Source organism: Xanthomonas sp. WHRI 7064, assembly GCF_040202355.2.
In the GTDB taxonomy this organism is placed as follows: Bacteria; Pseudomonadota; Gammaproteobacteria; order Xanthomonadales; family Xanthomonadaceae; genus Xanthomonas; species Xanthomonas arboricola.
In genome coordinates, this window is sequence record NZ_CP167821.1 from 3,377,803 (window position 1) to 3,493,145 (window position 115,343).

A 115,343-nucleotide genomic window follows, 5' to 3' on the forward strand; every position below is an offset into this window, starting at 1 on the left:
CGCGCCATCAGCTGCAGCAGGCGCTGGAGGTCGCCGGTCGGCGGGGACTGAGACATGGTGTGTTCCTGGCAGGTGTGGTGCAGTGGAGTGGCGTGCCCGGGCGATGCCGCAGGCACGTGCCGCGTCACCTGGCGGCAGGCGATGGGCAGGGACCGCATTGGACATGACTGCATCGGGATTGCGCGCAGCCGCCGGATTCACTCGGCGAGCGCGCAAGCGGCGGTCGGAGGTGCTCACACCAGCCAGCTGCGCCACGGCAGATTGGGATCGCCCAGCGCGATGAAATCGCCATTGAGCAAGGTGTCGCGGCGGTTGTAACGGAACGGTTTGCCGGTGCCGCCGGCCAGCAGCACACCGCCGGCGGCGTGCAGCACGCACTGGCCGGCTGCGGTGTCCCACTCGGAGGTGGGGCCGAAGCGCGGATACACGTCCAGGCCGCCTTCGGCGATGCGGCAGAACTTCAACGACGAGCCTTGCGTGACCACATCGATCTCGCCCATGCGCTCCAGCGCGGCGGCGGTGCGCGCGTCGCGATGCGAGCGACTGGCGGCGACCCGCAGCGGCGTGGCCGCCGGCGTGCGCGTGTGCAGCATCTCGTCGCGGTCGCCATCGCGGCGGTAGGCGTTCTCGCCCCGTGCGGCGTACCAGACCCGGCCATCGACCGGCGCCTGCACCACGCCAAGCACCGGTGCGCCCATATGGATCAGGGCGATGTTGACGCTGAACTCGCCGTTGCGCTTGACGAACTCGCGGGTGCCGTCGAGCGGGTCGACCAGCCAGTAGCTGGTCCAGAACTGGCGGTCTTCCCAGGCCACGTGCGCGGATTCTTCCGACAGCACCGGCACGTCCGGGGTGACCCGGCGCAAGCCTTCGACGATGACACGGTTGGCGGCAAGGTCGGCCTGGGTCAGCGGGCTGGCGTCGTCCTTGATCTGCACCGCGAAATCCTGCGCATAGACATCCATGATCGCCGCCCCCGCCTCGCGGGCGATGGCGATCACGGTTTCGCGCAGTTCCATCGGGATGCGGATCATGGGTTGCGCTCCAGCCACTCGCGCGCAATGAACAAGGCGGCCAGCGAGCGGCCTTCGGAAAAATCTTCGCGCAGCATCAATTCGTCCAGACGGGCGATCGGCCAGGGCACCACCTCCATCTCTTCCGGCTCGTCGCCCACCAGGCGCTCGGGATAGAGGTCGCGTGCCAGCACCAACCAGGATTGGTGACTCATATAAGTAGGAGCGAGCGTCATCGCACGCAGCACCTGCACCTGGCGCGCGCCGTAACCGGCTTCTTCCTTGAGCTCGCGGTCTGCGGCCTGCTCCGGCGTCTCGCCGGCATCGATGCGGCCCTTGACCAGACCCAGCTCATAGCGATGCACGCCGGCGGCGTACTCGCGCACCAGCAGCACGGTCTGCGCGTCGAGCATCGGCACCACCACCACCGCGCCATGGCCCTGGCTGAGCTGGCGCTCGTAAAGGCGACGCTCGCCGTTGGAAAATTCCAGATCCAGCTGCTGGCGACGGAACGGCCCGTCACCCAGATCGGTGATCTTGTGGATGGTCGGCAGGCGCGGGCTCATGCGTAACACGCAGCGGCGGAGCCGACCGATAGAATAGGCGTATGCATCGACATGTTCATGAGCCCGAAATCCTAGCAGACCCGGCAGCCTCTCAAGCTGACGAACATTGGCGGCAACGCGATCTTGAGGTGCTGTGGCACCCCTGCACGCAGATGCGCGAGCACCCGCACACACTTCCGCTGGTGCCGATTGCGCGTGGCGACGGTGCGTGGCTGATCGGCCACGACGGTCGCCATTACCTGGACGCGGTCAGCAGTTGGTGGACCAACCTGTTCGGCCATAGCGAACCGCGCATCGGCGCGGCCATCGCACGCCAGGCTGGCGAACTGGAGCAGGTGATGCTGGCCGGCTTCACCCATGCGCCCGCCGTGCAGCTGGCCGAGCGCCTGTTGGCGATCGCGCCGCGCCAGGCCGGCCGCGCGCCGTTGTCCAAGGTGTTCTATGCCGACAATGGTTCGGCCGGCGTGGAAGTGGCCTTGAAGATGGCCTTCCACTACTTCCATAACCGCGGCGAGCACCGCCGCACGCGTTTCGTCGCGCTGGAAAACGGCTACCACGGCGAGACCATCGGCGCGCTGTCGGTCGGCGACATTCCGCTGTATCGGCGCGTGTATGCGCCGTTGCTGCTGGAGTCGATCTTTGCGCCCTCGCCCGATGCCTACCTGGCCGAGCCCGGACAGAGCGCGGAAGACTACGCACTACAGGCGGCCGATGCGTTGCAGACGGTGTTCGAACAATCGCCCGGCGAAATCTGCGCGTTGATCCTGGAGCCGCGCGTGCAGTGCGCAGGCGGCATGCGCATGTATCACCCGGCCTATCTGCGCCGCGCACGCGAACTGTGCGACGCGCATGGTGCGTTCCTGATCGCCGACGAGATCGCCACCGGCTTCGGTCGCACCGGCACCCTGTTCGCCTGCGAACAGGCCGGGATCATGCCCGACCTGTTGTGCCTGTCCAAGGGGCTGACCGGCGGATTCCTGCCGCTGTCGGCGGTGCTGGCCACGCAGCAGTTGTACGACGCGTTCCTGGACGACTCGCGCGAACGCGCGTTCCTGCATTCGCATAGCTACACCGGCAATCCGCTGGCATGCGCCGCCGCGCTGGCAACCCTGCAGATCTTTGCAGACGACGATGTGATTGCGCGCAACCAGCGTACCGCCGCGCACATGACCACGCTGGCTGCGCAGATCGGCGAACACTCCGCGGTGGCCGACGTGCGCCAGGCCGGCATGATCGTGGCGTTCGAACTCACGCAGGGCGGCGACAAGCGCACGCCATTCCCGTCTGCGGCGCGGATGGGCCTGAAGGCCTATCGCGCCGCACTCGACAAGGGAGTGGTGCTGCGCCCGCTCGGCGACGTGCTGTACTGGATGCCGCCGTACTGCGTGGACGACGCGCAACTTGCGCTGCTGGCTGCGACCACCCGCCACGCCATCGAGGAGGCCGTTGCATGCGCCTGACCCGCTCCCATGTCGCACTGCCGCTGCACTGCGACCAGGAGGTGACGCTGCCGGAAGAGTCGGCCAATCATTTGCTGCGTGTGCTGCGACTGCGCGAGGGCGATGCCTGCGTGCTGTTCAACGGCGACGGCAGCGACTACCACGCGCGCATCACCCTGGCCGGCAAACGCGAGGCGCGCGCACTGGTGGAACGTGCCGAGCCGCTGCGCAACGAGTCGCCGTTGTCGATCACCCTGATCCAGGGCATTGCGCGCGGCGAGAAGATGGATCTGATCCTGCAGAAGGCCACCGAGCTGGGGGTGACGGCGGTCGTGCCGGTCAACGCCGAGCGCACCGAGGTCAAGCTGGATCCGGCGCGCATGGAAAAACGCCTGGCGCATTGGCGCAGCGTGGTGGTGTCGGCCTGCGAGCAGTCCGGGCGTGCGCGCATTCCCACGGTCGCTGCGCCGCACGGGCTGCAGGATGCGGCGCAGGCCAGCGACCCGCAGGCGCTACGGCTGGCACTGGACCCGCACGGCGAGCACCGCCTGGGCAGCCTGGCGCTGGGCGCGCAACCGCATGTGATCGTGGCGATCGGCCCGGAAGGCGGCTGGTCGCCGCGCGATCGCGCCATCCTCGCCGAGGCGGGTTTCAGCGGCCTGCAACTGGGGCCGCGCATTCTGCGCACCGAAACCGCGGGGCTGGCGGCGATTGCGGCACTGCAGTCGCGGTTCGGAGACTTATAGCGCCATGACATCGTAGGAGCGCACCTGGGCGCGACCGGGCCTTATCGGGAATGCCTCGTCGCGCCCGGGTGCGCTCCTACGAAGGATGTGGAGTTGATCGGTTTGGTGCAGCCGGACTGCTGCACCTGGCGATGCGCGAGGCTCAGCGGCCGTGCTGCAGGAACCAGCTGGCCGCGCCGATCACACCGAGCTGGCCGTGCTCGACGATGCTGACCGGCACCTGTTCCAACGCCGGACGCAATGCGCCCTTGTCGAGCAGACGTGCGACGAAATCGCTTGCGGCCACGAATGCGGCGATCTGCGGCAGGAATCCACCCGCCAGATAGACACCGCTGCGCACGCCATAGAGCAGCATCATGTCTCCGACCACGCTGCCCATGAAGCCGCAGAACGCCTGTAGCGCATCGCGTGCCAGCACGTCCTCGCCAGCCAGCGCGGCGGCGGTGACATCGGCCGGGCTGGCGTGCAGCGCCGGCACGCCACGCAGCGCGGCCAGTGCGGTGTAGAGATTCAACAGGCCCGGGCCGGAAAGCAGGTGCTCGGTGGCCACATGCGTGCGAGTGCGGCGCAGCTCCTGCAGCAAGGCCACTTCCAGATCGCTGGCGGCGGCAAGCGCGGCGTGGCCGGCCTCGGTCGGCAACACCACCGGGTTGGCGCCGTTGGGAATCCACAACGCCGCGCCCAGGCCGGTGCCCGGGCCCAGAATCAGCGCCGGACCCGGCGCGCCCTGCGGCGGGCCGGACAACTGCAGGACCTGATTGCCAGCCATGTAATTGGCCGCATGCGCCACCGCTTCGAAATCGTTGACCAGATGCAGTGCCTGCATGCCGAGCTGGCGGCGGATCTGCTCGGGCGCCAGCACCCACGGCAAGTTGGCGGTGATCACGCTGCCGTCTTCCAGCGCATACCCGGCGCTGGCGATGACGCCGCGCTGCACCGGTGCGCAGCCCAGCTCCGCAAAGAACGCGGCCATGATCTCGGCCAGGCCCGGGTAGTCGGCGCACCGGTACTTGCGATAGTCCAGCACCGTGACCGGTTGGCGTGGGTCGACGCCTTCGCACACCAGCGCCAGACGCACATGCGTCCCCCCCACGTCTGCGGCAACGAAGGTGTCGGGGCGCGGAAAGGCCACCGCTTCCATTGGACTGCTTGCGCTCACGCATTCTCCTGATAAGTGGCCGCGGGCTGGCGTCATGCCCGTTGTCCGACGAACGGTAACGGGGTAGACAACGTTGTCAGTAATCGCTTTGTAACGCAACCGTGGCGATCACGATTTAAACAGGATGCCGCCAATTTCATCATCCACTAAAAATCCGCATCCATGACAGCGATTTCAGCACAAATCAGGGCCAGCCATCTGCATATGTGTAATTCCCCATAGAAACAGCTGATCGCGACATGGCGCCACTCTTGATGCGTTGCGCAGCCGCGTCGGCGCAATGCGCGGCATCACCAACAAATGCTGCATTGCAGCGCAATCGCAGCCGCTTCAGAGATCTGTGACGATGTGTTGACAACGCTGTCAACGCTACGCGAGACTCGATCCAAATCGGGGTTCTGGCAGGAGGGGCCATGGACTGTTCGGTACTCAGGAACGGGCTACTCCCTCGCCGGTGCATTCCAGATTCGTGAGCGGGACATCACCCGATGTTCGACTCACTGAAGTCGCATTCGCTCTACCGCTTCACCACACGGGGGACACCTCCTCTACCACGCGAATCACCCGGGCCCGCCTCTTGCGACGCGTGCCAGTGCGATCACCGCGATCGGTCAGGGCGTGTTGTTTTGCCGGCCACGCCGAGCGCGTGACGCCTTCCAGAGGCGGCGCGCTCACAGCACTAACCAACGAGGTTTAGCCATGCACAGCCGCACCACGACGTTAGCACTCTGTATTACCGCCGCTCTGTACTGCTCCGGCTCTGCAATGGCTGCCGGACAAGAACAACAGGCTCCTGCCGCCACGCCGTCGGCGACCACCGAGCTGGACACCATCACCGTCACCGGCTATCGCGCATCGCTGGAGAAGAGCCAGTCAGTCAAGCGCTCGGCCAACTCGATCGTCGATGCGATCAGCGCCGAAGACATCGGCAAGTTCCCGGACATCAATGCTGCCGAATCGCTGTCGCACCTGCCGGGCATCAGCGTCGACCGCCAGTTCGGCGAAGGCGAAAAGGTCAGCATCAACGGCACCGACCCGGCCTTGAACCGCGTGCTGCTCAACGGCCAGACCATCGCCTCGGGCGATTGGGGCGGCAACCCGACCGACACCAGCGGCCGTACCTTCAACTACACCCTGCTTTCACCGGAAATCATCGGCTTGATGGAGGTCTACAAGACCCCGGAAGCGCGCATCGACGAAGGCTCGATCGGCGGCACCGTGATCGTGCACACCCGCAAGCCGCTGGACCTGCCCAAGAACACCATCCGCGGCTCGGTCGGCTACAACTACAACGACCGTTCGGAAGAAGGCAATCCGCGCGGCTCGGCGCTGTGGAGCTGGAAGAACGACGACGAAACCTTCGGTGCGTTGATCTCCGCCACGCATGACAAGCAGGACCTGGCACGCGCGGGTATCGAATACTTCGGCTACACCACCGGCGCCAACATTCCCGCCAGCGCCACCATCACCGGCGACGGCAGCGATGTGGCCACCGCCCGTGTGCCGGCCGGCATCAACAGCGCATTCTTCCAGCAGACCCGCGAACGCAGCGGCCTACAGGGTGCGTTGCAGTGGAAGCCGAACGAGCAGAACGAATTCAACCTGACCGGCCTGTACATCAAGGGCAAGTACAACAACTTCAGCCAGTCGCGTTACATGTGTCCTGCGTGTGGATCGCCGGCCGCTGACGGTTCTGGAGACAGCATCAATAACCTGAGGCTGGTGACGCAGGCTAATGTGCAAAACGGCGTGATCACCTCCGCTACGGTTTCTGACGGCGGGTTGGCGCAGCCGTACGCGCAGCTGGACGCAAATTACCGCGAGAGCACCGTCACCACCAAGAGCCTTAACCTGCGTCATGACTGGTCGGGTGAAAAGTGGGTGTTCACCACCCAGGTCGGCGACACCAAGGCCACCGGCGGCAAGAACCCCGAATACCTGATGAAGTTCTTGTTGCAGGATGGCGGCTATAACTTTGCCTACAACGGCAACAGCACGGCCGTGAACTATGACAATGGCGGTGTCGCAAACTGGACGCTGCCGGGCTCTCCGGCCGGACTTGCTGCAGGCTCACAGGATCAAACCGCCATACAGGCCGGCGGCATCCTTTATCAACAGAGCACTGACGAAGAGAAGTATTTCCAGTGGGACGCGGCACGCGACCTGGAATGGGGTCCGTTCACCAAGCTGCAGTTCGGCTACAAGTACATCAACCACAACAATGGTGTGGCAGCACGCAGCAATCGCATCAACACCACGGATCCTGTTTCGCTGACTCAGTTCAGTCCTGGTAGCACGCCGAGTAGCCTGTACGACGGGCTGGGGGCCAGTGGCGACCTGACAACCTGGTCCACTGCAAATCTGGGCGCCGTGCGCAGCTATCTGCTATCGCAGCCGCAAGGACCGTTCCGCACCGACTTCGGCTCGTCCTTTGATGTGAAGGAGATCACGCAGAATTTCTACACTCAATTGAATTACGAAACTGGCAAGTGGCGCGGTAATGTAGGGGTACGCTTGGTCGATACCACCGACAAATCGCTGTACTGGCAGAGTGCCGATGGTGGCACCAACTTCGACCGTGTGGCCGAGACCAACGACTACCGCAAGGCGCTGCCGAGCTTCAACATCGCCTACGACATCACCGACGACGCCGTGCTGCGCTTCTCAGCAGCCAAGGTCATTGCGCGTCCGCGGTATGGCGACCTCGCAGGTACCTTCACCATCAATAGCAACAATGGCAACCTGACCGCCGGTGGTGGCAATCCGGATCTGAAGCCTTACGAATCCACCAACTACGATCTGGCGGCCGAGTGGTATTTCGCACCATCCAGCATGCTATCGGGTGAAGTGTTCTATCGCGACATCAGCTCCTACATCGTCAACACCACGAGCGTCCGTCAGCTCACAGATCCGGTTAGCGGCGTTGCTGGCTTGTATCTGGTGACATCGCCAATCAATGTCTCCGACGCCAAGGTCAAGGGTGTGGCGGTCAACTACCAGCAGACCTTCGGCCTGGGCTTTGGCTTGCAGGCCAACTACACGTTTGCCGAATCCGATTCCAGTTCCGGTCTGAACCTGCCGTACCTGTCGCGCGATACCTACAACGTGATCCCGTACTGGGAGCACGGCGACTGGACGGTGCGTGTGAACTACAGCTACCGCTCGAAGTACTTCACCCAGATCGGCCGGTTGTCGTCGGAAGATTTTGCAGACAGCTACAAGCAGCTGGACCTGACCGCCTCGTATCAGATCACCGATTACATGGGCATCACCTTTGGCGCGACCAACCTGCTGGATTCGACCTACCGTCTCTTCAGCAACACGCGCGATACGCCAACGGCGTTCTACAAGAACGGCCGCGGTTATCAGGCCCAGTTGAACTTCAAGTTCTGATGTAGCACCGGCGCGCCACCGACCCTCCACGGTGGCGCGTTTTTTTTGAGCTGTGCGTTGCATGCAGCGCACCGCTCGATGTTGTACCAAGGAGTGGTACTGGCCACGCCCCTTCGCGGTTGAGGGAGCATGGCCAGGCCCGCTTTTGCCATCCACGTGCCGGCTGCGCTGCAACCGACATGTCTCGCTTGAAGGAGTGCAGTTCCCATGACGACCGATAGCCGCCCCGCGGCTCCATCCCGCCGCCACGCCGGAGCTGCACCCAGAACGCGAATGCTCGCGCTCGGTCTGCTGCTCGCGTTGCCTGCTGCCACGCTCAGCGCGCAATCGCCTACCGCGTCCACCGCCACCACGCTCAGCCCGGAACAGATCGACCAGCAGTGGCTCAGTGCCACCGCCAAGTACGCCCCGGAACGCGAGCGCCTGGTGCGCGAAGCCGAAGCCGGCGCACGCAAGGGGCCGTTCCGCCCCGACTGGGCTGCACTCAAGGCCTATCAATCGCCAGCCTGGTACGACAATGCCAAGTTCGGCATCTTCATCCACTGGGGCGTGTTCTCGGTGCCGGCGTTCGGCAGCGAGTGGTATTCGCGCAATATGTACCTGGAGGGCTCCAAGGAATTCGCCCATCACGTGGCGACCTACGGGCCGCAGGCGAGCTCCGGCTACAAGGATCTGATTCCCAAGTTCACCGCGCCCAAGTTCGATCCGAATGGCTGGGCCAAGCTGTTCCGCGACTCCGGCGCGCGCTATGTGGTGCCGGTGGCCGAGCACCATGACGGCTTCGCGCTGTACGACTCCAAGCTCTCCGACTGGACCGCGGTGAAGATGGGACCCAAACGCGATCTGCTGGGCGAGTTGTCCAAGTCGATCCGCGCGCAGGGGTTGCACTTCGGGCTGTCCTCGCACCGCGCCGAGCACAACTGGTTCTTCGACGGTGGGCGCAAGTTCGATTCGGACGTCAACGACCCGCGCTATGCCGCGCTTTACGGCCCGGCGCAGGTGCGCCTGCCGGGCAAGGACGATGCCGATGTGGCCAACGACTGGACGCCGGTATCGCAGGCCTGGCTGGACGACTGGCTGGCGCGCACCACCGAGCTGATCGACACCTATCAGCCGGACCTGATCTATTTCGACTGGTGGATTGCCCACCCCACCTTCCGCAGCAGCCTGCCGACCATGCTGGCCTACTACTACAACCAGGGCGCGGCGCGCACCGAAGCCGATCGCGGCGTGGTGGTGAACTACAAGCTGGGCGCGTTTCCGGAAGGGGCCGGCACGCTGGACATCGAGCGCGGCCAGCTCACCGGCATCCATCCCACCCATTGGCAGACCGACACTTCGGTGAGCAATGCATCGTGGGGCTATATCGAAAACGACACCTACAAGTCGCCGACTTTCATCATCCACATGCTGGCCGATGTGGTGGCCAAGAACGGCAACCTGATGCTCAACATCGGCCCGCGCGCCGATGGCTCGATCCCGGATACCGAGCGCGGCATCCTGCTGGAGATCGGCAAGTGGCTCAAGACCAACGGCGGCGCGATCTACGACAGCAAACCGTGGCGCGTGTATGGCGAAGGCCCGACCGAGGTGGTCGGCGGCACCTTCCAGGACGTCAAGACCAAGCCCTACACCGCCGAGGATTTCCGCTTCACCACGCGCGATGGCGCGCTGTATGCGATCGAACTCGGCTGGCCGGCCGGAGGCAAGGCGGTGATCCGCTCGCTCACACCGGCCGACGGCGTGCGCGGCGTGACGCTGCTGGCCAACGGCAAGAAGGTGCCGTTCGAGCAGCAGGCCGACGGCCTGCATCTGAGCCTGCCTGCCAAGCCGGTCGGCGAGCACGCCTACGTGCTGCGCATCGATCTTTCTTCTTCCCCCACTCCCTGACGGATGCTGTTTTCATGAGCAAGCGATTGACCTGGATCCTGCTGGCGCTGGCGCTGGTATGCGCGCCGGCCCTGGCCAAAACCCCCACGGCGTTGTTCTATCTGATGAACACGCAGAAATCGACCAACTCGTTCCTGGCCAATGTCGACAAGATCGACGTGGTGGTGCCGACCTGGTACGGCGTCGACCAGAACGGCTTGGTCAACGGCACACCCAACATGTACCTGTACGACATCGCCAAGCAAAAGAACCTGCGGGTGATGCCGATCCTGTCGATGACCACCGGGCGCGACGGCTTCCACAAGCTGATGCACGACGAAGCCGCCAAGAAGCGCATGATCGAATCGCTGCTGATCCACGGCAAGCGGCACAAGTACTACGGCTTCCAGTTCGATTTCGAGAACATCGCCTGGACCGATCGCGATGCCTACACGCTGATGGTCAAGCAGACCGCCGATGCGCTGCACAAGGCCGGCTTCAAGATGTCGGTGGCGGTGGTGCCCAATGCCCCGGGCCATGCCGAAGGCGGCCAGTTCTCCAAGTGGATGTGGGAATACTGGCGCGGCGCGTACGACCTCAAGGCGCTGGGCCAGGCCGCGGATCTGGTCAGCATCATGACCTACGACCAGCACACCCGCTGGACCACGCCGGGCCCGGTCGACGGCATGGTGTGGATGAAGAAGCACCTGGATTACGCGATCACCCAGGTGCCGAAGGACAAGCTCTCGCTCGGCATCGCCACCTACGGCTACCGCTGGTACACCGGTAATCCGGTCAAGGAAGACGGCACCGAGGCGTCGAACATCTCCGCCACCTATATCGATGCCGACGAATCGTTTCCGCTGGCGATCGAGCAGAACGCCACCGTGCAATGGGATCCGGTCGAGCAGGAATCGTGGTTCTACTTCTACCGCGACGACATGCGCGAGTGGGTGTTCCGCCCGGATGCGCGCAGCTTCAAGGCACGCTACGACCTGGTGAAGCAGTACGGCCTGGAAGGTTTCAGCTGCTGGGTGCTGGGCGCCGAAGACCCGAAGGTGTGGGACGAGTTGCCGACCGCGCAGCGCTGACCGCGTCATCGCACTGCTGCACGACAGGACGGGCGCGGTCGGTGTTCACATCGGAATGCATCCACTGCAAGCCGATGCGTGCACTGCCCGCGCCCTTTCTGCAACACGCCATGCGGAGCGCGGGCGCTGCGCGACACCACACACCGCGCACCCCGACGAAGCGTGCGCCAGTCCCTGCGCCATCCGGCACGGCTTTGCTACTGTGCGTGGCTGCCGTATCTCCCCCGCCATACCGGGATGTGATTGCATGATGTCGAACTCCGCACCGAGCCTGCGCTCACCGTTATCCGGGCCGCCGTCGCCGCGCAGCCTGTCGTCGCGCCTGCTGTCATCGCACCGACGCTCCTCGTGCCTGCTTGCGATGGCGCTGACGGCGATGGTGCTGGCGGGCTGCGGCCAACGCGATGCAGCGACCGCACCCGCAGCCAACCCCGGCAATACCGCAACACTGCCTGCGACCACCGCACCGCTGCCCCTGATTCCCGCCCCGGCCGAAGCCAGGCGCGGCACCGGCAGTTTCCGCGTCGGCACCGGCACGGTGATCTCCATTCCCACCGGTAACGCCGAAGTGCGCCGCAGCGCCGAGTCGCTGGCCAGCCTGTTGCAACGCACCCGCGGCCTGACCCTGGAAGTGCGCACCGAAACCAGCGCCTCGCCGCACAGCATCCGCCTGGAGCGCACCCCGCAGGCGCCGGTGGCACACAAGGAAGGCTATAGCCTGGATGTGGACGACAATGGCATCCGCATCACCGCGCGCGATGGCGCCGGCCTGTTCTATGGCGCGATCAGCGCCTGGCAATTGATGACGCCGGATGCGCGCAAGGGCGATGTCGCCGTACCGGCGGTGGCGATCCGCGACTGGCCGCGCTTTGGCTGGCGCGGCCAGCATCTGGATGTGGCCCGCCACTTCCACGACGTGGACACGGTCAAGCATGTGCTGGACGCGATGGCCGCGCACAAGCTCAATGTGCTGCACTGGCATCTCACCGACGACCAGGGCTGGCGCATCGAGATCAAGCGTTACCCCAAACTCACCGAGGTCGGTGCCTGGCGCACCCCGCCCGGCGCCGGCCAGCACGGCACGCCCGAGCGTTATGGCGGCTTTTACACGCAGGAGCAGATAAGCGAGATCGTCGCTTACGCCGCGCGCCTGCATATCACCGTGCTGCCCGAGCTGGACATGCCCGGGCATGCGCAGGCCGCGGTGGCCGCGTATCCGGAAGAAGTCGGCGTGCCCGGCCAGCGCACGCAAGTGGGCGTGGACTGGGGCGTCAACCCGTACCTGTTCAACACCAGCGAACGCAGCCTGAGCTTCATCACCAACGTGCTGGACGAGGTGCTGACCTTGTTCCCGTCGGCATATATCCACATCGGTGGCGACGAGGCGGTCAAGGATCAGTGGGAAGCCTCGCCCGCGGTGCGCGCGCAGATGCGCAAGCTGGGCGTCAAGGATGCGCACGCGATGCAAGGCTGGTTCAACGAACAGCTTGCGGCCTACCTCACCCAGCACGGCCGGCGCATGATCGGCTGGGACGAAATCCTCGAAGGCGGCGTGCCGGCCAGCGCCTCGGTGATGTCGTGGCGCGGCACCGACGGTGCGGTGACCGCCGCCAGGCAGGGCCACGATGTGGTGCTGGCACCGGGCGACTGGCTGTACCTGGACAACCTGCAGACCACGCGCAGCGACGAACCCAACGGCCGCCTGACCGTACTGCCGTTGTCCAAGGTCTACGCCTTCGACCCGGTGCCCGACACACTGACCGCCGAGCAGGCCACGCATGTACTCGGCGCGCAAGGCGCGTTGTGGTCCGAATACATTCCATCGCGCTGGCATGTGGATCACGCGCTGTTCCCGCGTCTGTCCGCCATCGCCGAAGTGACCTGGTCGCCGGTGGCTGCACGCAACTGGAAGGATTTCCTGGCGCGCCTGCCGGCGCAGCTGCAGCGCTACAAAGCGCTGGGCATCGACTACAGCGACGGCGCCTTCGCCGCCGATATCACACTGGAAAGCGGCCCCAACCCGGTGCTGGCCGGTGGCCCGGCCAAGGTGACACTCGGCACCCAGGCCGGTGCGGGCACGCTGCACTACACCGTCGACGGTAGCGATCCCACACCGGCATCGCCACGTTATGCGGCGCCGTTTACGATCCAGCTGCCGACCACGGTCAAGGCCACCGCCTTCGATGCCGACGGCACCGCGCTGGCGGCCACACGCAGCCGTACTTTCGATCGTGCCGGATTGTTGCGCGTGGACACCCAGGGCCTGCGAGATTGCGTGGACACCGGTGCGCTCGGCCTGCGCCTGCCGCTGCTGCCGGAACTGACCGCTGCCGACACGCCGGTCTACAACGTCGACCTGTTCCATGCCTGCCGGCTGTATCCGCAGGCGCGCCTGGATGGCGTCGGCGCGATCCGGATCGAGTCCGCACGCCTGCCGAACAACTTCGGCCTGGCCCACGAACAATCCAAGGTGGTGCAGTACCCCGCCAAGACGCGCCGCGGCGAGCTGGAAGTGCGCCTGGGCTGCGAGGGCGAGCTGATCGCCAGCGTGCAATTGCCCAACAGCGCCACGCTGGGCGAACAATTCATGCTGGAAACCGCACTGCCTGCACGCACCGGCATCCACGATCTATGCCTGCGCTTCACCGCGCCGATTCGCGGCCCGCTGTATGCCATCGGCGCCGTCCAGTTGATTGAAACCACCGCGCAGGCGCCCCCCGCCGCCACGCGCTGATCCATCCAAGGAGAGTCATCCATGCCCCTGTCCCGTCATCGTTGCGTTCCCGCCCCCGCCCGCCTCGGGCTTGCCCTGGCCGTTGCCATCTCGCAGGCCTGGGCCGCGCCGCCCACGGCAACGCCCCTGGACAGCGGCTGGCAGGTGCGGCTGGTGCCGGGCCAGGAACAGGCCAGGACCTATCCGAAAGCGGCGGCGTGGTTGCCGGCGCAGGTGCCGGGCGCGGTGCAGACCGATCTGATCGCTGCCAAGATCGTGCCGGACCCGTTCTATCGCGACAACGAAGGCAAGATCCAGTGGGCGGGCCTGAGCGACTGGCAATACCAGACCCGCTTCAACGTGGATGCGGCCACGCTCAAGCGCGGGCATGTCGAGCTGGTGTTCGACGGCCTGGACACGTTTGCCGAGGTCACCCTCAACGGCAAGCCGCTGCTCAGCGCCGACAACATGTTCCGGCAGTGGCGCGTGGATGCCAAACCCCTGCTCAAGCGCGGCGACAACGTGCTCGAGGTCAAGCTATTCTCGCCGATCAAGAAGATCCAGCCGTGGCTGGCCAAGCAGCCGTACGCGCTGCCGGGCGCCTACGATTCCGCCTTCGGCGACGAACCCGAGTCGCGCCACAGCTCCACCTACGTGCGCAAGGCGCCGTACAACTTCGGTTGGGATTGGGGCCCGCGCATGGTCAATGCCGGCATCTGGAAAGACGTGCGCGTGGAAGCCTGGGATGCGGTGCGCGTGGACGGGCTGCATATCGCCCAGCAACGCGTGGATGCCGACAGCGCGCAATTGCAGGCGCAGCTGGAACTGCAGGCCGGCCGCAGCGGCCCGGTGCAGGTGACGCTGGACGTGCTGGGCCCGGATGGGCAGAAAGTCGGGCAATTCACCCAGCAGGCGGTGGTCGACCCCGGCCAGAACCGCATCGATCTGCCGGTGCGCATCGCCAAGCCCAAGCGCTGGTTCCCGGCCGGCTACGGCGCGCAGGACCGCTACACCTTCGTGGCCAGCGTGCGTGATGCCGATGGCGACAGCCAGCAGATCAAGCGGGTGACCGGCCTGCGCTCGGTGGAGCTGCGGCGCGAAAAAGATAAGTACGGCAAGAGCATGGAGATCGTGATCAACGGCATCCCGATCTTCGCCAAGGGGGCCAACCTGATTCCGCTGGATGCGTTCCCCGCGCGCGTGAGCCCCGAGCGCATGCGCAGCACCTTGCAGGATGCGCGCGATGCCAACATGAACATGCTGCGCATGTGGGGCGGTGGGCATTATCAGGACGACCGCTTCTACGAGGTGGCCGACGAGCTGGGCATCATGATCTGGCAGGACTTCATGTTCGGCGGCGCAGTGCCGCCGTACGACGTGGAGTTCCGCGAGAACACCCGGCAGGAGGCGATCGAACAGGTCAAGCGCCTGCGCGACCATCCCAGCATCGTGCTGTGGTGCGGCAACAACGAAGTGCAGACCGGCTGGGAAAACTGGGGCGACCGGGTCAAGTTCAAGCAGTCGGTGGACCCGGAAGAACGCAGCCGCATCGAGCGCGGCATGACCACCTTGTTCGGCACCGTGTTCCGCGAAGTGGTGGCCACCTACGACAGCGACGTGCCGTACTGGTCCACCTCGCCGGGCACCAACTTCGACGGCGCCGCCGACCAGGCCAACGATGGCGACATGCATTACTGGAAGGTCTGGGGCGGCCCCGCGCTGCCGGTGACCGAATACCTCAATGTCACCCCGCGCTTCATGTCCGAATACGGCCTGCAGTCGTTCCCGGACATGCGCACCGTGCGTGCCTTCGCCGAACCCGGCGACATGGATCTGGAATCGCCGGTGATGCGCGTGCATCAGAAGTTCGACAAGGGCAACGGCAACAAGCGGCTGATGCTGTACATCCGCCGCGAATTCGGCGAGCCCAAGGATTTCGAGAGCTTCGTCTACCTGAGCCAGCTGATGCAGGCCGAAGGCATCAACCTGGCCGCCTCGCATCTGCGCGCCTCGCGCCCGCAATCGATGGGCTCGTTGTACTGGCAGCTCAACGATGTGTGGCCGGGTGCGTCGTGGTCCAGCGTGGACTACTACGGCCGCTGGAAGGCGCTGCATTACCACGCCCGCCGCTTCTACGCGCCGGAGCTGATCGCCGCATTGCGTAACGACAAGGGCCAGACCGAGGTGTCGCTGGTCTCCGACCGCACCACCCCGCTGGCCGCGCGTTGGCGCATGCGGGTAATGAGCATGGACGGCAAGCTGCTGAGCAAGCGCGAGGAAAAGGCCACCGTCAAACCGCTCAGCAGCCTGCAGGTGGGCAACTTCAGCGACAAGCAGTTGCTGGGCAGCGCCGACCCCAAGCGCAGCTACGCGGTGTTCGAGTTGTTCGACGGCGACAAGCTGCTGTCGCGCGAAGTGGTGTTCTTCGCGCCGGCCAAGCAGCTGGCGTTGCCGGCCGCCAAGATCGACAGCCAGTGGCGCGCCGATGGCGATGGCTATGCGCTGACGCTGTCCAGCAACACGCTGGCACGCGAGGTCTGGCTATCGTTCGGCGATGTGGATGCCACGCTGTCGGACAACGCGTTCGACCTGTTGCCGGGCGAGCCGTTGACCGTGCATGTGAGCAGCAAGGCCGCGCTGGCACAGTTGCAGTCCACGCTGCAGGTGCGCGATCTGGCGAGCACGCTGGCCGGTGCACCGCCGGAGCCGGCCGAGACGAAGTAAGCCGCGCCGGGAACAGACGTCGGCCGATGGCGCAGCGCTCGTCTCAGGGCGCTGCGCCATCCGCTAAGACTGCGCGTGGCGCAGTGACGGCAGTGCCGGGCGCAGGTCTCGTATCTGATCCGGCGTCCGATCAGCAACCACCACTGCGCCAAGTGTCACCAACCGCTGCCCGCGGTCTCGCTGCGGGCAATCCAAGAACAACGCGTGACGGCCATTCGCCGCCCCGCAGGAGTGAGCAGATGTCGTTGTCCGTGTTTCCATGCCGCCTGGCGGTCGCGCTGAGTCTGGGTCTGGGCCTGCCGCTGGTCGGCGCGCCGGCGTTGGCCGCAACACAACCCGATGCGACGCCGGAGCAACGCGCCGCCGCGCTGGTCGCACAGATGAGCCGCGAGGAGAAAGTCGCGCAGGCGATGAACGATGCACCGGCGATTCCACGCCTGCGCATCCCCGCCTACGAGTGGTGGAGCGAAGGCCTGCACGGCATCGCACGCAATGGCTACGCCACGGTGTTTCCGCAGTCGATCGGCCTTGCCGCCAGCTGGAATACCGCGTTGATGCAGCAGGTGGGCACGGTGGTGTCGACCGAGGCGCGTGCCAAGTTCAATCAGGCCGGCGCCCCGGGCAAGGATCACAAGCGCTACGCGGGCCTGACCATCTGGTCGCCCAACATCAATATCTTCCGCGACCCGCGCTGGGGCCGTGGCATGGAAACCTACGGCGAGGATCCCTTCCTCACCGGGCAATTGGCGGTGGGCTTCATCCGCGGCTTGCAGGGCGACGATCTGGATCACCCGCGCACCATCGCCACGCCCAAGCACATCGCGGTGCACAGCGGCCCGGAGCCTGGCCGGCACAGCTTCGATGTGGACGTGTCGCCGCGCGATGTGGAGGCGACCTATACGCCCGCCTTCCGCGCCGCCCTGATCGACGGCCAGGCCGGCTCGGTGATGTGCGCGTACAACTCGCTGCACGGCACGCCGGCCTGCGCGGCCGACTGGTTGCTCAACGGCCGCGTGCGTGGCGACTGGGGCTTCAAGGGCTTTGTGGTGTCCGACTGCGATGCGGTCGACGACATGACCCAGTTCCATTACTTCCGCCCGGACAATGCAGGCTCGTCGGCTGCAGCGCTTAAGGCCGGCCACGATCTCAATTGCGGGCATGCCTATCGCGAACTCGGCACGGCGATCGAACGTGGCGAAGTGGACGAAGCCCTGCTCGACCAGTCGCTGGTGCGCCTGTTCGCCGCGCGCTATCGCCTGGGCGAACTGGAAGCGCCGCGCAAGGATCCGTATGCAAAGCTCGGTGCCAGGGATATCGATAACGCAGCCAACCGTGCGCTGGCGCTGAAAGCCGCTGCCGAATCGATCGTATTGCTCAAGAACGAGGCCGGCACACTACCGTTGAAGGCCGGCACGCGGCTGGCGGTGATCGGCCCCAATGCCGATGCCCTGGCGGCGCTGGAAGCCAATTATCAAGGCACCTCGTCCGAGCCGGTGACGCCCTTGCTCGGCCTGCGCCAGCGCTTCGGCGCGCAGCAGGTGAGTTATGCGCAAGGTGCGCCGCTGGCCGCGGGCGTACCCGGCATGATTCCGGAAACCGCGCTGCGCAGCGACGGCAAGCCGGGCTTGCGTGGCGAATATTTCGACACTGTCGAGCTGGACGGTGCGCCGCGCGTGGTGCGGCAGGATCGCACGGTGAGTTTCAACTGGGACCAGGTCGCCCCCGCAAAGGGCGTGCCGGCCGATCGCTACGCGGTGCGCTGGAGCGGCGAACTGCTGCCGCCGAGCGCTGGCGATTACACGCTGGCGGTACGGGTGGCGCGCTGCTTCGACTGCGCCGGCCACGACCCGGTGCGGCTGTACATCGACGACAAGCTGGTGGTCGCCGGCAATGCCGAAGACAAGCATGTGCCGGCCGGCATGCACAACGCCGATGGCCGCAGCGTGGAAACCGTGCTGCACTTCGACGACACCCGCCCGCGCAAGATTCGCCTGGAGATGGAACACCGCGGCCAGGACCAGGGCGTGCGCCTGGAGTGGCTGGCACCGGCGGCCGCGCAACTGGCCGAGGCCGAGCAGGCGGTGGCGCAGGCCGATGCGGTGGTGGCCTTCGTCGGCCTGTCGCCGGATGTGGAAGGCGAGGAACTGCGCATCGACGTGCCCGGCTTCGACGGCGGCGACCGCAACGACATCGCCCTGCCCGCCCCGCAGCAGGCGCTGCTGGAACGGGCCAAGGCCTCCGGCAAGCCGCTGGTGGTGGTGCTGATGAGCGGCAGCGCGGTGGCCCTGAACTGGGCCAAGACGCATGCCGATGCGATCGTCGCGGCGTGGTATCCGGGCCAGTCCGGCGGCACCGCGATCGCGCGCATGCTGGCCGGCGACGACAACCCCGGCGGGCGCCTGCCGGTGACGTTCTATCGCTCCACCAAGGACCTGCCGCCCTACGTCAGCTACGACATGAAGGGCCGCACCTACCGCTACTTCAAGGGCGAGCCGCTGTTTCCGTTCGGCTACGGCTTGAGCTACACCAGCTTTGCCTACGCCGCGCCGCAGCTGTCCACTGCAACCCTGCAAGCCGGCAGTTCGTTGCAGGTGACCACCACCGTGCGCAACACCGGCACGCGTGCCGGCGACGAAGTGGCCCAGGTGTATCTGCAGTATCCGGATCGCCCGCAGTCTCCGTTGCGCAGCCTGGTCGGCTTTCAGCGTGTGCATCTGAAGCCCGGCGAGCAGCGCACGCTGCGCTTCACCCTGGATGCGCGCGCGCTGAGCGATGTGGATCGTACCGGGCAGCGTGCGGTGGAAGCCGGCGACTACACGCTGTTTGTTGGCGGTGGCCAGCCCGGCACCGGCGCGGCTGGCGAGGCCGCAGCGTTCTCGATCTCGGGGCGTTCGCCGTTACCGAAATAAGCGGGGCATCCGCGTGACCCACAACAGGCGTCGGCTGTCATGGCCAGCGCCTGTTGCATGATCTGCGCATGCTGCGTTGCATCGCAGGATGCAGACACCGCGACCGCGCAACCCGGAATTGGTGATCTATCCGCAGGCAATACGAGGATCTCCGCACACACTTCACACCTACTTGACAGAGCGCAAAACGCGGTCTATCACTAGCCACAGTCGGCAACACGCGCCATCGGCGTTGCGCCCGACGCACATGACGGCAACAGCGTTTCCACGTAGCACCTGCACTGGGAGATGGTTGGATGCAGCATCGTCGTACCGGCCAGCGCGTATCTGTCGCCGCTCATGCAGTGCATCGCATCGGCGCCTGCGGTGCTGTCGTCACGCTGGTGCAGCCGTCATGACCAAGCATTACAAGTTGAGCGCAATGCGCTCGCGTTCCAAGTGCATTGCCGGGTACTCCCCGCCCCGCCACTGACGCCTGCATGGCTGTCCCAGCTGGCAGACGCTCCGGCGCCACTCCCGTTCGGTAATTCGCACACGCGTTGATCGCGTGCTGTGCCATGCCGTGCGCGCGCATCGCCGTGCACCCGTCTGCCCAAGAGCAAGGCATCGGCAAGGCGTTGCCGTCGGCAACGCTGCCCAGCATCTGGCGAGGTGGCACGTGGCAAAGCGTAAGCGTTCGAACGGCAAGCAGTGGGTCGTGGCAATCCTGACCGTGACCGGCATGGCGTCTGCCGCAGCCGCAGTGGCAGGCACCGTGGAGGGAGACCTCAAGGAAGGCAGCAGCGGCAAGCCCGCCGCCAATGCGAAGGTACGCATTGCCGGCACGTCCTACAGCGCGGTGGCCGATGCGCGCGGGCACTTCGTCATCCGCGATGTGCCTGCCGGGCAGTACGCGCTAGCTCTGGACTACCCCGGCTTCAGCGCGGCCGAGACCAGCGTGCAGGTCGGCGACAGCGGCACGGCCTCGGTGGCCATTGCGCTGGAGGAGGTCAAGCAACTGAAGGCGGTCAGCGTGGTGAGCAACCGCTACGACGCCAGCGACCTGAAGATCAACGCCGCCAACACGGTGGACGTGCTGTCGGCCAACGACCTGCAACGCACCGCCGTGCACAACGTGGCCGAAGCGCTCGGCCTGATCGCCGGCATCAACATCACCAGCACCGGCTCGGGCTATTTCGGTGGCATCGATGGCGCCGCGCGCGGCGAAGGCATGTTCGCCTCGGTGCGCGGGCTGCCGTCCGAATACAACGTCAACATGATCGACGGCGTCACCGTGGCGCAGGGCATGCCGTACAGCCGCAGCGTGCAGCTCAGCCTGTTGCCGCCGAGCGGCCTGCAGACCATCGTCGCCAACAAGACCTCCACCGCCGACATGGACGGCGATGCGATCGGCGGCACGCTGGATTTCCGCACGCCCACCGCCTACGACTTCAAGGACATCACCAGCGGCAGCGTCACCGGCAGCGGCCGGGTGGAAAGCCGCGCGCGCGATTACGGTGGCGATGGCCTGGGCGGCGGCTTCGGCGGCGAGTTCCAGCACAAGTTCGGTGAGGCGCAACAATTCGGCGTCTATGCAAGCGCTTACTACGACTACCGCACCACCACCAACAGCGAGGTGGCCGCGGCCACCAGTGCACTCAACGATGGCTCCTGGGAATACCTGAATACCGATGCCGAAGGTCGCAACGCGGCCGGTTTCGATCCGCAACACAACCTCACCAGCACCGGCATGAACGTCGGCATCGCCGCCGGCTGGGAGCGCCGCTATGGCGGCAACGCCTCGTTCGACTGGCATGTGGACGACAGCCTGTCGCTGTATGCGCGCATGACCTACGCCTATGCCAAGACCGAGCAAGGCACCACCTTCGTGCAGTTGCTGCCGCAGGATGTGAGCTACGTGCCGACCGGCACACCGGGCGTGTTCACCCCGAATATCGGCCGCATCGCCTCGCGCTTCTGGTACGAGACCAACCCGGAAGTCGCCGACCTGGCCACCTTCCAGATCGGCGCCAAAAAGACCGCCGGCGGCTGGACCTTCATGCCCAACCTGTTCTACAGCTTCGGCAACAACGACCGACCCGACCATGTCGAAATCGACGGGCGCGAAGACAAGTTCAGCCAGGACAACTACGCCTACTCTGGCAACAGCTTCGTGCGCTATGGCGGCGGCGCGTTCCCCTACCCGCAGCTCACGCCCGCGCTGCAGGCGCAGGTCAACAACATCCCGGCGTTGTACGCCAGCAGCTATGGCGAGCAGACCAAGATCTACTCCGGCCAGAAGAAGGGCGGCGCGCGTTTCGACACCCGCTACGATTTCGAAGATGGCGCGCTGCGGTCAGTGCAGTTCGGAGTGAAGTACAGCAAGAGCAGCCGCCGCTACACCAATCGCGACTGGTATACCGGCGGCGTGGACGGCACCACCACGTTGGGCGATCTGGGCATCTTCACCGGCACCTATGCCTCGATCTTTCCCGGCAAATACGACTGGAATACGCCACGGGTGAGCGAAGCGGCGGTGGCCGGCGTCATCGCACAACACCTCAGCGACGATGACCTGGACACCTGCGGCAGTGCGTTCTACGTCAACAACTACAACTGCAACACCATGCGCGGCACCGAGGCGGTCAGCGCCGCCTATGCCACTGCCACCTTCACTGTCGGCAACCTGGATATCGTGCCGGGCGTGCGCTTCGAGCACACCGGGATCGACAACACCTTCTGGGTGAGCCCGGTGGATGCGGACGGCAACGAGATCGTCGGCTACTTCGACCACAACCACACCTCCTACAACGAGCCGTTGCCCAGCGTGTTCCTGACCTGGCGGCCGGACCTGCGCACCGCCTATCGCGCCTCGCTGTGGACCAGCTATACGCGGCCCGCCTTCGTACAGCTGGGTGGCGGCAGCCAGATCGACATCTCCAATGGCGTCACCACCATCACCCAAGGCAATCCCGACCTGAAGCCGATCGAATCCACCAACCTGGACCTGTCCGGCGAGTGGTCCACCGAGCGCGGCGGCTTCTTCTCGCTGGCCGGCTTCTACAAGCAGTTGCGCAACTACATCTACGATGCCGGCTCGGCCCAGGCCAATGGCAACACCACCGGCAGCGGCACGGTGCTGTACCACATGCCCACCAACGGCGGCGACGGCAAGATCTACGGGGTGGAACTCAGCGCGCGGCAGAAGTTCCAGGACCTGCCGGCGCCGTTTGACGGCCTGGGCATCAGTGCCAACGCCACCCGCCAGCATGCGCGCGCCGACCTGGGCCTGGCTGGCTTCGACAACGAGCACATGCAATCGGCGCCGTCGGCGATGGCCAACCTGGAGTTGTTCTACGAGCACAACGGGTTCTCGTTGAACCTGAGCTACCACTTCAGCAGTTCTTACCTGCTGGGCTACGACTTCCTGCACGAAGGCGCGCCGTGGAACGACCTGTGGGCACGCCCGACCCGGCGCGTGGATCTGCACACCGGCTACCGCTTCGACAACGGCGTGAGCATGGACCTGTCGATCTCCAACCTGACCAAGGAATACAGCTACTGGGCACATGTGGGCCGCGACAACCTGGCGATCTCCGACATCGTCGATGCCGGCAGCACCGCCTTGTTCACGGTCAAGTACGCGTTCTAGCGGCGCGTGACGCACTCACTGCGCGGCGCAACGCGGCGATTCCTTCCACTCCCTGGAGCAGCGATGAAACGCAGAAGCCTGTGTACGTTCGGCCTGCTCGCACCGTTCGGTCTGGCGGCCGCGCCGGCGCTGCTGTCGTCGCTGCATGCGCCGCTGCCGGATGGCCGCCCGCATGCGTTCGGCTTCGAGCGCGGCCAGTTCGTGCTGGATCAGCAGCCATGGCAACTGCGCAGCGGCGAGATGCATCCGCTGCGCATCGCCCGTGCGGACTGGCTGCATCGCATCCGCATGGCCAAGGCACTGGGCTTGAACACCATCGCGCTGTACCTGATGTGGAACGCCTACGAACGCGAGCCGGGGCAGTTCGATTTCGACACCGGCGAACGCGATTTCGTTGCCTTCATCCGCCTCTGCCAACAGGAAGGGCTATGGGTGTATCTGCGCCCCGGCCCGTACGTCTGCGCCGAGTGGACGCTGGGCGGGCTGCCGCCGTATCTGTTGCGCGAGCCGGGCATGCGCCTGCGCGATGCCGGCGACGCGCGCTACATGGCGGCGGTGCAGCGCTACATCGCCGCAGTGGCGCCGCGCATCGCCCCGTTGATGGCCAGTGCCGGCGGACCGGTGCTGATGCTGCAGATCGAGAACGAATACAGCATGCAGGGCAGCGACGTGGGCTATCTGCAGGCATTGGCTACGCTGTGGCGCGCGCACGGCATCGATGGCCCGTTTTCATTGGCCGAGGGCATGAAGGATCTGCGCCGGCGCAAGACCTATCTGCCAGGCGCCGCGCTGGGACTGGATGGGGCCGATCTGGCTGAACTGCAGGAAGCGAAACAGTTTGCAGGCAGCGCGCCGGTGTGGGTGGCCGAAGGCTATCCGGGTTGGCTGACGCATTGGGGCGAAGACGACTTCGCAAAGCGCGATTACGCGCCGATGCTGCAGCAGCTGATGGCCGCCGGCTACTCGTTCAATCTCTACGTGGTGCATGGCGGCAGCAACTTCGGCCTGAGCGCCGGCGCCAATGCCGAGGACGACGGCTCGCAGTTCCAGCCTGCACTGACCAGCTACGACTACGGCGCCCCGATCGACGAAGGCGGCCGCGCCACGCCCGCGTACATGGCGCTGCGCCGGATCATCGCCCGGCACAGCAGCACCGCGCTGCCGGCAATCCCGCAGGCACCGCCGCGCGCACGCTTTGCATCGGTCACAGCGCACCCGGTCGCCGCGCTCTGGGACACCCTGAGCCCCACGCCGGTGCACACCGAGCGGCCCACCGACAACCAACGCCTGCTCAAGCAGAACCTGGGGCTGGTGGTGTACCGGCGCCGTATTACAGCCGGCACGCAGCTGGAGCTTGGCAAGGTGCACGACTACGCGGTGGTGCAACTGGACGGCGAGGAGATCGGGCATGTCTCGCGCATGCCGCACGCGCGCCTCAACGGCGCGCCGCAGCTCCCGCTCCCGCAGGCCGCATCCAATGAGCGCAGATTGGACGTCCTGGTCGACAGCTTCGGCCACATCAACTTCGGCCCGGCCTTGGGCGATGCAAAAGGCTTGCTCGGCCCGGTGCTGCTGGATGGCAGGGAGCTGCGCAATTGGCAGGTTTACGGCTTGCCGCTGGATGACGACAAGGCGCCGACGCTGCGCCCGCTGCAAGGCCCACCCACACGGCCCGGCCTGTACTTCGCGGCCGCCATCGCGCTGGAAACCGTCGGCGACGTCTACATCGACATGAGTCAGTGGCGCAAAGGCTATCTATGGGTCAACGGCCGCCTGCTCGGGCGTTACTGGGACATCGGCCCGCAGCAGTGCCTGTTCTGCCCTGGCGCGTGGTTGAAGAAAGGCGACAACGCAGTGCTGGTGCTTGATCTGCATCGGCTGCAGCCGGCCGCGATTCACTGCGCAGACGGGCTGACCTCCGCACGCATCGCGAGCACCACGGCGGCAGTCGCGCAGGCGGAGCCCAGCGCATGCTGACCGCACCCAGCGTCGTGCCGGCGACTCCACAGGCGTCGGCACCGCCGCGCACGCTCGGGTTCTGGAGCGCGCTGTCGGCCAACCTGCTCAACATGATCGGCATCGGGCCGTTCATCACCATTCCGCTGGCCTTGTCGGCACTGGCTGGGCCGGCGGTGCTGGCCGGTTGGGTCGCCGGCGCACTGCTCTGCCTGTGCGATGGCCTGGTGTGGGCCGAGCTGGGCGCGGCGATTCCGCGCTCGGGCGGGCCGTACCACTATCTGCGCGAGGCCTACGGCCGCGAACGCTGGGGGCGGCTGTTCGGTTTTCTGTATCTGTGGCAGACGCTGCTGACTGCACCGTTGTCGGTGGGCTCGGCGGCGGTCGGTTGCGTGCAGTATCTGGCGTTCCTGCTGCCGGGGCTGAGCCATACCCAGCTCACTGCGGTCGCGATGGCGTTGTGCGCGTTCAACACGCTGCTGCTGTATCGCAAGGTGCGCTCGGTGCAGCTGCTGTCGCTGCTGGTCAGTGCGGTGGTGATCGGCGCCTGCGTGTGGATCATCGTCAGTGGCGTGCTGCATTTCGACGTCGGCATCGCCTCGGCGTTCTTGCATGCCCGCCCGGCATCGCCGCACGGATTCTGGCTGGGCTTTGGTGCAGTGGCCTTGATCGCGGTCTACGACTACGGCGGCTACAACAACGTGTGCATGCTGGGCGGGGAAATCCGCAAGCCGCGCCGCACGATTCCGCGCGCGGTGCTGATCTCGATCCCGATCGTGGCGCTGCTGTATCTGGGCCTCAACATCACCTTGCTCGGTGTACTGCCCTGGCAGCAGGCGGCGCACTCCAAGGCGGTGATGGCCGACTTCATGCAGGCCATCTACGGCCCTATCGGCAGCACCGTGGCGGTGGCGCTGATCGTGCTGGCCAGCTGGGGCTCGGCGCTGGTTGTGCAGTTGGGCTACTCGCGGGTGCCGTATGCGGCCGCAGCGGCCGGGCAGTTCTTCGGCGTGTTCGCGCGGCTGCATCCGCGCGGCGGCTTCCCGACCGTGTCGCTGTTGTTTGTCGGTGCGACCTCGGCGCTGGCCTGCCTGCTGTCGCTGGACGATCTGATCGCCACCTTGATGATCATCCAGATCCTGTTCCAGTTTCTGGCGCAATGCCTGGCGGTGGTGCTGCTGCGACGCAGGCGACGTCGGCGCGCCTTTGCGATGCCGCTGTATCCCTGGCCGTTGCTGATCAGCGTGCTCGGCTGGCTGTACCTGCTGGCGACCAGCCCGGGACACCGCCTGCTCGCTGCCGTGGTGGCGCTGTGCGCGGGCAGCGCCTTATATCTGATCCAGGCTCGGAGGCAGCGCGCATGGCCGTTCCAGCAGTGAACACCGCGCAACTCGTGGTGGTCGGCGAGGTCTATCTGGACCATATCTTCAGCGGCTTCGCACGCTGGCCGGCACCGGGCGAAGAAGCGCTTGCACGCCGTTACACGCGTGAGCTCGGCGGCGGCACCGTCATCACTGCCTGCGCGCTGGCGCGCCTGGGCTGCAACGTGCGCGTACTCGGTGCGATCGGTGCACAGGACCGCGCGGTGTTCGCCCAGCGTCTGGGCGAGTTCGGTGTCTCGGCCGACGGGCTGGTCGATTCGGAAGCCGGCACCGGCGTGACCACCAGCGTGTCGCTGCAGGAAGACCGCTCGTTCTTCACCTATGTCGGCGCCAATGCCGAGTTGGGCACGCTGCTGCTGCGCGAGCAATCCATGGCCGCAATGCGCGCGGCCCGGCATGTGCATTTCGCAATGCCGTTGCCGGCCACGCTGGCCGCCGTCGTGTTGCCGCTGCTGGCGAGCGCCGGCTGCACAACCTCGCTGGATGTGGGCTTCAGCCCGGCCTGGCTCACCGACCCGGCCAACCACGCCACCTGCCGCGCGGTGACCTGGTTCCTGCCCAATCAGAAAGAAGCCGCGCTGATGGGCTGCGGCGACGGCGCCGATGCTTGCCTGGCGTGGGCGCGCGCGCTTGGCCTGCGGCAGGCGGTGATCAAGCGCGGCGCTGCGGGCGCCATGGTGATCGACAACAACGGCGCACGCCCGATCGCCGCACCCAGCGTGCCGGTACGCGACACCACCGGTGCCGGCGATGCCTTCGATGCCGGCTTTCTGGCTACCCAGCTGCGCGGCCTGCCGCTGGACGAGAGCGCACAGCACGGCTGCCATGCCGGCGCTGCCTGTTGCAGCGCGCTCGGCGCGCTCGATGGCCTTTTTCTTTTATCTCCCCCCACACACGAGGACGTTCCATGAGCAGTTCTGTCGACAATCGCAAGCTGACCCTGATCGGCGGCGGCGGCGTACGCACGCCGTTGGTGGTGTACGGCGTCAACGAGGCCGCCGAAGCGCTGGGCGCGCGCGAGATCGTGCTGTACGACCCCGACCAGGAGCGCCTGGCGCTGATGGTGGCGATGGGCCGCGCCATCGTCGCCGAGTCCGGCGGCGCGTTGCAGGTGCATGCCGCGCCCTCGCTGGAAGCGGCGATCGAAGGCGCGCACTTCGTACTCAACAGCATCCGCGTCGGTGGCATCGCCCAGCGTGCTTCGGACGAGCAAACCATCATCCGCCATGGCTATTCCGGCCAGGAAACCACCGGCCCCGGCGGCGTGGCCAAGGCCTTGCGCACGGTGCCGGTGGCGATCGAACAGGCACGCCTGATCGAGCGGCTGAGCCCGGACGCCTGGCTAGTCAGCTTCACCAATCCGGCCGGGCTGATCACCCAGGCCATCAGCGCGCACACCCGCGCGCGCGTGGTCGGCATCTGCGACACGCCGGTGGAGCTGTTCCACAACATCGCGCGCGCGCTCGGCGAGCCGGCCGAAGAGGTGGAATGCGACTACGTCGGCCTCAACCACCTGGGCTGGATCCGCGCAGTGCGGCTGCGTGGCGTGGACATCATCGACCGTGTGCTCGCCGACGACGCCATCCTGCGGCAGCTGTACCTGGCGCCGTTGTTCGACTTCGACATGCTGCGCGCGCTGCGGCTGATCCCCACCGAGTACCTGTACTTCTTCTACGAGCGCCGCCGCGCCCTGGACAACCAGCGCGCCAGCGGCGCCAGCCGCGGTGGCGAGATCGAACGGCTCAACCGCAGCCTGATCGGCGACCTGCGCAGCCGCCTGGAGGCCGGCGACACCACCGGCGCGGTGCAGACCTATGCCGCCTACCTGGCGCAGCGCTCCGGCTCGTACATGAAGCTGGAGGCCGAGGCCGGCTCGGCCTTCGCGCCTGACCTGGCGCCGCAGCCGGACCCGTTCCGCGCCAGCACCGGTTATCACCGCATCGCGGTGGACGTGATGAGCGCGCTGACCGGTGCCCGCCCCAGCCGGCACGTGGTCAACGTGCGCAACCAGGGCGCGCTGGCCGAGCTGGCCGACGACGACATCGTGGAAATCGCTTCGGACATCGACCGCGACCGCATCGTGCCGATCCCGGCCGCGCCGCTGCCGGCCGCGGTGCAAGGGCTGGTGCGCTCGTTCAAGGCCTACGAACACGCTGCAATCGAGGCCGCGCTCAGCGGCAGCCATCTGGACGCCTGCAAGGCGATGCTGATCCACCCGGCGATCGGCGAGTGGAGCCCGTCGCGGCGCATGCTGGACGAACTGTTCGGGCATGCACACGACGATGGCCACTGCGCGGGACCGGCGCACTGGCGCGGGCATGCGGCCGGTTGAAAGCCGGTGCCGCGCGACCGCCGAGGACGCGGACCAGCCACTGCCGCCATGGCCGCAGGCCAGGCGTACGGCGCCGAATTGTGCGGACGCACTATGCACATTCGGCGCACACGTTGTATGGTCATCGGGAATTGGTCATGCATAGGTCTCATCATCGGCCCGGCACGTGATGCCGCCGCTGCAAGGATGTCCGCTGCGTCGACCGCTTGCTGAAATCCCAGGGAGCTCCAGGTCATGCACACCCGCCGCGACATCCTTCAGTTGCTGGGCGCCAGCGCGGGCGCCGGCCTGCTCGCCGGCGCACTGCCCGCCTTCGCCGCCCCCGTTGCCGGCACCTCCACGGCTGCCGGCAACTTCGTCAGCAAGCGCCCGGCCAAAGCGCAGCGCCGCTTCGTCAGCAAGGCGGTCGAGCAGCAGATCGTGCAGATCAAGTCGCGCATCGCCGATCCCGAACTGGCTTGGCTGTTCGAGAACTGCTACCCCAACACGCTGGACACCACGGTGGAAACCGGCACCCGCAACGGCAAGCCGGACACCTTCGTCATCACCGGCGACATCCATGCGATGTGGCTGCGCGACTCCTCCGCCCAGGTGCACCCGTATGTGCCGCTGGCCAGGCGCGACCCTGCCTTGCGGCGCATGTTCCATGGCCTGATCCAGCGCCAGGCCGCCTGCATCCGGCTGGACCCGTACGCCAACGCCTTCCTGCCCGATGGCCAGACCCAGCGCCTGAAGTGGTCGCTCAACGACATCACCGAGATGAAGCCCGGCGTGGGCGAGCGCAAGTGGGAGATCGATTCGCTGTGCTACCCGATCCGCATCGCGCACGAATACTGGCGCGCCACCGGCGATGCCGCCCCGTTCGACGACGACTGGCGCGCGGCGATGCAGGTGGTGGTCAGGACCTTCCGCGAGCAGCAGCGCAAGGACAACCGCGGCCCCTACGTATTCCAGCGCCCCTCGCCGCTGGCGACCGAGACCCTGGTGCTGGAAGGCTACGGCCAGCCGACCCGGCCCAACGGCATGATCCACTCGATGTTCCGCCCCTCCGACGATGCCTGCGTGTATCCGCTGTTCGTGCCGGCCAACCTGTTCGCGGTGGCCTCGCTGCGCCAGCTGGCAACGATGAGCACGGCCCTGCATCGCGATGCCGCGTTTGCTGCCGACTGCACCGCGCTGGCCGATGAAGTGGAAGCCGCAACGCGCAAGTTTGGCCAGCAACGCGATACCGATGGGCAGGCCTACTGGGCATTCGAAGTGGACGGCTACGGCAACCAGTTGTTCATCGACGACGCCAACGCCCCGGGCCTGCTTAGCCTGGCCTACCTGGGCTGCTGCGACCGCGCCGACCCGGTATTCCTGCGCACGCGCCAGCTGGCCTGGAGCGAGCGCAACCCGTATTTCTCGCGCGGCAGCGCGGCCGAAGGCGTCGGCAGCCCGCACAGCGGCATGGGCACGATCTGGCCGATGTCGATCATCCAGTACGCGCTGGTCAGCGACGACGACGAGCAGCTGCGCCAATGCCTGCAGTGGCTCAAGACCACCCATGCCGGCACCGGCTTCATGCACGAGGCCTTCGACAAGGACAACCCGAGCACTTTCACGCGCGACTGGTTCGCCTGGGCCAACACCTTGTTCGGCGAACTGATCATCGACCTGCACCAACGCAAACCCCAGCTGCTGCGCAGCGCCTGATTCCACGAAGGGCCCACCCTTCCAACGCGGAACTGCAGAGCGCTTGATCTTCCCTTCTCCCGCCGGGAGAAGGTGCCCGAAGGGCGGATGAGGGTACGGCCCGCCCCACTTCGTGACATCCAAGAGCACATCACCATGGCAACACGACGCGGTTTTCTCCAAGGCGCCATCGCGGCAGCACTGTTCGGCAGCGCCGGCCTCTCCGGGCTTGCGCGCGCACGCGCCGGCAACTACGCACTGCCGGCCGATGCACGCACCCGCGCCGAGCTCACCCGCCATGTCGATGTCTTCATCGGCACCGGCGGCCATGGCCACACCTTCCCCGGTGCGACCCTGCCGTTCGGCATGGTGCAGCTGAGCCCGGACACCTACAACGCGGTGTGGGATTCGTGCTCCGGCTATCACGAGTCCGACGGCTCGATCATGGGCTTTTCGCACACGCATCTGTCCGGCACCGGCATCGGCGACATGCTGGATTTCCTGCTGGTGCCCGCCACCGGCGAAGTGAAGCTGGTGCCCGGTGCACTCGACGCACCGGACAGCGGTTACCGCTCGCGCTACGACCATGCCGACGAAGCCGCCTCGCCTGGTTACTACCGCGTGCGGCTCAAGGACAGCGGCGTACATGCCGAACTCACCGCCACCGCGCGCGCCGGCCTGCATCGCTACCACTTTCCCAAGGGCAAGCCGGCGCACGTGCTGCTGGATCTATGCCACGGCATGCAGGACAAACCCGGCATCCCCACCCGCATCACCGACGCGCAACTGCGCGTGGTCGACGACCGCACGCTCACCGGTGGCCGGCGCGTCTATCAATGGGCGCAGGGGCGCTACATCTATTTCGCCATGCGGCTGTCGCGGCCGTTCAAGCAGGTGCAGCTGTACAACGAAGACCAACCGCTGGCCGCAGGCACGCGCAACGTGGACGGCGTGCACCTCAAGGCCGCCCTGCACTACCCCGACGCAGCCGACGCACCGCTGCTGATCAAGGTCGGCATCTCCGCGGTCAGCGCCGACAATGCGCTGGCCAACCTGGATGCGGAACTGCCGGACTTCGACTTCGCCCGCGTGCATGCGCAAGCCGTGGCCGCCTGGGAAAAGGAACTGGCACGCGTACGCATCGACAGCGATGACGACGTGCAACGCCGCATCTTCTACACCGGCCTGTATCACAGCCTGCTCGCGCCCACCCTGTTCAGCGATGTGGATGGCCGCTACCGCGGCATGGACCTGCAGATCCACACCGCCCCCAAGGGCTATCACAACTACAGCACCTACTCGCTGTGGGACACCTACCGCGCCGCGCATCCGCTGCTCACCCTGGTGCAGCCCGAGCGCGTACCGGACCTGCTGCAATGCCTGGTGCGCGGCGCCAACGAATGCCCGGACGGCGTGGGCATCTGGCCGCTGCAGGGCGTGGAAACCGGCTGCATGATCGGCTACCACTCGGCCGTGGTGCTGGCCGAAGCGCATGCCAAGGGCTTCACCGGCATCGACTACACCGCCGCCTGGCCGGCCTACCGCAAGCGCGCCATGGACGACACCACCCATGGCCTGGCGTACTACCGCAAGCTCGGCTACATCCCCGCCGACAAGGTCGACGAAGCGGTCAGCCGCACACTGGAATACGCCTACGACGACTGGGCCTGCGCGCATCTGGCACAGGCCGCCGGTGCCACCGACGATGCACGCGCACTGCGCGAACGCTCGCGCAACTACCGCAACGTGTTCAATCGCGACAGCGGCTTCGTACAGGCGCGTCTGGAAGACGGTAGCTGGGCCACGCCGTTCGACCCGCGCGGCATGGGCCATATCAGCAAATGGCGCGATTTCACCGAATCCAACGCCTGGCAGGCCAGCTTCCTCAATCAGCACGATCTGTACGGTTACATGGACCTGTACGGCGGCCGCGACGGCTTCGTCGCCAAGCTGGACGAGCTGTTTTCCACCAGCTCCGAACTGCCCGCCGATGCGCCACCGGATATCGACGGCCTAGTCGGCCAGTACGCGCACGGCAACGAGCCAAGCCACCACGTCGCGTATCTGTTTGCTTACGCCGGCCAACCGTACAAGACCCAGGCGATGGTGCGCCGGCTGCTGCGCGAGCAATACCACGACGCGCGCAATGGCCTGTCCGGCAACGAGGATTGCGGGCAGATGAGTGCCTGGTTCGTGCTCAGCGCGCTCGGGCTGTATGCGGTGGACCCGGTCAGCGGCAACTACGTCCTCGGCAGCCCGCTGTTCAAGCGCGCAGAACTCGATGTCGGCAACGGCCGCACGCTGCGCATCGTCGCCAACAACAGCAGCGCGCAGAACGTGTATGTGCAGTCGCTGAGCTGGAACGGCAAACCGACCAACCGCAGCTGGATGCGGCATGCCGACCTGGCCGCTGGCGGCACGCTGGAATTCACCATGGGCGCCAAACCGAACCTGACCTTCGGCGCGAGCAAGGAGGATCTGCCGCCTTCGTTTGCTTGAGGTTTGTCCTTACTCGTCATTCGTCACTCGTCACTCGTTACCGCCGAGAATCGCCCATGTTGCGCAGCACCCTCAGCCCCCTCGTCCTGGCCCTCGCGCTGGCGCTTCCCGTCGCCGCCAGTGCCGCCGACACCCACACCTGGCCCAGCTTCGGCACGCAGGGCACGCAGTTCGTGCGCGACGGCAAGCCGTACCAACTGCTCTCCGGCGCCATCCATTTCCAGCGCATCCCGCGTGACTACTGGAAAGACCGCCTGCAGAAGGCGCGCGCACTGGGCTTGAACACGGTGGAGACCTACGTGTTCTGGAACCTGGTCGAGCCGCAGCAGGGCCGGTTCGACTTCACCGGCAACAACGACGTGGCCGCCTTCGTACGCGAGGCCGCCGCGCAAGGCCTCAACGTGATCCTGCGGCCCGGCCCCTACACCTGCGCCGAGTGGGAAGCCGGCGGCTACCCCGCCTGGTTGTTCGGCAAGGACAACATCCGCGTGCGCAGCCGCGACCCGCGCTTCCTCGCCGCCAGCCAGGCCTATCTGGATGCCGTGTCCCAACAGGTGCGTCCGCTGCTCAATCACAACGGCGGGCCGATCATCGCCGTGCAGGTCGAGAACGAATACGGCTCCTACGACGACGACCACACCTACATGGCCGACAACCGCGCCATGTACGTCAAGGCCGGCTTCGACGACGCCTTGCTGTTCACCTCCGACGGCGCCGACATGCTCGCCAACGGCACCTTGCCGGACACCCTGGCGGTGGTGAACTTCGCCCCCGGCGAGGCCAAAAGCGCGTTCGACAAACTGATCAAGTTCCGCCCTGACCAACCGCGCATGGTCGGCGAATACTGGGCCGGCTGGTTCGACCACTGGGGCAAGCCGCACGCCAGCACCGACGCAAAACAACAGACCGAAGAGCTGGAGTGGATCCTGCGCCAGGGGCATTCGGCCAACCTCTACATGTTCATCGGCGGCACCAGTTTCGGCTTCATGAATGGTGCCAACTTCCAGGGCAATCCCAGCGACCATTACGCGCCGCAGACCACCAGTTACGACTACGACGCCATCCTGGACGAAGCCGGCCGCCCCACCCCCAAGTTCGCGCTGATACGCGACGCCATCGCCCGCGTCACCGGCGTGCAGCCGCCCGCGCTGCCCAAGCCGATCGCGATCACTGCACTGCCGGACACCCAACTGCGCGAATCCGCCTCGCTGTGGGACAACCTGCCCGCCCCGATCGCCATCGACACCCCGCAGCCGATGGAGCACTTCGGCCAGGATTACGGCTACATCCTCTACCGGACCACCGTCACCGGCCCGCGCAAGGGGCCGCTGTACCTGGGCGAGGTGCGCGATGTGGCGCGGGTGTATGTCGACCAGAAGCCGGTCGGCAGTGTCGAGCGCCGGCTGCAGCAGGTTTCCACCGACGTGGATATTCCGGCAGGCCAGCACACGCTGGATGTCCTGGTCGAAAACAGCGGCCGCATCAACTACGGCCCGCGCATGGCCGACGGCCGCGCCGGGCTGGTCGACCCGGTGCTGCTGGACAACCAGCAGCTCACCGGCTGGCAGGCCTTCCCGCTGCCGATGCGCTCGCCCGACAGCATCCGCGGCTGGACCCGCACCCCCGTCGCAGGCCCGGCCTTCCATCGCGGCACGCTGCGCATCGGCACACCGACCGACACCTATCTGGACATGCGCGCCTTTGGCAAGGGCGTGGCCTGGGCCAACGGCGTCAACCTGGGCCGCCACTGGGCCATCGGCCCGCAGCGGGCGTTGTATTTCCCGGCCCCGTTCCAGCGCAAGGGCGACAACAGCGTGGTGGTGTTCGACCTGGACAGCACCGCCAAGCCCGGCGTGCGCGGCCTGCAGCAGCAGGTGTGGATCACGCCGGAGGACTAACCGGCACGCGGGTGGCGGGCTGCTGGAGATCGCGCACCGGCCCGGGATGGCGATCGCAAGCCGCACGCCCATGCCCGCCGACGCCCAAACCAACTGCCAGGCAACCCGCCCCGGGCGCCCCCGAGCGACGCCCCTTCAGAGCGCCGTGCGCCCGCCGCTATCTGGAGGTCCGCCGCCCGCGCAGCGTCTGCTACCAATTGTGGTATCGGACCGTTCGCATTCCAGGCAAGATCACCGGCTCACGCCGTTGTGGAAGGCAGTGGCGCATTCCCGTCGTCCTATCGGGCGACGGTCAGATCGTGAGTTCCAGGAGCGTTTCATGTCGTCGTCCACCGTTACGCAAGACCCTGTCTCCGCGGTTCCGGAGCAGACCCAGCACGCCTTCGCCGAACACGTTCACAGCAAGCCCGCGCCCAGCCAGCCGATCGGCAGCACCGAAGCGGCGCACCTGATGACCTTCCTGTGCCAGACCCACTCGGCCAAGCAGCCGCAGATCCTGCTGCCGCCGCAGGCGCGCGACGACGACGCGGCCTGAGTGCACCGACGCACTCGTGTCAGCAACATTGGCGACAGCACTGGCGCTGTCGCCAGCCGCCATTATTTGCCGGTGTTGAACGCATTGAGCACGGTGAGCAGACTGGTCAGATTGTCGGGGACACCCGCTTGTGCGACCTTCTCGACATCCGCCGCCGAGGCGGTCGTATCAAGGCTGTAGATCTGCATCACGCCCTGGTTGGTGGCGGCCTGCGACAGGGTGTTTTGCTGCTGTTGCACCGATACCGCGTTCTGAAACAGGATGCCGCTCGAATGCGCCATGCTCTGGTAGATCGTGCCCATCGCCATTGCAGGCGCCTCGCCAATGACCTTGACGTTGGACTGCGTGACAGCATCGTTGATCTGGTTGTTGACTGATGTTGGAAAAGCCATGCGTGTGCTCCTGAGTGGACGGACACACGGCGCTGCGCGTTGTTGCACGCCAATCGGCCCTGACAGCCGGTCGCACCCGTTTACCGCGTTGCAGTACGCCGACCAAGCGCCAGGCACACCGTACACCGTGTCATCTCGATAACGGCCTGCTCGCGCACGACTGAATCCTCGCAACGCCGCTTCGCGATGGACGTCGCAGGCGCAGCAACGTTCTGCGTCATGGCGGTGGGTAGGGTCAACGCGGTCAGGCCGAGTGCGGCCAGCCAGCGCAATGGGGAGAGCGGGTGCCATGACATCGCCGCGCCTCGCCGTGGTCGGTGACCACGACCGCCTGGGATGACCGGGGAACATGGTATTTAATAGATAATAAATAGGTATCTTTAAAAATCCGCACAGGACTTCACCACGATGCTCCCGTCACGCCTGCTGACCTGCCTTGCTGCGAGCCTTGCCGCCTGCGCAGTTCATGCCGAATCGCCCATGCCGACGCCTTCGCCCATCGTGCTCAGCGAGTTCATCGCCGACCCGGCACCGACACCGCAGGCGCACGCCTCCACGCTGCTGGAAACCCGCGACGGCACGCTGCTGGCGGCCTGGTTCGGCGGCGCGCACGAGGGAGCGGCCGATGTCGGTATCTGGCTCGCACAACGCGGCGAGCAGCACTGGCAGCCGCCGCGACGCATCGCCGATGGCGCGCACGCAGGCACCAATGGCGCCGCGCTGCCGGCCTGGAATCCGGTGCTGTTCCAGTCCGGCACCGGCCCGGTGCAGCTGTACTACAAGCTCGGCCCGAATCCGCGCGATTGGTGGGGACTGCGCACCACTTCCGATGACGACGGTGCGCACTGGTCGCCGCCGCAGCGGCTGCCCGACGGCATTCTCGGCCCGATCAAGAACAAGCCGGTGCAATTGCCGAACGGACGCATCCTCGCGCCCAGCAGCAGCGAAGACCGCCGCTGGCGCGCGCATCTGGAATGGAGCGACGACGACGGCGCGCACTGGCAGCGCGGCATGCCGCTCAACGACCCGAGTGTGATCGGTGCGATCCAGCCCAGCGTCCTGCTGCACGCAGACGGGCGCGTGCAGGTACTCGGACGCAGCCAGCAGAACAAGTTGTTCAGTACCTTCTCGCAGGATGGCGGCCTGCATTGGCAACCGATGCAGTTGCTGGACGTGGAGAACCCCAACTCCGGCACCGACGCAGTGATGCTGCGCGACGGCCGCGCCCTGCTGGTCTACAACCCCGGTATCGCCGGCAAGGACTGGTGGGATGGTCGCGGCACGCTTGCAGTGGCGCTATCGACCGACGGCTTGCATTGGCAGCGTGTACTCACGCTGGAAAACAGCGCAAAGGACGAGTTCTCCTACCCGGCGGTGATCCAGACCCGCGATGGCCTGGTCCATATCAGCTACACCTGGAAGCGCCAACGCATCAAGCATGTAGTGATCGATCCGGTGAGGCTAGGCGGCAATGCAGATGGCACGATGCCATAGTCACTTCTGCATTGTCCGGAAGTAAGCCAAGCGCACGGTGTCCTTGCCGCTCGCGGGACACGCCGCGAAATGCGCAAGACACAAGCCCAATTCAGTCGAGCGCGCGGTGCCCTCGCCGCTCGCGGGACACGCCGTAAACCCGTCCCTGGGGGCTCGGTGGCGGCATCCATGCCGCCACACGGTCCCGCAAGCGGCGAGGACACCGCACCAGAGAAGTTGTTGGCTGTTTTATTGAAAGCCATGCGTACCGACCATCGAGACTGGTCCTTGTCCGCCTACCGTCGCGGGACCTTACGCGGCATGGATGCCGCGTAAGAGCCTACAAGGACGTACTTGCGGCGTGTCCCGCGATGGTGGGCGGGCAAGGGCCCTGCAAAGAAGCAGCAGATCAGATGCTTTGCGTTCGCTTCTTCCACAGTGCCCTGTCTAAGCTCAACACAACATGCTCTTGAGCTCGGCCGCCGTTTCAACGCAGCAAAGCCTGGTGGTCGAGGGCGCAATGCCCTCACCACTTCCGGGACACGCCGTGAATCCATCCGTGGAGGCTCCGTGGCGGCATCCATGCCGCCAAGGGTCCCGGAACCGGCAAGGGCATCGCGCCTGCTAAGTTGGTCGTGCGCTGATAGAACTGCACAAGCGGCTCGCCGACAACCGCTCCTGCTCTTCTCCATGCCGACCATCTCGACAGGTCCTTGTCCGTCCACCGTCGCGGGACCTTACGCGGCATGGATGCCGCGTAAGAGCCTACAGGGACGTACTTGCGGCGTGTCCTGCGATGGTGAGCGGGCAAGGACCCTGCAGCCAAGCTACAGCTCACATGCGACGTCTTCGCTTCACCTAAATTGCCCAGCCACAGCGTGCAAAAAGGTCCCAGCTCACGCGCTCCACAATCGGCACGCAGCGCCTCACAGCTCCTGCAACAACCCCACGATCCGCCGCACACGCGCCACATCGGTACGCTGGTAATCGCCACCCAGATCGGTGATATACGCGTGCGGTGCATGCACCTGCGCCGCAACCGGCCCACGTGAGGAGGCATGGAACTCGCGCGCGCCAGTGTTGGCGCGCAGCGCACGCACATTGCTTTCGGACACGCCCGCGCCCGGCATGATGCTGATGCGGTCGCCTGCCTGCCGCACCAATGCGGCAATGGTGTCGACACCTTCGAGTGCGCTCGCACGCGCACCAGAGGTCAGCACGCGCTCGCAACCCAGCGTGATTGCGTCTTCCAGCGCGCGTGACGGATCGGCACTGACGTCGATTGCACGATGAAAGGTCACGCCCAGCGAACCGGCTGCGGCGATCAACACCCGCATCGTGCACATGTCGACCTGCCCTTGCGGATCCAGCGCGCCCAGCACCACGCCATCGCAGCCCAGCCGCACGCATTGCTCCACATCGCGCCGCATCGCCTCGACCTCTGCCGCGTCGAAGACGAAGTCGCCCACGCGCGGACGGATCAATACGTATAGCGGAATCTGCAATCGCTCACGCACCACTGCCAGCGTGCCGAACGATGGCGTCAGCCCGCCGCCGTCCAGCCCCCCGCAGAGTTCGACCCGCATCGCACCGCCTTCCTGCGCCGCCAATGCCGACCCCACCGAATCGGCGGCCACTTCCAGCCCCAACGCACTCATGCTGTAGGCTCGGTGGTGTAGTGGCTTTCGCCGGGCACCAGCAGATCCTGCCGCTGCGCATCGCAGACCGCGTAACTGAAACCCTTCTGGATCGCAAACGCCCCCACCTCGCCGCGCTTGTTCATCGCCAGAAATCCTACCTGCAAGGTGCGGGTGAGTTCGGGCTTGCGCCGGATCAGCCGCATCACCACCTCGCGGCAGGCATCGGCCGGCGACTTGCCCTGGCGCATCATTTCCACCACCGCAAAACTGCCGACATTGCGGATGACCTCTTCGCCGACGCCGGTCGAGGTCGCACCGCCCACCTCGTTGTCCACATACAGCCCCGCACCAATGATCGGGCTGTCGCCAACCCGGCCGTGCATCTTCCACGCCATGCCGCTGGTGGTGCACGCGCCGGACAGGTTGCCGTGCGCATCCAGCGCCAGCATGCCGATGGTGTCGTGATTGTCCTTGCCACCCGGCAGTTTCGCATCGCGCCAGGCACGGTTTTCGATATTGGCTTCCGGCGAATATTTCGAGGTCTTCAACCACTCTTTCCACGCCGCTTCCGAGCTGGGCGTGAGCAGCTTGGTCTGCGGGAACCCCTGCTCCAACGCGAACTGCCGCGCGCCATCGCCGACCAGCATCACATGCGGGGTTTTTTCCATCACCGCGCGCGCCACCGAAATCGCATGCACCACATCTTCCAGTGAAGCAACCGAGCCGCAATTGCCCAGGTGATCCATGATGCAGGCGTCCAGCGTCACCCGGCCGTCGCGGTCCGGATAGCCGCCAAGCCCCACGGTGGGATTGCTCGGGTCCGCTTCGGGCACCCGCACGCCGGCTTCCACCGCATCCAGTGCGATACCGCCGCTGCCAAGGATTTTCCAGGCCGCCTGATTGGCGGCAATGCCGAAATCCCAGGTGGAAATCACCCGCGCCGCGCCGCGCGGCAGCGCGGTAACGCGTCCGGCCGTGCCGGCACCGGCGGCGGCCTGCGCACGTGCGCCCCACCCGGCCAGGCCGGAAGCGATCGCACCAAGCGTGGCGCTCTTGAGGAAGTGACGACGTTGGATCATCCGGGCGAACTCCATGCAGGAAGAAGACAGGCAACCGCACTGCGCGGCCATAGCCTTCCATCATGCGACAGCGCCGCACGCGGATAAACCGCCCTGCGGCGCCCAGCAGTGCGGATTCGCGCATAACGCGCAGCACTGACTGTAAAGCCCCTCTCCCACAGCGGCGAGAAGGTACGGCTTGCGCGCCACCGGCGCGCGTGCCTTGGAGCGCCCGCGCTGCTGGCGCGGGCCGGGCCGGGCCGGGCCGGGCCGGGGAGCGGAGCGGAGGTTGGGGTGAGGATACGGGCGACCGACACCGCCCTGCACCGCCGTACCCTCATCCGGCGCTACGCGCCACCTTCTCCCGATGGGAGAAGGGAAGAATCGAGCCTCTCCAACGGGAGAGAAATTGGGATGAGGGTACGGGGGCAAGTGATGCCCAGCGCCCAGCCCTCCCCCCAGCGGGGACTGCACACAGCAGCACTCAGCAGCGATCGAAAAAATCTTCACCCCAGTTAACCCCGTTTGCCGCACTGGCCCGTTTACTCAACAGAGGCGCAGTGCACGGCGACCTCGGGCTGTCCGTTGTTCACCCATCCCTCTTCGCCACGCAAAGGATTCCCATGCCCCGTCACAGCCTTCTTGCGCTCGCCTTGCTGCTGAGCGCCTGCTCGCACGAGCCGACCGAGCCGAACAGCGACAGCTCGCGCGCCACCGTGCTGCCTGCAACCGCGCAGCCATCGCCATCCACCGCTTCGACACCCGCGCAGATCGAGGGCAGTCTCGCAGCGCCTGTCCCCGCCCACCCCATGCAGCCGCCGTCTGTGCCGAGTCCAGCACCGGCACCATCGCCATCCGCAATGCCGATGCCGATGCCGATGCCGATGCCGATGCCAGCAGCGTCCATCGCACTTGAGGCCTCCGTTGCACAGCGGGCGCCAAGCGCCAAGTGGGTTGCACAACGCCCAATGCTCGACAACCGCATGCCAATGCCGCCGCTCCTACCGGCGCCGGCCGAAGACCGCGAAACCTATCAAACGCTGCGCGACAACCCGATCGTGCAAACCGCAGCGAATCCGGTGTCCACCTTCAGCATCGACGTGGACACCGGCAGCTACAGCAATGTGCGGCGCTTCCTGAGCGCAGGCACGCTGCCGCCGGTGGACGCCGTGCGTGTGGAAGAGCTGATCAACTACTTCCGCTACGACGACCCTGCGCCCACCAACGACCAACCGTTCGCAGTGCGCACCGAACTGGCGCCCACGCCCTGGAACAACGACAGCCTGCTGCTTCGCGTCGGCATTGCCGGCCGCGACATCGCCACCGCCGATCTGCCGCCGGCCAACCTGGTGTTTCTGGTCGATGTCTCCGGCTCGATGGGCTCGCCAGACAAACTGCCGCTGCTGCAATCCTCGCTCAAGCTGCTGGTGCGTCAATTGCGCGCGAAAGATCGCATCACCCTGGTGACCTATGCCGGCAACACCGCAGTCGTGCTGCCGCCCACGCCCGGCGACCAGCAGGGCCGCATCATCGAAGCCATCGACAGCCTGCAATCGGGCGGATCCACCGCCGGCGCCAGCGGCATCGAACTGGCCTACAGGGCTGCCCAGCAAGCCTATCTGCGCGGCGGCATCAACCGCATCCTGCTCGCCACCGATGGCGACTTCAATGTCGGTGTCACCGACTTCGATCAGCTCAAGGGCATGGTCGCCGAAAAGCGGCGCTCCGGCGTGGCGCTGTCCACGCTCGGCTTCGGCACCGGCAATTACAACGACACGCTGATGGAACAGCTGGCCGATGCCGGCGACGGTGCCTACGCCTACATCGACTCGGCGCTGGAAGCACGCAAGGTACTGACCCACGAGCTCGGCGCAACGCTGGCCACGATCGCGCGCGACGTCAAGATCCAGGTCGAATTCAATCCGGACACGGTCAAGGAATACCGCCTGATCGGCTATGAAAACCGCGCACTGCAACGCGAGGACTTCAACAACGACCAGGTCGATGCAGGCGAGATCGGCGCCGGCCACACCGTCACCGCGCTGTATGAAATCACCCCGACCGATGGCCACGCATCGGTGGACCCGCTGCGCTATGCCAACACCGCCACACCTCGAAAAGTGCGTGCAATCGACAGCGAACTGGCGCACGTCAAACTGCGCTACAAACTGCCCGATGCACAACGCAGCCAGTTGCTCGACACGGTGGTCCGCAGCAATCAGCGCCGGGCCTTGAACGCCACCAGCGATGCCTTCCGCTTTTCCGCCGCAGTGGCCGGGTTCGGTCAGCGCCTGCGTGGCGGCACTCAGCTGCACGGCTGGGATTATCCGCAGGTGCGTGCCCTGGCCGCGGCCAGCCTGGGCAGCGACCGCTTCGGCTACCGCGCCGATTTCCTGCAGATGGTGCAGCAGGCCGATGCACTGAGTAGCCGGCCAATTGCCAGCACCGACTGATGCGCGCGGCACCTGCCTATACTGCGCGCATGCAACCTGCCGACCTTGCGCATCTTCCCGACGAGGAGCTCATGCTCCTCGTCGCCAATGGCTTTGTCGAACAGCCGGCCACCGAGTTGTTCACGCGTCACAACCGCGCCCTGTTCAACTTCCTGGCCTGGTTGTGCGAAGGCAACCTGAGCGAAGCCGAAGACCTCGCGCAGAAGACCTGGGTCAAGCTGATGACCCGCTGCAGCGACTACCGCCCCGGGCAGGCCGCCTTCACCAGTTTTCTGTTCCAGATCGCGCGCAACGGCTGGATCGACACCCGTCGCAGCGCCTATCACAGCACCTCGGTGGCGCTGGACGACGCCCATCTGCAGCTGCCCGATGACGACCTGTCCACCGAGCAGCTCGCCATGCTCGGCCAGCAACACCATCGCGTGCGCGCCGCGGTGATGGCATTGCCCGACGCACAACGCGAGGTGGTGGTGCTGCGCTTCTTTGCCGAGCTCGGCGTCGACGAAATCGCACAGGTGATCGGCGAAGGTTTCGAGACCGTCAAGAGCCGGCTGCGCTATGCATTCGCAAAGTTGCGTCTGAGCCTGGACGCGACCCGATGAGCCAGTCCTTCGAACGGTTTGTCGCCGGCAGCGATGGGCTTGCCGCACTGCTGCGTGCACTGCCGGCGCATACGCCGCCGGCGTCGATGCAGGTGTGGTTCGCACAGGCCGCACGCAACGCCGATGCCGAACGCGCTGCAGTGCATCCACCGCAGGACACCTTGCAGTTCGAAGCACCCGCCACGATGGCGGCGATGTTTGCGGCGGCCGCCGCGCAGGCGGAGCAGGCGCAGGCCGCACGGCGTGCTGCCGTGCAGGCGCGTCTTGCACAGGGCCAGCCTGTCGATCAGACCGGGACGACGAACCTGAGCGAGTCCGCGCGTGCGTGGATCGCCGCGCAACCGCCACACGCCGATATGGCAGAGCTGCGTCCGATAGCGGACGTGGCCGCAGCATCAGCTGCGTCGCTGGCTACGGCGGCACCGGCATCTGCGGAGGAAGCAGCCGTTGCATCTGGAGTCGCATCGCGCGCGCTTTCTGCGCCCGACCTTGCGTCCACATCCGCATCCACCTCCCATGCATCGGCGCAGGCGCAGGCGCAGGCATCAGCAGCCACAGCAAGCTCAAACCCCGCCCCTGCCGGCAACCCAGCCGCCCGCCGGCGCAGCAGCCGTCGCCCGCGCTGGATGCCGACGCTGGCCTTCGCTGCATCGATCACCCTGGTGGTCGGCATCGGATTGCAGTGGCAGGCCAGTCAGCCCACCGCGGAGGCGCCGGCAGCGGCTGCAGTCGGGGCGGCAGTCGGCGAACCGTCGACAGTTCACCCAGCCAGGCGCGCGCCTGAGCAGGTCGATCCCGGCACAGAGCATGTGTTGGTTTTGCCCGCAGTGCCGGCACCTGCGGATGCCGAAGTCCCCGAAACCGCAGCGCGCCCGAGCGCGGCAGCGCCCTCCCCGCCGCCAGCGCCGTCGGCCCTGCCATCGCCCGCCTTGGCACCGGAACCAGTCAGTGCACCGGCGCCTGCCGCAGCTGCGCCATCATTCGACTCCGCACTCGCCGCCGAACCCACGCCAGGCACTGACCTGCAATCTGCCGACGCGCAGCCTTCTGCGGCGCCTGCACCAGCTCCAGCCCCGATCGCCGCACTCCCCGAGGATGCGTCGGTAAGTGGCTCGCTCGCAGCCAGTGCCCGGCGCGGCGCGCCTGCAGCACTTGCCCCCATCCCGCCCCCGCCCGCACCGGCATCGCTGCCGGCCCCAATGCCGGTGACCGAGCAGGCGCCGACCGTCATCAGCGCAACAGACGGCACGCTGCGATCACGCGCGCCTGTTGCAGGCCAGCCCGCACCGCTGCGCGTGCTCCATGCGCCGTTTCCGCAGACAGACGCCACCCGCGCAACACCGCCCGCCAGCCAACCAGCCATCGGCACCACGGCGACCGAGATCGGGATGTCTCGAGCAAAATCCGCTCCGGCGCGCCGCATCGCGCCGATAACGCGCGCCATGTCGCCGGCCGACTGGCTTGCACGCCACGCCGCCGCTGACGATTACGCGCCGGCTCGGATCCGCATCCTGGCCGCCACACCCGATGCACCCGAAGTGCAGGACTGGGCAACTCGACTGCGCGCGCGCCTCCGGCAACGCGGCTGGTCAACGCAGGTAGAGGTCTTGCAGGATGCAGGACTCGAAGCCGACCAACTGCGTGTCGAGCCGCTGACTGTCACGCCCTAGGTCAGCGCACAACGCGCATCGCTACATTCGCCTGCGCAACCGGGCTCACGCACCCGCCGCCGGATCGTCGTCGCGCAACCTGCTGGTCAATACATGGTCGCGCCAGACGCCGTTCAATTGCAGATAACGGCGCGCATAGCCTTCGATCTGGAAGCCCAGCCGCTGCAGCACACGCGCACTGCGCAGGTTGTCGGGGACGTATTGCGCCATCACCCGATGCAGGCCAAGCGGGCCGAACGCAAACCCGATGCCCTGCGTGGCCGCCCACTGGATCAAACCGCGCCCCTGCTGCTGCGCATCCAGGCCGTAACCCAGATGGCAGCCCTGGAAGGCACCGCGCTGGATCTGGGTGAAGCCAACCGTGCCGATCACCTGCGCATCGCGCAGCAACACCAGTTGCAACTCGCGTTCGCCCGGCACCGCGGTGCGGTAGGCGATGCTCAGCCGGCGCCAGCCCTCGGTGGTGTAGAACGCCGGTGGCCGCAGCGGCATCGCCGCGGCCAGATGCGCGCGATTGCGGCTGTGGTAATCGGCCATCGCGGCCGGATCGACGATGGCCAGGTCGCACAGCAGCACACCGTCGGCATGCTCGACGGGCGCGAAGACGGGAAGACTCATGCCAGCCGCGGGCGCGTCTTGCGCGCGTCATGCGTGTTGTCTGGACCAGGCTGACACATACAGATCACGCCCCCGCAAACGGTTGCCCTACGGCAGCAAGACATCCCAGCCACCTGCGGTGTCGGCATGCACCGCACGCAGCAAGGCGACGCTCGTCCGGGCAGCGCAGCCCCCGGTCCGACCCTCATCCCGGCACCGCCCGCAACCGGGCAGCGTCGTCGCCCAGCACTGGCGCTTTAGGCGGCAACCGCCGCAAGCGCCTGCGCAACCTGCGCTTCGATCGCATCCAGATTCGGCAGCAGCGCACTCTGCTCGCCCAGCAGCACGCGCATGTGCACGCCGTCGGGCAGCGCATCTTCGGAGGCGTCGGCCAGCAGGCCATCGCGCGGCACCGAGATCAGCTGCGGGAACGAGGCGGTGAGCAAGGCGAAATACGGCAGCGCCGGATTGCCGCCCAGCGCCTTGAGCACGATCACCTTGTTGTTGACCGCCGTGGGTTCGTCGCCCATGCCGCTCAAGCGCGCGAACGACAGCAGCGGCACCTTCCAGCCGTACCAGTCGATGCGCCCGACCACCCAGCGCGGCATCTCGGCCATCGGCTCGACCGCCACCCGCGACATCACCTCGGCCACCGTGGCGTTCGGCAGCAGCACGCGCTCCTGGCCGGCCTGGATCAGGACGCCGCGGATTTCGTCATTGTTGGCGTAGCTCATCGCACCTGTTCCGTTCTTGAGAGGAAGCGCCCGGCTCACGCCGGCCAGCGCTGCGCCAACGCCTGCGCCAGCTGCGCAGGGTCGCCGGTCAGAATGCCCTGGCGCGCCAGACGCGCCGCCGCGGCCGGGTCGTAGCAGCCGTCGGCGGATTGACCCGCCAGCCAGCCGCCCTGCTCGGCCAGCGCCAGCGCGGCCTCGACCAGCGCCTCGTTGGCGCCGCTGAGCATCAGCACCGCACTGTCGGTCGGCGGCAACGCGGCCACCAGCCCGGCCGGATCGGCCTGCGCGACAAACGCCAGCGCGCCGGCATGTTGCTGCACGCCGATGTCGTCGGACAGCACGTAGACCTTGCCCGCCGCAATCACCTGGCCGGCTTCGCCCAGTTCGACCGGCAATGCCGACACGCGTCCCATCTGCCGCACCAGGTTGCCGTACTGCCCGCCATCCAGGGTCATGCGCACCAGCACGGCGCGCGGAAACGCCGGCGGCAGCGCGGACAGCAGGCGACGGATCGCATCCGGGCCGCCGATGCCGGCCAGCACCAGCACCGCACCGGTGGTGTCACCGGCCTGATCCAGCTCCACCAGCGACAGCCCGCCGGTCGACAACGCGTCCATGTTCAATTCGGCACGCGGGCGCACCACCACCGCGACCTCGTCGACCAGGCCCCAGGTACTGGAATCGCCCAGCGTCAGGCCCGGCTTGTCGGCAGCGGCCTCGGACGTGGCCGCGCCCCGTGCGAACAAGGCATCGCCGGGCACGCTGTCGAATGCGTGCGCGGCTGCCTGCAGATGCTGGTCCAGTTGCAGGTCCGAATGCTGCCGCGGCGCCAGTTCCAGGCCCGGTTCGGGATGCAGCGACGGCTCGCTCTCGGTGCCTGGCGGCAATACGTCGGCATGGCCATGCAGCTTGGCGGCCAGATGGCGCACCCAGCGCTGCGCTTCCCAGCCCTCGCGGCGCACGGTCAACTCGGCCTCGTCGAAGATCACCGTGACGCCGGGCATGTTGAAGGCCGGCTCCAGCGCTTCGAGCGCGTCTTCGATCGACGGCTCCAGCGCGACCAGCACCGCCACCGGCTCGGCATCGCGCAGCATCTGCACGTCCACCGCGGAGGGCTCGTCTTCCAGCACCACGTGGGCACCGGCCAGGCCGAGCGCTTCACGCAGGCGCTCGCGCGCCTGCCCGGGCCGGCCTAGCAGGGCGACCGGAGTTCCCATTGCGCCATTATTCTCGGACACGGGCGATCCCCAGCAGGTCATACACGTTTCGCATCAGATCCAACTCTTGGTAAGGCTTGCCCAGGTAACGCTGCACGCCGATCTCGAAGGCGCGCTGGCGATGCTTCTCGCCGCTGCGCGAGGTGATCATCACGATCGGCACCGCCTTGAAGCGCGGGTCGGCACGCATCGCGGTCGCCAGTTCGTAGCCGTCCATGCGCGGCATTTCGATGTCCAGCAGCATCAGGTCGGGCACGCGCTCCTGCAGCAGTTCCAGTGCCTCGACACCATCGCGTGCGGTGGTGACATCCAGGTTGTGGCGTTCCAGCACGCGGCTGGTGACCTTGCGCATGGTCAGCGAATCGTCCACCACCATCACCAACGGCACCTGGCGCTGCGATTCGGCCGGGGTTTCCGGCGCCGGACGCGCCGGCTGGCTGAGATAGCGGCGCACCAGCGGGGCCACGTCCAGGATCACCACCACGCGGCCATCGCCGGTGATGGTGGCGCCGTAGATGCCCGGCACCGAAGCGATCTGCAGGCCCACCGGCTTGACCACGATTTCGCGGTTGCCCAGGACCTGGTCGATTGCCACCGCCGCGCGCAGGTCGCCCGCACGCACCAGCAGCAACGGCACCTGCGCCTGACCATCGGCACGCGCGGCGGCCTGGCCGACCAGCGAGCCGAGATCGTGCAGCACGTACTCTTCGCCGGCGTAGTGGTAACCGCCCTCGCCCGACTCGTAGCGGCTGCGCGAGATGCGGCCGATACCGCTGACCGACGCCACCGGCACCGCAAAGGTGGTGTCGCCGATGCGCACGAACACCGCCTGGGTGACCGCCAGCGTCTGTGGCAGGCGCAGGGTGAAGGTGACGCCCTGGCCGCGCACCGAGTGGATGTCCACCGAGCCGCCCAACTGACGCACTTCGTTGCGGACCACGTCCATGCCCACGCCACGGCCGGCCAGCTGGCTGACCTGCTCGGAGGTACTGAAACCGGAGGCGAAGATCAGCCCATCCAGTTCGGCCTCGCTGAGCTCCTGGCCGTGTTCGATCAGGCCGCGCTGCTCGCCGCGGCGACGGATCGCCTCGCGGTCCAGCCCGGCGCCGTCGTCGGCCACTTCCAGCACGATTTCCGAGCCTTCGCGGCGCAGACGGATCGCGATGCTGCCCTCTTCCGGCTTGCCCGCGTCGCGCCGTTGCTCCGGCGCTTCCAGACCATGTGCCACCGAGTTGCGCAGCATGTGTTCCAGCGGCGCGACCATGCGATCGAGCACGTTGCGATCGAGCTCGCCCTGGGTACCTTCCAGCAGCAGATGCACCTGCTTGCCGGTGTCGGTGGCGGCCTGGCGGACTACACGGCGCAAACGCGGCACCAGACCGTCGAACGGCACCATGCGCGCGCGCATCAGGCCATCCTGCAGCTCGGAGCTGACGCGCGACTGCTGTTGCAGCAGGCCGTCGTACTGACGCGAGAGATCTTCCAGCACGCCCTGCAGACCGCCCAAGTCGGCGGCCGATTCGTTCAGCGCGCGGCTGAGCTGCTGCAGGGTGGAGAAGCGGTCCAGTTCCAGCGGATCGAAGGTGCGATCGCCCTGGTCCTGCTCGCGCTGATAACGCGCCACGATCTGCGCTTCGGTTTCCAGATCCAGACGACGCAGCTGGTCGCGCAGACGGGCGTTGGTGCGATCCAGTTCGCCCATGGCGCCGCGGAAGGCACCCATCTGCTGTTCCAGCCGCGAGCGGTAGATCGCCACTTCGCCGGCGTGGTTGACCAGGCGGTCGAGCAGGTCGGCACGCACGCGCACCTGTTCCTGCTGCGTGCGCGGCATCAGTTCTTCTTCGACCTGGCCGTCGACCGGGATGGGCGCCGACAGCGGTGCCGGTTCCACCGACGCCTTGGCGATCGCACGCACATCGGCGTCGCTGGGCTCTGCGGCATTGCGGCCACGGGTACGGGTTTCGAAGGCTTCCACCAGGTCGGTCGGCATCGCCACGGCGCGGTGCATGCCGGTGCGGGTCAACAGCTGATGCAGGCGATCGAAGCCGCGCTCGAACAGGCGCACGTCATCGCGGTCGATGTCGGTCCGGTTGGCCGCCACCGCTTCAAGCAGCGATTCGATCGCATGGCCGAGGTCGCCGATGGCGTTGATGCCGGCCATGCGCGCGCCGCCCTTGAGCGTGTGCAGGTCGCGCTGCAGTCCGTTGAGGACCTCGCGGTCTTCCGGCACTTCGCGCATGCGGGCGATCAGACCATCGCAATGGTCGAGCAGGTCGCGGCCTTCCTCGACGAAGATGTCGACCAGCTCACCATCGAGCTGGTCGAAGTTGAGCGGGCCGGTATCGAAGGCTGCGCCCACGTCACTGGCGGCGCTATCGCCCGCCGCAGCGTCTTCCACCGGCGCGCTGAAGGCCACGGCGGCGGCGTCTTCGTGTTCGCTTGCGGAGTCGGTGGGTTCGGCTTGCTCGGTGTGTTCGGTGTGTCCGACTCGTTCGGCGTGATCGGGATACTCGATTTGTTCGGTGTGTTCGACTTGCTCGACGGGATCCGTTTCGTTGGCAGCCTCGAGCGTCGCGTCTGCGTCTGGATGCTGCGCGTGGACCTCGGCATCGGCATGGGTATCCGCCTCGGCGTCAGCAGCGACGTCCGAATGCAGCTCTGGCACAATTTCCGACTGCGGATCACCGGTCTCTTCGACCTGATCGGCCACCTGCGCCATCTCGAAGGCTTGCACCGACTCGATGGTGTGTTCGGGTAGCGCTTCGGCAGCCTGCTGTACGTCCGCAGCGTGGTCTGCGTCTGCGGCCTGTTCCGCCGCTGCCTGTTCCGCCGCTGCAGACTGTTCTGTCTCTGTAGCGTGCTCTGCTTCAGCCTGCCCTGCTTCGGCCTGCTCTGCTGCTGGAGTCTGCTCTGCTTCTGCAGCGCGCTCGGCTTCCGCAACGTGCTCGACTTCGTCGGTATGCGCGTGCGCGTCCAGGTGTTCCTGCTCGCCCGACGCGACATGCGCTTCCGCTTGCGCAGCATCGTCCGCATGCACAGGTTCCTGCGGATGCACCTGCTCGCCCGACAGCGCATGTTCTTCGGAAGACGGATGCTCGCCCAACTGCGCGGTGTCTTCCACCTGCAACTGGTCGCCAAGCTGCGCGTCGTCATCCTGCGGCAACGCGGCATCGCCCTGCTGCACTGCCGCGTCGGCGGGCGGCTGCGCGTGCGCACCGATAGCCTCGTCGTGCGGGGTGGACACGTGGTCACCCTGCCCGGTCGACTCGCGGTCCAGCGCCGCGCTGTCCGGCGTCCAGTCTTCGGTGGTCGCCGCATGCGTGTGGTCGGCCAGCGGGGCCTGCGCATGCACTGCTTCCAATGCCTCGATGGTCTCGACAGGCGCTTCGTCCGTGGATGCCGCGTCATCGCTCAACACCGCCTCGGCATCCTGCGCGCTTGTGTCACCCCCGAGTTGCTCGTGCTCGGCAGCGTGCTCGCCCGGCGACTGCTGCTCGGCGTCTGCACGCTCGGCAGCAATCTCCCCGGCTTCGGGTGCGGCGAGCGTCTGCGCATCGCCCAACGCGGCTTCCGCGTCGGACAACTCGTCCACTGCCACGTGCTCGCCAGCTTGCGGCATGTCGCCTACTTGCGCATGCGATGCCGCGTCGATACGGCCGGCCTGCTGCAATCCGGTCGCATCCCAGGCGTCGGCGTCGACCACCGGCTCATCGGCCGGCGTGTCGTGCGCATCGACGCCAGGCGACTCGGCTTCGGCTTCGTGCTGGCGCTGGTGCTGAACAGCATCGCCATGCGACGCGTCGGCGAGCTGCTCCGCTCCCGCATCGGAGGCGACCGCATCCCCGGCCGGGGCCTGCGCAGTCTCGACCGAATCAACAACCTGCTCCTGCTCCAGCGCAGCAAGGTCAGCCGTCTGCGTCTGTTCGTGCGGTGCCGGTGCGTCCAGCGCAAGCGACGAGGTGTCTTCGGCCTCGGCCTCGGCCTCGGCCAGCTCGTCCACCGCGATCGCTGCGTCGGCGTCGGCGTGCGCACCGGCGTGCGCATCGGCATCCGCCGCGTCATCGGCGACATGCACCGGCGCGCTGTGATCGCTCGTATCCGACGGCAGCGCGCTGGCGTCCAGATACTGCGACAGATCCTGCGCGCCGGTCAGCTCGACCGCCGACTCGCTGCTGACCGTCATCTCGCCCGGTGCATCCAGATCTTCCAGCTCGTCCAGGAACGCCTGCGGTGGCCACTGCGCTTCCGGCAGCGTCTCCACCAGCGCGCGCAGGCGTTCGCTCAACGGCGCAAACGACGGTATCAACGGCGCATCGGCGCGCAAGGCGGTCACGGTGGTCGCGATTGCCGACGCCGTTGCCGCAATGGCGTCGATGCCCTCCTGCGAGGGGAGCAGCGACGCGGCAAGCAGACGCTTGACGTAGCTCTCGGCCGGCGTGGTCACCAGCGTGATTTCCGGCACGTCGGTCATCGCAAACGCGCCACTCATGGTGTGCACCGCGCGCAGCAATTCTTCGCTCGCCAACTGCGGCTCGGCCTGGTTGGCCTGCAGCCATGCGTTGACGGTTTCCAGGTGGGTGGCGACTTCGGCTTCCAGGATCTCGCGCAGCACGCTGTCCACCGATGCCGGTGTGCCACCGGTCGCCGCGAACACGCCTGCTGCTGCCGGAATGAAGGCGACATCCGCAGCCACCGGCGTCGCCGGCGCGGCCACGTAATAGACTTCTTCGCCCGCGGCCACACGCTCGGCAACTGCCTGGATGTCCGGCAGATCGGCGCTGATGCGGCCCTGGTCGCGCAATGCGGCGTTGAACTGCGGCAGCACTTCGTAGGCCAGTTCGACCATCGCCACCACCGCCGGGCTGGCCGGCCGCGAATTGTCGAGCACGCGATTGAGCATGCTCTCGATCTTCCAGCTGAACTCGCCGAGCACCTGCGCGCCAACCAGACGACCGCTGCCCTTCAAGGTGTGGAAGACGCGGCGGATTGGGCGCAGGTTGTCCTGGCTGTGTGGCGCGGCACGCCAGACCGGCAGCAGCTGGCCCAGATTGACCAGCTCTTCGTCGAATTCTTCCAGGAACACGTCGCGGATATCGTCGTCGATATCGCTGTCGCCAAAGCCGCCGAAGATGCCGGCATCGGCACTGGCCTGGGCCGGCTCGCTCACTGCCGGCTCGGGCGCTGCCTTCGCAGTCTGACTGTCGGCATCGGTGGTCTGTTGTACCTGCGGACGCTGCACATCGAACTGCGCGGCGGCCACGTCGAGCTGGGCCAAAAACGCCGTCGATGCGGCGTCCAGTTCGAACTCACTGACCACCGCCTGCTGCACGCGCGGTGCGCTCTGCTCGGCGGCGGCGTCGGCCGGGGCTGGCTGCGGTTCGGGCGCTGATTCGACGAACGGGTCGTCCAGCTCTTGCGGCGCCACGGGCGGCAGCGGCGGCGGCGAGAACGCATCCTCGATGCTGGTCTGCGCACGACCGGTCTGGGCCTGCGCGATGAAGTCCAGCGGTGCCTCGGTCTGGTCGGCATCGCCGGGCAGCTCGATCTGCTCGATCTGCAGCGGCGCCGGTTCGGCAACTGCCGGCGTGGCGCTATCGTCCTGCTCCAGCGCACTCAGATCCACGGTGTAGCTGACCTGCGCGGCGTCGGCCGACACGCTGCCGTCCTGCTCGGCCGACACCGGGTCGAACACGGAGGTAGCGATCGGAGCGGCGTGCTCGGTGGTTTCCAGTTGCCAGTCGCCGGGCGCCTGCGCGCCATCGTCGGACAGGTCCAGCGGCGCAACCGTAAACGGCACGTGCGCCTGGCCGGAGACGGTTTCTTCGGCGGCGACCGGGTCGAACGAGAACACCGTGTCGGTGGCGGCAGCGCCGGTGTCGTGCACCACGCTGGCGGCAAACGGCACCTCGAGCACGGTTTCGTTGGCCCATTCCAGCGACGGCGTCGGCGCAGCGTCGTTGGCCGCCAGCGCCGGGGCAGCGGCCTGCTGTGCGAGCGATGCGGCAAGCGGCTCGGCCACGCTGCCCGGCTGGTCGGCACCGACCGGCAGGTCGGACGGCTGGCCCGAGGGCAGCGGCCAGTAGCGCAGCGTTTCCAGGCTGTTGCGGGTGATGTCCAGGATCTCCTCGCGGCCGGGACGGCGCTCGCGCAGGGCTTCCAGGTAGTACTCCAGGCTGGCCATCGCATCGGCCAGGGTGTCCAACTGGCGCCCGCTGGGCACGCGCTGCTTGCCGATCAGTTCCAGATCGACATAGCGGCGCACGCCTTCCAGATAATCGGCGGCCTGCGGCAGCTCGAGGATGCGCAGCGCACCGCCGACTTCGCCGAGCAGATGCGGCACGTCGGTCAGGCGGGCGTGGTCCCAGTTGGTCTCGATGAAGGCGACGAAATGCTCGCGCGCCGCACCGAAATTGGCGATCGCCTCCTGCGCCAGCACATCCACCGTGCGCCGCACTTCCGACGACGTGGCGCTGTTGCTGGCTTCATTGCCGTCGCCGACATCGGCGCCCAGGCTGGCGACCTGGTCATCCAGCGAGGCATCGACATACAGCAGCGCACCGGCGATATCCAGCAACACGCCTTCGTCCATCTGCACCTGGCCGTCGACCACGCGCGCCAGCGCATCGCGCTGCTGCACGACCACATTGCGCGCAACGCCCAGGCCCATCATGCCCAGGGTGTCGGCAACGCTGCCGAGATCCTTGACCTGGGTCTGCAGTTCGGCGATCTCGCCGCCGGTACGCAGGTGCAGGTCCAGCGCGTCCTTGACGCGCAGCAATTCTTCCTTGACCGCGTTGCCGACGGTGTCGAGCAACTCGCGATTGCGCCCGCTCAGGCTGCCACGCGCGTGATCCAGTTCGGCCTCGGTGGCGACGCCGGCCTGCGGATCGAACGCGAACAGCACGCTTTCGCTCAGGCCTGGCTGACCACGCGTGGCACGGATTTCGTTGAGCAGCGGCAGCAGCACGATCGGAATGTCGCGGTGACCGTTCTGCAGACGCTCCAGGTAGTCGGGCAGCAGCACGGTGCCGCGCATCAGCATGGCGCAGGCTTCGTCGCGGTCGGCCACTTCGCCCACCTGCACCGCCTGGGCCAGCAGCTCGAGTTCTTCGGCCACCATCGCCGGGGCGTACAGCTCGACCATGCGCAAGGTGCCCTGCACCTGGTGCAGATAGCCGGCGCAGAAGCGCATCCGACTGGTGTCGGACGGTTCTTCGGCAAAGTACTCGATCTCGTTGCGCGCCTGGCGCAACGTCTCGTCCAGCTCCGGCTTGACCCAGCCCAGCGCGGCGTGACTCATCGCATCGCGAAGCGCACTCATTGCAGCCCCCTGCCTACGGCCGGGGCACCGCCAAGGCGGCCACCGGTCTGTTCCTGCATCGACGTAACGCTACTACGCGCCATCTGCTGATCCTTTCCCGTTCCGCGTCGTGCTCACGCCGGCAGCTTGAAGTCGGCGACCGAACGGCGTAGATCGGCAGCGAGCTGAGCCAGGTTGCCGATCGACTCGGCCGTCTGCTCCGCACCCTGCGATGTCTGGCTGGTGATCTGACGGATCACGCCCATGGTCTGTGTGATATCCGTCGCTGCGGCCGACTGCTGGTGCGCGGCGATGGAGATGTTCTTGATCAGGTTGTTCAAGGCGTTGGACACGCGCTCGATTTCGGTCAGCGCGGTGCCGGCGTCTTCGGCCAGGCGTGCACCGGACACCACTTCGGAGGTGGTCTGCTCCATCGAGCTGACCGCCTCGTTGGTATCGGCCTGAATGGTCTGCACCAGGCCTTCGATCCGCCGCGTCGCGCCGGAGGTGCGTTCGGCCAGGCGCTGCACTTCGTCGGCCACCACCGCGAAACCGCGACCGGCCTCGCCCGCCGAGGCGGCCTGCACCGCGGCGTTGAGCGCCAGGATGTTGGTCTGCTCGGAAATGTCGTTGATCAGTTCCACGATCGAGCCGATCTCCTGCGAGGATTCGCCCAGGCGCTTGATGCGCTTGGAGGTTTCCTGGATCTGGTCGCGGATCTGGTCCATGCCCTGGATCGTCTCGCGCACCACGCCGGCACCTTCGGCGGCGATCACCACCGAGCGCTGCGCCACTTCGGCCGACTCGGTGGAGTTGCGCGACACCTGTTCGATGCTGGCGGCGATTTCGCTGATGCGCTCGGAGGCGGTGGTGATCTGGTTGGCCTGCTGGCCGGCGGCGTCGGCCAGCTGCATCGCGGTGGCCTGGGTCTCCTGGGTCGACACGGCGACCTTGGCCGAGGTGTCGTTGATCGTGGTCACCAGGTGGCGCAGCTCGTCCACGGCGTAGTTGATGGCGTCTGCAATCGCGCCGGTCATGTCCTCGGTCACCGAGGCCTTGACGGTCAGATCGCCCTCACCGAGCGAGCTGATTTCGTCCAGCAGCCGCATGATCGCCTGCTGGTTGCGGCTGTTGAATTCCACCTGCGCCTGGTAACGCACGTCCTGCTCGCGCGAGCGCACCCGCACCGAGCTCCAGACAAAGCCAATGATCGCCAGCAGCGCCAGCAGGCCGGACACCACGCCCAGCCAGAAGTTCGGAAACAGGCGCGTGTCGCGCACCGAGCCGAACGCCGAGAACGCATCGAACAGCTTCTTGCTGTCGTCCAGCATCTTGTTCGAGCCGGCGGTCAGCGCGGCGGCCGAGGACTGCGCGGCGAACAGGTTGCGCGAGCTGGCCAGGATGGCGTCGACGTCCTTCTTCATCGTCGCCCACTGCGCCTGCGACTGCTCCAGCGCCGACAACGCGGCCGGGTTGCGCACCGCGGCGATGCCCAGTTCGTCGTTGCCTGCGCGCAGGCCTTCGAGCATCTGCGTGAACACCACCGAGTCGCGTGCCAGCGCATCGCCGGAGGCGGCGGCATTGGCGCCACCGGCACGCATTTCGGTCACCCGGCGCGCCATGGTGCCGGCGACCACGACCTGCTGCAGCGTGTTGTAGATCTGCGAGGCGGGCGCGCCGCTGACCGTCATCGCGCGCACCACTTCGTTCAACTGCGCCTGCAGCTGCGGCACGCTGCCGGAGAAGCGTTCGGCGTTGCCGGACAGACCGAGCACCGCCGGTTCGCTGGCGATGACCTGATCGGCGTTCTTGCTCAGCGGCACCCAGGTCGCCTTGAGCTGGGCCATCGAACTGGCGACCGAGCCTTCCTGGCCGTAGCGGCCATCCAGTTCGCTGACCGTGCTGTCGATGCGGGCCTTGGTTTCCTTGAACGCGGCGAACGCCTTGGGGTCGCCGGAGACCGCTTCGCGGCCCTGGTTGGCCAGCTGCTGCGACAGCACCTGCAGATCGGCCGCGCCGGTGCCGGCACCGGCCAGGCGACTGCCCTGCCAGGTGGCGACGCCGGTATTGGCGCCGAACACGATCATCGACAACACCAGCAAACCAAGCCAGAAGCTGGTGCTGACGCTGCCGAGCTTGTTGGTCTTGCGGGCGTCCGGGGCGGTACTCATGGTTCGACCTCGATCTGTATGACGTGGCGGGGTCGCGGCTTAGGCCGCGGCCTGCCGGAATTCAGGAGTGCGCGACAGCAACGCCAGGGAGAACACACCCCAGTCCTGCGTCTCGTTGCGGAAGGCACGGTCGATGAAGTGGGCATAGCGGCCTTGCGCCAACTCGCCGGGTTCGACCGCCTGGACCTGCTCGAAGCTGCGCTGGCCGTACAGCTCGTCGATGGTCAGCGCGACGTCGCCGCCGCTCTGGCGCATGATCAGCACGCGCTGGCCTTCCTGCAGCACCGTCCGCCGGCCCTCCAGGAACTGCTTCAGATCGATCACCGGGAACAGGTTGCCGCGCAGGTTGCCCACGCCCAGCAGCCAGGGCTGTGCGCCCGGCACCGGGGTGACCGGCGGCATCGGCACGATTTCCGCGACTTCGCGGAAATCCGAGACCAGCCGACGGGTACCGACGCGATAACCGACGCCGCGCCAGATGTCGGCCGAGAACTGGCGTTCCGGCAGCGGCGTGGCGTGCGCAAGACTACGGCGCTCGTAGTCTTCGAGAATGTCGAATGGAGAACGCATCAACGCACCAGTTGTTTGATGCGGGCGATCAGATCGTCTTCGCGCGGCGGCTTGACGATGTAGTCGCTGGCACCTTGTCGCAAACCCCAGGCCTTGTCGGTTTCCATGCCCTTGGTGCTGACCAGCAGCACGGGGATGTCCTTGGTGGCCTGGTCGCGCGCCAATGCACGCGTTGCCTGGAAACCGCTCATGCCGGGCAGCACCACGTCCATCAGCACCAGATCGGGCGCCTGGCTGCGAATCAGCGCAAGTCCCTCTTCGGCATTGTCGGTGGCGACGACCGTATGGCCTGCTTTTTCCAGCCATTGACTGAAGACTGCCCTGTCGGTGGGCGAGTCCTCGATCAATATAATTCGAGCCATGTTGCCTTTCCCCCTGGTCAGGCGTGGACGTACGTGCGAATCGCGCTCAGTAGTTCTTCACGTGTGAACGGCTTGGTCAGATATTGCTCGGAGCCGACGATGCGGCCGCGTGCCTTGTCGAACAGGCCGTCCTTGGACGACAACATGATCACCGGCGTCGACTTGAAGAGCTGGTTGCCCTTGATCAACGCGCACGTCTGGTACCCATCCAGACGCGGCATCATGATGTCGACAAAAATGATCTGAGGTTGCTGGTCGGCAATCTTGGCCAGTGCCTCGAAACCATCGGTTGCTGTCACTACTTCACAGCCTTCCCGCTTCAGCAGCGTTTCGGCGGTGCGGCGAATGGTCTTCGAATCATCGATCACCATCACCTTCAGTCCTGCGAGTTCCCCACCCGCAGCAATGTTTTCAGTCATGCAAATATCCCCGGACGCGCGACGCTTCTTCCCTGCCGGCGTCGCTACGAAACTGCATGTATATCCCAAGACCCGCATTGACTGTCAAGGGTACGTTGCCGGGGGCCCGCCAGGCGGACGTTCCGACCGTGTGCAGCTGCGGGCCGAGCGGCAAGTCGCGCATTCACGACCGGCCGGGCGCGCCATCGCCACCGCTTGAAGTTACCATCGGCAGCCTGTTCTAAAGGTTTAGCTCCCCATGTCGCTCGACGTCGTTGTGGTGATGGATCCCATCGCCTCCATCAAGATCGCCAAAGACACCACCTTCGCCATGTTGCTGGAAGCGCAGCGGCGTGGTCACCGCCTGCAGTATGTGCGTCCGGGCGGACTCAGCCTGCGCGAGGGTCGCGCGGTGGCACAGGTCGCGCCCTTGAGCGTGCGCGAGGACAAAGCCGACTGGTTCACCCTGGGCGAGTTCGCCGAACTGGAATTCGGCCCCGGCCAGGTGGTGCTGATGCGCAAGGACCCGCCGGTGGATGCGGAATTCGTCTACGACACCCAGGTCCTGAGCGTGGCCCAGCGCGCCGGCGCGCAGGTGGTCAACGACCCGCAGGGACTGCGCGACTACAACGAGAAACTGGCCGCGTTGCTGTTTCCGCAGTGCTGCCCGCCGACCCTGGTCAGCCGCGACTCCGCCGCGCTCAAGGCGTTCGTGCTCGAACACGGCCAGGCCGTGCTCAAGCCGCTGGACGGCATGGGCGGGCGTTCGATCTTCCGCAGCGGCACCGGCGACCCCAACCTCAACGTGATCCTGGAAACGCTGACCGACGGCAATCGCAAGCTGACCCTGGCGCAGCGCTTCATCCCCGACATCACTGCCGGCGACAAGCGCATCCTGCTGGTCGATGGCGAGCCGGTGGACTACTGCCTGGCGCGGATTCCGCAGGGCGACGAATTCCGCGGCAACCTGGCCGCCGGCGGACGTGGCGAAGGCCGGCCGCTGTCCGAGCGCGACCGCTGGATCGCCGCGCAGGTGGGCCCGGAAATGCGCCGCCGCGGCATGCGTTTCGTCGGCCTGGACGTGATCGGCGATTACCTGACCGAGGTCAACGTCACCAGCCCCACCTGCGTGCGCGAGCTGGATGCGCAGTTCGGCCTGAACATCGCCGGGCTGCTGTTCGACGCGATCGAGGCCGGCGCGGCGCAATGAGCGCGGCCGCGGCCCTGCCGGCTCCCATCGACGAGCGCCGCCGGCTGACCGCGACGCTGGTGATCTCGCTGCTGCTGCACGGCGTGCTGATCCTGGGCGTGGGGTTTGCGGTCAGCGAGGACGCACCGCTGGTGCCGACGCTGGATGTGATCTTTAGCCAGACCAGCACCCCGCTGACGCCCAAACAGGCCGATTTCCTGGCCCAGGCCAACCAGCAGGGCGGCGGCAATCACGCCACCGCGCAACGCCCGCGCGACAGCCAGCCCGGGGTGGTGCCGCAGGACCGCAGCGGGCTGGCACCGCAGGCGCAGCGTGCGACCACGCTGCAGGCGCCGGAGCCGACCCAGACCCGCGTGGTGGCCAGCCGCCGCGGCGAGCAGGCCGTGCCCACGCCGCAACCGAATCCGCAGACCGACCTGCCCTCGCCCACCGATGCGCAACGCGTGCAGCGCGACGCGGAAATGGCCCGGCTCGCCGCCGAGGTGCATCTGCGTTCGGAGCAATACGCCAAGCGCCCCAATCGCAAGTTCGTCTCGGCCAGTACCCGCGAATACGCCTACGCCAACTACCTGCGTGCGTGGGTGGACCGTGCCGAGCGCGTCGGCAATCTCAATTACCCGGACGAGGCGCGCCGGCGCCGACTCGGCGGCAAGGTGGTGATCAGCGTGGGCGTGCGCCGCGACGGCAGCGTGGAAAGCAGCCGCGTGCTGGTCTCCAGCGGCACCCCGGCGCTGGATGCGGCAGCGCTGCGGGTGGTGCAGCTGGCGCAGCCGTTCCCGCCACTTCCCAGGACCAAGGACGACGTCGATATCCTGCAGGTCACGCGCACCTGGCTGTTCCTGCCCGGCGGCGAGCTGCACGACGATCGTTGAGCCGTCGCGCGTCCCGACAGGGACGCGTCTTTCTGCGGCATGCCTTTCCGGCGGACTGCGTTGCCCAGTGCATTGCGCGCGGCCTTTATGCGGCCTGCGCGGCTGCGTACAGCCGGTCGGCCAGCTCGACGATCGCGTCCGCATCCTGCACGCGCGCGCGCCAGGCGGCGGGAATCCCGTCGATACCATGGAATGCACCGGCCAGCTGACCGCAGATGGCCGCGGTGGTGTCGGCATCGTCGCCCAGATTGGCCGCACGCAGCACCGCATCGGCGAACGTGTCGGTGGTGGCGAAGCACCAGAGCGCCGCCGACAGCGCATCGACCACATAGCCGGTGCCGCGGATCTGGGCGGCGGGAACTGCCGCATGGTCGCGCACCGACAACGCACGCAGCGCCGGTGTCGACAGCCCTTCGCAGCGGGTCTGCAACACCTGCTGGCGCTGTCCGCCGAGCAACGCGGCACGCAACTGGAAGGCGAACAGCCGGCAGGCATCCAGCGCTTCGTCGGCGGCATGCGTGGTGCGCGAACTGTCGGCGGCGCGCTCGCCCAGCTCGGCGGGGCGATGCGCGTAGTACATCGCCACCGGCGCCAGCCGCATCAGCGAGCCATTGCCGGCCGAGCGCGGATCGGTGCTGCCACTGAAGGCCGGGCCGCCATCCAGATAGCGCTCCAGTGCCTGCCGCACGGTCGCGCCGATATCGAAGCAGCTGCCGGTGCTGCTGAGGTAGCCGTGCTGGTACCAGTTGCAATAGCGGTTCATCTGGTCGGCGGCGTCGAAGCCCTGCCGATACAGCAGGCTGTGCGCCAGGCACAAGGCCATTGAGGTGTCGTCGGTCCACTGCCCGGCGCGCAGCGCGAACGGGCCGCCGCCGCGCATGTCGTCGATCGGTGCGAAGCTGCCCGGGGCGCAGAATTCCAGCGTGGTGCCGAGCGCATCGCCCACCGCCAGGCCCAGCAGGCAGCCGCGGAAACGCGCGCGTTGCAGATCGTCGGTCATGGCGCGGCGCCGGCGGCCTTGGCTGCGCGTGCGGCCTTCTGCTCGAGCAGGGTCAGCGCCACGTTGTCGCGCAGATAGGCCGGTTCCACCCGCTCCGGCGCCACGCCTTCGCCGCGCAGCAGCGCCGGCACGGCCAGCGTCAGCAGGTCGGCGGCATGCGGCAATGCGGCGGCATCGATACTGCTCAGTCGGGTCGCAAATCGTTGTTGCAGCACTGCCTCGGCAGCGGCGAACCCGCTGCCGACACCGGCAAAGCGCTGCAGCGTGTCCGGCACGACGCATTCCTGCGGTGCGCACACCACTTCCGGCACCAGCTCGCGCAGCATGTCGCCAGCGCGCGCGAAGACGCCGGCATACACCTCGCCCATGCGCGCATCGATGCAGGCCAGCACCTGCGTCGCCTCGGCGGGCGCGCGCAGGGCCAGCACCTGCAGCGTGGACACCGCCAGCACCGGCACGTCCAGGCCCAGCGCGATGCCCTGCGCAATGCCGATCGCCAGCCGCACACCGGTGAACGCGCCCGGGCCACGACCGACCGCGATCGCGTCGAGCTGGCGCCGCGCGATGCCGGCGTCGGCCAGCAGTTGCTCGCCCCATGGCAGCGCCAGTTCGGCATGGCGACGCGGCGCCAGTTCGAAGCGCTCCAGCACGCGGCCATCCACGTGCAGCGCGACGGAACAGGCTTCGGTGGAGGTCTCGAACGCGAGGACTTTCATGGCAGGACCGCAGGCAGGAAGGGGACGCTCAGGCGTCGCCGAACGGCAACGCGAGCACACCATTGTCGCCCACCGGCTCGGCGACGCCAAAGAACGCGCGCACGTCGCCGATCTCGCGGGTGCGCGCAAACGGCGGCAGCGACTGCATGAAGGTGCGGCCGTAGCCCTTGTTCACCAGCCGCGGGTCGCACAGCACCAGCACGCCACGATCGGTCTCGCTGCGGATCAGCCGGCCCACGCCCTGCTTGAGCGCGATCACCGCCTGCGGCAACTGCTCGTCGCGGAACGGGTTGCCGCCGTCGCGGCGGATCGCATCCAGGCGCGCTTCGAACACCGGGTCGTCGGGTGCGGCGAACGGCAGCTTGTCGATCACCACCACGCTCAAGGCATCGCCGACCACGTCCACGCCCTCGCGGAAGCTGGCCGACCCCAGCAGCACGCCGTTGCCGGAAGTGCGGAAACGCTGCAGCAAGGTGGCACGCGGCGCCTCGCCCTGCACGAACAGCGGCCACGGCGCGCCGCGCAATGCGTCGGCCGCCTCGCGCAGCGCACGGTGCGAGGCGAACAACAGGAACGCGCGGCCATTGGAGGCATCCAGCACCGGCATCAGCGCCGCGATCAGCGCCGTGCCGAATCCGCGTGCGGCAGGATCGGGCAGATGCGGCGGCAGGTAGCACAGCGCCTGGCGCGCCCAATCGAAGGGGCTGGGCTGCAGCAAGGTCACCGGATCGCTCAGGCCCAGGCGCTGCGCGATGTGGTCGAACTCGCCGCCCACCGCCAGCGTGGCCGAGGTGAACACCCAGGCCGCATGCGATTTTTCGCGATGCTCGCGCAACGGGCCGGACACATCCAGCGGCGTGCGCTGGCAGCGGAATCCGCGCGGGCTGAGCTCGTACCACAGCACATCGTTGTCGACGGTCTCCGGCAGCTCCTGCTCGAAATCCGGTACCGGCGCATCCTCGCCCAGCCACCGCGACAGCCGCGCCAGCGCTTCCTGCGCACGTGCACAGCAGCCATCGAACCCGGGCGAGGCCTCCCGCAACGGCAGCAGGGCCTCGCCCAGCCGCGCCAGCGACGACAGCACCGCATCGAAACCCTCGCGCACCTGCGGCTTGGCCAGCGCACGCCATTGGGTGCCGCGTGACGGCAGGCCCTCCATGCCCGCACGCAGGCCGCGCAAGGCCTCGTCCAGGGCGAGGATCGGCTCCTGCAGGCTGGCCTGCGCACCGGCGACCAGGCGCGCTTCGACCATGCAGTCGCGCGCCAGTTCCTGCCACGGCCGCATACCGAAACTCTCGCCGAAGAAGTTCGCCGCCAGCTCCGGCAGCTGATGCGCTTCGTCGATGACGAAGGCCTGCGCGCCGGGCAGGATCTCGCCGAAGCCTTCCTGCTTGAGTGCCAGATCGGCCAGCAGCAGATGGTGGTTGACCACCACCAGATCGGCCGCCTGCGCGCGCTGGCGCGCCTGCACCACGAAACACTCGCTGTAGAACGGGCACTCGGTGCCCAGGCAGTTGTCGACGGTGGAGGTCACCAGCGGCAGCAGCGGCGAGTCGTCCGGCAGCGCTTCCAGCTCGGCCATATCGCCGAACTGGGTACGCCCGCTCCAGGCCACGATGCGCTGGAACTGCGAGACCTGCTCGGGCGTGGCAAAGCGCGGCTCGCCGCGCGCCTGCTGGGTGCGGTACTTGCACAGATAGTTCGCGCGGCCCTTCAGCAGCGCGCTGCGCAGGCCGATGCCGAGCGCGGCGCGCACGCGCGGCAGGTCGCGATGGAACAACTGGTCCTGCAGCGCGCGTGTACCGGTGGAGACGATGGTCTTCAGCCCCGACAGCAATGCCGGCACCAGGTAGGCGTAGGTCTTGCCGGTGCCGGTGCCGGCTTCGGCAAGCAGCACATCGCGGGCCTCGAACGCCTCGGCAATGGCGCCGGTCAGGCGCAACTGCGCGGCACGCGGCGCGAACGCATCGAGCTGACGCGCAAGCGCCCCGCCCTCGCTGAGCGCCTCGATGCTGGCAGTGGCAAGTTGGGACATGGGACCGGAAGCTGGGGCAGGAAGCGCGACAGCCTAGCGCGTGCGCGCTGACGCTGCCTGGATTGCGCCGGTGGGCCGGTGGCGGCACTGACCGCGCAGCCGGCGTTTACGCGCCAAGATGCGCGGCGTGGCGCCGCTGGCAGTCGCGCGCAGGAACGAACGGCTCGCGTCGAGCAGATGCACGCAAGTGATAGGCCGCACCACATGCGTGCCGCGCCTGTCGTGCGGCAGGCGCAGCCGGCGGTGTGGCCGTGCTCAGTAGCGCTTCACGCCCGGCACCGTGCACCCGGCAATCTGCGACTTGGCCGAGGCGGCGTTTTCCTTCTCGCCACGCGCCAGCCGCGACTGCTCGATGGTGGCCCAATGCCGGCGGCACAGCGGCCCGGTCTTGGAGCCCAACTCGATGGCCTGCTTGGCGAAACGCTCGGCGGCGGGCCAGTCGGCCTGCAACACCGCCACTTCGGCGCGCTCCTGCAGGATGGCGGGATCGCCGGAAACCAGGCCCACGGCCTGATCCAGCGACGCCGCCGCACCGGCCAGGTCGCCGGCCTGGCGCTTGCTCTTGGCGGTCTCGCGCAGGTCGTCCACCTGCGGGTCGCGCAATGGTTGTACCGACAGCTCGGTATCGTCGACACCGGCCTCGCGTTCGATCAGCAGCAGCCGCTGTGTCGGCGTGGTCGGGTCGACCGGGACCGGCGGTGGCGCAGGCGGCGCGCTGACGCAGGCGGTGAGTGCGGCAGACACGCCAGCGAGGGCAAGCAAACGGTGCAGTCGGTTCATCGGGTCACTCCAGTCAACGTGCAGGTGCAGCCGCGGCAGGTGCCGGCGCGGGGTCTTCCGGCTTCTTTTCCAGACCGAAGAAGCGACGCCAGCCACCACCGCTGGATTGCTCGGCCGGCGCGGATGCATCGCCGGGCACGCCTTCGATCGACGGTGCATTACCGGCACAGGGGGCATAGGCCGGGGTGAAGCCGACCACGAACGGGAATTGGCGCGCGCCCGGGCAGCCGGCATCGGTCACGCCGGTACCGGCCGCGTCCACCCACTGCCAGTCCAGGCCCTTGCCGCTGACCTTCAACGGCGCACTCGGCAGCCGCGCGAAGATGCTCGACCACACCCGCATCGCGCCGGTGGCGCCGTACAGGCCGGTCTGCTCGTTCTGGTCATTGCCCATCCAGATCACCGCCAGGTGGTCGCCGGTGTAGCCGGCGTACCAGCTGTCGCGGCCGTCGTTGGAGGTGCCGGTCTTGCCGGCCGGCGACAACCGGCCCAGGCCATCGCCCAGCAACTGCCGCGCAGTGCCGCCGCTGACCACCTGCTGCAGGGCGATGCTAATCAGGTTGGCCGCCACCGAATCGCCCTCCTGCGCCGGCGCCGGGGTCTTGTCGTAACGCTTGAGCAGCTTGCCCTGCGGATCGAGCACGCCGCGCACCGCATGCAGCGGCTGGATCTCGCCACCGGCAGCGAGGAACTGGTACAGCTGCGCCATGCCGTACGGGCTCTGATCGGTCGCACCGAGGATCAGCGAGGGATTGGTGTCGGCCTTGATGCCGGCCAGTACCTGGATCAGCTGCGCGATGCGCTCCGGGCCGACCTGCATGCCCACGCGCACCGTGGCCTGGTTGTAGGAATGCGCCAGCGCATCGATCAGCCGCACCGTGCCGTGACTGCGGTTGTCGGAATTGCCCGGCGACCAGGTCTTGCCGCGGCTGAGCTGCACCGTCACCGGTGCATCGTCGACCCAGCTGGACAACGCCCAGCGGTCCGGCGAGGCCAGCGCCAGCAGGTAGACGAACGGTTTGAGCAGCGAGCCGACCTGCCGCTGCGCTTCGACCGCGCGGTTGAAGCCGGGCTTGGCCACGTCGCGGCTGCCGACCACCGCCAGCACATCGCCGTTATGCACGTCGGTCAGCACCAGGCCGGCCTGCAGCGGTGGGCGCTTCTTGTTGTCCAGCCGCTTGATGGTGCCGGTCACCGCACCTTCGGCATAGGCCTGCGCGGACGGCGACATGCCGGTGAGCACGCTCATGCCGGCACCCTGCAGCACGCCTTCCGGGTAGTCGTGCGCCAGCTGGCGCCGCACCAGGTCCACATAGGCCGGGAAGCGGTTGGCCGCGACCAGCCCCGGCTCGGTGGGCACGCCCAGCGGTGCGGCCAGCGCGCGCTTGTATTCGGCCGCGTCGATCAGGTTGTTTTCGTGCAGCTTGCCCAGCACGAAATTGCGCCGATCCAGCGCGCGCTCCGGGTTGCGTCGCGGGTCGTAGTAGGACGGCCCCTTGACCAGCCCGATCAGCAAGGCGATCTGCTCGGTGGTCATCGAATTGAGCTCGCGGCCGAACCACAGCTCCGCGCCCGAGGACACGCCGTGGATCGCCTGACCGCCGCGCTGGCCCAGATAGACCTGGTTGAGATAGGCCTCCAGGATGGTGCGCTTGTCGTAACGCGCCTCCATGATCACTGCGTAGAGAATTTCGTTGAACTTGCGGGTGACGGTCTGTTCCTTGCCGATGCCGAGCAGGCCGCTGCGCGCCAGCTGCTGGGTCAGGGTGCTGGCGCCCTGGCGAACCTGGCCGCCGGAGCGCGCCATGATCCAGGCCGCACGCACCATGCCGCTGAGATCAATGCCGTGGTGGCTGTTGAAGTCGCGATCCTCGACCGCCTGCAGGCCGGTGACCAGCAGTTCGGGCACTTCCTCCATGCGCACCAGGCGGCGCTCTTCCTGCTTCTGTCCGTACAGCGTGGCGATGCGCGCCGGGTCCAGCCGCGCACTCTTCAGCGCCTTGCGGTCGCCGGCGTCGCGCAGGCTGGCCACGCGCCCGCCGGAGAGGCTGACTTCCACCCGCCGCGCAGGCACGCGCCCATCCACATCGATATAACCGCGGCTGGCGATGGTGAAGCGGCTGCCGTCCTGCTGGTAGGTGCCGGCCAGCTTGGCTTGCCCGTCGTCACGGTAGGAGGCGGCGTCCAGCTCGGTCTTCAAGGTGGCCGCATCCAGCGCATTGCCCGGCGCCAGCACCAACGGCCGCCCGTACACGCGGGTCGGGATCTGCCAACGCAGCTCGCCAAACCGCTGGGTGACCTGCTTGTTCAGATACACCGTGTAGGGAATCAGAAAACCGAGCGCCAGCGCGAATGCCGCAAAGACCCAGACAATCAGCCTGCGTTGCCAGCGGGAACCTTGCTCGGTGGAGTCGTCCTCGAAATCGTCGGGAGCGTCGTTGTCGTGGCGTCGGGGCACAGGGATGCGAGAATGTAGAGTCCGGCGAGTCTAGCGCAGCGCTGTCGTGGTTGTGGCCGGCCGGCCCCTCTGACTTAAGAGCGGCTAACAAAACGGCCACGCTCACCATCAGCGGGCACGGACCGCCTCCGGCATCTGCGGGTACCCTGCGTCCCCTGCGCTTGCCTTGCGCCGTCCTCGCCGCCTGACGACTGCTCGCCGGGTTTTCTTCGTCACGCCACGTCTGGAGTTCCAACGGAATGTCGATGTCACTGGCCGATGCACGCTATCTGTTCAATCGCGTGCTTGGGCTGATTCACCGCAGCGTGGCGAGCATGCGCACACGCGGCTGGCGCGCCACCTGGCAGCGCATTCGCGTGCATACGCAGGCACCGCCGGTGGCGCTCGGCACGCCGCTGTGGTTGCCGGAGGCGGCGCCGTTTGCCGCGTTTGCGGTTCCGCACAGCGACACCCCGCGCGTGACGCTGGTGATTCCGGTCTACAACCACATCGCGCACACGCTGGCATGCCTGCGCGCACTGGCGGCGCATCCGCCGCTGCTGGAGATGGAGATCATCGTCGTGGATGACGGCAGCAGCGATGCCACGCAGGCGCAGCTGCCGCAGGTGCAAGGGCTGCACTACCACCGGCGCGCCAGCAATGGCGGTTTCATCGCCGCCTGCAACGACGGCATCGCACTGGCACGCGGCGACTACGTGGTGCTGCTGAACAACGACACCATCCCGCAACCCGGCTGGCTGGATCGGCTGATCGACACGTTTGCCCAGCACCCTGGCGCCGGGCTGGTCGGCGCGCAACTGGTGTATCCGGATGGCCGCCTGCAGGAATCCGGCGGCGTGGTGTTCGCCGATGGCAGCGCCTGGAGTTACGGCCGTTTCGAATCGGCCGACGACCCGCGCCATGCCTATGTGCGTGCGATGGACTACTGCTCCGGCGCGGCAATCGCGCTGCCACGCGCGCTGTTGCAGACGCTGGGCGGGCTGGATCGCCGCTACATGCCTGCCTACTACGAAGACACCGATCTGGCGTTTGCGGTGCGTGCCGCCGGCTACCGGGTGCTGGTGCAGCCGGCCAGCGTGGTGGTGCATGACGAGGGCACCAGCAATGGCACCGACACCCGCACCGGGGTGAAGGCGTACCAGGTGCGCAACCAAGGCGTGTTCGCCGACAAGTGGCAGCAGGCGCTGGCAATGCAGTTGCCGGTCGGCACGGTCCCCGGGCCTGCGCTGCTGCATCGTGGCCAACGCCAGGTGCTGATCCTGGACGAATGCGTGCCGCAACCGGATCGCGACTCGGGCTCGTTGCGGCAGTTCAATCTGATCCGCCTGCTATGCGAAGAAGGCGCGCACGTGGTGTTCGTGCCGACCCGCCGCGAACACGCCGGACGGCACACGCAGGCACTGCAGCAGCTGGGCGTGGAAGTCTGGTACGCGCCGTTCCTGGACGGCATCGGCAGTTGGCTGCGCACGCACGGCCCGCGGTTTGCGGTGGTGCTGCTGGTGCGTCACCACGTTGCGCATGCCTGTCTGCCGCTGCTCAGGCAATACGCCCCGCAGGCACGCACCCTGTTCGACACCGTCGACCTGCATTACCTGCGCGAGCGCCGCGGCGCCGAGCTGGCCGGCGATGCCAACCTGTTGCGCGCGGCCGAACGCACCCGTCTGCGCGAGCTGGAGATCATGGCAGCCACCGATGTCACCTTGCTGGTCTCGGCGGCCGAACAGGCGCAGCTGCAGGCGGACGCACCGCAGATCCGCACCGCCCTGCTCTCCAACCTGCATGAGGTGGCCGGCAGCGGCCGCGGCTTCGAGCAACGCCACGACCTGGTGTTCGTCGGCGGTTTCCGGCATCCGCCCAATGTGGATGCGGTGCAGTGGTTCATCAGCGCGATCTTTCCGCAGGTGCGCGCGCAATTGCCGGAGGTGGTCTTCCACTGCATCGGCGCGGACATGCCGGAGGGGCTGACACTGCTGGCCGACGAATGCCCCGGCGTGCAATTGCACGGGCATGTGCCGGATCTGCTGCCGTTCATGGAGAACGCACGTATCGCGGTGGCGCCGCTGCGCTTCGGCGCCGGCGTCAAAGGCAAGATCAACCTGAGCATGGCGCACGGGCAGCCGGTGGTCGGCACCACCTGTGCGGTGGAAGGCATGCATCTGCGTGACGGTGAGGATGTCTGCGTGGCCGATGACGCCGATGCCTTCGCCGCGGCGATCGTGCGCCTGTATCGCGATGCGGCGCTGTGGCAACGCCTGGCCGACAACGGGTTGCACAACGTGGCCCGGCATTTTTCGCTGGATGCGGCGCGTGGCACGGTGCGCGCGCTGTTTATCGCGGAGTGAGTGTGCGCCGGGCGCTCGGGGATGGCGCTGTGAGTGGCGCCGCCGAAGACAGCCGCTGGGTCAGCGCTGCTCGGTCACGGCCTTGACCCGGCGCGTGAACTCGGCCAATTCCGGCAGCCCAGGATCCAGCTGGTGCGCCTCGTCCTGCGCGCGTCGTGCAAAGGCGGCGTCTTCCTGTCCCAGGCGTTCGCTACCCACCGCAACCCAGCGTTGCGCCAGCCGTCGACGCGCGCCGGCCAGTGCATCGCCGTTGGGCGTCAGCGCCTGCCAGGCATCCAGACAGCCGCGCGCGGCACGCAGGCGGTTGTTGCGCAGTTCGTCCTCGAAGCAGCGCTGACTGGCCGGCACCACACGTGCGGCGGCCTGCAGCACGCGTGGATCGCGCGGCGCCAGCGCCTGCGCGGCACGTACCGCATCGTAGGCACTGGCGCCGGGCGGCGTCATCCACTGCTGCTGCGCTTCGGCAGCTGCCACCCGTTGCAGCAGCGCGCGCAGGCGACGCTCGCGCGCACTGCGCGACAGCCCGGTCTCGGGGCTGCGCTGGGCATCGCGGGCACGCGCAATCGCCTGCTCGGCCTGCGCAATCGCGGCGGCGCCGGGCAGCAAGGTCTTGGCTTCCTGCAGCGACTGCAGCGCGGCGTCGAACTGGAAGTCTGCCGCCTGCCGGCCGGCTTGCGCGGCATATTCGCCTGCCACCTGCTCCAGCCCACGCTGGGCGGCCACATCCGCCGGCTCGGCTGCCAGCACTGCGGTGAAATCGCGTGCGGCCGGTGCCAGCCGGCCACGCCGCAACAGGCCCTGCGCGCGCTGACGGCGCTGCTCCAGCGCACGGTGATAGTGGCCTTCGGTCAGCGGCACATCGGCATGCCCGGCGTCATAGCGCTTGGCGGCGGCCAGCAGCATCGCCGCATCGGCCAGCGCATCGCGCGCCAGGGCCTGGCGCGCCTGCGCCAGCAGATCGGTCAGGGCATCCTCGCGCCCTTCCAGCGCATCGGTGCGGTCCGGTGCCAGGGTCAGGATGCGCTGATACAACGGCAGCGCGCTGTCCGCGCTGCCATCCAGGCGCCCTTGCTGTTGCGCGGACACCGCCTGTGCGAACACGGCGTCCAACCCTGCCCGACGCGCCTGCAACTGGCGCAGGCGCAGTGCCACCGGTGCGATCTGCGCCTGAGGTACCTCCAGCGCGCCCGCCAGCGTCAGCGCGCGCTGCGCAGCAGCGGCGTCCCCGGCCGCAATCGCCGCGCGCGCCTGCACCACGGCGGCGGCGCCGGTGCGCGCCAGGCCGGCACGGGCTTCGCCACGATCGCTGTCCAGCGCAAGCGCAGCAGCGAACAGTTCGCGCGCGCCGTTGCCATCGGCCGCACTGAGATGGCCGCGCGACAGCGCCGCATCGCCCCGTTGCAGCAGTTGCTGGATACGCGTGTCCGGCCACAGCCAATCGGCCAGCGGCTTGCGCAGCACGACCGTGGCCAGCAAGAGACAGGCGCACAGCGCCAGCACCACGCGCCATAGCGCGCGGCTGCGCAGTGGTGCCCAGAGGCGAGGCGATCTTGCCCAGCGCGGAAGCGGGAGCATGCGGTGGCGTCCGTCCTTGGCGCGACCTGACGGGGACGCGTTCACCCCGTCATGGTAGCTGTCTGCTGCGAAGACGATGTGGGCTTGGGGGAATCGGGATTCGGGATTCGGGATTCGAGAAGCGAGCACACCTTGTTTGCTGTGGGTGCCGCCTGTTTCCAGGCGATTGGCGCTGGCGGGCTGCGGCGCACTCAACCGAGTCGCCGCACCTCGCTCACTCCAGGCAAGGCATCCAGTTTGCCGAGCAGGCTGGACAGCTGGTCGTAGTCGCTGACCTTCAGGCGCAGGCGCAGTTGCGCCCTGCCGGTGTCGCGCACGTTGTCGCTGTTGATTTCCAGCACGTGCGCGTCCTCCTGCGCGATCAGGTTGGTGATGTCCTTGAGCAGCCAGCGGCGGTCGACCGCGCGCACCTGCACATCCACCTCGTAGCCGCTGCCGGCCTGGCCCCACTCCACCGGCAACACCCGCTGCGGATGCGCCGCGGCCAGGCGCGAGAGTGCCGCGCAATCGGTGCGGTGCACGGTGATACCGCGGCCGCGGGTCAGATAGCCGGCGATCGGCTCGCCCGCCACCGGCTGGCAGCAGCGCGCCAGCTGCACCAGCAGATTGCCCACGCCCTGCACGGTGAACTTGGATTTACCCAAGCCCTCGCGGCGCGCGGTGGGCCGTGGCGGCGCCGGCACCGCCGGCTGCGAAGCGGCCCGCTCGGCTTCCAGCAGCGCACGGCTGACTTGGTTGGGCCCGGTATCGCCCAGCGCCACCTGGATGTACAGATCGTCGACATTCTCGGCGTGGAACTTGCGCGTGGCCACGCCCAGATCGGCGTGCTGCAGGCCCAGCCGCTTGAGCTCGCGATCGAGCAGGTCTTTGCCGGCCTGTACGTTGCGCGCGCGGTCGAGCTTGTGGAACCACGCGCGCACCTTGTCGCGCGAGCGCCCGCTGGCCAGGAACCCGTTGGACGCCAGCAGCCAGTCGCGGCGTGGGTCGGCCTCCTTGGCGGTCATGATCTCCACCCGGTCGCCGCTGCGCAGCCGGTAGGTCAGCGGCACGATGCGGTCATTGACGCGCGCGCCGCGGCAGCGATGCCCGACCATGGTGTGTACGTGATAGGCGAAATCCAGCGGCGTGGCACCTTGCGGCAGGTCGATGACCTCGCCCTTGGGGGTCAGTGCATACACGCGATCTTCGATCAGCTCGGCGTCCAGCGCGCCGGCCAGTTCGCCGTGGTCGCCTTCCTGCACCTGCTCCAGCAACTGGCGCATCCACAGGATCTTGCGGTCGAAGGCTTTTTCGCCGCCCTTGCCGCCTTCCTTGTATTTCCAGTGCGCGGCCACGCCGAGCTCGGCCTGCGCATGCATCTCGTGGGTACGGATCTGGATTTCGATCGTGCGCCCTTCCGGGCCGACCACCGCGGTATGCAGCGAGCGGTAGTCGTTGGCCTTGGGCCGGGCGATGTAATCGTCGAACTCGCTCGGCACCGGTGCCCACAGCGAGTGCACCGCCCCCAGCGCCGCATAGCAGGCGGCCACGTCATCAACCATCACCCGCACCGCGCGGATGTCGTACAGCTGGTCAAAGGACAGGCGCTTTTTCTGCATCTTCCGCCAGATGCTGTAGATGTGCTTCGGCCGCCCGCTCACCTCCGCGCGCAGTCCCTGCTGGGCCAGCGTCGTCGACAGGGTGCGCTTGACCGCGTCCAGATAACGCTCGCGTGCCACGCGGGTTTCGTCCACCTCGCGGGCGATGCGGCGGTAGGTCTCCGGCTCCAGATGCCGGAACGCCAGGTCTTCCAGCTCCCACTTCACCTGCCAGATGCCCAGCCGGTTGGCCAGCGGCGCATGGATGTCGCGGGTGAGCTGGGCCAGTGCGCGGCGCTGCTCTTCGCTCAGGCGGTCGGCCACGCGCATACGCGCCAACTGCCGCGCCAGCAGGATCGGCACCACCCGCAGGTCGTGGATGATGGACAGCAACAGCCGCCGCAGACCCTCGCTGTTGCGCCCGGCCTCGCGGCCGGCATGCAGGGCCCAGACCTGGTCGGCCGCATCCAGCCCGTCCAGCAGGCCTTCGACCGCCACCCGGCGCTCGGCCGGCTGCCATGGCAGGCCGGCGATCGCGCCGCGCAACGCCGGCAGGTCGAACAGCAACGCAGCAATCAAGGTGGCCTCGTCGGCGGCCAGCAGCGCCAGCGCGTCCAGGGTGTCGGCGAGCAGCGTCCAGGCCACGTCCTCGCTTAACGCCGGCAACTGCTGCCAGGCCTGCGCCAGGGCATCACGCAGATCTGGCGCGATCGACGCGATGGCGGGACGCTGCAGCAAGGCATGCAGGCGCTCGAGTGAGGAACTGGTCACAGCGGTGGACACGGCGATGGGCAACAACGGGGGGCTGACAGCTACGGTAACGTGCGCGTCACCTTCTCCACAACGCGCAATCGCTGCATCGTCGGCGCAATCCCGCATGCTTGCGCTTATGGTCGGTTCACCCGCCAACGTCTTGATTCGCAACCGCTGTGCGCCGCAAGTGCGGCAACGCTGCGGGCCAATCGGCACGCTCAATCGGCTTTTTACGTGCTTTTTACAACTCGCCCAAACCGCCTGCCTATCCTCCAGTGGCGTTGTCGCTGCGTCCTGCCGCGGCGACGTCATTCCAACCAACTGCGAGGTAGCCGATGAAGACCTGGAAGAAGCCTGTCGTTCGTGAAGTCAACTGTGGCGCCGAGATCAACTGCTACGTCTCCGGCGAATTCTGAGCTCACCTGCCGCCCCTCCTCCCGATGCATGACCGGCAATCGCCGGCAGATAGGTAACAGTTCTCCATGCGCATCATCGTTCTGGGATCGGCGGCCGGCGGTGGGCACCCGCAGTGGAATTGCCACACACCCGCCAGCAGGCGGGCATGGCAACAAGCCGACGGTGCCCAACGTCGTACCCAGGCCAGCATCGCCGTCAGTGCCGATGGCCAGCGCTGGGTCCTGATCAACGCCTCACCCGACTTCCGTCAACAAATTCTTGCAACGCCCGCACTCTGGCCGCAGCGCGATTTGCGGCACTCGCCGATCGAAGCGGTGCTGCTGACCAGCGGCGAGATCGACCATATCGCCGGATTGCTGTCGATGCGCGAGAGCCAGGCGTTCTCGCTGCATGCCAGCAGCCGCGTGCTGGATCTGCTGTCGCAAAACCCCATCTTCGATGCGGTCAATCCCGCCTACGTGCAGCGCCAGCCATTTGCGCTGGACACACCGGTGTCGCTGCTGGGCCTGCAACTCACGCCATTCTCGGTACCCGGCAAGGTGCCGCTGTTCATGGAATCGCGCAGTGGCGGCGACCTGGCCGGCTCCAACGAAGAAACCCTCGGGCTGACCATCGACGATGGCCAGCACCGCGTGCATTACATTCCCGGCTGCGCGGCGATGACCGATGCACTGCGCGCGCGCCTGCAAGGCGCCGAACTGGTGTTCTTCGACGGCACACTGTGGCGCGACGACGAAATGGTGCAACTGGGCATCAGCCAGAAGACCGGCCAGCGCATGGGCCACATGAGCATCGACGGCCCCGACGGCACGATTGCCGCGTTCGCCCCGCTGGAGGTGGCGCGCAAGATCTTCATCCATCTCAACACCACCAATCCCGTGCTCGATACCCGCTCGCCGGAGTACGCCAGCGCGCGTGCCAGCGGCTGGGAAGTCGCGCACGACGGCCTGGAGATCACCCTGTGACCACCCTGCTCACCCCGGACCAGCTGGAAGCGGACCTGCGCGCCATCGGCGCCCGCCTGTACCACGACCAGCATCCTTTCCACGCGCTCCTGCACGAGGGCAAGCTCGATCGCGGCCAGATCCAGGCCTGGGCGCTGAACCGCTTCGAATACCAACGCTGCATTCCATTGAAGGACGCTGCGATCCTGGCGCGCATGGAAGACCCGGCGTTGCGGCGGATCTGGCGGCAACGCATTCTCGATCACGACGGCAACAGTCCCAGCGATGGCGGCATCGCGCGTTGGCTGCACCTGACCGACGCGCTCGGCCTGGAGCGCACGCTGGTGGAATCCGGCCGTGCGCTGCTGCCGGGCACCCGTTTCGCGGTGCAGGCCTACCTGCAGTTCGTGCGCGAAAAAAGCCTGCTCGAGGCGATCGCCTCCTCGCTGACCGAGCTGTTCGCCCCCAACATCATCGGCCGGCGCGTGGCCGGCATGCTCAAGCATTACGACTTCGTCTCGCCCGAAGCGCTGGCCTATTTCGAGCATCGCCTGACCGAGGCGCCCCGCGATTCGGATTTTGCGCTGGACTACGTCAAGCAGCATGCCGATACCGTCGAAAAACAGGCCCTGGTCAAGGCCGCGCTGCACTTCAAGTGCTCGGTGCTGTGGGCGCAGCTGGATGCATTGCACGTGGCCTACGTCGCCCCGGGCATCGTGTGGCCGGATGCGTTCGTGCCCGACCGCGACGCCAGCCGGGCCGCGGCGTGAGCAGCATCACCCGCGACAGCCAGCCGGCCCTGCGCGCAGGCGTGCGCCTGCAGCACGACCGCGCGCGTGACCAATGGGTGCTGCTGGCGCCGGAACGCGTGGTCGAGCTGGACGAGATCGCACTGGTGGTGGCGCAGCATTACGACGGCACGCGCTCGCTGGCGCAGATCGCGCAGGAACTGGCGGGCGAATTCGATGCCGACGCGGCCGATATCGAGGTCGATGTGATCGAACTCACCACCACGCTGCATCAGAAGCGTCTGCTGCGGCTATGACCATCGCCCCGCCGCCACTGTCGGTGCTGCTGGAGCTGACCCATCGCTGCCCGTTGGCCTGCCCGTATTGCTCCAACCCGATCGCATTGGCGGCGCTGCGCGAGGAAATGGACACCTCCGGCTGGCGCTCGCTGCTGCAGCAGGCCGCCGACATGGGCGTGCTGCAGGCGCACTTTTCCGGCGGCGAGCCGATGCTGCGCAAGGACCTGCCCGAGCTGGTGGCGCATGCGCGCGCGCTCGGGCTGTACAGCAACCTGATCACTTCCGGCGTGGCCGGCGGCGAGCCGATGCTGGACCAGTTGCAGGCCGCCGGACTGGAGCATGTGCAGCTGAGCGTGCAGGACGTCGACCCGGCCGGTGCCGACCGTATCGCCGGCTATCGCAACAGCCTGGCGAAGAAGCGCGAGTTCGCCGCCGCCGTGCGCGCGCGCGGCCTGCCGCTGACGCTCAATGCGGTGCTGCATCGCCATAACGCCGAGCGCGTGCCCGGCATGATCGCGCTCGCGCTGGAATGGCAGGCCGAGCGCATCGAAGTGGCGCACACCCAGTACTACGGCTGGGGCCTGCGCAATCGCGCCGCGCTGATGCCCAGCCGCGAGCAGCTGATGGCCACGATTGACGCGGTGGAAACCGCCCGTCGCGAGCTCGGCGACCGTCTGGCGATCGACTTCGTCACCCCCGATTACTACGCCCGCCAGCCCAAGCCATGCATGGGTGGCTGGGGCCAGCGCTTCGTCAATATCTCCCCGCGCGGCGATGTGCTGCCCTGCCATGCGGCCGAAACCATCGACGGCATGCGCTTTGACAACCTGCGCGAGCGGTCGCTGGCCGACATCTGGAACAACGGCGAGGCCTTCGTGCGCTTCCGCGGCACCGCATGGATGCCGGAGGTCTGCCAGGGCTGCCCCAAGCACGAGATCGACTGGGGCGGCTGCCGTTGCCAGGCGCTGGCGCTCAGTGGCGATGCCGCCACGCTGGACCCGGTCTGCGAACGCTCGCCGCGGCATGCCGAGGTACGCGCCACCGCCGAACGCGAGGCCGCCGCACCGCCGCCGGAGTTCGTCTACCGCCGCCCCGGCCGTCCCGAACGCGTGGCATCGGCCAGCGTAGACGCACGAACCGCCGACGCACCGTAGCCGGCTGCGGCAGGCGCGGGCTAGCGTCTACACTAGCCGCCTCTTCTGATCGGATGGCATCCATGTCGCTCGCGCGCCGCATTCCCTTGCTGGTCTGCCTGACCCTCGCCTTGAACGCCGCTCCGGCCCTCGCGCAGCGCGCGGTGCAGGGCGACCTGCAATCGCAGATGAGCGCCGAACAGTTCAAGGCCGCCGGCCTGGACAAGCTCGATGCCGGCGAACTGGCCGCGCTCAACGACTGGCTGCAGGGCAAGGTCGCCAAGGAAGCTGCGGTCGTGGTCGAACAGGCCAAGGAGGCCGGCCGCCAGGAAGTGATCGTCAAGAACCGCGGCTTCTTCGATTTCGGCAGCAACGAGCCGATCGAGAGCAACATCGTCGGCGAGTTCAAGGGCTTTTCGAAGGGGCGCGTGTACACGCTGGCCAATGGCCAGGACTGGGAACAGACCGACGCTGCGACGCTGTCGGGCGTGCGTAAGGAGGCCCCCAAGGTCAAGATCAAGCCGGGTCTGGTCGGCGTGTGGTATCTGCAGATCGAGGGCTACAACACGCAGGCCAAGGTGCGCCGGGTCAAGTAAGCGCGTCCGGGCATTGCCGGCCCGCCACCGCAGACTGAGCAGGCCACCCGGAGAACACGCATGCGTTCGATGACACGTTGCAGCCTGGGGTTGCTGGCGTCGCTGACCTGGTTCTCAGGCACTGCGCCTGCAGATGCGGCCACTGCGACCACCCTGTCAGCGCAGCAGTGCGCCGATGCGCCCGAGGTCGGCATCGACCAGGCGCTGGTGTGCTATCACGATGCCATCGAGCGCCAACCGCTGGTCTACCGGCGCGTGGCCACCCGCACGGTGGACGGTGTCGAAAGGCGCGACTACCTGCTGACCTCGCAGCAGTGGTCGCCGGAGGATCTGGTGCAGCCGGCCAGCTGGCAGCACGATGTGGCGATCTACGTCCCGGCAGATGCGTTGCCGACGCGTGCGCTGCTGATCTCCACCAATGGCACCCGCCAACCGGCCGATGGCGGCGCGCCACAACCGCCCAGCGAATTGCCACCCGAGGCCCTGGCCGCATTGGCGCGGCGCAGCCGCACCGTGGTGATCGCGCTCGGCGATCTGCCCAGCCAGGCACTGACCTATCGCAACGATGGCATGCCGCGCCGCGAAGACGACAGCGTCGCCTACAGCTGGTCGCTGTTCCTGGCGTCGCCGCAACGACGCAAGACCATGCCGCTGCACGTACCAATGGCCGCGGCGATCGCGCGCACCATGAGCCTGGCCGAACGCGAATTGGCGCCGTTGCAGATTCATCGCTTCATCCTCGCCGGCGCCTCCAAGCGTGGTTGGGCCAGCTGGCACGCCACCATCGCCGATGCGCGCGTGGAGGCCGTGGTGCCGTTCGTGATCGACATCCTCAATCTGCCGGCCGTGCTCGAGCACATGTCCCGGGCCTATGGCGGCAACTGGCCGATCGCATTCGGCGCCTACGCCAGGCAGGGAATCACCGCGCAGCTGCACACGCCGGCATTTGCGCAACTGGTACAACTGCAGAACCCGCTGAGTTATCTGCACACGCCGCAGCGCAAACGCCTGGCCGTGCCCAAGTACATCGTCAATGCCAGCGGCGACGATTTCTTCCTGCCGGACAACACGCAGTTCTTCTACGACGCGCTGCCCGGCAGCAAGGCGCTGCGCATGGTGCCCAACAGCGCGCATAACGGCATCCGCGCCTCCATCGTCGACAGCCTAGTGCCCTTCGTGACCCGGCTGCAGCAGCAGCGTGCATTGCCAAAGGTGCGCGATTCCCTGCACGCAGGCGAACACCCGCAGATCCGCTTCCAGTCGTCCGAGCGCCCTGCGCAATTGCGTCTGTGGCAGGCGCGCAACCCGGCAGCGCGCGATTTCCGCTATGCCTGCGGCATTCGTTACAGCGCCACGCCGATCACACCTGCACGCGGCAACACGGTGTCGGTACCAGTGCAGATTCCCGATGCCGGCTGGAGCGCGTACTTCGTCGAGGCCACCTACGCGGACGGCTTCGTCGCCACCAGCCAGACCTACGTGCTCGGCAAGCAGCACTACCCGACGCAGGCGCCACTCACCGACGGTGCGGCCTGCAGCACCTTGCCGGGCGCTGCCTCTGCGGCGGCTGCGCGCTGAGCCGGCGACTGCGCGAGCGCTGACGCAATCAGGCTGGCGGTAGCGACCGCCGAAGCCAATGTCGATGCCACGGAGCGATATCGGCGCCAATCAGCGTCCAGATCGCGACAACAGACGCGACCGTTGCGACGACGCAATGCGGCGTGCGCGCTCTCCCGCACTGCGCAATCACGACCATGCAGACAGCCCTGAAATGGGCGATTTTGCACTTGAGTCTGCCAGCAAGATCGATCCAACCCGACTGAACCATTGACATCGTTGTCACCAACTTCTACACAGGCCGCTACTCGCCGATCGCATTGGCCGCTCGGACGAATCCAAAGGACTGCACGTGGCTGCGACTTCGCGTTCTGCTCTCGCTTCTGGCTTGCCCACCACACCGATTGCCACCGGCTTTATCGCAGCCGACGTGGGTGGCACGCATGTGCGGGTCGGCCACATCGCGCGGGCAGGTACTGCTGCGACCGAGCTGTCGCATTACCGCACCTACCGCTGCGTCGAACACGCCAGTCTGGACGCCATCCTTGCCGACTTCCTGCAGCAACGGCGCGACGTCGAGGCGGTGGTGATCGCCAGTGCCGGGGTCGCGCTGGACGATGGCAGCTTCATCAGCAACAACCTGCCGTGGACGATTTCGCCTGGCCGCATTCGCGCCGCGCTCGCCGTGCCCAGCGTGCACCTGGTCAACGACTTCGAAGCGGTGGCCTACGCCGCACCGCTGATGGAACAACGCGCCGCGCTGCAACTGAGCGGGCCGACGCCGCGACATGCGCGCGCCAGCGGCCCGATCCTGGTGGTCGGTCCCGGCACCGGGCTGGGTGCGGCGGTCTGGATCGATGCCAAGCCACGCGCGATCGTGCTCGCCACCGAAGCCGGCCAGGTTGCCCTGGCCAGCAACGACGAGATGGAACTGCAGGTGCTGCGGATCCTGCTGCGTGGCGAGCGCTATCTGCCGCTCGAACATGTGCTGTCCGGGCCCGGCCTGCTGCATCTGTACAACGCCCTGTGCGAACTGCAGGGCGCCACGCCCCGCCATCGGCTGCCGGCCGCAATCACGCATGCCGCGCTGCACGAAGACGATGCATTGGCACGCGATTGCCTGCAGGTCTTTTGCGCCATCCTGGGCAGCGCGGTCGGCGACATGGCGCTGGCCTATGGCGCCGCCGGCGGTATCTATCTGGCCGGCGGCTTTTTGCCGACGATCGGGCCGTTCCTGCAGAACAGCCGTTTTCGCGAGCGTTTTCTGGCCAAGGGACGCATGCGCGCGATGCTCGAACGCATTCCGGTCAAGCTGGTCGAGCACGGGCAACTGGGCGTGCTCGGCGCGGCCAACTGGTATCTGCAACACCACGCTGACCTGACGTAAGCGATCCACCACGCGCTCGGTCCCGGGCGCGCGTCTGCAAGACCCCGCATCCGGCGAGCAGCAGCCCGCCGTCCATCCCTGTGCGTGATGAGGAGAGACATCATGAAATACAGCACCACCCTGCTGTCCAGCGCGATCGCGTTGTCGCTGGCATTCGCTGCGCAAGCCCAGGACGCGGTCGACCAGGCCACCGATCTGGATGCCGTGCAGGTAGTCGGCATCCGTGCCAGCCTGGAAAAATCGCTCGACACCAAACGCAACAACGCCGGCATTTCCGAAGCCATCACCGCCGAAGACATCGGCAAGTTTCCAAGCACCAACGTGGCCGAGGCGCTGTCGCAGATTCCCGGCGTCACCCTGGACCGGCGCTTTGGCCAGGGCGAGCGCGTCAGCATCGACGGCACCGACCCCAGCCTCAATCTGTCCTTCCTGGACGGCCATCCGGTGGCGCAGGCGATCTGGCTCTACGGCGAGCAACCCAGCCGCGGATTCGACTACACCTTGCTGGCGCCGCAGATCCTGGGCCGCGCGGAAATCCTCAAATCCTCCGAAGCACGCCTGACCGAAGGCAGCCTGGGCGGCACCGTGTTGATGCACACCCGGCAACCGCTGGACCTGGACGTCAACGAGGTGGCCGCCTCCATCGGCTACAGCTACAGCGCGCAGGCCAGCGAAGGCAAACCGAACGCGGCGCTGCTATATAGCTGGAAGAACGCGGCCGACACCTTCGGCATCGCGGTGTCGGCGCAGCATTACGAAGAACGTGTCGATCGTCGCGGTATGGAAGTGTTCGGCTATGCGCCGGCCAGCACCTTCGCCAACGCCGCGGGCGGCGTGCCCGCCGATGCAGACGTGCCCAACTCGATCAACGCGGCCTGGTTCCAGCAGGATCGCGAGCGCGACAGCGCAGTGGTCAACCTGCAGCTCAAGCCCAGCCAGGCGCTGGAATTCAACCTCAGCGGCCTGTACATCAACGAGAACTTCGACAACTACAACCAGTCGATGTACAGCTTTTTGACCTGGAATGCCGGCACGGTGGCGGCGGTGGACCAACTCGGCGGCCTGCGCAACGGTGTGGTGACCAGCGGGCATTCCGGCGCCAATGCCGACCCGCTCGGCGGCACCGTGATCTACGACAACAACGTGCGCGAATCGGAAGTCACCACCAAGGGCCTGGACCTGCGCGGCGCATTCCGCGGCGATGGCTGGGGATTGAATGGGCAGGTGGGCCAAAGCAGATCCGAGAACAAGGACCTGTCGCAGTATTTCATCGAGCCGTTCTACAACGGCGGCTTCAGCTGGGACACGCGGCGCGGCATCCGTTTCGACGATCCGACGCGTGCGCGCGATCCGGCCAACTGGGGCTCGGCCGGCGGCTGGTTCGGCAATAACGGCATCTTTTCAACCGAGAGCAAGGACACCTACGGCCAACTCGATCTGAATCTGCAGTTCGACAGCGTGTTCAACCAACTGCTGCTGGGCGTGCGCCATGGCAAGCATGAGGAGCGCTTCGAGCTCAACGTCTATGGCGGCGTGACGCCGGGCACGCTGGCCGATGTAGGCACGATCGGGCTGACCGATCTGCAGGATTTCTATCCGGACCACGGCCGGCATGTGCAGGCAGGCCGCAACAACGTGCTGAACTGGATCCGCAACAGCCCGGTCGACTACGGCGCGCCGGATCCGGCCAGCTACCTCAACAACACCTGGGCGCTGCAGCAGACCAACAACGCCGCCTATGCCCAGTTGAATTTCTCCGGCGGCGGCCTGCGCGGCAATCTCGGGCTGCGTTATGTCGATTCGAAGACCGAGGGCAGCGGCTTCGTCTACAGCGGCACGCCCACACTGCAGAACGCCGACAACCTGTGGCAGACCCGCACGCGCAAGGAGGATTTCCTGCTGCCTTCGCTCACGCTGTCCTACGAGGCGGCCGACGATTGGGTGTTCCGCTTTGCCGCAGCCAAGGTGATCGCCTGGGCACCGTACAACCAGATGGTCAACAACACCTTCCTCAACGACACCACGCTGACCGGCAGCGGCGGCAATGCCGAGCTGTCGCCGTACGAATCCTGGAACTTCAACCTGTCGGCCGAGTATTACTTCGCCCAGCAGTCGGTGGTGGCGTGGTCGCTGTTCTACAAGAAGATCGACAACTACATCGACACCAGCGCCAGCGTGGAGCGCCAGTACAACGCGCTGCGCGATACCGCGCCGCAGAGCTGGGCGCAGTTGCTCGGCAGCAACGGCTGCAGCGCAGATGGTTATTGCGATTACAGCATCCAGCGGCCACGCAACGCCGGCGATGGCAAGGTCAAGGGCTTCAACATCGCGTTCCAGCAGCCGTTCGGCGACAGCGGCTTTGGTTTGACCGCCAACTACACCTACGCCAATGGCGAAAACAACACCGGCGATGCCCTGCCCTACCAGTCGCGCAACAGCGTGGCAGTCAGCCCGTACTACGAAAAAGGCCCGCTCAACGCACGGCTGACCTACAACTGGCGCGACAGCTATCTGGCCGGCGGTTACGTGGCCGGCGCCGCGCCGGCAAGCGTGGATGACTACGCCGAACTCGGCGCGAGCATCGGCTATGCGTTCAGCCCGAACTGGTCGCTGCAGATCGACGCGCAGAACCTGCTGGACGAGCAATACCTGCAGTATCTCGGCGACACCGACCATCTGGCCGGTCGCTACAGCAGCGGGCGCCGCTACATGGCGAGCCTGCACATGAAGTTCTGACAACGGCTGGCAACAGGACGGCGCGCACCGCCAGGCGTTGCGGCCGGTGCCCGCAACCGGCATGTACCGAGCGTACACGCCGGTTCCGCGCATCGCCCATGCCCAGCTGACCACTGCGCGCTGGGTTGCGTTCACCGCTCAAAGCGCAGTGCTCGGCCTGAGTGGCCAGTCGGTGGCAGGACCAGCGCCGACACAACGCCGTGGCGCTGGCGATGGCGGCAAGCCGTCGTCACCAGCGCCTCCGGCTCCAGTCAGTTGCGCAACGCGGCCACCCGCTGCGACAGCTTCTTCGCCGACACGCCCGATTTGGCACCCAGCTCCTGCGCGAATACCGACACGCGCAATTCCTCCAGGTCCCAGCGTAGCGACTGCCATTCATCACGTTGCTGCAGACCGCGCGCAGCCGCCTGGTCCAATGCATCCACGAACGGCTTGAGTTCGAGCATGCGCGCCTGGTCGCGGGCCGGATCGCGTTTGGCGCGCTCGGTCCGCAGGATCATCGCCTTGAGATAGCGCGGGTAATTGGCCAGCGCCTCGGCCGGTGTTTCGCGCAGGAAGCCGGCGTGCACCAGCGCACGCAGCTGCTGCTCCATATCGTCCAGGTTGCCACGCGCCCAGCCCATCAACGGCGCTTCCAGCAGGGGCTTGAGCTCGGCCACCGCGGCGAGAATGCTTTCGGCCAGCTTCAGCCGCTCCATCGCCTCGCCGAACAGGCGCTTGATCGCCTCGTCGCGGCGCTGCGCAAAGGCACCGGGGTCGCGGATCGCGCCCAGGCCATCGGCCAGCACCGCGTTGAGCGCGGCATCGACCAGATCGCCGCGCAGGCGCTCCTGCGACTCGATCGCCGCGTACAGCAGGCCAGTCTTGGGCGACACCGGCAACTGCTTGCGCGCCTGCCTGATCTTGTCGGCCAGCGCGATTTCCAGCAGCCGGCGCACGCCGCGCGGATGCGCCTGCGCCGCCTCGTTGCGGTCGGCAAAGATACGCAACGCCGCGTCTTCGCCCTGATCCACCAGCGCCGGATAGGCCGGCACGCCGGCTTCGCCGGCAACCTGTTCGGGAATCGGCGTGGACGGAAAATCGCGCAAGCCCTCGGCAGCCAGCGCGCGCCCTGCACGCGCGGCGAAGGCCTGGCCGGCACGCTCGCCAAAGCGGGCGCGCAATCCATCCAGATCGCGCGACTCGGCCAGCACCTTGCCGTCGTCATCGCGCAGGCGCAGGTTCATCAGCAGATGCGTGTCCAGCGACTCTTCGTCGAAATCCAGCGCCGCCACCTGCGTGCCGGTGGTCTTGGTCAGAAAGCGCGCCAGCTCGCCGCGGATGTCGTCGGCCGAGGCGATGCTGTAGGCCTCGTAGAACGCGCGCCCGAAATCCGGGGCCGGCACATAGTTGCGCCGCTGCGCCTTGGGCAGGCTGCGGATCAAGGCCGATGCCTTGTCGGCAACGAAGCCCGGCGCCAGCCACGACAGCCGCGCCGGATCCAGCGCGTTGAGCAGGTGCAGCGGCACGTCCAGCGTCACGCCGTCATCGATGGCGCCCGGCTCGAAGCGGTAATGCAGCGGCAACCGCGCATCGCCCAGCGGGAAATACTTCGGAAAACGATCGGCCTCGCTGCCTTCGCCCGGCAACAGGTCGTTCAAGCTCCAGTGCAGGCTGCGGCGCTTGTCCGGCGGCAGGGTTTTCCACCACGCATCCAGCCCGCTGGCCGAATGCAGTTCGGCCGGGATACGGTCCAGATACCAGCGCGCCTGCCAGTCCTCGTCGGCCACGATGCCGGCGCGGCGCAGCTTGGCTTCTTCTTCGCGCGCCTGCTCCAGCACTTTGAGGTTGTCGGCGATGAACGCCGCACGCGTATTGATCTCGCCCGTGACCAGGCCCTGGCGTACGAACAGGTCATGCGCGCCGGCCGGGTCGATCTTGCCGAAATGGACCGGCTTCTTCGGCGCCAGCACCAGGCCGAACAGGCTGATCTGTTCGGACGCCACCACCTGCCCCTGCGCACGCGACCAATGCGGGTCGAAATGCTTGCGTGCCAGCAGATGCCCCAGCTCGGCGATCGCCCAGTCCGGCTCGATCGCGGCATTGGTCATGCCCCAGACTTTTTGCGTGTCCAGCAGCGTAGCCGCCAGAATCCACGGCGGCGGCTTGCGTGCCAATGCCGAGCCGGGGAACGGCACGAACCGGCGTTGCCGCGCCGCGAGAAAGTCGCCTTTTTCGGTGCGATGGCCGATCTGCGTGGGCAGGCCGGCCAGCAGCGCGCGGTGCAGGGCCTGATACGCCGCTGCACGTTCGCGCTCGCTGGTGCGTGCCGTGGCTTCGGCCGCTTCGGCCTGTTTGGCGGCAGCGGCAGAGGTGGATTGTGCAGGTGGCGCGTTCGGATCCGGCTTGCCTTCGCGTGCCAGCCGCGCAGCGCGATGCAGCTGCCCGCGCGTGGGCCGGTTGGCGTTGTGCCCATCCTCGCGCGCAGGCGCGCTGGCACCGGCCAGCAGTGGCGCCAGCATCGCGGTGGCCGGCTCTTCGCTCCAACCCAGCTCTTCGCACAACAGGCGCAGCTGCCGATGCAGCTCACGCCATTCGCGCATGCGCAGGAAGCCGAGAAAATGCCGGTTACACCAGTCGCGCAGCTTGGACTGGGTGAGATCTTCGTGCACCTGTCGGTAGGCCTCCCACAAGCGCAGGATGCCGACGAATTCCGAGCGTGCATCGGCAAACAACGTATGCGCGTTGTCGGCCGCTTCGCGTGCCTCGGGCGGGCGCTCGCGCGGATCCTGGATGCCCAGGAAGGCGGCGATGATGATCATCTCGCGCAGGCAGCCGTGCTGTTGCGCGGCCACCAGCATGCGCGCCAGCTTGACGTCCACCGGCAGGCGCGCCATCTGGCGGCCGGTCGCGGTCAGGCGGCGGTTGCCGTCGATCGCGCCCAGCTCCAGCAACTGCTGCCAGCCATCGGCGACCGCACGCTCGTCCGGCGCTTCCAGGAACGGGAAATCCTCGATCCGCCCCAGCCCCAGTTGCAGCATGCGCAGGATCACGCCCGACAGCGACGAGCGACGGATTTCCGGATCGGTGAATGCAGGCCGCGCGGCAAAGTCCGCTTCGGCATACAGGCGGTAGCAGATGCCCTCGGCAATGCGCCCGCAGCGGCCCATGCGCTGGTTGGCGCTGGCCTGCGAGATCGGCTCGATATGCAGCCGGTCCAGCTTCTGGCGCGGGCTGTAGCGCTTGATCCGCGCAAAACCCGGGTCCACCACGTAACGGATGCGCGGCACCGTCAGCGAGGTTTCGGCCACATTGGTGGCCAGCACCAGGCGCCGACGCGGCCCCGGGTTGAACACGCGGTCCTGGTCGGCCGCCGACAGCCGCGCGTACAGCGGCACCACTTCGGTTTCGCGGTACTTGCGCCGTTCCAGCGACTGGTGCGCATCGCGGATCTCGCGCTCGCCGGGCAGGAACATCAGCACGTCGCCACGCGGATCGATGCGGGTGATCTCGTCGATCGCCGCCACGATCGCATCGTTGACGGTGCGTTCGCCATCGCGGCCATTGCCACGCTCGCCGTCGTCAGTGTCGCCGGCCTCGCCTTCGAGCGGCCGGTAGCGCACTTCGACCGGGAAGGTGCGGCCTTCCACATCGATCACCGGCGCATTGTCGAAATGCTGCGCAAAGCGCTCGGTATCGATGGTGGCCGAGGTGACAATCAACTTGAGATCGGAGCGCTTTTGCAGCAACTGCTTGAGATAGCCCAGCAAAAAATCGATGTTGAGGCTGCGTTCGTGCGCTTCGTCCACGATGATGGTGTCGTAGGCCGACAACCAGCGGTCGCTGGCGATCTCGGCCAGCAGGATGCCGTCGGTCATGAACTTGATCCGCGACTGCTCGCCGACCCGGTCGGTGAAGCGCACCTGGAAGCCCACCGTGGTGCCCAACGGCGTCTTCAGCTCCTCGGCCACGCGCGCCGCCACCGCGCGCGCGGCGATCCGGCGTGGCTGGGTGCAGCCGATCATGCCGGCCGCACCGCGCCCGGCCGCCAGACACAGCTTGGGCAGCTGGGTGGTCTTGCCCGAGCCGGTTTCGCCGGCGATGACAACCACTTGATGGTCACGGATCAGCGCGATGATGCGCTCGGCCTCGCGCGCGATCGGCAGTTGCTCATCGAGTGTGATGGCCGGCTGCTGCTCGGCGCGCGCCTGACGTTGCGCCTGCGACGCCGCCAGCGCCTGCTCGAAGGCCTCGCGCACCTGCGGGTTGCCGGGCTTGCCTTGCCAGCGCGACCATAGACCGAGCAGCCGGCCACGGTCGCGGCTCATCGCGCCATCGACGGCGCGGCGGCGCTCACGCAAGGTGTTGGCAAGGTCGGTGTCGATAGCGCTCATTGATGGAAAAATGTGAAAGATTGAATGACAAGAGATCCTTTAGCCTGTCTATTGTGACCCGATATCAGTTTCCTCAGGAGGACCATCCACATGTCCAAGAAAAAGAACGCCAACAAGCCCGTCGTCATCAATGAAGCATTGGACGCACTGCCGGTCGCCGCAGCATCGGCACCACACATCGATATCGGGATCAAGGACAGCGATCGCAAGCAGATCTCCGACGGTCTGGCCCGCTACATGGCTGACGCCTTCACCTTGTATCTGAAGACCCACAACTTCCACTGGAATGTCACCGGGTCGATGTTCAACTCGCTGCACACCATGTTCGAGACCCAGTACACCGAGCAGTGGGCCGCGCTGGACGAAGTGGCCGAGCGCATCCGTGCCCTGGGCTACAACGCACCGGGCTCGTACAGCGAGTTCGTCGCCCTGACCTCGATCCCGGAAGAACAGGGGCTGAGCGACAGCGCCGACTGGCGTGAAATGGTGCGCCAGCTGGTCAGCGGCAACGAAGCGGTCTGCCGCACCGCACGCAAGGTGCTGGGCACCGCCGACGACGCCGGCGACGACCCGACCGTGGACCTGCTGACCCAGCGCCTGCAGACCCACGAGAAGTACGCCTGGATGCTGCGTTCGTTGCTGCAGTAACCCCCTGGGCTTCACCCCCGCGGGTTTGCCCAAGGTTTCGCTGCGCCGAAACCTTGGGCCCCTGCTCCATAAGTTAGACACAGAGCCCCTCGCCCCTTGGAGCGAGGAGCACAGCTGGCGCGCCATGGGCGCGCGTGCTTTGGAGTGCTCGCGCCGAAAGCGCGGGCCGGGGCGCGGAGCGGGGCTTGGGGTGAGCGTACGGAGCGAAGCTCCAGTCGCCTCGAGCAACGCTCGGCCACCGGCAATTTCCCACGCCGCACGCCCCATATCCAGCAACGTCCGCATCAGCACTCGCAGGCACACCCACCACATCGCGGCAATCCCCGACGCAGCATTGCGCAACAGCGTCAGCCTGACACCGACCAGGGCTTGACCCGCGCGGTATCCTAGACGGATGTCTTCCCCCGCCCACGAACTGCTCAGCCGCGTCTTCGGTTACGACGACTTCCGCGGCCCACAGCAAGCCATTGTCGAACACGTCGCTGCGGGTAACGATGCCCTGGTGCTGATGCCCACCGGTGGCGGCAAGTCGCTGTGCTATCAAGTGCCGGCGCTGTTACGCGACGGCATCGGCATTGTGGTCTCGCCGCTGATCGCGCTGATGCAGGACCAGGTCGAGGCCTTGCGCCAGCTCGGCGTGCGCGCCGAATTCCTCAATTCCACCCTGGACGCGGAGAACGCCCAGCGGGTCGAACGCGCCCTGCTGTCGGGCGATCTGGACCTGCTCTACGTCGCCCCGGAGCGCCTGCTGAACCCGCGCTTCCTGTCCTTGCTGGAACGCAGCCGCATCGCACTGTTCGCCATCGACGAGGCGCATTGCGTTTCGCAATGGGGCCACGATTTCCGTCCCGAATACCGCCAGCTCACGGTGCTGCACGAACGCTGGCCGCACATCCCGCGCATGGCGCTGACCGCCACTGCCGATCCGCCGACCCAGCGCGAGATCGCCGAACGCCTGGACCTGGTCGACGCGCGCCACTTCGTCAGCTCCTTCGACCGCCCCAACATCCGTTACACCGTGGTGCAGAAGGACAACGCGCGCAAGCAGCTGCAGGAGTTTCTGGGCCGCCACCGCGGCTCGGCCGGCATCGTCTATGCGATGTCGCGGCGCAAGGTCGAGGAGACCGCGCAGTATCTGTGCTCGCAGGGCTTCAACGCCCTGCCCTACCATGCCGGCCTGCCGGCCGAGGTGCGCGCGGAAAACCAGCGCCGCTTCCTGCGCGAGGACGGCATCATCATGACCGCCACGATCGCCTTCGGCATGGGTATCGACAAGCCGGACGTGCGCTTCGTGGCGCATGTGGATCTGCCAAAATCGCTGGAAGGCTACTACCAGGAAACCGGCCGCGCCGGCCGCGATGGCGACCCCGCCGAGGCCTGGCTCTGCTATGGTCTGGGCGATGTGGTGCTGCTCAAGCAGATGATCGAACAGGGCGAAGCGGCCGAGGAGCGCAAGCGGCTGGAGCGCGCCAAGCTCGATCACCTGCTCGGCTACTGCGAATCGATGCAATGCCGCCGCCAGGTGCTGCTGGCCGGCTTCGGCGAGACCTATCCCAAGCCCTGCGGCAACTGCGACAACTGCCTGACGCCTGCCGCCGCCTGGGACGCCACCGTGGCCTCGCAGAAGGCGCTCAGTTGCGTGTACCGCAGCGGGCAGCGCTTCGGTGTCGGCCACCTGATCGACATCCTGCGCGGCAGCGAGAACGAGCGCATCAAGCAGCTCGGCCACGACCAGCTGAGCACCTACGGCATCGGCCGCGACCTGGACGAGCGCACCTGGCGCGGGGTGTTCCGCCAGCTGGTGGCGGCCAGCCTGCTGGAGGTCGACAGCGAGGGCCACGGCGGGCTGCGCCTGACCGATGCCAGCCGCCAGGTGCTCAAGGGCGAGCGCCAGGTGATGATGCGGCGCGAGAACCCGGCTGCCGGGCGCGAGCGCAGCGCGCAGCGGACCGGCCTGCCGGTGCAGCCGCAGGATCTGGTGCTGTTCAATGCCTTGCGCGGCCTGCGCGCGGAGCTGGCCAAGGAGCAGAATGTGCCGGCCTTCGTGATCTTCCATGACAGCACGCTGCGCAATATCGCCGAACAGCGGCCGACCAGCATCGATGCACTGTCGCGTGTCGGCGGTATCGGTGGCGGCAAACTGGCCCGCTATGGCGCGCAACTGATCGAGATCGTGCGCGAGCAGGGCTGATGCAACGGCATGTGTCATCGCAGTGGCGGCGCTGGCACAAAAATCCGCAGAATCGACAGCGCGCATTCAATCAGCCGTTGCTAGTTTCACAAGGCGATCTGGCACGCGCTGTCAGTCCCTCTTGAGTAGAGTCCACCCATGAAACGCAGCCTGCTTCTTCTGGCCACTCTGTTTGCCGCCGGCAGCGCACTCGCCCAGGCCGGCGAGAGCAGTGCCGAGCCGGGGTCGGCGCGGTCGCTGGACCTGAGCGTTCCGCAAGCCCCGGTGCAGTACCGCTCCGACCCCGAATACAGCACCGACCCGCCGGGCACCTTCTACGGCGACAAGAGCGGCCCCAAGCCTGCGTTGACCCGCCCCAGCGCGGCCTCGCTCGCCGCCGAACGCGCCGAACAATGCCAGGGCAAGCTGCATGGCGCGGTCGAAACCGGCATGGGCTATTCCAACCGCGGCGGCAACAGCAACTGGCAGGCCGTCAACCTGAATTCCTGCAAGACCTATTACGACGACGACGGCAAGGCGCACCAGATCGGCGTCAGCATCAGCGTCGGACGCGGCGAAGGCGCGCTGTTCGGGCCGCGCTACGGCCCCGGCGGCTACGGCCCTGGCCCGTTCGGTTGGTAACCGTACGGCTCCGTCTGCGTTGACAGAGGGTTCACTGCCGCATCGCTGAGAATGTGGCCTGCCTTACGAGACGTGCTCATGTCACAGAACAAGGAACGGCCAGTTGTATTCGTCGTCGAAGACGGCGATGGCACCCGACAACTCAGCTGCCTTGTGCTGGAAAGCTATGGTTTTACCTGCCGTAGCGCAGGCTCGGTCGAAGAAGCGCTGACCCTGATCGAAAGCGACCCGCGCGTCGATGTGCTGTTTTCCGACATCCATTTCCCGGGCGGTCTGACCGGCGTGGACCTGGCGCTCAAGACGGCGCACGCGCCCTACAACCTGCCGGTGCTGCTGACCTCCGGCCTGGCGGTCGAGTATGTGGAAGAGATCCTGCCGGACGGCGTGGCCTTCCTCGAAAAGCCCTATACCCCCGAGCAGCTGCTGAGCGCGATCCGCAGCGTGATGGCCAAGCATCGGGTGCTCCCTACCCCGGTCGCATAAGGGCAGCGGCGCGGCGCAGATCGATATGCCGGCTTCCGCTGCAGCTCGACCTTCGGTGATGTGACCAGGCTCGGGTACGGATGGACGCATCCCGATGGGACGACAATTGTCGGAAACGTCCCGACAGACTGTCGGCGCGGCCCCGATTTACGTGATGCGCACCTCATTTAGACTGCAGCCACCGGACGCGAGGCCTGTTGGGCCGCTCAACTCGCGAGGCGCTGAGCACGCCCCTGCCGGAACATTGCCGGCACGGGTGAGACGCACCACGTCGTGGTTGATTGGTCGTCCGCTAGCTTGGCTACACGCGCTTTCTCGGAAGAAGAAGGCATTCGTGCGCAAGCGCAGACGGCTCAACTGAGTTTGCAGCCGAACCGCTTGATGACACTCCGGCTCGTGTGTCCAAACTCCAACGCTACGAAACTCTCCAACCTGCAGCTCGATCCGTGCTGATGCTGGTTGTGGCTGAGTCACGCGCTGGCCTTGTCTGCGCATTGAATTGATCAAGGACATAGCGATCTCCAAACGCTGCTGCTTATGCGCTTGTGGCTTGAGACTTATCGGCTTGCCGTTGCCGCCAGCACAGCGGCAGTGCGCCGGTATTACCACGGCAGCGCCGGCAGGCAGATGCCCAGCAAGCGCGCTCGCAGCTGTAGCGTGCTCTTGCGCGAATGCCGATGCACCGCTGCTGCGAGGGACGAATGCAGCGTATTTCACGCCATCAAGCAGGCCGCTCGCTAGGCTGATGTCAGTGCAGCACTTGGCTGCGAAGACTTTCAGGAAATTCTCATGGGCGACAATTCGTTTCTGTCACCGGCCTTCGTCATTTTGGTTATCGGCGTGATCGCTGTGGTGTTCTGGCTGGTGACGCGCGCCAAGAAGAAGCGCAACAAGAAGTAAGCAACACAGGAGGTGCGCCAGACATCGGGATGCCACATAGCCTGCGCTTGATGCGCACTGAGTTGCTGATGCCAAGCGCCGGTCCAGGCCGGCCTCTGCCTGGCATGGCATGGCTAACAAGCACTACTTCCCGCGTAACAGCGCACCAGTGCGGAAGCTGTCTGGACCGCAAGGCCCCCCGCAGCGATATCGCTGCGTTGAGGCCGCACGGCATTTGATGCACATACCGCGTCACCAGCATCGGCAGACGACCGCGTTGCGACCAGGCGCGCAGGAAACCGACGCCAATCAGAACCGCTCGCCCGTCGGCAGATAGCGCCATTCACCGATGGCCAGCTTGCCCAGCGACACACGGCCCACGCGCAGGCGCCGGATGCTGACCACCTCCAGCCCCACCTCACCGCACATGTAACGCAGCTGGCCGGGTTGCACGTGCTTGATCGCAAACCGCAAGCGCTCTTCGTTCTGCCAGCTCACCTTGCACGGCGACAGGCTGCGCTGCTGATACACCAGGCCATGCGCAAGCCGCGCCATGCCATACGGGCGCAGCTCACCACGCACCTCCACCAGAAATTCCTGTTCGATCGAGGTCGCATCGGCACTGAGCCTGCGCAGCACGCGGCCGTCCTGGCTCAGCACCAGCAAGCCGCTCGCCTCTTCCTCCAGCGGCAGCGGCGCGTTCAAGCGCAGGAAGTGCCGCTTCAGCAGACGCATCTCGAGCTGGTCCAGTGCGCTGCGCGTTGCCGGCGTGGCCAGTGCCAGCGCCGCCTCGGCACTCATGCCTGCCGGTTTGTGCAGCAGCAGCGTGGCAGGCTCGGCAGCTGCGAGCACTGCGTCTTCCGCCAGCGTCACCTGCGCTGCAGTGGCCAAGGCTTGCGGCTCTTCGACCACGGCCCCGTCCACACTGACCCAGCCGCCTTCGATGTATTGCTGCGCCTCGCCACGCGAGCAGCCGAACAGCGCGGCCACGCATTTGTCGAGACGGATCGGATCGGACATCGGGCGAGCTCGGTTTCAGGGCACGGCAGTGTACGTGCTGGGTCGATGGATGCGTGAGGCCGGCTTCTGCACCGCCCGACAACATGGGAAACTGGGCGCTCACACAGGAGATTGCAGATGTTCATCAAGTTCGGCACCACCCGGGTCCGCCTCAACCATATCTCCGTCATCAGCGATCCCTTCAACGCAGGCGAAAACTTCGGCTCGTATTGCCACTCGGTCCGGGTCGGCCTGCTCTCCGGCGAGGAAATCTTTGCACGCTTCAATACCGAAAGCGGCGCCGAGCAGCTGCATGCAGAGGTGCTCGCTGCACTGGAAGGTTGAGCGCAAGACCCACAGTGCCGCCACGCGCGTGATGCCTCACGCGCGATGCACGGCGCCAACAACAGCAGCCGGCCATGCCGGCTTGCCAGGTGCACGTGGCAAGGCGGCCCAGTCGCACCGCATCAGAGCCGATCGAATCGCGTGCCCCTCCGCTGCACCGGCGCTGGCGCTGCTTGAAGACACGCGCATTGCCGGCATCGCGACACAGGACGAATTGGATCCTGTCTCAGCACCATCTTTGCCCTGGGTGCGTCGCCACCTGTCAGCAGAACGTCGGAAAATCGTTCCGCCGTTGGCACGCTTCGATCCAGCAATAACGCGAGAAACAAGCAATTTCTGCGCGCATGTCAGGCCGCTGCGGACGGCTGTCGGGAAATTTCTTCCACACGATGAATTCAATATAAGTACTTTCAAATACGAGCCTTTAGCTCGTCGCAATCCGGCCGCTAGCTGGGGCAAGACGCTCTGGTGGATGACCCATTCATCAAGCCCCTCAGTTGCACTACCTGGATGCGGTCATGAATACATATCTGCAACGCCTCAATGTCGGCCGCCGCTTGGGCATGGCCTTTGGCATCTTGATCCTATTGTCGGGCCTGCTTGTGGCCACCGGCCTAGTCACCATGTCCAACGCCCGTTTCGAGCTGGACACCATCGTCAACAGCAACATGGAGAGGATACAGCTGTCCTCGGAAATGCTCGACGCCAACACCAACGTGGCAATCGGCCTGCGCGACATCGTCATGGTCTCTGGCGACGCGGCCAATCGCCGTTCGATGGACATGATCGAAAAGAACCGCGCACGCTACAAGCAGGCACACGACGCCTTGGCCGCACTGCCCAGCAGCGCGGCTGAAAAACAGGCGCTCGACCTGGTGCAGGAAAAGCGCGACATCTCGGTCAAGCTCAATAACCAGATTCTCGAATACGGCCTCCGCGATCAGAACCAGGAAGCGCAGGCCTTGCTGCAAGGCGACGCCGCAGCGGCCATGGATGCGCAGCAGACGGCGATCCGCGAGAACGCTGCATTGGAGCGCCGCCTCAGCAAGGATGCCTATGCGGCCGCGGTTGCATCGATGCATCGAGGCAAAATCACCCTGGCCACCGGCGGCATTGCCGCACTGGTCATCAGCGGCCTGCTCGCATGGCTGATCACTCGCAGCCTGACCCAGCCGCTCAGCCAGGCCACACGCACTGCAGAAGCGATCGCGGCCGGCAACCTGCACAACGATGTGCACACCAATGCCAATGATGAAACCGGCCGTCTGCTCAAGGCCATGGACAAGATGCAGCTGCAGCTACGCAACCTGATCACCGCGCAAACCGACATGGCCAGGCATCACGACAACGGCCAGATCAGCTTCCGTATCGATGCGGCGGCATTCCCGGGCGACTATGGGCGCATGGCCAACGACACCAACCTGCTGGTTGCCTCGCACGTGGCAGTGCAGACCGACCTGGCACGCATCATGGGCCGGTATGCGGTTGGCGAACTCTCCGAAGACATGCAGCCGCTGCCCGGCGAAAAGGCCGTTTTCAGCGACACCATGTCGCAGGTCAAGCTCAACCTGTCGGCGATGAACCACGAGATCAAGCATCTCGCCCAGGCCGCCGCCAATGGCGACTTCAGCGCGCGCGGCGATGCCGAGCGCTTCCAGTTCGACTTCCGCATCATGGTCGAAAGCCTCAACCACCTGATGTCCACGGCCGACGGCAATCTGCAGTCGCTGTCGTCGTTGCTGCAGTCCATCGCCGCTGGCGACTTGACCGCACGCATGAGCGGCGAATTCCGCGGCGTGTTCGCACAGATGCGCGATGACGCCAACACCACGGCCAGCCAGCTGGCGCAGATCGTCGGCAACATCCAGGAGTCGGCCGTGTCGATCAACTCCGCGGCCAGCGAAATCGCCGCCGGCAACCAGGACCTGTCACAACGTACCGAACAGCAGGCAGCCAACCTCGAAGAAACCGCAGCATCGATGGAAGAGCTGACCTCCACCGTCAAGCAGAATGCCGAGAGCGCCCGCGAGGCCAACCAGCTGGCGATCGGCGCCGCACGCGTTGCCTCGCAAGGTGGCGAGGTGGTCGGCAAGGTGGTGGACACCATGACCGGTATCGAAGCCTCGTCCAGGAAGATTGCCGACATCATCAGCGTCATCGACGGCATCGCCTTCCAGACCAATATCCTGGCCTTGAACGCGGCGGTGGAAGCCGCCCGTGCCGGCGAGCAAGGCCGCGGCTTTGCCGTGGTGGCTTCGGAGGTGCGCACGCTCGCGCAGCGGTCCTCCGGCGCCGCCAGGGAGATCAAGGACCTCATCGACGACTCGGTGCAACGCGTGGCCGAGGGTTCGGCACTGGTGCACAGCGCTGGCAAGACCATGGGTGACGTGGTGGCCAGCGTGCAACGCGTCACCGACATCATGGGCGAGATTTCTGCAGCCTCGCAGGAGCAGTCGGCCGGCATCGAGCAGGTCAACCAGACCATCACGCATATGGACGAAACCACCCAGCAGAACGCCGCGCTGGTGGAAGAAGCCACTGCCGCCGCGCGCGCGATGGAAGAGCAGGCGGTGCAGCTCACCGATGCGGTGGCGATCTTCAAGATCGACGCACGCCAGACACGGCAGTCCGCTTCGCGCGTAGCGGCACCGGTCGCACAGCTGCTGAGCAAGGTCCGCAACGCCTGAGCCAGCAGCCGGCACTGCGCCGTCGACCGGGTCGTCGGTGCAGGCACGCTGATGCGACACCGCGGATGTGCCCGCAGCCATTGATGCCATCGCACACGCAGAAAGCGCCCGCCACGGCGCTTTCTGCGTCTATCCCGCACGCTCACCGGCATTCGGCGCAGACAGCTCAGGCACCCGCAACGCGCGCGCAGTGCACACAAAATAACCTGGAAAACAAGCACGCAAACCACTCAAAAGCGCTTGTTTCCAGCGCCATGCCTGGTTACGCTGCGCCGGTCGAAAGAGAGCAGGCCGGATGGTAGCCCGGCCACCGTCTGCAGCGCAGGCGGCATCTTAGCCATCGGTACCCACGACATCCGCAGCCGGCGATGCCGGCACTGCAGGTGTGTCCGTGCGTGCTCTCGTCACCGCTCGGCACGCCTTCTCAATCAGGAAGGATCACCCGTGAACACCAGCATCGACAGTCACGATCTGCATCACCCAATCAACGATGAGCATGCCAACGTGCATGCTTGCGCTTTCGCAGGGGACGCAGACGCAAAGCCATACGACGATGCCTTATCGCACTGGCAACAAGCCCATCTCGACGCGCGCGTGATCTGGCGGCGGCAGCTCATGCTCCAGGGCGGCATGTCGGTGCTGTTGGCGGCCTGGCAGATGCCGCATTCGCTGCGCTGGGAGTGGGAAGCCATCGACCTGCGGCAGGATCGACACCTGTGCGGCGGCAACTGCGATTCATCGCTGGCGGCAATGCGCGCTGCCGATGCCTGGCCGGCGCTGTGCGGTGACGAGTTCGCAGTGCTCACCTAACATCATGCAGCGCGGCAGCGCGTTGAACCGTTTTTCTGCCCCGACGCGGTGCCATGCCGGTGCGGCCGCGCAACAGCCGGCCCGCCGCGCTAGCGCGTGTAGAGGCCGGGACGATAGCGTTCCATCAGCGACTGCGGAGCCAGCGGCGGCGTGAAGCCGTAGCGCGCATAGAGACCATGCGCATCGCTGGTGGCCAGGCTGAAACGGCGCAGCCCCTGTAGATCGGGGTGCGCCATGACCGCATCCATCATTGCCTTGCCATAGCCCTTGCCCTGATGCTCGGGCAACACGAACACATCGCCCAGATAGGCGACGGTTGCATAGTCGGAAACCACCCGCGCAAACGCGACCTGCCCGCCCTGCAGAAACCCGCCGAAGCACAGCGAGTTGGCGATGGAGCGCTGTAGCACCGCCAGCGGGATGTCCCTGGCCCAGCTGCTGTGCTGCGCCAGGTAGCGATGGACCAGCGCAACATCGAGCTCGGAGTGATCGGTGGAAACGCGCAGCGGCGACATGACGACAACTCCGGCAACAGTAGGCCTCAGGGTAGCGCCTGCGCAGGCAGCAGCAACAGTGCGCACAGCACCAGCATGAATCCTGCGATCGCCGCATCCAGCACACGCCATGCGCGCGGATCGCGAAAGGCCGGCTGCAGCAAACGCGCGCCATAGCCCAGAGCGGAAAACCACGCGATGCTGGCCAGGCACGCACCCGACGCGAATGCCCAGCGCAGCTGGCCCGGATAACGCGCGGCCAAGCTGCCCAGCAGCAGCATCGTGTCCAGATAGACATGCGGGTTGAGAAAGGTAAATGCCAGGCACGCCAGCATGGCGCGCTGCCAGCGTTGCGCACCGGCCTGCGACGGCGCCAACCCGCTGGTGCCACGCCAGGCCCTGCGTGCAGCCAGCGCACCATATGCCGCGAGAAATGCAGCTCCCGCATAGCGAAGTCCCTGCAGCAGCTCCGGCCATTGCGTCACCAGCACGCCGATCCCGGCCACGCCCAGCACGATCAGCGCGATATCGCCGAACGCGCAGATCGCCACCACCAGACCGACATGCTGGCGCTGCAGTCCCTGCCGCAGCACGAATGCATTCTGCGCGCCGATTGCAATGATGAGACCTGCGCTGGCGATGAAGCCAGGGATTGCGGCTTGAAGTAACACGAGCACCTCCCGGATCACAGGCGCCAATGCTGGGCGTTCCACTGCAATTAGGAAAACTAAATCTTCTGTATCCTGCTTAGAACTTCTAATCCTGCCGAGTGTCATGGATCTTCTGCATCCGCAACTGGCCGCATTCGCTGCCGTTCTCGAAGAGGGCAGCTTCGACGCCGCTGCGCGTCGGCTGTCGGTGACGCCGTCGGCGATTTCGCAGCGGGTCAAGGCGCTGGAAGACCGGCTCGGCCAGGTGCTGGTGATCCGCAAGGCCCCCTGCCGCCCTACCCCGGCCGGCGAGCGCCTGCTGCGCCGGGTGAAGCCGATGCAGGTCCTGGAATCCGAAGCGATCGCCGACTTCCTCCACGGCGACAGCAGCGCCGGGCATCCGCGCACACTGGCCATCGCCGTCAACGACGACTCGCTGCAGACCTGGTTTCTGGCGGCCCTGTCGGCGCTGCACCGGGAGCACGGCGTTCTTTTCGATGTGCAGATGGACGACCAGGACCACACCCTGGAGCTGTTGCGCTCCGGGGCAGTGCTCGGTGCCGTCACCGCCGAGCGCAAGCCGCTGCAGGGCTGCAATGTGCAGGCGCTGGGAGTGATGCGTTACCACGCCATCGCGTCGGCCGCATTCGTTGCGACGCATTTCAAGCAGGGCTTCAGCGCAGCTGCGCTGGCCCACGCACCGATGCTGGTGTTCAACCGAAAGGACACGCTGCAGACCCGCTTCGTCCGCCGCATCACCCGTACGCAGGTGGCGCCGCCGATCCACTACCTGCCGACCTCGACCGGTTTTGTCGAAGCGGCCGCACGCGGACTCGGCTGGTGTCTGGCGCCGGAATCGATGGTCGTACCTGCCGTGCGCGACAGGCAGGTGGTCATCATCGACCCGACACGCTGGCTCGATGTGCCGCTGTACTGGCAATGCGCCGCGGTGCGCTCGAGCGCCTTGCAGCAGCTGGGCCAGGCCCTGCGCAAGGCCGCGTCTGCGAGCCTGCGCTGAGACCGGCCGTGCCGCACCGACGCTGGCAAAACACGATACCCAAGGCGCGCAGCTGCCGGCAGGCTATCGCACCGGATTGACGTGCAGATGCGGTCGCTACCCTGCCCGCGCGCGCGTGGCACAGCCGCGTTGCCCGGCATCCCGCTGCCGCCGCAGCGACAGCCGGGTCGCCGTGCCACGCCGAGCCTGCTAGCCTTTCCGCCTATTCCGTTGTGATTGCCGATCCGTCATGAAAAAAGCCGTTGTTCTATTGTCCGGGGGCATGGATTCCGCTGCCGTCATCGCGCTTGCGCAGGAGCAGGGCTTTGCCGTGCATGCCTTGAGCGTGCGCTACGGGCAGCGCCACACCTCCGAGCTGGACGCCGCCGCGCGCGTGGCGGCGGCGCAGGGCGTCATCGCGCACAAGGTGGTGGACGTGGACCTGCGCAGCATCGGCGGCTCGGCGCTCACCGACGACATCGACGTGCCCGATGCCGGCGGTGACGGCATCCCGGTCACCTACGTGCCGGCGCGCAACACCATCATGCTGTCGCTGGCACTGGGCTGGGCCGAGGTGATCGGCGCCAACGACCTGTTCTGCGGCGTCAACGCGGTCGATTATTCGGGTTACCCCGACTGCCGGCCCGAGTTCGTGCGCGCCTTCGAAGTGCTGGCCAACCTGGCCACCAAGGCCGGCGTCGAAGGCGCCGGCCTGCGCGTGCACGCACCGCTGCAGTTCCTCAGCAAGGCCGACATCGTGCGTGAAGGCGTGCGCCTGGGCGTGGACTTTGGCCTGACCGTGTCCTGCTACCGCGCCGACGCCGACGGACGCGCCTGCGGGCACTGCGACGCCTGCCGCCTGCGTGCCGCCGGTTTCGCCGACGCCGGCGTCGCGGACCCCACCCACTACGCCATTTCGCCTTGACTCCGCTGTAGGGTAGAATGCGCACCCCGGCGCACTGCCGGGACAGTGGGCCGTTAGCTCAGTCGGTAGAGCAGAAGACTTTTAATCTTTTGGTCGATGGTTCGAATCCATCACGGCCCACCAATCAAATCAGCAACTTGAAGAGCGCCGAAGGCGCTTTTTTTGCGCCCGCCGGAAAGTTGCCGGGACCTGCGTCGCCAGGGACCCTGCGTCACGGCCGCGAAGTCGGATGGCATCCACCATCTGCCGCGACTGGCGCGCTGCCGTCAACGCCGGCTTCTCCCCTGCAGATCGCGCATCATCTTGCAGGTCGTGGGCCCGGCGCAGGCGGCCGTGGCGTTCTCGCCAATCATGTGGCTCCCGTCTTCTGGATACGCGATTGCACGCGCCGCGTTCGTCGCGCAGCTCCTGCGGCGCGTGCCTGCTTGCGCAGCCAGCTGAGGACGTCCACTGCAGCGTCGACGCGCATGCAGACATGCAGGCGGCCCAGCACAACGCTCTGCGCATCGCCGCCCGGCAGTATCTCGTCAAAGCCGGTGGCTTCGCAGGCGATCAGGACCGGCGAGGCATCGGGCTGCGCGTCGGAATGCAGCATGGCCAGCACATAGCCCTGCATCATCTCGAAGCTGAGGACGACGCCCGTGCAGACGCGGAACTGTTTGCCCAGGCTCATCGCTGCGGCTCCGTCAACGCGCTATCGACGCTAGCGATTGCATCGGCGCCGGCAAGCGTGAGCGCATGCACAGCCTTACCTGCGACGCCGGGATGGGCATTCGGGCTTCGCCAGGCGGCACGCGTCCCTTCGAGGGCATTGAAGATCGGCCGCACATCATGGACGACCTGGTATGCCACAGACGTGGGTGCTTCATGGGTGTCGTGAGACATGCTGGATTCCTTTTGTGTTTTGGAATCCGCCACCCAGACGCCAATCGGGGTGGCGGACGGTACGCGGTTGGCGTGCCGGCCAAAAGGACCCGGTGGGCCTTGCGGCCCCCGCGCACCGCCCGCCATAAAACTGGCCGGCATGCGCCCGCGACGATGCGGGCGATAAAAAAGCGCCGTGCATCGGTCGATGGGCGCTGGTGCGCCTTTTGGTTCGGGACGCCAATCCCGGTCGCCGATTGTGCGGCGACGTTGGCATACTCGCGCCGACGCTTGGCGCCTGTCAACGCAAAACGCGCAACACGGCGACGACGGTCGCGAAGAAACGCGGCGAAAGCACTGCCCGCGTAGCCAGCAAAACCTGAAACTCCAGCACATCCCGCCGGACGATCAGCCCGGGGCGCTGCGGCTGCGCCCACACGCCACAAGCCCTGGCGGCAGTGGACTGACGCTGCGGCAAATGCGAATTCACATGCCGCGCCACGTTTCCTATCGTTGTTGGCTCAACGACACGCGAGCGCCACGCCATGACCAACATCGAAAAAGCCGGAACGTTTTTGCTTGGAGACCGCAAGCTCACCCGCATCGGCTACGGCGCAATGCAGCTGGCGGGGCCTGGCGTGTTCGGCCCGCCCAAGGACCGCGACGGTGCGTTGGCGGTGCTGCGCGACGCCATCGCGCTGGGCGTCAACCATATCGACACCAGCGATTTCTACGGGCCGCACATCACCAATCAGCTGATCCGCGAGGCACTGCATCCCTACCCGCAGGAATTGACCATCGTCACCAAGATCGGCGCCGCGCGCGGCACGGATGGTTCCTGGCTACCTGCCTTCTCGCCGCAGCAGCTGGTCGAGGCGGTGCACGACAATCTGCGCAATCTGGGGCTTGAAACGCTGGATGTGGTCAACCTGCGCGTGATGTTCAAGGCGCAGGAGCCGGCAGAAGGCTCGATCGCGGAGCAACTGGCGGCCTTGATCAAGCTGCAGCGCGATGGCCTGGTGCGGCACATCGGCATCAGCAACGTCACCGCAGCGCAGGTGGCCGAAGCACGCGCCATGACCGACATCGTCTGCGTGCAGAACATGTACAACATCGCGCATCGACACGACGACGAAATCATCGACACGCTCGCGCGCGACGGCATCGCCTACGTACCGTTCTTCCCCCTTGGCGGCTTTTCGCCTTTGCAATCGTCCACGCTTGCCGCTGTTGCCCAGCGCCTGGCCGCAACCCCGATGCAGGTGGCACTGGCGTGGTTGCTGCAGCGCTCGCCCAACATCTTGCTGATTCCGGGGACCTCGTCGGTGGCGCATCTGCGCGCCAATCTGTTCGCGGCGGAACTGAAACTGCCGGCCGATGCCGTCGAAGAGTTGAACAGGATCGCCGCGTAAATGCAGACGGCCGCCTCCTGGCAGGCAGCGCCTTGCGCTCGGGATCAGTGCGAGCAACTCAGCGTGGCGGGTGGTCGTCAGGCGGGTACAAGCGGCATGCCGGCAACCGCAGTGGCTGCGTGGCATGCCGATTGCGGGCAACCGGCCGCGCCCGCCGTTGAGTGAGCGCAGTCGCTCTATCGCCCGGGCTTAGCGCTCGGGCTTAGCGCCCAGGCTCGTCGTTCCACAGCAGCTTGTGCAGCTGCATCTGGAAGCGCACCGGCAGACGATCCGCCACGATCCAGTCGGCCAGCTCCCGCGGCGTGACTTCGCTCTTGCTGGGCGAAAACCACACCGTGCAGCGGCGGTCCAGCGCATGCGCGGCGACAATCTCGCGCGACCATTCGTAATCGGCGCGGCTGCAGATCACGAACTTGATCTGGTCGCGTGCGGTCAGCAGCGGCAGATTCTCCCAGCGATTGCGCTGTTCCTCTCCTGAGGCCGGCGTCTTGATGTCGACCACCCGCGAGACGCGCGGATCCACGGCCGACACGTCCAATGCACCGGACGTCTCCAACGAGACATCGAAACCGGCATCGCACAGTTTCTGCAGCAGCACCAGGCAGCGCTTCTGCGCCAACGGCTCGCCGCCGGTCACGCAGACATGGCGCACGCCGTGGCTGGCTACCTCGGCGACGATCGCATCGATGTCATGCCATTCCCCGCCGTGGAAGGCGTAGGCGGTATCGCAGTAGTGGCAACGCAGCGGGCAACCGGTCAGACGCACGAACACGGTCGGCCAGCCGGCGGCCTCGGCTTCGCCCTGCAGGGACAGAAAGATTTCGGTGATCTTCAATCGCGGCAACGGCGACTGGACGATCTCGCTGGGGACGGCGGCAGCATTCATTGGCAAAGTATGCGTCACGCCCGAAGGCGCGCACGCGCGGGCTCAGCGCAGTTGCTGGCCGAGACGGATGGACTGCAGACGCTCCTGGGCCACGCGCGCTGCGTCGGAGCCGGGATACTGCGATGCGACCTGCTGCAAGGTCTGCTGGGCCTGGTCGTTCTTGCCTTCGCCATACTGCGACAGGCCAAGCTTCAACAGGCCGCCAGAGGCCTTGTCATGCGTGGGATAGCGGCTGACGAGATCGCGGAACTGCGCCTCGGCCAGCTGGAAATTTCGGGTGGCGTAGTAACTCTCGCCCAGCCAGTACAAGGCATTGGGGGTGTAGACGCCGTTGGGATACAGCTCCAGAAAACTCAGGAACAACTGCGAGGCATCGTCGTACTTGCCGTTCTTCAAGGCATCGAAGGCGACATTGTAGGCAGTGCGCTCCTCGTTGCTGACGGCCAGGGTGCCTGGGTCGCCATGCACGCTGGGCGGCTTCTCGGAAGTTGCCGCCGCTGCAGGCCGCGCGGCCGGAGCCGGGGCGGGTGTGACGCTGCCGGTGGGCGATGGCAATGGCGGGGTTGCGCCACCTGCACCTTCCAGCCGATTCAGGCGTCCGTCCAGGTCCAGATACTGATCCTTGGACTGCTGCTTGAGTTGTTCGTTGTCGTGCTGCAGCTGCTCCACGGTCGCTCGCAAGCCCTGCAGGTCCGAACGCGCCTGCTGCAGCTGGTTGAGAAGATCGTTGTTGGCCTGGCTGTTGGCCTGCTGCTGCTCGAGAACGGCAACACGATCAGCGAGACTGGCTCGCTGCGCGTGCGCCGGCGCGGCGACCACAAGGGCCGCCGCGACGAACAGGGATGTCACTCGAAAGCGCATCGCTTCTTACTGAGCCGTGTACACGATTTCGACGCGACGGTTCTGCGACCAGCAGCTTTCGCTGGTTTCGGTGCAGACCGGACGCTCTTCGCCGTAGCTGACGACGGTCAGCTGGCTGGCGGAACCGCCGGCAGCCTGCAGCGACGACGACACGGCATTGCCGCGACGCTCGCCCAGACCCATGTTGTACTCACGCGAACCGCGCTCGTCAGCATTGCCCTGCAGGGTGATGCGCGAGGAAGGACGGTCACGCAGGTACTTGGCGTGGCACGCCATGATGGCCTGGAATTCCGGCTTCAGGGAGTCCTGATCCAGATCGAAGTAGACAACGCGCTGGCGCAGGCAGGCATCGGTATCCAGGTCGCCCGGGCCGTACAGGCCAGAGGTGGACGGGCCGGTGGGAACGGAGGAACCAGCGGTGGTGTCAGTCGCAGGAGGCGGAGTTTCCTTCACCTTCTTCGAACAACCGGCCAGCACGGCAACGGACAACAGGGAGACAAGCAAGACGCGGGTGGACTTGTTCATGGGATACCTATGGAGGCTCTGGGCCAATGAGTGGTTTAACGCAGCGAAATATTAACATTAATGCGCGGTTCGGTAAGGCCCCCATGCAGGTTCTCTCACATCTCCATCGGCCAGGACCAGACGCTGGCGGACGCGAGCGTCGGAGGAGACGGCGTAGAGCACGCCGCGACCACCCTCACGTGCGGCGTACAGCACCATGCTGGCGTTCGGCGCGAAGCTCGGCGACTCGTCCAGCGAACCCGGCGAGAGGGTACTCCAGCTCGGCGAACCCAGGCTGCGGTCCATCATGGCAATGCGGTAGCTATTGCCGCTGCCCTGTGCCACGGCGACCTTCTTGCCGTCAAACGAGACGCTGGCGGTGGCGTTGTAGTTGCCCTGGAAGGTCACGCGGTTGGCGCTGCCGCCGCTTGCGGCTACCTGGTAGATCTGCGGACGACCGCCGCGATCGGAGGTGAAGTAGATGCTGCCGCCGTCCGGCGCCCAGGTCGGCTCGGTGTCGATGCCGAAGTGATTGGTCAGCTGGGTCAACTGCTTGCTGCCCAGATCCATGACGTAGATCTCCGGGTTGCCGCTGCGCGACAGTGCCAGCGCCAGGCGGCGACCGTCCGGCGAGAACGACGGCGCACCGTTGATACCGCGGAAGCTGGATACCAGCTCACGCGCGCCGGTGGCGATGTCCTGCAGGTAGATCGAGGAGTTGCCGCGCTCGAAGCTCACATAGGCCAGCTTCTTGCCGTCCGGGCTCCAGTTCGGCGACAGCAGCGGCTCGGCCGAGCGCACGATGGTCTGCGGGTTGTAGCCGTCCGAGTCGGCCACCATCAGCGCATAGCGCATGGCGCCGCCCTTGCCGCTGGCGGTCACATAGGCAATCCGGGTCCAGAACGCGCCACGCACGCCGGTGATCTTTTCGTAGATCGCGTCGGCCATCTGGTGCGAGACATCGCGCATCGCGTTGGCACGTGCGGTCATCGCCAGGCCGAGCAGGCGCTCGCCCTTGGCCACGTCGAACAGTTCGTACTCGACGCGGTAGGCACCTTCGCCGGCATCCATCACGCGGCCGACCACGATGTAGTTCTGCTTGAGCGTACGCCAGGTCTGGAACTGCACCTCGGTGCCGCGGGTCGGCTTCTCGACGATCTGCGCAACCGGCAACGTGCGGAACTGGCCGGAACGGTCCAGGTCTGCGCCGACGACGGCAGACACATCGGTCTGCGGGGCAGTGCCGGAACCCTGGTACGGCATGGGCACGACGGTGATGGGCGTCGCCGAAGCGCTACCGCCGACGATATCGATGGTGAGCCCTTGCTGTTGCGCGAGCGCGCTCAGCGGCAACAACAGGGCGGTCAAGGCAGCTAGCCAACGCAGCGGTTTTTTCATGGACGGCTCGGATCGGGCAGGAAAAGTGTGCAAGGGATACCAATCAGCGAGTGAACATACTCGCAATCGTGAACGAGACAGCGTGAAAGTGGAGCGAGTGGTCAACCATCGGGCGTTCCATCGGCCAGACCAGCGAGCAGGCGTGCGGTGGTGCAGCACGACCTACCCGGCAGAACTACGTCAGGCAGCCGGCCACACCCCGCAAATCTACATCCGGACCGAGGCGCAGCGCAGGTCATGCGGCCGCGCCCCCGATCTGGGGCTTGCTAGTCCTGCGGGGTGAACACAAACGTCAGGTTGCGCTGGAACACCGACTCGAACCCACGGTACGGCAATGGCTGCGCACTCAGCACTGCGGCTTCGATCGAGCGCTGGCCGGCCTCGTCGTAGGGGCAACCCGGCGCCACCTTGGCCTCCATCACGGTGCCACCCGGCAACTGGCGGATGTTGATGCTGCATTTCTGGCCCGGCGGCACCGATGGCGGACGCACCCACTGCGCCAGCACCTTCTGCTGGATCGCCGCGGCGTACTTGGCCGACAGATCGGTGTTGGTACCGCCCTGCCCTGCGGTCGGCTGCGCGGTGGCGGCGGCAGCCGACGAGGCCTGCTGCGCACGCGCGGCGGCGACCTGGCGCAGTTTCTGCTCGGCCAGCGCAGCTTCCTTGGTGGCCTGTTCGCGCTGGCGGCGGATGTCTGCGATCTTCTTTTCGCGTTCGGCATCGGCGGCAGCCTGCTGCGCTGCGGCCTGCTTCTTCTTGGCGTCGGCTTCTTCCTGCTGCTTGGCCAGGCGCAGTTTCTGCTCGGCCTCTTCCTGGCGTTTGCGCTCGGTCAGGTCGATCTGCTCCTGACGGCGCTTGGCCTCCTGTTCCTGCTTGGCCTTTTCCACCGACAGCGCCAGCGCGTCGACGCGGTCCTGGTCGACCTTGTCCGGCTGCGCGACGCGCTCCTGCGCCTGCGCCTGTTGCGGCGTGGGCGCATCCTGCGGACGCGGCTCGGGAATCGGCTGCGGCGGCGGCACGGTATCTTCCGGTGCCGGTTCGGGTAGCGGTGCCGGCGGCGGCGGTGCCTCCACCGGCGTGGCCTTCAGCGCCTGGCGCGCAACGCGCGCTTCGGCGGCGGACACGTCCAGCGAGGCTTCCATGCTGGGGTCGCCCGCGGCCGGCTCGACCGAGCGTTCGGGCGACCACAGCCAGCCGGCGATGAACACCAGCGCGACCAGCACGTGCACGACCAGGGCCAGCACGACCGGCCGCAGCCAGCCATCCTCGCGCGCCGTCTGAGTGGGGAGTGCGTCAGCGTGCATCGCTGCCTGCAGTGCCGCCGGAGTCGGAGATCAGGCCGACCTTCTCGACCTTGGCCTGCTTGAGCACGTCGATGGCGTCCATGATCTTTTGATACGGCGCGGCACGATCGCCGGCCACGACCACGCGTGCGTCCTTGTCCTGCGCCACGATGGCGGCCAGTTGCGCCTGCAGCGCCGCCACGTCCATCGCCTGCGGCTTGCCCTTGGGCAGTTGCAGTGCGAGCTGGCCGTCGGCGGCGACCACTACCACGACCGGATCCTGCTTGCTCTCCAGCGCCTTGGCGCGCGAGCTGGGCAGGTTGACGTCGGTGCTCAGGGTCAGCAGCGGCGCGGTCACCATGAAGATGATCAGCAGCACCAGCATTACGTCGATATACGGCACGACGTTGATGTCGGATTTGAGCTTGCGCTTCTTACGGCGGGAAATACCGGAAATCATCGCGGAACGTTCCTATTGATCCCCCGCACATGGATGTGCGGGCTCTTGCGAGGGACTCGCCCATCCAATCCATCGCACATGCGTGTGCGAGCTGTCGTGAGGGGCTTGCCTGTCCAATCCCTGCGCCACGCCAGACGCGCATGTGCGAACGCCGCACCTGCCACGTCCACGCACCGGGATGTGCGTGCCGTGACGGCGCATTCGCCCGGCTGCCGACTGTCGCAGGGCACGCGCATTACTCGTCCGCGCCGGCCTGGCGCTGCAGGATCGAGCTGAACTCGTCGGCGAAGGTCTCGTAGCGCACCGACAGCCGTTCCACGCGGGTGGTGAAACGGTTGTAGGCCCACACCGCGGGAATCGCCACGAACAGGCCGATGGCGGTGGCGAACAGCGCTTCGGAAATACCCGGTGCGACCGCAGCGATACCGGCCTGCTCGCCGCTGCTGACCATGTCGTGCATGGTCACCATGATGCCGAACACGGTGCCGACCAGGCCGACGTACGGCGCGGTGGAACCGATGTTGGCCAGCAATTCGAGATTGCGCTCGAGCTGGTCGACTTCGCGGGTGAAGGCGGTGCGCATGGCGCGCTGCGCGCCTTCCAGTTGCACCCGCCCGTCCAGCCGGCGGCGGTCGCGCAGCCGCGAGAACTCGCGGAAGCCGCTCTCGAACATCGACTCCAGACCGCCGACGGTGCGGTTACGGTCGGTGGCCGACGCGTAGAGCTTGGCCAGATCGGCGCCGGACCAGAAGCGGTTTTCGAACTCGTCCGCCTCGCGGTTGGCCTGCTTGAAGGCGCGCGCCTTGCGGAAAATGATCACCCAACTGATGAACGAGCCGATCAGCAGTAGCAGCACGATGATCTTGACCGGGATACTCGCCCGCAGAATAAGATCGACATAGTTGATGCTGCTGTTGTGCGCCACGCTGGCGGTCTGTGCCGCAGCGGCGGCAACGTCCTGCGGTAGTGCTTCCACTACCGTGTCCTGCAGGGCCAGGAGCAATGCAATCGACATCCGTTTGTTCCTCAGTAATCGGATTCTGGGGTTTCTAGAGCTTTCAACACGTCATACAGCGCATCGTCCATCCCGCGCGGGCGGAAGTCGCTGGTGCCGAGTGCGGCAATGCGCACCTCGGCGGTCAGCAGCACTTCGCCCTCGCGACGTACCGACTGCGCAAACAGCAGGCTGGCCCGTTTGCATCGCAGCAGTACCGCCGACACTGACAGCGCGTCGTCGAGCCGGGCCGGCTTGAGGAAATCCAGTTGCATCGAGCGGACCGCGAACACCAGCTCGTGCTGCTGGCGCATGCGCTCCTGCCCGTAGCCGAGTGCGCGCATCCACTCCGTGCGCGCCCGTTCCATGAAAGCGACGTAGCGCGCGTGGTAGACCACGCCCCCGGCGTCGGTATCTTCCCAGTACACGCGTGTCGGCCAACTGAATACAGGCGGGGATTGGGGAATCGGGAGTCGGGAATCGGCGGTCATGGGCACGGCTGATTGATCGAGACGGCCCGGGCGCGCGACGAACGGAGCGTCATCAGAACAGGTCTCCCGGTTCGCCGATGCCCGGTGAGCGGTCGCGCGGCGGCTTCAGGCCAAGGTGCAGATAGGCCTTGGTGGTGACCATGCGGCCGCGCGCGGTGCGGATCAAAAAGCCCTGCTGGATCAGATAGGGCTCGATCACGTCTTCCAGCGTGCCGCGCTCTTCCGACAGCGACGCGGCCAGCGACTCCACCCCGACCGGGCCGCCGTCGAAATGATCGACGATGGTGCGCAGCATGCGGCGGTCGAGCTCGTCGAAGCCTTCCGGGTCGACCTTGAGCATCTGCATCGCCGCCTGCGCCACCGGCAGGTCGATATGCCCTGCCGCCTTGACCTGGGCGAAGTCGCGCACCCGCCGCAGCAGCCGGTTGGCGATACGCGGGGTGCCGCGCGCGCGGCGGGCGATCTCGGCCGCGCCCTCGGGCGTGCAGTCGATGCCCAGGATCACCGCCGAACGGATCACGATGCGAGTCAGCTCCTGCGGCGAATAGAACTCCAGCCGCTGCACGATGCCGAAGCGGTCGCGCAAGGGCGCGGTCAGCAAGCCGGCACGGGTGGTGGCACCGATCAGGGTGAACGGCGGCAAGTCGATCTTGATCGAACGCGCGGCCGGGCCGTCGCCGATCATGATGTCGATCTGGAAATCTTCCATCGCGGGATACAGCACTTCTTCTACCACCGGCGAGAGGCGATGGATCTCGTCGATGAACAGCACATCGTGCGGCTGCAGATTGGTCAGCAGCGCGGCCAGATCGCCGGCCTTCTCGATCACCGGGCCGGAGGTCGAGCGCAAATTCACGCCCAGCTCGTTGGCGATGACGTGGCTGAGCGTGGTCTTGCCCAGACCGGGCGGGCCGAAGATCAGCACATGGTCCATCGCCTCGCCGCGCGCCTTGGCCGCTTCGATGTAGATCTCCATCTGCTCGCGCACCGGCTGCTGGCCCAGATAATCGGCCAGGCGCTTGGGCCGGATGCTCGCATCGGCGGCATCGTCTTCGCGGGTGGCACTGCTGGCGATGATGCGGTCCATTAGGGCGGGGATTGGGGATTCGGCAGACGGGATTGGCAGCGCACTAGTATGGGCCGCGGGGCGCCTCCGGCGCTACGCTCTTGCCAATCCCGAATATCCAATCCCCACTCCCGGGCCGCCACCGGCGGCCTTAGATCTCCACCTGCGCGCCCAGCTCGACCAGGCGGTTGCCGGGGATGCGGAAGAAGCCGGTGGCCGGGGCGGCGTTGCGATGCATCAGCGCGAACAGCTTGTCGCGCCAGATCGGCATGCCGCGGTTGGCGCTGGCCACGATGGTCTCGCGGCTGGCGAAGAAGGTGGTGTCCATCGGGTCGAAATGGATGCCGCCCTGGTCGCAGGAACGCATCAGCGCCAGCGGCACGTCCGGCGTTTCCATGAAGCCGAAGCGCACATAGACGCGGTAGAACTCGTCGCCGATCGACTCGATCTGCAGGCGCTTGTCCGCCGGCGCGTACGGGATCGGCAAGGTGTCGACATTGAGGAAGATGTTGCGCTCGTGCAGCACCTTGTTGTGCTTGAGGTTGTGCATCAGCGCATGCGGCACCACCATCGGGTCGGCGGTGAGGAACACCGCCATGCCCGGCACGCGCGCCGGCGGGGCCAGCATCAGGCCCGGCAGGAAGCTATCAATGCGGATGCCGTCCTTGCGGATTTCCTCGCGCAGCAGCGCGCGGCCGCGGCGCCAGGTGCGCATCAGGGTGAACACCACGATGCCCAGCGCCAGCGGGAACCAGGCGCCCTGCAACAGCTTGGCGCCGTTGGCGATGACGAAGGCCAGCTCGATGAAGAAGAACACCACGCACAGCGGCAGCACCCAGTTGCGCCAGCGCGGCCACAACGAGCGCGCCACCAGCGCCAGCAGCAGGGTATCGATCAGCATGGTCATCGACACCGAGATGCCGTAGGCCACCGCCAGATTGGTGGAGCTGCGGAAGATCAGCACCAGCGCGATCACCATCACCATCAGCAGCCAGTTGATGCCGGGCACGTAGATCTGGCCGATGGTGGTGCGCGAGGTGTGCTTGATCAGCATGCGCGGGATGTAGCCCAGCTGCATCGCCTGGCGAGCCACCGAATAGGCGCCGGTGATGACCGCCTGCGACGCGATCACGGCCGCCAGCGTGGCCAGGATGATCATCGGATACAGCGCCCAGCCCGGCACCGCTTCGAAGAACGGGTTCTTCAGTGCGGAAGGGTGATTGAGCACCAGCGCGCCCTGCCCCAGGTAGTTGAGCAGCAGCATCGGCAACACGAAGAAATACCAGCCATGGCGGATCGGCTTGGCGCCGAAGTGGCCCATGTCCGCATACAGCGCTTCACCGCCGGTCACCGCCAGCACCACTGCGCCCAGGATGAACACCCCGTGCCAGCCGTGCTCCATGAAGAAGCGGATCGCCCACCAGGGATTGAAGGCCTTCATCACTTCCGGCGCGTCGACGATGTTCCAGGCGCCGATCGCCCCCAGCGACAGGAACCACAGGCAGGTGATCGGGCCGAACACCTTGCCGACCTTTTCGGTGCCGAAGCGCTGCACCATGAACACCACCAGCAGCACGATCACGGTGATCGGCACGATGAAGGGATGCAGGCTGGGCGCGGCGATTTCCAGGCCTTCGACCGCGCCCATCACCGAGATGGCCGGGGTGATCACGCCATCACCGAAGAACAGCGAGGCGCCGAAGATGCCGAGGATGCCGACCACGTACGCCGAGCGCGACCCGCTGCGCAGGGTGCGCTGGGTCAACGCCATCAAGGCCATGATGCCGCCCTCGCCCTCGTTGTCGGCACGCATGATGATGGTGACGTACTTGAGCGTCACCGTGACCATCAGCGCCCAGAACGCCAGCGACAGCACGCCCAGCACGGTGTCGTGGTCGCTGGTCAGCCCGTAGTGCGGCGAGAACGCCTCCTTGAGGGTGTACAGCGGACTGGTACCGATATCGCCGAAGACGACGCCAATGGCGCCGATGACCAAGGCCATATGGCTATTGGCAGGCGCATGGCCGTGGCCAGCTGCGGAAGTGGGGGTCTGGGACATGAAGTGGGCAGGGTATCGCCAAGTGGCGTGAAGGAGGGGAAGACGGCGCGGCGTTGAGTGACTAAAAACGTAGCGAGCGGTGGTCAGCTGGGTGCGGGCGGCGCGCAGGGAGCCGCAGTGTACGAGTGGTCCCTGCCGATTCCGAGCACCGGCCGCGCCCGCCTGGCGGGCGCACAGCCGTTTTGCCAGTCGCCCTTAACGCAGCGCGGCCTGGAGGGCCTTTCGAATGACCGTGGCGACTTCGTCGCCCTCTGCCCCGGCCTCGCGTGCCATGCGTGCGGCCTCGGCCGGCTTGTAACCCAGTTGCTGCAAGGCCACCGTGGCCTCGGACACCGCATCCGGGCCGAGCTGGCCGGTGATCGGCGCGCCACTGCTGAAGTCGGCGGCGCGGTCGCGCAGCTCCACCACCATACGCTCGGCGGTCTTCTTGCCGATGCCGGGGATGCGGGTCAGCGCGGTGATGTCGCCGCTGGTGATCAGCCGGGCGAACTCGTCCACGCTGACCCCGGACAGCACCGCCAGCGCGATCTTGGCGCCGATACCGGTGACCTTCTGCACGTCGCGGAACAGCCGGCGCTCGCCTTCGCGCAGGAATCCGTACAGCGAAACGCTGTCTTCCTTCTGCGCGTAGTGGGTGAACAGGATCACGTCGCGGCCGACATCGGGCAGGTCGTAGAAGGTGCTCATCGGCGCCTCCAGCTCATACCCCACCCCACCGACATCAATCACCAGCCACGGCGGCTGCTTGTAGGCCAGCAGCCCGCGCAGGCGGCCGATCATTGGGCACCTCCAAGGAGGTGCCGGGATTGGGCATTGGGGATTGGGGATTGGTTAGTTCCCTCGCGACCGTTGACGACGGCCGCGTACAGCCCGATCAGCTCAGCGCGAACGGACCTGCCGTTGCCAATCCCCAATCCCGACTCCCGATTCCCGATTCTCATTTCTTGCGGCTCCAGGCCTGTTGGGTATTGACGCCCAGGCGCTGCGCGGTGGCGCGCACGTGGGCGTGAGTGATGGCGACCGCCAGTGCGTCGGCGGCGTCGGCCTGCAGCTTGCCTTTCAGGTTGAGCATGATGCCGACCATGTGCTGCACCTGCACCTTGTCCGCCCCGCCCTTGCCGACCAGCGCCAGCTTGATCTCGGTGGCAGCGTACTCGTGCACCGGCAGATCGCGCAGCACCACCGCGCAGATCGCCGCGCCGCGCGCGTGGCCGAGCTTGAGCGCGGAATCGGCGCTCTTGCCCATGAACACCTTCTCGATCGCCACTTCCTGTGGCCGGTAGGTCTCGATCACCTCGCCCAGCCCGTGCAGCAGGCGCTTGAGCCGCTGCGCGAAGTCGCCCTCGCCCAGCAGCACCAGCGGCGCATGATAGACATGCCGGCTGCGACCGCTCTCGTCAACGTCGATGATGCCGAGCCCGGTGCGCTGGGAGCCGGGATCGATGCCGAGGATGCGGGTCATCGAGCGGCCGGGAATTGGGAGTCGGGAATCGGGAATGGGTGACGCGACCTCCTGGCGTGCTCGACGCTGCCGAGCAGTGCAGGATGCGGCTGTTTCGATTCCCGATTCTCCATTCCCAATTCCCGGCGCTTACGCGCCAAGCGCCGCTTGATCGACGTTCGAATAGACGTCCTGGACGTCGTCCAGGTCTTCGAGCATGTCGAGCAGCTTGCGGACCTGCACGGCGGTGTCGCCGTCGACGGCGATGTCGTTTTCGGCGCGGAAGGTGATTTCGGCGTGCGCCGGCTCCAGGCCGGCGGCGGTCAGCGCCTGCTTGACCTGGGCGAAGGCATCCGGGGCGGTCAGCACGTCGATGGCGCCGTCTTCCGGGTAGACCACCACATCGTCGGCGCCGGCTTCGATCGCCGCGTCGGTGAGGGTGTCTTCGTCGGTGCCGGCGGCAAAGCTCAGCACACCCAGGCGCTTGAACATGAAGGCCACCGAGCCGTCGGTGCCCATGTTGCCGCCGCACTTGCTGAAGGCATGGCGCACATCGGCCACCGCGCGCACGCGGTTGTCGGTCAGGCAGTCCACGATCACCGCCACGCCGCCGGGGGCGTAGCCCTCGTAGCGCACTTCCTCGTACTCCACGCCTTCCAGCTCGCCGGTGGCTTTCTTGATGGCGCGCTCGATCACGTCCTTGGACATGTTCGCCGACAGACCCTTGTCCACCGCCACGCGCAGGCGCGGGTTGTTGGACGGGTCGCCACCGCCGCCGCGCGCGGCGACGCTGATCTCGCGAATGATCTTGGTGAACATCTTGCCGCGCTTGGCGTCGGAGGCGTTCTTGCGGCCTTCGATGGAGGGGCCTCTACCCATGGGTGGTTCCAGACTGGCTTGGATGACAGGGCGCGGATTTTACCTGATTGCTCGCCCGCACCGGAGCGGCGGCGTTCAGTGGCGGAACCGGCCCTGGCGCAGGAAGCGCAGCACCTGCTGCGCGGCCTCGGGCGAGCGCAACAGGCCGCTATGGCTGGCCTGCACCACGCAATGGTCGCGCAGCCCGGGCAGGCGGGTTTCGGCCAGCGCCACGGTGCCGTCCGAGCCGCCGTCCAGCGGCGCCAGCCATCGCCCCACCCCGCGCGCGACGGTGCCGGCGATCTGGCCGATCTCCGCCTCGCCCTGCCATTGCACGACACCGTGCTGCAGCAAGGCCGCGCTGCGCCCCAGCGCCCAGCGCC

General features: G+C 66.8%; 87 protein-coding genes, 2 tRNA genes, 2 other RNA genes and 1 pseudogene (2 of these 92 only partly in view). 47 read left to right on the top strand and 45 right to left on the bottom strand.

Annotated features, from left to right (window positions below; translation table 11 throughout):
* The 3 genes from mazG to nudE form a co-directional block, all read right to left on the bottom strand.
* Positions 1-56, bottom strand: partial view of a nucleoside triphosphate pyrophosphohydrolase gene (gene mazG, locus ABQY74_RS14555; RefSeq protein ID WP_349791953.1) — the 5' portion only. The gene continues 901 nt to the left of window position 1, outside the view; 56 of the gene's 957 nt are visible here — the first part of the coding sequence; it begins with the start codon at positions 54-56; its stop codon lies off the left edge, out of view.
* A 177-nt stretch (positions 57-233) separates the two neighbouring features.
* Positions 234-1,034, bottom strand: coding sequence for a 3'(2'),5'-bisphosphate nucleotidase CysQ (gene cysQ, locus ABQY74_RS14560; protein WP_349791954.1), 801 nt, complete (start codon positions 1,032-1,034; stop codon positions 234-236).
* Positions 1,031-1,579 carry an ADP compounds hydrolase NudE gene (gene nudE, locus ABQY74_RS14565; protein WP_016905001.1) on the bottom strand — a complete coding sequence of 183 codons (549 nt, stop codon included), beginning with the start codon at positions 1,577-1,579 and terminating at the stop codon, positions 1,031-1,033. Before nudE ends, cysQ begins: the two co-directional genes overlap by 4 nt.
* A gap of 41 nt (positions 1,580-1,620) precedes the next feature.
* Here nudE and bioA point away from each other — a divergent pair, with 41 nt between their 5' ends.
* Both bioA and ABQY74_RS14575 read left to right on the top strand, forming a co-directional pair.
* A complete protein-coding gene (gene bioA, locus ABQY74_RS14570; RefSeq protein ID WP_349791956.1) occupies positions 1,621-3,039 on the top strand; it encodes an adenosylmethionine--8-amino-7-oxononanoate transaminase in 1,419 nt (472 codons plus the stop codon).
* Positions 3,030-3,764: a 16S rRNA (uracil(1498)-N(3))-methyltransferase gene (locus ABQY74_RS14575; RefSeq protein ID WP_349791958.1), complete on the top strand. Its 735-nt coding sequence runs from the start codon at positions 3,030-3,032 to the stop codon at positions 3,762-3,764. Before bioA ends, ABQY74_RS14575 begins: the two co-directional genes overlap by 10 nt.
* Before the next feature lie 142 nt (positions 3,765-3,906).
* On the opposite strand, the gene ABQY74_RS14580 is transcribed toward ABQY74_RS14575, so the two are convergent.
* Positions 3,907-4,905, bottom strand: coding sequence for a glucokinase family protein (locus tag ABQY74_RS14580; protein ID WP_181098296.1), 999 nt, complete (start codon positions 4,903-4,905; stop codon positions 3,907-3,909).
* A 783-nt stretch (positions 4,906-5,688) separates the two neighbouring features.
* On the opposite strand from ABQY74_RS14580, the pseudogene ABQY74_RS14585 reads away from it, so the two are divergent.
* From ABQY74_RS14585 to ABQY74_RS14665, 17 genes and pseudogenes are all read left to right on the top strand, one after another.
* A pseudogene (locus tag ABQY74_RS14585) lies at positions 5,689-6,081 on the top strand (TonB-dependent receptor plug domain-containing protein); the annotation flags it as partial.
* 167 nt (positions 6,082-6,248) lie between these two features.
* Positions 6,249-6,388: transfer RNA gene (locus ABQY74_RS14590), tRNA-Val, on the top strand.
* A 20-nt stretch (positions 6,389-6,408) separates the two neighbouring features.
* Positions 6,409-8,316: a TonB-dependent receptor gene (locus ABQY74_RS14595; protein WP_181109512.1), complete on the top strand. Its 1,908-nt coding sequence runs from the start codon at positions 6,409-6,411 to the stop codon at positions 8,314-8,316.
* A 207-nt stretch (positions 8,317-8,523) separates the two neighbouring features.
* Positions 8,524-10,206 carry an alpha-L-fucosidase gene (locus tag ABQY74_RS14600; RefSeq protein WP_104569673.1) on the top strand — a complete coding sequence of 561 codons (1,683 nt, stop codon included), beginning with the start codon at positions 8,524-8,526 and terminating at the stop codon, positions 10,204-10,206.
* Between the two features lie 14 nt (positions 10,207-10,220).
* Positions 10,221-11,276 carry a glycosyl hydrolase family 18 protein gene (locus tag ABQY74_RS14605; protein ID WP_104573681.1) on the top strand — a complete coding sequence of 352 codons (1,056 nt, stop codon included), beginning with the start codon at positions 10,221-10,223 and terminating at the stop codon, positions 11,274-11,276.
* Between the two features lie 247 nt (positions 11,277-11,523).
* Complete coding sequence (locus ABQY74_RS14610) at positions 11,524-14,010, top strand: family 20 glycosylhydrolase (RefSeq protein ID WP_372469903.1); 2,487 nt, start codon at positions 11,524-11,526, stop codon at positions 14,008-14,010.
* A gap of 21 nt (positions 14,011-14,031) precedes the next feature.
* Positions 14,032-16,713: a glycoside hydrolase family 2 protein gene (locus ABQY74_RS14615; RefSeq protein ID WP_349791962.1), complete on the top strand. Its 2,682-nt coding sequence runs from the start codon at positions 14,032-14,034 to the stop codon at positions 16,711-16,713.
* 239 nt (positions 16,714-16,952) lie between these two features.
* On the top strand, positions 16,953-19,622 hold the full coding sequence (locus tag ABQY74_RS14620) for a glycoside hydrolase family 3 C-terminal domain-containing protein (protein WP_349791964.1): 2,670 nt from the start codon (positions 16,953-16,955) through the stop codon (positions 19,620-19,622).
* A gap of 658 nt (positions 19,623-20,280) precedes the next feature.
* A complete protein-coding gene (locus ABQY74_RS14625) occupies positions 20,281-23,253 on the top strand; it encodes a TonB-dependent receptor (protein ID WP_349791966.1) in 2,973 nt (990 codons plus the stop codon).
* Between the two features lie 63 nt (positions 23,254-23,316).
* Positions 23,317-25,230, top strand: a complete 1,914-nt coding sequence (locus ABQY74_RS14630; protein WP_349791967.1) for a beta-galactosidase — start codon at positions 23,317-23,319, stop codon at positions 25,228-25,230.
* The gene (locus ABQY74_RS14635) at positions 25,224-26,588 is read left to right on the top strand and encodes an APC family permease (protein WP_349791969.1); all 1,365 of its coding nucleotides are present in this window, start codon (positions 25,224-25,226) and stop codon (positions 26,586-26,588) included. Before ABQY74_RS14630 ends, ABQY74_RS14635 begins: the two co-directional genes overlap by 7 nt.
* Positions 26,570-27,502, top strand: coding sequence for a PfkB family carbohydrate kinase (locus ABQY74_RS14640; RefSeq protein ID WP_349791971.1), 933 nt, complete (start codon positions 26,570-26,572; stop codon positions 27,500-27,502). The genes ABQY74_RS14635 and ABQY74_RS14640 overlap by 19 nt, the downstream gene beginning before the upstream one ends.
* Positions 27,499-28,923: a 6-phospho-beta-glucosidase gene (locus ABQY74_RS14645; protein WP_104623034.1), complete on the top strand. Its 1,425-nt coding sequence runs from the start codon at positions 27,499-27,501 to the stop codon at positions 28,921-28,923. The genes ABQY74_RS14640 and ABQY74_RS14645 overlap by 4 nt, the downstream gene beginning before the upstream one ends.
* A gap of 234 nt (positions 28,924-29,157) precedes the next feature.
* On the top strand, positions 29,158-30,618 hold the full coding sequence (locus ABQY74_RS14650) for a glycoside hydrolase family 125 protein (RefSeq protein WP_349791973.1): 1,461 nt from the start codon (positions 29,158-29,160) through the stop codon (positions 30,616-30,618).
* A gap of 135 nt (positions 30,619-30,753) precedes the next feature.
* Positions 30,754-33,096, top strand: a complete 2,343-nt coding sequence (locus ABQY74_RS14655) for a GH92 family glycosyl hydrolase (RefSeq protein WP_349791975.1) — start codon at positions 30,754-30,756, stop codon at positions 33,094-33,096.
* Between the two features lie 56 nt (positions 33,097-33,152).
* Positions 33,153-34,994, top strand: a complete 1,842-nt coding sequence (locus ABQY74_RS14660; protein WP_349791977.1) for a beta-galactosidase family protein — start codon at positions 33,153-33,155, stop codon at positions 34,992-34,994.
* Positions 34,995-35,313: 319 nt separating this feature from the next.
* A complete protein-coding gene (locus tag ABQY74_RS14665) occupies positions 35,314-35,529 on the top strand; it encodes a hypothetical protein (RefSeq protein ID WP_016904393.1) in 216 nt (71 codons plus the stop codon).
* Between the two features lie 62 nt (positions 35,530-35,591).
* On the opposite strand, the gene ABQY74_RS14670 is transcribed toward ABQY74_RS14665, so the two are convergent.
* Complete coding sequence (locus ABQY74_RS14670; protein WP_349791979.1) at positions 35,592-35,921, bottom strand: RebB family R body protein; 330 nt, start codon at positions 35,919-35,921, stop codon at positions 35,592-35,594.
* A gap of 408 nt (positions 35,922-36,329) precedes the next feature.
* Here ABQY74_RS14670 and ABQY74_RS14675 point away from each other — a divergent pair, with 408 nt between their 5' ends.
* On the top strand, positions 36,330-37,415 hold the full coding sequence (locus ABQY74_RS14675) for a sialidase family protein (protein ID WP_349791981.1): 1,086 nt from the start codon (positions 36,330-36,332) through the stop codon (positions 37,413-37,415).
* Between the two features lie 905 nt (positions 37,416-38,320).
* Here the strand turns inward: ABQY74_RS14675 and ABQY74_RS14680 are convergent.
* From ABQY74_RS14680 to ABQY74_RS14690, 3 genes are all read right to left on the bottom strand, one after another.
* Positions 38,321-39,052 carry a copper homeostasis protein CutC gene (locus ABQY74_RS14680; protein WP_349791983.1) on the bottom strand — a complete coding sequence of 244 codons (732 nt, stop codon included), beginning with the start codon at positions 39,050-39,052 and terminating at the stop codon, positions 38,321-38,323.
* Positions 39,049-40,113, bottom strand: coding sequence for a N(4)-(beta-N-acetylglucosaminyl)-L-asparaginase (locus ABQY74_RS14685; RefSeq protein ID WP_349791985.1), 1,065 nt, complete (start codon positions 40,111-40,113; stop codon positions 39,049-39,051). Before ABQY74_RS14685 ends, ABQY74_RS14680 begins: the two co-directional genes overlap by 4 nt.
* A gap of 610 nt (positions 40,114-40,723) precedes the next feature.
* A complete protein-coding gene (locus ABQY74_RS14690; RefSeq protein ID WP_372469905.1) occupies positions 40,724-40,999 on the bottom strand; it encodes a hypothetical protein in 276 nt (91 codons plus the stop codon).
* Between the two features lie 61 nt (positions 41,000-41,060).
* Between ABQY74_RS14690 and ABQY74_RS14695 the strand changes: the two genes are divergently transcribed.
* The 3 genes from ABQY74_RS14695 (at position 41,061) to ABQY74_RS14705 (ending at position 44,817) form a co-directional block, all read left to right on the top strand.
* Positions 41,061-42,545 carry a von Willebrand factor type A domain-containing protein gene (locus ABQY74_RS14695; RefSeq protein ID WP_372469906.1) on the top strand — a complete coding sequence of 495 codons (1,485 nt, stop codon included), beginning with the start codon at positions 41,061-41,063 and terminating at the stop codon, positions 42,543-42,545.
* A 29-nt stretch (positions 42,546-42,574) separates the two neighbouring features.
* Positions 42,575-43,147 carry a sigma-70 family RNA polymerase sigma factor gene (locus ABQY74_RS14700; RefSeq protein ID WP_102251519.1) on the top strand — a complete coding sequence of 191 codons (573 nt, stop codon included), beginning with the start codon at positions 42,575-42,577 and terminating at the stop codon, positions 43,145-43,147.
* Between the two features lie 1,199 nt (positions 43,148-44,346).
* Positions 44,347-44,817, top strand: a complete 471-nt coding sequence (locus tag ABQY74_RS14705) for a hypothetical protein (RefSeq protein ID WP_349791991.1) — start codon at positions 44,347-44,349, stop codon at positions 44,815-44,817.
* 45 nt (positions 44,818-44,862) lie between these two features.
* Here ABQY74_RS14705 and ABQY74_RS14710 read toward each other — a convergent pair whose 3' ends face one another.
* From ABQY74_RS14710 to pilG, 8 genes are all read right to left on the bottom strand, one after another.
* Entirely contained in the window at positions 44,863-45,435 is a 573-nt protein-coding gene (locus ABQY74_RS14710; protein WP_127159891.1) for a GNAT family N-acetyltransferase, read from the bottom strand.
* A 236-nt stretch (positions 45,436-45,671) separates the two neighbouring features.
* Positions 45,672-46,148, bottom strand: coding sequence for a chemotaxis protein CheW (locus ABQY74_RS14715; RefSeq protein WP_039526024.1), 477 nt, complete (start codon positions 46,146-46,148; stop codon positions 45,672-45,674).
* A 35-nt stretch (positions 46,149-46,183) separates the two neighbouring features.
* Positions 46,184-47,365, bottom strand: a complete 1,182-nt coding sequence (locus ABQY74_RS14720; RefSeq protein ID WP_349791994.1) for a chemotaxis protein CheB — start codon at positions 47,363-47,365, stop codon at positions 46,184-46,186.
* 7 nt (positions 47,366-47,372) lie between these two features.
* Positions 47,373-54,686, bottom strand: coding sequence for an Hpt domain-containing protein (locus ABQY74_RS14725; RefSeq protein ID WP_349791996.1), 7,314 nt, complete (start codon positions 54,684-54,686; stop codon positions 47,373-47,375).
* Between the two features lie 113 nt (positions 54,687-54,799).
* Positions 54,800-56,836 (bottom strand): methyl-accepting chemotaxis protein, encoded by a 2,037-nt coding sequence (locus ABQY74_RS14730; RefSeq protein ID WP_016904289.1) that lies wholly within the window; start codon positions 56,834-56,836, stop codon positions 54,800-54,802.
* A 39-nt stretch (positions 56,837-56,875) separates the two neighbouring features.
* Positions 56,876-57,406 (bottom strand): chemotaxis protein CheW, encoded by a 531-nt coding sequence (locus ABQY74_RS14735; RefSeq protein WP_003482487.1) that lies wholly within the window; start codon positions 57,404-57,406, stop codon positions 56,876-56,878.
* Entirely contained in the window at positions 57,406-57,768 is a 363-nt protein-coding gene (locus ABQY74_RS14740; RefSeq protein WP_024940328.1) for a PleD family two-component system response regulator, read from the bottom strand. Before ABQY74_RS14740 ends, ABQY74_RS14735 begins: the two co-directional genes overlap by 1 nt.
* 17 nt (positions 57,769-57,785) lie before the next feature.
* Positions 57,786-58,187: a twitching motility response regulator PilG gene (pilG, locus tag ABQY74_RS14745; RefSeq protein WP_024711139.1), complete on the bottom strand. Its 402-nt coding sequence runs from the start codon at positions 58,185-58,187 to the stop codon at positions 57,786-57,788.
* 238 nt (positions 58,188-58,425) lie between these two features.
* Here pilG and gshB point away from each other — a divergent pair, with 238 nt between their 5' ends.
* Positions 58,426-59,376 carry a glutathione synthase gene (gshB, locus tag ABQY74_RS14750; RefSeq protein WP_349791998.1) on the top strand — a complete coding sequence of 317 codons (951 nt, stop codon included), beginning with the start codon at positions 58,426-58,428 and terminating at the stop codon, positions 59,374-59,376.
* Entirely contained in the window at positions 59,373-60,248 is an 876-nt protein-coding gene (locus ABQY74_RS14755; protein WP_349792000.1) for an energy transducer TonB, read from the top strand. The genes gshB and ABQY74_RS14755 overlap by 4 nt, the downstream gene beginning before the upstream one ends.
* 85 nt (positions 60,249-60,333) lie before the next feature.
* Here the strand turns inward: ABQY74_RS14755 and ABQY74_RS14760 are convergent, their stop codons facing one another.
* From ABQY74_RS14760 to mrcB, 5 genes are all read right to left on the bottom strand, one after another.
* A complete protein-coding gene (locus ABQY74_RS14760) occupies positions 60,334-61,248 on the bottom strand; it encodes an ADP-ribosylglycohydrolase family protein (protein WP_349792002.1) in 915 nt (304 codons plus the stop codon).
* Complete coding sequence (gene tsaB, locus ABQY74_RS14765) at positions 61,245-61,964, bottom strand: tRNA (adenosine(37)-N6)-threonylcarbamoyltransferase complex dimerization subunit type 1 TsaB (RefSeq protein WP_349792004.1); 720 nt, start codon at positions 61,962-61,964, stop codon at positions 61,245-61,247. The genes ABQY74_RS14760 and tsaB overlap by 4 nt, the downstream gene beginning before the upstream one ends.
* Before the next feature lie 28 nt (positions 61,965-61,992).
* On the bottom strand, positions 61,993-63,999 hold the full coding sequence (locus ABQY74_RS14770; RefSeq protein ID WP_039519583.1) for an ATP-dependent DNA helicase: 2,007 nt from the start codon (positions 63,997-63,999) through the stop codon (positions 61,993-61,995).
* Between the two features lie 255 nt (positions 64,000-64,254).
* Complete coding sequence (locus tag ABQY74_RS14775; protein WP_104568123.1) at positions 64,255-64,779, bottom strand: hypothetical protein; 525 nt, start codon at positions 64,777-64,779, stop codon at positions 64,255-64,257.
* Positions 64,780-64,792: 13 nt separating this feature from the next.
* Entirely contained in the window at positions 64,793-67,237 is a 2,445-nt protein-coding gene (gene mrcB / locus ABQY74_RS14780) for a penicillin-binding protein 1B (RefSeq protein WP_349792006.1), read from the bottom strand.
* A gap of 239 nt (positions 67,238-67,476) precedes the next feature.
* On the opposite strand from mrcB, the gene ABQY74_RS14785 reads away from it, so the two are divergent.
* Positions 67,477-69,579, top strand: a complete 2,103-nt coding sequence (locus ABQY74_RS14785; RefSeq protein ID WP_039526002.1) for a glycosyltransferase — start codon at positions 67,477-67,479, stop codon at positions 69,577-69,579.
* Positions 69,580-69,639: 60 nt separating this feature from the next.
* Here ABQY74_RS14785 and ABQY74_RS14790 read toward each other — a convergent pair whose 3' ends face one another.
* Positions 69,640-71,154 carry a hypothetical protein gene (locus ABQY74_RS14790; RefSeq protein WP_080715678.1) on the bottom strand — a complete coding sequence of 505 codons (1,515 nt, stop codon included), beginning with the start codon at positions 71,152-71,154 and terminating at the stop codon, positions 69,640-69,642.
* Positions 71,155-71,345: 191 nt separating this feature from the next.
* Positions 71,346-73,529, bottom strand: a complete 2,184-nt coding sequence (locus ABQY74_RS14795) for a bifunctional (p)ppGpp synthetase/guanosine-3',5'-bis(diphosphate) 3'-pyrophosphohydrolase (RefSeq protein ID WP_349792009.1) — start codon at positions 73,527-73,529, stop codon at positions 71,346-71,348.
* Between the two features lie 290 nt (positions 73,530-73,819).
* On the opposite strand from ABQY74_RS14795, the gene pqqA reads away from it, so the two are divergent.
* The 10 genes from pqqA (at position 73,820) to ABQY74_RS14845 (ending at position 83,417) form a co-directional block, all read left to right on the top strand.
* The gene (gene pqqA, locus ABQY74_RS14800; RefSeq protein ID WP_002812057.1) at positions 73,820-73,900 is read left to right on the top strand and encodes a pyrroloquinoline quinone precursor peptide PqqA; all 81 of its coding nucleotides are present in this window, start codon (positions 73,820-73,822) and stop codon (positions 73,898-73,900) included.
* A 66-nt stretch (positions 73,901-73,966) separates the two neighbouring features.
* Positions 73,967-74,866: a pyrroloquinoline quinone biosynthesis protein PqqB gene (gene pqqB, locus ABQY74_RS14805; RefSeq protein ID WP_184456779.1), complete on the top strand. Its 900-nt coding sequence runs from the start codon at positions 73,967-73,969 to the stop codon at positions 74,864-74,866.
* Positions 74,863-75,615, top strand: a complete 753-nt coding sequence (gene pqqC / locus ABQY74_RS14810; RefSeq protein ID WP_349792011.1) for a pyrroloquinoline-quinone synthase PqqC — start codon at positions 74,863-74,865, stop codon at positions 75,613-75,615. The genes pqqB and pqqC overlap by 4 nt, the downstream gene beginning before the upstream one ends.
* Entirely contained in the window at positions 75,612-75,890 is a 279-nt protein-coding gene (gene pqqD / locus ABQY74_RS14815; protein WP_349792013.1) for a pyrroloquinoline quinone biosynthesis peptide chaperone PqqD, read from the top strand. Before pqqC ends, pqqD begins: the two co-directional genes overlap by 4 nt.
* Positions 75,887-77,026 (top strand): pyrroloquinoline quinone biosynthesis protein PqqE, encoded by a 1,140-nt coding sequence (pqqE, locus tag ABQY74_RS14820; RefSeq protein ID WP_349792015.1) that lies wholly within the window; start codon positions 75,887-75,889, stop codon positions 77,024-77,026. Before pqqD ends, pqqE begins: the two co-directional genes overlap by 4 nt.
* A gap of 62 nt (positions 77,027-77,088) precedes the next feature.
* Positions 77,089-77,601: a hypothetical protein gene (locus tag ABQY74_RS14825; RefSeq protein WP_016903716.1), complete on the top strand. Its 513-nt coding sequence runs from the start codon at positions 77,089-77,091 to the stop codon at positions 77,599-77,601.
* A gap of 60 nt (positions 77,602-77,661) precedes the next feature.
* The gene (locus tag ABQY74_RS14830; protein WP_349792018.1) at positions 77,662-79,179 is read left to right on the top strand and encodes a PhoPQ-activated protein PqaA family protein; all 1,518 of its coding nucleotides are present in this window, start codon (positions 77,662-77,664) and stop codon (positions 79,177-79,179) included.
* Between the two features lie 331 nt (positions 79,180-79,510).
* Positions 79,511-80,545 carry a glucokinase family protein gene (locus tag ABQY74_RS14835; protein ID WP_349792019.1) on the top strand — a complete coding sequence of 345 codons (1,035 nt, stop codon included), beginning with the start codon at positions 79,511-79,513 and terminating at the stop codon, positions 80,543-80,545.
* A gap of 102 nt (positions 80,546-80,647) precedes the next feature.
* A complete protein-coding gene (locus ABQY74_RS14840) occupies positions 80,648-83,281 on the top strand; it encodes a TonB-dependent receptor (protein WP_349792021.1) in 2,634 nt (877 codons plus the stop codon).
* A 61-nt stretch (positions 83,282-83,342) separates the two neighbouring features.
* A non-coding RNA gene (locus tag ABQY74_RS14845) (sX9 sRNA) lies at positions 83,343-83,417 on the top strand.
* A gap of 115 nt (positions 83,418-83,532) precedes the next feature.
* On the opposite strand, the gene hrpA is transcribed toward ABQY74_RS14845, so the two are convergent.
* A complete protein-coding gene (hrpA, locus tag ABQY74_RS14850; RefSeq protein ID WP_349792023.1) occupies positions 83,533-87,654 on the bottom strand; it encodes an ATP-dependent RNA helicase HrpA in 4,122 nt (1,373 codons plus the stop codon).
* A 90-nt stretch (positions 87,655-87,744) separates the two neighbouring features.
* On the opposite strand from hrpA, the gene ABQY74_RS14855 reads away from it, so the two are divergent.
* From ABQY74_RS14855 to ABQY74_RS14870, 4 genes are all read left to right on the top strand, one after another.
* Positions 87,745-88,302 (top strand): Dps family protein, encoded by a 558-nt coding sequence (locus ABQY74_RS14855; protein ID WP_016903711.1) that lies wholly within the window; start codon positions 87,745-87,747, stop codon positions 88,300-88,302.
* Positions 88,303-88,696: 394 nt separating this feature from the next.
* Positions 88,697-90,493, top strand: coding sequence for a DNA helicase RecQ (gene recQ / locus ABQY74_RS14860; protein ID WP_349792025.1), 1,797 nt, complete (start codon positions 88,697-88,699; stop codon positions 90,491-90,493).
* 138 nt (positions 90,494-90,631) lie between these two features.
* Positions 90,632-91,114 (top strand): hypothetical protein, encoded by a 483-nt coding sequence (locus tag ABQY74_RS14865; RefSeq protein WP_016903709.1) that lies wholly within the window; start codon positions 90,632-90,634, stop codon positions 91,112-91,114.
* A 78-nt stretch (positions 91,115-91,192) separates the two neighbouring features.
* Complete coding sequence (locus tag ABQY74_RS14870; protein ID WP_016903708.1) at positions 91,193-91,597, top strand: response regulator; 405 nt, start codon at positions 91,193-91,195, stop codon at positions 91,595-91,597.
* Positions 91,598-92,785: 1,188 nt separating this feature from the next.
* Here the strand turns inward: ABQY74_RS14870 and ABQY74_RS14875 are convergent.
* Positions 92,786-93,496: an rRNA pseudouridine synthase gene (locus tag ABQY74_RS14875; protein WP_349792027.1), complete on the bottom strand. Its 711-nt coding sequence runs from the start codon at positions 93,494-93,496 to the stop codon at positions 92,786-92,788.
* A gap of 117 nt (positions 93,497-93,613) precedes the next feature.
* Between ABQY74_RS14875 and ABQY74_RS14880 the strand changes: the two genes are divergently transcribed.
* From ABQY74_RS14880 to ABQY74_RS14890, 3 genes are all read left to right on the top strand, one after another.
* Entirely contained in the window at positions 93,614-93,820 is a 207-nt protein-coding gene (locus tag ABQY74_RS14880) for a hypothetical protein (protein ID WP_016904346.1), read from the top strand.
* A 518-nt stretch (positions 93,821-94,338) separates the two neighbouring features.
* Complete coding sequence (locus ABQY74_RS14885; RefSeq protein WP_104555596.1) at positions 94,339-96,507, top strand: methyl-accepting chemotaxis protein; 2,169 nt, start codon at positions 94,339-94,341, stop codon at positions 96,505-96,507.
* 444 nt (positions 96,508-96,951) lie between these two features.
* The gene (locus ABQY74_RS14890; protein WP_211914152.1) at positions 96,952-97,317 is read left to right on the top strand and encodes a hypothetical protein; all 366 of its coding nucleotides are present in this window, start codon (positions 96,952-96,954) and stop codon (positions 97,315-97,317) included.
* Positions 97,318-97,406: 89 nt separating this feature from the next.
* Here the strand turns inward: ABQY74_RS14890 and ABQY74_RS14895 are convergent, their stop codons facing one another.
* On the bottom strand, positions 97,407-97,832 hold the full coding sequence (locus ABQY74_RS14895; protein ID WP_039519529.1) for a GNAT family N-acetyltransferase: 426 nt from the start codon (positions 97,830-97,832) through the stop codon (positions 97,407-97,409).
* 26 nt (positions 97,833-97,858) lie between these two features.
* The gene (locus ABQY74_RS14900; protein WP_372470097.1) at positions 97,859-98,509 is read right to left on the bottom strand and encodes a LysE/ArgO family amino acid transporter; all 651 of its coding nucleotides are present in this window, start codon (positions 98,507-98,509) and stop codon (positions 97,859-97,861) included.
* A 76-nt stretch (positions 98,510-98,585) separates the two neighbouring features.
* On the opposite strand from ABQY74_RS14900, the gene ABQY74_RS14905 reads away from it, so the two are divergent.
* The 3 genes from ABQY74_RS14905 (at position 98,586) to ABQY74_RS14915 (ending at position 100,506) form a co-directional block, all read left to right on the top strand.
* Positions 98,586-99,479 (top strand): LysR family transcriptional regulator ArgP, encoded by an 894-nt coding sequence (locus tag ABQY74_RS14905; protein ID WP_349792032.1) that lies wholly within the window; start codon positions 98,586-98,588, stop codon positions 99,477-99,479.
* Positions 99,480-99,708: 229 nt separating this feature from the next.
* Complete coding sequence (gene queC / locus ABQY74_RS14910; protein WP_039519526.1) at positions 99,709-100,383, top strand: 7-cyano-7-deazaguanine synthase QueC; 675 nt, start codon at positions 99,709-99,711, stop codon at positions 100,381-100,383.
* A gap of 47 nt (positions 100,384-100,430) precedes the next feature.
* Positions 100,431-100,506 (top strand) — tRNA-Lys (locus ABQY74_RS14915).
* Between the two features lie 226 nt (positions 100,507-100,732).
* On the opposite strand, the gene ABQY74_RS14920 is transcribed toward ABQY74_RS14915, so the two are convergent.
* The 3 genes from ABQY74_RS14920 to ABQY74_RS14930 all read right to left on the bottom strand — a co-directional run bounded on the left by ABQY74_RS14920 (position 100,733) and on the right by ABQY74_RS14930 (position 101,794).
* Complete coding sequence (locus tag ABQY74_RS14920; protein ID WP_172454185.1) at positions 100,733-101,056, bottom strand: hypothetical protein; 324 nt, start codon at positions 101,054-101,056, stop codon at positions 100,733-100,735.
* Positions 101,053-101,268 carry a hypothetical protein gene (locus ABQY74_RS14925; RefSeq protein WP_349792034.1) on the bottom strand — a complete coding sequence of 72 codons (216 nt, stop codon included), beginning with the start codon at positions 101,266-101,268 and terminating at the stop codon, positions 101,053-101,055. The genes ABQY74_RS14920 and ABQY74_RS14925 overlap by 4 nt, the downstream gene beginning before the upstream one ends.
* Before the next feature lie 280 nt (positions 101,269-101,548).
* Positions 101,549-101,794 carry a hypothetical protein gene (locus tag ABQY74_RS14930; protein WP_372469908.1) on the bottom strand — a complete coding sequence of 82 codons (246 nt, stop codon included), beginning with the start codon at positions 101,792-101,794 and terminating at the stop codon, positions 101,549-101,551.
* Between ABQY74_RS14930 and ABQY74_RS14935 the strand changes: the two genes are divergently transcribed.
* The gene (locus ABQY74_RS14935; protein WP_349792036.1) at positions 101,793-102,659 is read left to right on the top strand and encodes an aldo/keto reductase family oxidoreductase; all 867 of its coding nucleotides are present in this window, start codon (positions 101,793-101,795) and stop codon (positions 102,657-102,659) included. The genes ABQY74_RS14930 and ABQY74_RS14935 overlap by 2 nt on opposite strands.
* A 202-nt stretch (positions 102,660-102,861) precedes the next feature.
* On the opposite strand, the gene queE is transcribed toward ABQY74_RS14935, so the two are convergent.
* The 15 genes from queE to ABQY74_RS15010 all read right to left on the bottom strand — a co-directional run.
* Positions 102,862-103,545, bottom strand: a complete 684-nt coding sequence (gene queE, locus ABQY74_RS14940; RefSeq protein WP_024939946.1) for a 7-carboxy-7-deazaguanine synthase QueE — start codon at positions 103,543-103,545, stop codon at positions 102,862-102,864.
* A 42-nt stretch (positions 103,546-103,587) separates the two neighbouring features.
* A complete protein-coding gene (gene ybgF, locus ABQY74_RS14945) occupies positions 103,588-104,406 on the bottom strand; it encodes a tol-pal system protein YbgF (protein WP_024939947.1) in 819 nt (272 codons plus the stop codon).
* A 6-nt stretch (positions 104,407-104,412) separates the two neighbouring features.
* Positions 104,413-104,931 (bottom strand): peptidoglycan-associated lipoprotein Pal, encoded by a 519-nt coding sequence (pal, locus tag ABQY74_RS14950; RefSeq protein ID WP_016904129.1) that lies wholly within the window; start codon positions 104,929-104,931, stop codon positions 104,413-104,415.
* Between the two features lie 57 nt (positions 104,932-104,988).
* Entirely contained in the window at positions 104,989-106,308 is a 1,320-nt protein-coding gene (gene tolB, locus ABQY74_RS14955) for a Tol-Pal system beta propeller repeat protein TolB (protein WP_026064729.1), read from the bottom strand.
* 266 nt (positions 106,309-106,574) lie between these two features.
* Positions 106,575-107,612 (bottom strand): cell envelope integrity protein TolA, encoded by a 1,038-nt coding sequence (gene tolA, locus ABQY74_RS14960; protein ID WP_349792038.1) that lies wholly within the window; start codon positions 107,610-107,612, stop codon positions 106,575-106,577.
* A complete protein-coding gene (gene tolR / locus ABQY74_RS14965) occupies positions 107,602-108,051 on the bottom strand; it encodes a protein TolR (protein WP_016904126.1) in 450 nt (149 codons plus the stop codon). The genes tolA and tolR overlap by 11 nt, the downstream gene beginning before the upstream one ends.
* Positions 108,052-108,286: 235 nt before the next feature.
* Positions 108,287-109,066, bottom strand: coding sequence for a protein TolQ (gene tolQ / locus ABQY74_RS14970; protein ID WP_016904125.1), 780 nt, complete (start codon positions 109,064-109,066; stop codon positions 108,287-108,289).
* Between the two features lie 11 nt (positions 109,067-109,077).
* The gene (gene ybgC, locus ABQY74_RS14975) at positions 109,078-109,536 is read right to left on the bottom strand and encodes a tol-pal system-associated acyl-CoA thioesterase (RefSeq protein WP_039519514.1); all 459 of its coding nucleotides are present in this window, start codon (positions 109,534-109,536) and stop codon (positions 109,078-109,080) included.
* A gap of 52 nt (positions 109,537-109,588) precedes the next feature.
* Entirely contained in the window at positions 109,589-110,623 is a 1,035-nt protein-coding gene (ruvB, locus tag ABQY74_RS14980) for a Holliday junction branch migration DNA helicase RuvB (protein ID WP_126967618.1), read from the bottom strand.
* A gap of 130 nt (positions 110,624-110,753) precedes the next feature.
* Positions 110,754-112,661: a potassium transporter Kup gene (locus tag ABQY74_RS14985; protein ID WP_026064726.1), complete on the bottom strand. Its 1,908-nt coding sequence runs from the start codon at positions 112,659-112,661 to the stop codon at positions 110,754-110,756.
* Positions 112,662-112,720: 59 nt separating this feature from the next.
* Positions 112,721-112,795, bottom strand: a non-coding RNA gene (locus ABQY74_RS14990) — sX9 sRNA.
* Positions 112,796-112,856: 61 nt separating this feature from the next.
* Positions 112,857-113,441, bottom strand: a complete 585-nt coding sequence (gene ruvA, locus ABQY74_RS14995) for a Holliday junction branch migration protein RuvA (protein WP_016904121.1) — start codon at positions 113,439-113,441, stop codon at positions 112,857-112,859.
* Positions 113,442-113,598: 157 nt separating this feature from the next.
* Positions 113,599-114,123, bottom strand: a complete 525-nt coding sequence (gene ruvC, locus ABQY74_RS15000; RefSeq protein WP_016904120.1) for a crossover junction endodeoxyribonuclease RuvC — start codon at positions 114,121-114,123, stop codon at positions 113,599-113,601.
* Positions 114,124-114,252: 129 nt separating this feature from the next.
* A complete protein-coding gene (locus ABQY74_RS15005; protein ID WP_024940614.1) occupies positions 114,253-114,981 on the bottom strand; it encodes a YebC/PmpR family DNA-binding transcriptional regulator in 729 nt (242 codons plus the stop codon).
* Positions 114,982-115,056: 75 nt separating this feature from the next.
* Positions 115,057-115,343 carry the 3' end of an esterase/lipase family protein gene (locus ABQY74_RS15010; protein WP_372470098.1) on the bottom strand. It continues 391 nt past the right edge of the window, so only the last 287 of its 678 coding nucleotides appear in the window; its start codon lies off the right edge, out of view; the stop codon is at positions 115,057-115,059.

What these genes read in the sequence shown, in the direction of transcription:
- bioA (WP_349791956.1), top strand. Translation starts at nt 1,621, where the DNA reads ATGCATCGACATGTTCATGAGCCCGAAATCCTAGCAGACCCGGCAGCC.
- ABQY74_RS14700 (WP_102251519.1), top strand. Translation starts at nt 42,575, where the DNA reads ATGCAACCTGCCGACCTTGCGCATCTTCCCGACGAGGAGCTCATGCTC.
- ruvA (WP_016904121.1), bottom strand. Translation starts at nt 113,441, where the DNA reads ATGATCGGCCGCCTGCGCGGGCTGCTGGCCTACAAGCAGCCGCCGTGG.
- ABQY74_RS14725 (WP_349791996.1), bottom strand. Translation starts at nt 54,686, where the DNA reads ATGAGTGCGCTTCGCGATGCGATGAGTCACGCCGCGCTGGGCTGGGTC.
- ABQY74_RS14580 (WP_181098296.1), bottom strand. Translation starts at nt 4,905, where the DNA reads ATGGAAGCGGTGGCCTTTCCGCGCCCCGACACCTTCGTTGCCGCAGAC.
- tolA (WP_349792038.1), bottom strand. Translation starts at nt 107,612, where the DNA reads ATGCACGCTGACGCACTCCCCACTCAGACGGCGCGCGAGGATGGCTGG.
- tolR (WP_016904126.1), bottom strand. Translation starts at nt 108,051, where the DNA reads ATGATTTCCGGTATTTCCCGCCGTAAGAAGCGCAAGCTCAAATCCGAC.
- ABQY74_RS14760 (WP_349792002.1), bottom strand. Translation starts at nt 61,248, where the DNA reads ATGACCGACGATCTGCAACGCGCGCGTTTCCGCGGCTGCCTGCTGGGC.
- ABQY74_RS14785 (WP_039526002.1), top strand. Translation starts at nt 67,477, where the DNA reads ATGTCGATGTCACTGGCCGATGCACGCTATCTGTTCAATCGCGTGCTT.
- ABQY74_RS14660 (WP_349791977.1), top strand. Translation starts at nt 33,153, where the DNA reads ATGTTGCGCAGCACCCTCAGCCCCCTCGTCCTGGCCCTCGCGCTGGCG.
- ABQY74_RS14695 (WP_372469906.1), top strand. Translation starts at nt 41,061, where the DNA reads ATGCTCGACAACCGCATGCCAATGCCGCCGCTCCTACCGGCGCCGGCC.
- ABQY74_RS14715 (WP_039526024.1), bottom strand. Translation starts at nt 46,148, where the DNA reads ATGAGCTACGCCAACAATGACGAAATCCGCGGCGTCCTGATCCAGGCC.
- ABQY74_RS14830 (WP_349792018.1), top strand. Translation starts at nt 77,662, where the DNA reads ATGCGTTCGATGACACGTTGCAGCCTGGGGTTGCTGGCGTCGCTGACC.
- ABQY74_RS14730 (WP_016904289.1), bottom strand. Translation starts at nt 56,836, where the DNA reads ATGAGTACCGCCCCGGACGCCCGCAAGACCAACAAGCTCGGCAGCGTC.
- ABQY74_RS14615 (WP_349791962.1), top strand. Translation starts at nt 14,032, where the DNA reads ATGCCCCTGTCCCGTCATCGTTGCGTTCCCGCCCCCGCCCGCCTCGGG.
- nudE (WP_016905001.1), bottom strand. Translation starts at nt 1,579, where the DNA reads ATGAGCCCGCGCCTGCCGACCATCCACAAGATCACCGATCTGGGTGAC.
- queE (WP_024939946.1), bottom strand. Translation starts at nt 103,545, where the DNA reads ATGAATGCTGCCGCCGTCCCCAGCGAGATCGTCCAGTCGCCGTTGCCG.
- recQ (WP_349792025.1), top strand. Translation starts at nt 88,697, where the DNA reads ATGTCTTCCCCCGCCCACGAACTGCTCAGCCGCGTCTTCGGTTACGAC.
- ABQY74_RS14930 (WP_372469908.1), bottom strand. Translation starts at nt 101,794, where the DNA reads ATGGCGTGGCGCTCGCGTGTCGTTGAGCCAACAACGATAGGAAACGTG.
- ABQY74_RS14840 (WP_349792021.1), top strand. Translation starts at nt 80,648, where the DNA reads ATGAAATACAGCACCACCCTGCTGTCCAGCGCGATCGCGTTGTCGCTG.
- ABQY74_RS14755 (WP_349792000.1), top strand. Translation starts at nt 59,373, where the DNA reads ATGAGCGCGGCCGCGGCCCTGCCGGCTCCCATCGACGAGCGCCGCCGG.
- ABQY74_RS14630 (WP_349791967.1), top strand. Translation starts at nt 23,317, where the DNA reads ATGAAACGCAGAAGCCTGTGTACGTTCGGCCTGCTCGCACCGTTCGGT.
- ABQY74_RS14895 (WP_039519529.1), bottom strand. Translation starts at nt 97,832, where the DNA reads ATGTCGCCGCTGCGCGTTTCCACCGATCACTCCGAGCTCGATGTTGCG.
- ABQY74_RS14740 (WP_024940328.1), bottom strand. Translation starts at nt 57,768, where the DNA reads ATGGCTCGAATTATATTGATCGAGGACTCGCCCACCGACAGGGCAGTC.
- ybgF (WP_024939947.1), bottom strand. Translation starts at nt 104,406, where the DNA reads ATGCGCTTTCGAGTGACATCCCTGTTCGTCGCGGCGGCCCTTGTGGTC.
- ABQY74_RS14650 (WP_349791973.1), top strand. Translation starts at nt 29,158, where the DNA reads ATGCACACCCGCCGCGACATCCTTCAGTTGCTGGGCGCCAGCGCGGGC.
- ABQY74_RS14720 (WP_349791994.1), bottom strand. Translation starts at nt 47,365, where the DNA reads ATGGGAACTCCGGTCGCCCTGCTAGGCCGGCCCGGGCAGGCGCGCGAG.
- tsaB (WP_349792004.1), bottom strand. Translation starts at nt 61,964, where the DNA reads ATGAAAGTCCTCGCGTTCGAGACCTCCACCGAAGCCTGTTCCGTCGCG.
- tolB (WP_026064729.1), bottom strand. Translation starts at nt 106,308, where the DNA reads ATGAAAAAACCGCTGCGTTGGCTAGCTGCCTTGACCGCCCTGTTGTTG.
- ABQY74_RS14770 (WP_039519583.1), bottom strand. Translation starts at nt 63,999, where the DNA reads ATGTCCCAACTTGCCACTGCCAGCATCGAGGCGCTCAGCGAGGGCGGG.
- ABQY74_RS14870 (WP_016903708.1), top strand. Translation starts at nt 91,193, where the DNA reads ATGTCACAGAACAAGGAACGGCCAGTTGTATTCGTCGTCGAAGACGGC.
- ABQY74_RS14825 (WP_016903716.1), top strand. Translation starts at nt 77,089, where the DNA reads ATGTCGCTCGCGCGCCGCATTCCCTTGCTGGTCTGCCTGACCCTCGCC.
- ABQY74_RS14680 (WP_349791983.1), bottom strand. Translation starts at nt 39,052, where the DNA reads ATGAGTGCGTTGGGGCTGGAAGTGGCCGCCGATTCGGTGGGGTCGGCA.
- ABQY74_RS15005 (WP_024940614.1), bottom strand. Translation starts at nt 114,981, where the DNA reads ATGGGTAGAGGCCCCTCCATCGAAGGCCGCAAGAACGCCTCCGACGCC.
- ABQY74_RS14610 (WP_372469903.1), top strand. Translation starts at nt 11,524, where the DNA reads ATGATGTCGAACTCCGCACCGAGCCTGCGCTCACCGTTATCCGGGCCG.
- ABQY74_RS14675 (WP_349791981.1), top strand. Translation starts at nt 36,330, where the DNA reads ATGCTCCCGTCACGCCTGCTGACCTGCCTTGCTGCGAGCCTTGCCGCC.
- ABQY74_RS14775 (WP_104568123.1), bottom strand. Translation starts at nt 64,779, where the DNA reads ATGAACCGACTGCACCGTTTGCTTGCCCTCGCTGGCGTGTCTGCCGCA.
- ABQY74_RS14645 (WP_104623034.1), top strand. Translation starts at nt 27,499, where the DNA reads ATGAGCAGTTCTGTCGACAATCGCAAGCTGACCCTGATCGGCGGCGGC.
- pilG (WP_024711139.1), bottom strand. Translation starts at nt 58,187, where the DNA reads ATGACTGAAAACATTGCTGCGGGTGGGGAACTCGCAGGACTGAAGGTG.
- ABQY74_RS14855 (WP_016903711.1), top strand. Translation starts at nt 87,745, where the DNA reads ATGTCCAAGAAAAAGAACGCCAACAAGCCCGTCGTCATCAATGAAGCA.
- ABQY74_RS14575 (WP_349791958.1), top strand. Translation starts at nt 3,030, where the DNA reads ATGCGCCTGACCCGCTCCCATGTCGCACTGCCGCTGCACTGCGACCAG.
- ABQY74_RS14605 (WP_104573681.1), top strand. Translation starts at nt 10,221, where the DNA reads ATGAGCAAGCGATTGACCTGGATCCTGCTGGCGCTGGCGCTGGTATGC.
- ABQY74_RS14985 (WP_026064726.1), bottom strand. Translation starts at nt 112,661, where the DNA reads ATGTCCCAGACCCCCACTTCCGCAGCTGGCCACGGCCATGCGCCTGCC.
- ABQY74_RS14875 (WP_349792027.1), bottom strand. Translation starts at nt 93,496, where the DNA reads ATGTCCGATCCGATCCGTCTCGACAAATGCGTGGCCGCGCTGTTCGGC.
- pqqB (WP_184456779.1), top strand. Translation starts at nt 73,967, where the DNA reads ATGCGCATCATCGTTCTGGGATCGGCGGCCGGCGGTGGGCACCCGCAG.
- tolQ (WP_016904125.1), bottom strand. Translation starts at nt 109,066, where the DNA reads ATGTCGATTGCATTGCTCCTGGCCCTGCAGGACACGGTAGTGGAAGCA.
- ABQY74_RS14905 (WP_349792032.1), top strand. Translation starts at nt 98,586, where the DNA reads ATGGATCTTCTGCATCCGCAACTGGCCGCATTCGCTGCCGTTCTCGAA.
- ABQY74_RS14705 (WP_349791991.1), top strand. Translation starts at nt 44,347, where the DNA reads ATGCCGGTGACCGAGCAGGCGCCGACCGTCATCAGCGCAACAGACGGC.
- ABQY74_RS14920 (WP_172454185.1), bottom strand. Translation starts at nt 101,056, where the DNA reads ATGAGCCTGGGCAAACAGTTCCGCGTCTGCACGGGCGTCGTCCTCAGC.
- ABQY74_RS14600 (WP_104569673.1), top strand. Translation starts at nt 8,524, where the DNA reads ATGACGACCGATAGCCGCCCCGCGGCTCCATCCCGCCGCCACGCCGGA.
- ABQY74_RS14880 (WP_016904346.1), top strand. Translation starts at nt 93,614, where the DNA reads ATGTTCATCAAGTTCGGCACCACCCGGGTCCGCCTCAACCATATCTCC.
- pqqA (WP_002812057.1), top strand. Translation starts at nt 73,820, where the DNA reads ATGAAGACCTGGAAGAAGCCTGTCGTTCGTGAAGTCAACTGTGGCGCC.
- ABQY74_RS14655 (WP_349791975.1), top strand. Translation starts at nt 30,754, where the DNA reads ATGGCAACACGACGCGGTTTTCTCCAAGGCGCCATCGCGGCAGCACTG.
- ABQY74_RS14710 (WP_127159891.1), bottom strand. Translation starts at nt 45,435, where the DNA reads ATGAGTCTTCCCGTCTTCGCGCCCGTCGAGCATGCCGACGGTGTGCTG.
- ABQY74_RS14640 (WP_349791971.1), top strand. Translation starts at nt 26,570, where the DNA reads ATGGCCGTTCCAGCAGTGAACACCGCGCAACTCGTGGTGGTCGGCGAG.
- queC (WP_039519526.1), top strand. Translation starts at nt 99,709, where the DNA reads ATGAAAAAAGCCGTTGTTCTATTGTCCGGGGGCATGGATTCCGCTGCC.
- ruvC (WP_016904120.1), bottom strand. Translation starts at nt 114,123, where the DNA reads ATGACCCGCATCCTCGGCATCGATCCCGGCTCCCAGCGCACCGGGCTC.
- cysQ (WP_349791954.1), bottom strand. Translation starts at nt 1,034, where the DNA reads ATGATCCGCATCCCGATGGAACTGCGCGAAACCGTGATCGCCATCGCC.
- ABQY74_RS14620 (WP_349791964.1), top strand. Translation starts at nt 16,953, where the DNA reads ATGTCGTTGTCCGTGTTTCCATGCCGCCTGGCGGTCGCGCTGAGTCTG.
- ybgC (WP_039519514.1), bottom strand. Translation starts at nt 109,536, where the DNA reads ATGACCGCCGATTCCCGACTCCCGATTCCCCAATCCCCGCCTGTATTC.
- ABQY74_RS14635 (WP_349791969.1), top strand. Translation starts at nt 25,224, where the DNA reads ATGCTGACCGCACCCAGCGTCGTGCCGGCGACTCCACAGGCGTCGGCA.
- ABQY74_RS14885 (WP_104555596.1), top strand. Translation starts at nt 94,339, where the DNA reads ATGAATACATATCTGCAACGCCTCAATGTCGGCCGCCGCTTGGGCATG.
- ABQY74_RS14935 (WP_349792036.1), top strand. Translation starts at nt 101,793, where the DNA reads ATGACCAACATCGAAAAAGCCGGAACGTTTTTGCTTGGAGACCGCAAG.
- ABQY74_RS14925 (WP_349792034.1), bottom strand. Translation starts at nt 101,268, where the DNA reads ATGTCTCACGACACCCATGAAGCACCCACGTCTGTGGCATACCAGGTC.
- pqqE (WP_349792015.1), top strand. Translation starts at nt 75,887, where the DNA reads ATGACCATCGCCCCGCCGCCACTGTCGGTGCTGCTGGAGCTGACCCAT.
- pal (WP_016904129.1), bottom strand. Translation starts at nt 104,931, where the DNA reads ATGAACAAGTCCACCCGCGTCTTGCTTGTCTCCCTGTTGTCCGTTGCC.
- ABQY74_RS14735 (WP_003482487.1), bottom strand. Translation starts at nt 57,406, where the DNA reads ATGCGTTCTCCATTCGACATTCTCGAAGACTACGAGCGCCGTAGTCTT.
- ABQY74_RS14665 (WP_016904393.1), top strand. Translation starts at nt 35,314, where the DNA reads ATGTCGTCGTCCACCGTTACGCAAGACCCTGTCTCCGCGGTTCCGGAG.
- ruvB (WP_126967618.1), bottom strand. Translation starts at nt 110,623, where the DNA reads ATGGACCGCATCATCGCCAGCAGTGCCACCCGCGAAGACGATGCCGCC.
- ABQY74_RS14790 (WP_080715678.1), bottom strand. Translation starts at nt 71,154, where the DNA reads ATGCTCCCGCTTCCGCGCTGGGCAAGATCGCCTCGCCTCTGGGCACCA.
- ABQY74_RS14685 (WP_349791985.1), bottom strand. Translation starts at nt 40,113, where the DNA reads ATGATCCAACGTCGTCACTTCCTCAAGAGCGCCACGCTTGGTGCGATC.
- gshB (WP_349791998.1), top strand. Translation starts at nt 58,426, where the DNA reads ATGTCGCTCGACGTCGTTGTGGTGATGGATCCCATCGCCTCCATCAAG.
- ABQY74_RS14865 (WP_016903709.1), top strand. Translation starts at nt 90,632, where the DNA reads ATGAAACGCAGCCTGCTTCTTCTGGCCACTCTGTTTGCCGCCGGCAGC.
- hrpA (WP_349792023.1), bottom strand. Translation starts at nt 87,654, where the DNA reads ATGAGCGCTATCGACACCGACCTTGCCAACACCTTGCGTGAGCGCCGC.
- ABQY74_RS14670 (WP_349791979.1), bottom strand. Translation starts at nt 35,921, where the DNA reads ATGGCTTTTCCAACATCAGTCAACAACCAGATCAACGATGCTGTCACG.
- ABQY74_RS14690 (WP_372469905.1), bottom strand. Translation starts at nt 40,999, where the DNA reads ATGGACGCTGCTGGCATCGGCATCGGCATCGGCATCGGCATCGGCATT.